Origin of the sequence: Ruminiclostridium cellobioparum subsp. termitidis CT1112 (genome assembly GCF_000350485.1) — a bacterium.
Classification (GTDB): Bacteria; Bacillota; Clostridia; order Acetivibrionales; family DSM-1351; genus Ruminiclostridium; species Ruminiclostridium termitidis.
On the sequence record NZ_AORV01000054.1, the window covers coordinates 1 to 115343 of the forward strand.

85 protein-coding genes and 1 pseudogene (1 of these 86 running past the window's edge) are annotated in these 115343 nt (G+C 39.5%); 10 read left to right on the plus strand and 76 right to left on the minus strand.

Translation table 11 applies throughout. From position 1 onward, the window contains the following. The 22 genes from CTER_RS18805 to CTER_RS18910 form a co-directional block, all read right to left on the minus strand. Nucleotides 1-1159, minus strand: a 1159-nt coding sequence (locus CTER_RS18805; RefSeq protein WP_004628448.1) for a response regulator, incomplete at its 3' end; no start/stop codon positions are given. Nucleotides 1160-1672: 513 nt separating this feature from the next. Beyond that, nucleotides 1673-3496: a leucine-rich repeat domain-containing protein gene (locus CTER_RS27125; RefSeq protein WP_004628343.1), complete on the minus strand. Its 1824-nt coding sequence runs from the start codon at nt 3494-3496 to the stop codon at nt 1673-1675. A 136-nt stretch (nt 3497-3632) separates the two neighbouring features. Next, the gene (locus tag CTER_RS18815; protein WP_004628470.1) at nt 3633-4412 is read right to left on the minus strand and encodes a polysaccharide deacetylase family protein; all 780 of its coding nucleotides are present in this window, start codon (nt 4410-4412) and stop codon (nt 3633-3635) included. 523 nt (nt 4413-4935) lie between these two features. After that, nucleotides 4936-5436, minus strand: coding sequence for a hypothetical protein (locus CTER_RS18825; RefSeq protein WP_004628274.1), 501 nt, complete (start codon nt 5434-5436; stop codon nt 4936-4938). Between the two features lie 466 nt (nt 5437-5902). Next, nucleotides 5903-6952 carry a WD40 repeat domain-containing protein gene (locus CTER_RS18830; protein WP_004628427.1) on the minus strand — a complete coding sequence of 350 codons (1050 nt, stop codon included), beginning with the start codon at nt 6950-6952 and terminating at the stop codon, nt 5903-5905. An 86-nt stretch (nt 6953-7038) separates the two neighbouring features. Next, nucleotides 7039-7497 (minus strand): GNAT family N-acetyltransferase, encoded by a 459-nt coding sequence (locus tag CTER_RS18835; RefSeq protein ID WP_004628286.1) that lies wholly within the window; start codon nt 7495-7497, stop codon nt 7039-7041. 80 nt (nt 7498-7577) lie between these two features. After that, the gene (locus tag CTER_RS18840) at nt 7578-8054 is read right to left on the minus strand and encodes a GNAT family N-acetyltransferase (RefSeq protein WP_004628456.1); all 477 of its coding nucleotides are present in this window, start codon (nt 8052-8054) and stop codon (nt 7578-7580) included. Between the two features lie 50 nt (nt 8055-8104). Next, nucleotides 8105-8866: a hypothetical protein gene (locus CTER_RS18845; protein ID WP_004628258.1), complete on the minus strand. Its 762-nt coding sequence runs from the start codon at nt 8864-8866 to the stop codon at nt 8105-8107. Between the two features lie 111 nt (nt 8867-8977). Then, complete coding sequence (locus tag CTER_RS18850; RefSeq protein ID WP_004628380.1) at nt 8978-9454, minus strand: GNAT family N-acetyltransferase; 477 nt, start codon at nt 9452-9454, stop codon at nt 8978-8980. Between the two features lie 93 nt (nt 9455-9547). Next, nucleotides 9548-11644, minus strand: a complete 2097-nt coding sequence (locus CTER_RS27130) for an ATP-binding protein (RefSeq protein WP_004628402.1) — start codon at nt 11642-11644, stop codon at nt 9548-9550. 162 nt (nt 11645-11806) lie between these two features. Continuing rightward, nucleotides 11807-13975: a sensor histidine kinase gene (locus tag CTER_RS27135; RefSeq protein WP_004628280.1), complete on the minus strand. Its 2169-nt coding sequence runs from the start codon at nt 13973-13975 to the stop codon at nt 11807-11809. A gap of 29 nt (nt 13976-14004) precedes the next feature. Next, nucleotides 14005-19563 carry a non-ribosomal peptide synthetase gene (locus CTER_RS18865; protein WP_004628498.1) on the minus strand — a complete coding sequence of 1853 codons (5559 nt, stop codon included), beginning with the start codon at nt 19561-19563 and terminating at the stop codon, nt 14005-14007. 37 nt (nt 19564-19600) lie between these two features. Beyond that, complete coding sequence (locus tag CTER_RS27140) at nt 19601-20656, minus strand: response regulator (RefSeq protein WP_004628352.1); 1056 nt, start codon at nt 20654-20656, stop codon at nt 19601-19603. 39 nt (nt 20657-20695) lie between these two features. After that, nucleotides 20696-21877: a response regulator gene (locus CTER_RS18875; RefSeq protein ID WP_004628249.1), complete on the minus strand. Its 1182-nt coding sequence runs from the start codon at nt 21875-21877 to the stop codon at nt 20696-20698. Between the two features lie 164 nt (nt 21878-22041). Beyond that, on the minus strand, nt 22042-22926 hold the full coding sequence (locus CTER_RS27145) for a LytTR family transcriptional regulator DNA-binding domain-containing protein (protein ID WP_004628386.1): 885 nt from the start codon (nt 22924-22926) through the stop codon (nt 22042-22044). Nucleotides 22927-22959: 33 nt separating this feature from the next. Further along, complete coding sequence (locus CTER_RS28400) at nt 22960-23100, minus strand: hypothetical protein (RefSeq protein WP_165585973.1); 141 nt, start codon at nt 23098-23100, stop codon at nt 22960-22962. A gap of 53 nt (nt 23101-23153) precedes the next feature. Next, a complete protein-coding gene (locus CTER_RS18885; protein ID WP_004628229.1) occupies nt 23154-23702 on the minus strand; it encodes a hypothetical protein in 549 nt (182 codons plus the stop codon). 201 nt (nt 23703-23903) lie between these two features. After that, the gene (locus CTER_RS18890; RefSeq protein ID WP_004628374.1) at nt 23904-25457 is read right to left on the minus strand and encodes a hypothetical protein; all 1554 of its coding nucleotides are present in this window, start codon (nt 25455-25457) and stop codon (nt 23904-23906) included. A gap of 192 nt (nt 25458-25649) precedes the next feature. Next, nucleotides 25650-26327, minus strand: a complete 678-nt coding sequence (locus CTER_RS18895; protein WP_004628442.1) for an AlkZ-related protein — start codon at nt 26325-26327, stop codon at nt 25650-25652. Nucleotides 26328-26372: 45 nt separating this feature from the next. After that, a complete protein-coding gene (locus tag CTER_RS18900) occupies nt 26373-27563 on the minus strand; it encodes a M24 family metallopeptidase (protein ID WP_004628447.1) in 1191 nt (396 codons plus the stop codon). 133 nt (nt 27564-27696) lie between these two features. Further along, nucleotides 27697-29481, minus strand: a complete 1785-nt coding sequence (locus CTER_RS27750; RefSeq protein ID WP_004628238.1) for a sensor histidine kinase — start codon at nt 29479-29481, stop codon at nt 27697-27699. 134 nt (nt 29482-29615) lie between these two features. After that, nucleotides 29616-30821 (minus strand): transglutaminase-like domain-containing protein, encoded by a 1206-nt coding sequence (locus tag CTER_RS18910; RefSeq protein ID WP_004628350.1) that lies wholly within the window; start codon nt 30819-30821, stop codon nt 29616-29618. Nucleotides 30822-31325: 504 nt separating this feature from the next. Between CTER_RS18910 and CTER_RS18915 the strand changes: the two genes are divergently transcribed. Then, nucleotides 31326-33419 (plus strand): glutamine synthetase III family protein, encoded by a 2094-nt coding sequence (locus tag CTER_RS18915; protein WP_004628259.1) that lies wholly within the window; start codon nt 31326-31328, stop codon nt 33417-33419. Nucleotides 33420-33881: 462 nt separating this feature from the next. On the opposite strand, the gene CTER_RS18920 is transcribed toward CTER_RS18915, so the two are convergent. From CTER_RS18920 to CTER_RS19010, 19 genes are all read right to left on the minus strand, one after another. Next, complete coding sequence (locus tag CTER_RS18920; protein ID WP_004628362.1) at nt 33882-34901, minus strand: sensor histidine kinase; 1020 nt, start codon at nt 34899-34901, stop codon at nt 33882-33884. A gap of 57 nt (nt 34902-34958) precedes the next feature. Next, on the minus strand, nt 34959-35636 hold the full coding sequence (locus CTER_RS18925; RefSeq protein WP_004628327.1) for a response regulator transcription factor: 678 nt from the start codon (nt 35634-35636) through the stop codon (nt 34959-34961). Nucleotides 35637-35683: 47 nt separating this feature from the next. Next, entirely contained in the window at nt 35684-38194 is a 2511-nt protein-coding gene (locus CTER_RS18930) for an ABC transporter permease (RefSeq protein WP_004628468.1), read from the minus strand. Continuing rightward, a complete protein-coding gene (locus CTER_RS18935; RefSeq protein ID WP_004628405.1) occupies nt 38191-38868 on the minus strand; it encodes an ABC transporter ATP-binding protein in 678 nt (225 codons plus the stop codon). Before CTER_RS18935 ends, CTER_RS18930 begins: the two co-directional genes overlap by 4 nt. Before the next feature lie 112 nt (nt 38869-38980). Then, the gene (locus CTER_RS18940; protein WP_004628234.1) at nt 38981-39514 is read right to left on the minus strand and encodes a 2-oxoacid:acceptor oxidoreductase family protein; all 534 of its coding nucleotides are present in this window, start codon (nt 39512-39514) and stop codon (nt 38981-38983) included. After that, entirely contained in the window at nt 39514-40263 is a 750-nt protein-coding gene (locus CTER_RS18945) for a thiamine pyrophosphate-dependent enzyme (protein ID WP_004628384.1), read from the minus strand. The genes CTER_RS18940 and CTER_RS18945 overlap by 1 nt, the downstream gene beginning before the upstream one ends. Nucleotides 40264-40327: 64 nt before the next feature. Beyond that, a complete protein-coding gene (locus tag CTER_RS18950; RefSeq protein WP_004628321.1) occupies nt 40328-41383 on the minus strand; it encodes a 3-methyl-2-oxobutanoate dehydrogenase subunit VorB in 1056 nt (351 codons plus the stop codon). A 79-nt stretch (nt 41384-41462) separates the two neighbouring features. Further along, nucleotides 41463-41669 (minus strand): 4Fe-4S dicluster domain-containing protein, encoded by a 207-nt coding sequence (locus tag CTER_RS18955; RefSeq protein WP_004628251.1) that lies wholly within the window; start codon nt 41667-41669, stop codon nt 41463-41465. A gap of 169 nt (nt 41670-41838) precedes the next feature. Further along, entirely contained in the window at nt 41839-42555 is a 717-nt protein-coding gene (locus CTER_RS18960; protein WP_004628315.1) for an ABC transporter ATP-binding protein, read from the minus strand. Between the two features lies 1 nt (nt 42556). Beyond that, nucleotides 42557-43996: a hypothetical protein gene (locus CTER_RS18965; protein WP_004628476.1), complete on the minus strand. Its 1440-nt coding sequence runs from the start codon at nt 43994-43996 to the stop codon at nt 42557-42559. Between the two features lie 23 nt (nt 43997-44019). After that, nucleotides 44020-44802 (minus strand): hypothetical protein, encoded by a 783-nt coding sequence (locus tag CTER_RS18970; protein ID WP_004628244.1) that lies wholly within the window; start codon nt 44800-44802, stop codon nt 44020-44022. Between the two features lie 43 nt (nt 44803-44845). Further along, entirely contained in the window at nt 44846-45220 is a 375-nt protein-coding gene (locus tag CTER_RS18975) for a GntR family transcriptional regulator (RefSeq protein ID WP_004628366.1), read from the minus strand. Nucleotides 45221-45344: 124 nt separating this feature from the next. Continuing rightward, the gene (locus tag CTER_RS18980; RefSeq protein WP_004628254.1) at nt 45345-47048 is read right to left on the minus strand and encodes a MutS-related protein; all 1704 of its coding nucleotides are present in this window, start codon (nt 47046-47048) and stop codon (nt 45345-45347) included. Between the two features lie 56 nt (nt 47049-47104). Then, on the minus strand, nt 47105-47785 hold the full coding sequence (locus CTER_RS18985) for a hypothetical protein (RefSeq protein ID WP_004628354.1): 681 nt from the start codon (nt 47783-47785) through the stop codon (nt 47105-47107). Next, nucleotides 47778-48548 carry a tRNA threonylcarbamoyladenosine dehydratase gene (locus CTER_RS18990; protein ID WP_004628464.1) on the minus strand — a complete coding sequence of 257 codons (771 nt, stop codon included), beginning with the start codon at nt 48546-48548 and terminating at the stop codon, nt 47778-47780. Before CTER_RS18990 ends, CTER_RS18985 begins: the two co-directional genes overlap by 8 nt. Before the next feature lie 86 nt (nt 48549-48634). Beyond that, complete coding sequence (locus CTER_RS18995) at nt 48635-49234, minus strand: flavodoxin family protein (RefSeq protein ID WP_004628294.1); 600 nt, start codon at nt 49232-49234, stop codon at nt 48635-48637. Between the two features lie 131 nt (nt 49235-49365). Further along, nucleotides 49366-50244 carry a hypothetical protein gene (locus CTER_RS19000; RefSeq protein ID WP_004628411.1) on the minus strand — a complete coding sequence of 293 codons (879 nt, stop codon included), beginning with the start codon at nt 50242-50244 and terminating at the stop codon, nt 49366-49368. A 117-nt stretch (nt 50245-50361) separates the two neighbouring features. Then, entirely contained in the window at nt 50362-50697 is a 336-nt protein-coding gene (locus tag CTER_RS19005) for a hypothetical protein (protein ID WP_004628481.1), read from the minus strand. A gap of 16 nt (nt 50698-50713) precedes the next feature. Next, nucleotides 50714-51574, minus strand: a complete 861-nt coding sequence (locus tag CTER_RS19010) for an amidohydrolase family protein (RefSeq protein ID WP_004628272.1) — start codon at nt 51572-51574, stop codon at nt 50714-50716. A 229-nt stretch (nt 51575-51803) separates the two neighbouring features. Here CTER_RS19010 and CTER_RS19015 point away from each other — a divergent pair, with 229 nt between their 5' ends. Further along, on the plus strand, nt 51804-51995 hold the full coding sequence (locus tag CTER_RS19015; protein WP_004628433.1) for a ferredoxin: 192 nt from the start codon (nt 51804-51806) through the stop codon (nt 51993-51995). A gap of 66 nt (nt 51996-52061) precedes the next feature. Here CTER_RS19015 and CTER_RS19020 read toward each other — a convergent pair whose 3' ends face one another. The 13 genes from CTER_RS19020 to CTER_RS19080 all read right to left on the minus strand — a co-directional run bounded on the left by CTER_RS19020 (nt 52062) and on the right by CTER_RS19080 (nt 68120). Next, nucleotides 52062-52898, minus strand: a complete 837-nt coding sequence (locus CTER_RS19020; RefSeq protein WP_004628444.1) for an AraC family transcriptional regulator — start codon at nt 52896-52898, stop codon at nt 52062-52064. Nucleotides 52899-53065: 167 nt separating this feature from the next. Further along, nucleotides 53066-54154 carry a M24 family metallopeptidase gene (locus CTER_RS19025; RefSeq protein WP_004628309.1) on the minus strand — a complete coding sequence of 363 codons (1089 nt, stop codon included), beginning with the start codon at nt 54152-54154 and terminating at the stop codon, nt 53066-53068. Nucleotides 54155-54180: 26 nt separating this feature from the next. After that, the gene (locus CTER_RS19030; protein WP_004628341.1) at nt 54181-54816 is read right to left on the minus strand and encodes an RpiB/LacA/LacB family sugar-phosphate isomerase; all 636 of its coding nucleotides are present in this window, start codon (nt 54814-54816) and stop codon (nt 54181-54183) included. Nucleotides 54817-54883: 67 nt separating this feature from the next. After that, nucleotides 54884-56332, minus strand: a complete 1449-nt coding sequence (locus CTER_RS19035) for an L-fucose/L-arabinose isomerase family protein (protein ID WP_004628496.1) — start codon at nt 56330-56332, stop codon at nt 54884-54886. Nucleotides 56333-56371: 39 nt separating this feature from the next. Continuing rightward, nucleotides 56372-57358: a carbohydrate kinase family protein gene (locus CTER_RS19040; protein WP_004628409.1), complete on the minus strand. Its 987-nt coding sequence runs from the start codon at nt 57356-57358 to the stop codon at nt 56372-56374. A gap of 287 nt (nt 57359-57645) precedes the next feature. Further along, the gene (locus CTER_RS19045; protein WP_004628290.1) at nt 57646-59154 is read right to left on the minus strand and encodes a CoA-acylating methylmalonate-semialdehyde dehydrogenase; all 1509 of its coding nucleotides are present in this window, start codon (nt 59152-59154) and stop codon (nt 57646-57648) included. 18 nt (nt 59155-59172) lie between these two features. Continuing rightward, entirely contained in the window at nt 59173-61260 is a 2088-nt protein-coding gene (locus CTER_RS27150) for a transketolase C-terminal domain-containing protein (protein ID WP_004628488.1), read from the minus strand. 94 nt (nt 61261-61354) lie between these two features. Continuing rightward, the gene (locus CTER_RS19055) at nt 61355-62149 is read right to left on the minus strand and encodes a sugar phosphate isomerase/epimerase family protein (RefSeq protein WP_004628453.1); all 795 of its coding nucleotides are present in this window, start codon (nt 62147-62149) and stop codon (nt 61355-61357) included. Between the two features lie 21 nt (nt 62150-62170). Beyond that, nucleotides 62171-63016 (minus strand): class II fructose-bisphosphate aldolase, encoded by an 846-nt coding sequence (locus tag CTER_RS19060; protein WP_004628233.1) that lies wholly within the window; start codon nt 63014-63016, stop codon nt 62171-62173. A 143-nt stretch (nt 63017-63159) separates the two neighbouring features. Next, nucleotides 63160-64533 (minus strand): glycoside hydrolase family 30 protein, encoded by a 1374-nt coding sequence (locus CTER_RS19065; protein ID WP_004628394.1) that lies wholly within the window; start codon nt 64531-64533, stop codon nt 63160-63162. 129 nt (nt 64534-64662) lie between these two features. Beyond that, the gene (locus CTER_RS19070) at nt 64663-66183 is read right to left on the minus strand and encodes an ABC transporter substrate-binding protein (RefSeq protein WP_004628478.1); all 1521 of its coding nucleotides are present in this window, start codon (nt 66181-66183) and stop codon (nt 64663-64665) included. Nucleotides 66184-66240: 57 nt separating this feature from the next. Next, complete coding sequence (locus CTER_RS19075) at nt 66241-67152, minus strand: carbohydrate ABC transporter permease (RefSeq protein WP_004628378.1); 912 nt, start codon at nt 67150-67152, stop codon at nt 66241-66243. Nucleotides 67153-67199: 47 nt separating this feature from the next. Then, on the minus strand, nt 67200-68120 hold the full coding sequence (locus CTER_RS19080; protein ID WP_027629250.1) for an ABC transporter permease: 921 nt from the start codon (nt 68118-68120) through the stop codon (nt 67200-67202). Nucleotides 68121-68502: 382 nt separating this feature from the next. Between CTER_RS19080 and CTER_RS27155 the strand changes: the two genes are divergently transcribed. Continuing rightward, the gene (locus CTER_RS27155) at nt 68503-70080 is read left to right on the plus strand and encodes a response regulator (RefSeq protein WP_004628440.1); all 1578 of its coding nucleotides are present in this window, start codon (nt 68503-68505) and stop codon (nt 70078-70080) included. Beyond that, on the plus strand, nt 70077-71873 hold the full coding sequence (locus CTER_RS27160) for a sensor histidine kinase (RefSeq protein WP_004628425.1): 1797 nt from the start codon (nt 70077-70079) through the stop codon (nt 71871-71873). The genes CTER_RS27155 and CTER_RS27160 overlap by 4 nt, the downstream gene beginning before the upstream one ends. A gap of 52 nt (nt 71874-71925) precedes the next feature. Here the strand turns inward: CTER_RS27160 and CTER_RS19095 are convergent, their stop codons facing one another. Together CTER_RS19095 and CTER_RS19100 are read right to left on the minus strand one after the other, a co-directional pair. Next, nucleotides 71926-72513: a response regulator gene (locus CTER_RS19095; RefSeq protein ID WP_004628282.1), complete on the minus strand. Its 588-nt coding sequence runs from the start codon at nt 72511-72513 to the stop codon at nt 71926-71928. Next, on the minus strand, nt 72510-74357 hold the full coding sequence (locus CTER_RS19100; RefSeq protein ID WP_040761692.1) for a sensor histidine kinase: 1848 nt from the start codon (nt 74355-74357) through the stop codon (nt 72510-72512). Before CTER_RS19100 ends, CTER_RS19095 begins: the two co-directional genes overlap by 4 nt. Before the next feature lie 463 nt (nt 74358-74820). Here CTER_RS19100 and kdpF point away from each other — a divergent pair, with 463 nt between their 5' ends. From kdpF to CTER_RS28405, 5 genes are all read left to right on the plus strand, one after another. Next, nucleotides 74821-74898 (plus strand): K(+)-transporting ATPase subunit F, encoded by a 78-nt coding sequence (kdpF, locus tag CTER_RS29295; RefSeq protein ID WP_083909041.1) that lies wholly within the window; start codon nt 74821-74823, stop codon nt 74896-74898. Between the two features lie 17 nt (nt 74899-74915). After that, complete coding sequence (kdpA, locus tag CTER_RS19105; RefSeq protein WP_004628480.1) at nt 74916-76595, plus strand: potassium-transporting ATPase subunit KdpA; 1680 nt, start codon at nt 74916-74918, stop codon at nt 76593-76595. Between the two features lie 12 nt (nt 76596-76607). Next, a complete protein-coding gene (kdpB, locus tag CTER_RS19110; protein WP_004628337.1) occupies nt 76608-78671 on the plus strand; it encodes a potassium-transporting ATPase subunit KdpB in 2064 nt (687 codons plus the stop codon). 14 nt (nt 78672-78685) lie between these two features. After that, a complete protein-coding gene (locus tag CTER_RS19115) occupies nt 78686-79306 on the plus strand; it encodes a K(+)-transporting ATPase subunit C (RefSeq protein ID WP_004628466.1) in 621 nt (206 codons plus the stop codon). Nucleotides 79307-79406: 100 nt separating this feature from the next. Beyond that, nucleotides 79407-79547 (plus strand): hypothetical protein, encoded by a 141-nt coding sequence (locus CTER_RS28405; RefSeq protein ID WP_004628313.1) that lies wholly within the window; start codon nt 79407-79409, stop codon nt 79545-79547. 216 nt (nt 79548-79763) lie between these two features. Here CTER_RS28405 and CTER_RS19120 read toward each other — a convergent pair whose 3' ends face one another. From CTER_RS19120 to CTER_RS19185, 12 genes and pseudogenes are all read right to left on the minus strand, one after another. Next, complete coding sequence (locus CTER_RS19120; protein WP_004628459.1) at nt 79764-80906, minus strand: universal stress protein; 1143 nt, start codon at nt 80904-80906, stop codon at nt 79764-79766. Nucleotides 80907-81496: 590 nt separating this feature from the next. Next, entirely contained in the window at nt 81497-81910 is a 414-nt protein-coding gene (locus CTER_RS19125) for a hypothetical protein (protein WP_004628345.1), read from the minus strand. A 400-nt stretch (nt 81911-82310) separates the two neighbouring features. After that, a complete protein-coding gene (locus CTER_RS28125) occupies nt 82311-82772 on the minus strand; it encodes a hypothetical protein (RefSeq protein ID WP_131469460.1) in 462 nt (153 codons plus the stop codon). Nucleotides 82773-83718: 946 nt separating this feature from the next. Then, nucleotides 83719-84426: a CPBP family intramembrane metalloprotease gene (locus tag CTER_RS19140; protein ID WP_004628235.1), complete on the minus strand. Its 708-nt coding sequence runs from the start codon at nt 84424-84426 to the stop codon at nt 83719-83721. Nucleotides 84427-84614: 188 nt separating this feature from the next. Beyond that, nucleotides 84615-85013, minus strand: coding sequence for a hypothetical protein (locus CTER_RS19145; protein ID WP_004628492.1), 399 nt, complete (start codon nt 85011-85013; stop codon nt 84615-84617). Between the two features lie 312 nt (nt 85014-85325). Continuing rightward, on the minus strand, nt 85326-85706 hold the full coding sequence (locus CTER_RS19150; protein ID WP_040761664.1) for a hypothetical protein: 381 nt from the start codon (nt 85704-85706) through the stop codon (nt 85326-85328). 793 nt (nt 85707-86499) lie between these two features. Then, nucleotides 86500-86877, minus strand: coding sequence for a hypothetical protein (locus CTER_RS19155; protein ID WP_004628392.1), 378 nt, complete (start codon nt 86875-86877; stop codon nt 86500-86502). 17 nt (nt 86878-86894) lie between these two features. Continuing rightward, nucleotides 86895-87533 carry a hypothetical protein gene (locus CTER_RS28905; RefSeq protein WP_004628288.1) on the minus strand — a complete coding sequence of 213 codons (639 nt, stop codon included), beginning with the start codon at nt 87531-87533 and terminating at the stop codon, nt 86895-86897. Nucleotides 87534-87560: 27 nt separating this feature from the next. After that, nucleotides 87561-88706, minus strand: a pseudogene (locus tag CTER_RS19165) (IS3 family transposase). A 45-nt stretch (nt 88707-88751) separates the two neighbouring features. Further along, entirely contained in the window at nt 88752-89021 is a 270-nt protein-coding gene (locus CTER_RS19175; RefSeq protein ID WP_004628292.1) for a hypothetical protein, read from the minus strand. 2 nt (nt 89022-89023) lie between these two features. Next, nucleotides 89024-89281 (minus strand): hypothetical protein, encoded by a 258-nt coding sequence (locus CTER_RS19180; RefSeq protein ID WP_004628437.1) that lies wholly within the window; start codon nt 89279-89281, stop codon nt 89024-89026. A gap of 18 nt (nt 89282-89299) precedes the next feature. Beyond that, nucleotides 89300-89551 carry a hypothetical protein gene (locus CTER_RS19185; protein ID WP_040761666.1) on the minus strand — a complete coding sequence of 84 codons (252 nt, stop codon included), beginning with the start codon at nt 89549-89551 and terminating at the stop codon, nt 89300-89302. Between the two features lie 145 nt (nt 89552-89696). On the opposite strand from CTER_RS19185, the gene CTER_RS28410 reads away from it, so the two are divergent. Further along, nucleotides 89697-89873, plus strand: a complete 177-nt coding sequence (locus CTER_RS28410; RefSeq protein WP_004628474.1) for a hypothetical protein — start codon at nt 89697-89699, stop codon at nt 89871-89873. Nucleotides 89874-90035: 162 nt separating this feature from the next. On the opposite strand, the gene CTER_RS19190 is transcribed toward CTER_RS28410, so the two are convergent. The 8 genes from CTER_RS19190 to CTER_RS19225 all read right to left on the minus strand — a co-directional run. Beyond that, complete coding sequence (locus CTER_RS19190) at nt 90036-90758, minus strand: hypothetical protein (protein WP_004628339.1); 723 nt, start codon at nt 90756-90758, stop codon at nt 90036-90038. 59 nt (nt 90759-90817) lie between these two features. Then, complete coding sequence (locus CTER_RS19195; protein ID WP_004628256.1) at nt 90818-101008, minus strand: RHS repeat-associated core domain-containing protein; 10191 nt, start codon at nt 101006-101008, stop codon at nt 90818-90820. 71 nt (nt 101009-101079) lie between these two features. After that, nucleotides 101080-101973, minus strand: coding sequence for a hypothetical protein (locus CTER_RS19200; protein WP_004628364.1), 894 nt, complete (start codon nt 101971-101973; stop codon nt 101080-101082). Nucleotides 101974-101987: 14 nt separating this feature from the next. Further along, nucleotides 101988-103028 (minus strand): hypothetical protein, encoded by a 1041-nt coding sequence (locus tag CTER_RS27165; RefSeq protein WP_004628388.1) that lies wholly within the window; start codon nt 103026-103028, stop codon nt 101988-101990. A 46-nt stretch (nt 103029-103074) separates the two neighbouring features. Then, the gene (locus CTER_RS19210) at nt 103075-107034 is read right to left on the minus strand and encodes a fibronectin type III domain-containing protein (RefSeq protein WP_004628270.1); all 3960 of its coding nucleotides are present in this window, start codon (nt 107032-107034) and stop codon (nt 103075-103077) included. A gap of 12 nt (nt 107035-107046) precedes the next feature. Next, nucleotides 107047-110364 carry a fibronectin type III domain-containing protein gene (locus CTER_RS19215; protein ID WP_004628311.1) on the minus strand — a complete coding sequence of 1106 codons (3318 nt, stop codon included), beginning with the start codon at nt 110362-110364 and terminating at the stop codon, nt 107047-107049. Nucleotides 110365-110376: 12 nt separating this feature from the next. After that, the gene (locus CTER_RS19220) at nt 110377-113643 is read right to left on the minus strand and encodes a fibronectin type III domain-containing protein (RefSeq protein ID WP_004628461.1); all 3267 of its coding nucleotides are present in this window, start codon (nt 113641-113643) and stop codon (nt 110377-110379) included. Nucleotides 113644-113703: 60 nt separating this feature from the next. Next, nucleotides 113704-115343: the 3' portion of a fibronectin type III domain-containing protein gene (locus tag CTER_RS19225; RefSeq protein ID WP_004628415.1), read on the minus strand. 1555 nt of this gene lie beyond the right edge of the window; only the last 1640 of its 3195 coding nucleotides appear in the window; the start codon falls outside the window, past its right edge; its stop codon occupies nt 113704-113706.

Here is a 115343-nt window from a genome sequence, read left to right on the forward strand (position 1 = left end):
GATATTCTTTATTCATTAATTCTTGAAAAGTTCTTATTTGATTGAGAATCATCGTGCCCACAACGTCTTTAAATCTTTGCGGCGGTATTAATCCATTGTAAATTGTTCTTTCAAACAGTTTCTCTACACATTCATTCACTTTTTCTCCCTGCAATTGCCGGATTGCTATCATGAGCTCTTTTTCTTCTTTGAGCACGTTTGTCTGAGATACATTGTTTTCATCACTGATTTGAGAAAAAGAAATAATACTGTCTTTTTCAAAATAAAACCTGTAGCTTAAAGCTGTAACAGCTTGCATATACGCTCTTCTAATCTGGTCAAATATATTATCGTTCTCATCACTAAGCCCTATCGTAATTTTAATTCCATAGCTTAATTTTACATGCTCGATTAATTCATTAAATATATTCAGTTTTTCTGAAAAATGAAATTCAATCTCTTTAGATACATTTAAAATTGTAATCATTATTTGTTCATCACTATGAAGAAAAAAAGAAAGTGAATGTCCCAAAGAATTCAGGGCCTCTTTCATCCAATATTTAATGCTTTGTTTGATTTCCTCTTTTTCTTCAGGGTCATAATTTTCATCTTTATTTTTGCTCCCTTCAATTTCACAGGCAATAATTGCACCTTTTCCTTTAAAAGGGAAAATCTGCGATATTTCCTTTAATTCATTTTCGTTTAACCCTTTATTCACCCATTTATTAAGCTGCATTTCAAGGTATACAGGCAAAGTATTTTTAAGCTGGGCTTCCAATTGCTTTTTCTCCAGTAGCGTTCTCCGTTCAAGTTTGATCCTGTCTTCTACCTTTCCGAGCATTACAGCAATTCCTTCACTGTCAATGGGTTTTAGTAAATAATCAAAGGCGCCAAGAGCTATAGCTTTTTGGGCATACTCAAAATGGGCATAAGCACTCAGGATTATGACTTTTATATCTTTCTTCAATGCCATAACCCTTTTTGTCAGTTCCAATCCATCCATAATCGGCATTTTTACATCTGTAATAAGGATTTCAATATCGTTGGATAGAATGAATTCTAACGCCTCTTGCCCATTTTTTGCTCCGTTTACATTATAATCTGGTCTGAATTGTTTGATTAAATTAATAAGGCCTTTTCTATGTTTTGGTTCATCGTCAACCACTAAAGTGCTATACAAAGAATAGATCACCCCTATTATTGTTTGATTTAAATAAAATATTCGACAAAATTTTATTTTAACCTTCATATTATGCGGTGGATAATCTGTTGAATGGTGGACTAATCGATATAACATGGTGAACTTTATCATCGTAGAAAGCTATTTACAGAAAAACTTTCACACTCAGGGGTGCTTTTATTTTTATATTACCTACTTTCTCCTCTGCTGTCTGCCCTTAATAATAAATGGATAAATTTATGTTTTTGCAGGAAAGTACCCATCCGGTAATATTCAACAATTTGTTTACTGTGTATGCCCTATGAAATGAATAGAAGGTAGTAAATGAAGTGTTAAAGATTATTCTAAAAAAGACCTCTGGAAATCATCCAAAGGCCTCTTCATCAAGTTATTTTCACTTTTTTCTCAAAATGATTAGACTGTCAAGGTCAATAACAGCTTTTGTAAACCTTAAAAAGTCTAGACCTAATGGTTTACACAGAAAATTACTCTGTATTACCTTTACATTTTAGATTATTGCCCTGGTGTTAATTCACCGGCTGCTTTAACTTCGAAAGGTATCTGATGTGCAAACGAGTATCTATCGGCATAGGAACCCCATGAACCATAGAGCGTCAAATTATAGCAGTCACTAAATGCAAAACCGCTCATATCTGTCATACTGTCCGGAACCATCACACTCACTAAACTGCCGCAATTATAAAATGCAAAATCTGCAATACTTTTCGTGCCCTCTTCAATAATTACTTTTTCTAACCCTGTACATTCAGCAAACGCATACTCTCCAATGCTCTTAACATTCTTGGGAATAGTTACGCTTTTTAAACTGCTGCATAATTTAAACGCTCCATCGCTTATCTCTGTAATACTGCTTGGAATCACCACTCCGGTCAAGTTTTGGCAATTTAAAAAGGCACCAACACTAATACTTTTGATATTGTCCGGAATAATTACCTCACCGCCCTTGCCCTTGTATCGCACTAATATACCATCTCCAGCCACAACAAAATCGCCCTGATAATTTTTTTGCCACGGAGTGTTTTCAAAAGCCAGTTTACCAATATAAGTAACACTCTTTGGGATAGTTATACTCTTTAAGTTTTCGCAGTTACTAAAAACATTATCTCCGATGAAGGTTACACTGCCTGGAATTTTTACACTTTTTATTTGGGAGTTATAGTGGAATGCCTCATGGTAAATGCTTTTAACTCCATTAGGTATGGATACGGCACTTTCATTTCCGTTATAGCTCAATAATATATTGTCCCCTGCAATAACAAAAATATCTTTATTTTCGTATAACCACGGGACACCATCTAATGCATAATAGCCGATATTTGTAACACTCTTTGGTATTACCAGTTTTTTTAAACTGGAACAAAATTTAAATGCAAAATCCTCAATACTTGTAACACCATCGGGAATGGTTACACTCGTCAAATCTGTGCAATCACTGAAGCACATCCATTCAATTTTGGTTACACCCTTTGGAATTACTATCTCTTTCAAACCGGAGCTCGCAAAGGCCTGACCTCCTATTCTTTCAATTCCGCTTGGAAGATTTATACTTTTTAAACTTTTGCAATCAGAAAACGCAAGGTTTTCAATACTTTTAAGACTGCTTGGAATTGTTACGCTTTTCAGATTGGTGCAAGCAATAAAAGCATCATTTCCAATGGTTTTAACCCCCTCCGGGATAATTATGCTTTCCAGGCTTGTGCATCTATTAAACATATTGCTGCCTATGTTAATGGCATTTTGGGAAATCTTTATGCTTTCTAAATTTTCACAATTAGAGAAGACACATTCTCCAATATTTGTGACACTGTCCGGCATTATAACACTTTTCAAACTACTGCATTCCGAAAATGCAAAATAAGCGATAAATTTTATTCCTTCCGGTATGGTTACTGCTTCATCCGTACCGTTATATTTCACTAAAACATTACCATTTGCCACGGTAAAATCACCTGGGATATCTTTAATCAATGGAGTATCCTTAAAAACATAAAGGCCAATGCTTATAACACTGTCCGGGATATTTACGCTTGTCAGACTGGTACACCCTGAAAATGCACCTTGCCGGATGATCGTGACGCCGTCAGGAATCTTTATGCTGGTCACTTCCGTGTTGTTCTGAAATGCATATACATCTATACCTGTAACTTCATCCGGGATAACTACGGCTCTGTCTGAGCCATAATAGCGTTTCAGCATACCGTCTTGAATAAGAAAATCGTCATCCCCCTGCGCCTGAGCAGGAAGTGCTGGTATGACAGCCAGTATGACTAAAAAAAAGAAACTGATTATAATTTTTTTTGCATTTAATGATTTCATTGTTTTTTCCCTTTTATATACAATTTTTGCTATAATTCGAAATTAATTAGATGATACCATATTTTTGTGGAAAATTCTACATAAATTTTGTTTGAAAATGTGGGCATGTCATTAATTAATTGACTTTTAGGGTTCCCTATTTTCTCTGCTGTCTGCCCTGATCGTCGATATAATAATTATCTTTCATTATCAGCTCCGATACCGGAACAAAATCAAGTCCTTTGGCCTTGAGCTGGGAAATGATCTGAGGCAGCAGCTCTACGGTATATTGGGTATCATTGTGAAAAAGTATGATTGAACCGGGTTTTGTTCTTTTCATGATCCTCTCCAGAATAGCCTGCCTGCTCATTTCCTTTTTCCAGTCCAGGCTGTCAACATTCCACTGAATAGGATAGCTCCCCAATTCATTGCAGGTTTCAATAACGGTATTGTTATAATCACCATATGGCGGTCTGAATAATATGACCTTGGTACCGGATATTTCCCCAAGTTTCTGATTGCACAGTTCAATTTCGGATCTGCACTTTTCCTTGCCGATAGTGCTCATTCTTAAATGAGAATAGCCGTGGTTGGCCACATCATGTCCGTCGTTTGCAATAAGTTTTACCGCATCGGGATATTTTTCACCCCACTGTCCCACCATAAAAAAACTGGCCCTGACATTCTCCTTTTTCAGTATTTCCAATATTGTAGGTATATCACCGGCCCCCCAGGCACAGTCAAAGGTTATTGAAACCAGGTTTCTATCTGTTTCCACACTATAAATAGGAAGCACTCTCTGGTTGCTGAAAACATTTATAGAGTTAAAAACTCCTGAACGTCCTATAGTTATAAATAACGCTATAAGTCCCATTCCAATCACCAAAATAAATAAGTAACTCGAAAACCTCTTCCGGTTTATAATAATAAACTTCATTATAAAACTCCTTAAATAATAAAATATTTATAATATATAATATTTTATTATTTAAGGAGTTATGTTAGTAGTACAACAATGCAATGGAATCTACTGTTAATCATGTATTAATTTTAGTTGAGCATTTTACTGTATTTCTTCCATTTCCAGTTTCCAAAGATAATTGATACGAAACTAAACATAACAATATTAATCATGACATTGGTTATAAACCGACTAAAAGTATAATCACTATTAAAGAAAATTCTGAATACCGGTAAAACAACTCCCAGTGGTAAGGCAACAGTTATAATCCAATGAAACAGTATGTATTTGAATTTACCTTGTTCCCTAATTTTTATCCATTGTTCCTTTGTTATATCAATTTGCATTTTTAGAACCATCCTTGTAAATTTTATAGCCACACCAAAATATTACTATATATTACAGTAAATTCATAGAGTGTATAATATTAATAATGGTATTTATAAATATGAGTTCTCTTTTCAAAACTATCATATCACTCCCTTCAGTTGTTTTAAAATTAGCCCAAAAATACTTTTACATTTTTAAATATAATTTCTATTGTATTTCCCGTACTTAAAAGGAACTCATGCATTAAATAATTTTTATTTTTTTCAGTTAATTCATCGTAACCGATATAACCCAAGTTATCATTAATATCTTCAAATTTTTGATTTTCAACTGAATATTTAAAATTAATGTCCGTTACATTTTTATACTCAAATATAAGTATATTATCATCAATTGATATCTTTAAAGTCACACAAATTGATTTATTGGATCTTTTTGACTTATTGGACCTTTTTATAGGTGAGTAATTTACTGCTTCAAGAGATACTATCCTGCTATCATGAAGACTATATTGTTTATAAATTTCGTACACGTCAACAGGCAGCCTTGACTTTAGTCCTTCAAACTGTTTGTGGTACTCAGATACCGCATTGTCCCATAAATCTCTGGTTTCTTCATATTTTTTTTCATTTTGAATATCTGCCCATAACTTTTTAGTAAAATATTTCATATGATTTGCTGCCTCCTGTTTAAGAATAACCAAAAACCAAATATGTATCCGTTCTGTTCCTCCTTTGAGGTAATACTGCCACACTCTAATCAATCTGTTTTCATATCAGTTGATATATGCATTTTGATATAGTATTATAAGTATGTAAAAATAACCATAACCTGAAAGGTATAAATATGAACAAACTTTTATCCGGTATCAGCTTAATGTTTTTTGGTATTATTCTCTTTTGTATTGCTCATATTCAAAGCAGTCATTTATATATAAAACTTGGTTCCTGGAATACGCCTCCGGGAAAATATCTTACTTCAGTCATAGAAACAGGAGGATTACTACCCTTTATATCAGGATTATTTTTAATGTTCCTTGGCTTAATCTTTGTTTTATATGGAGCTCTTAGAAACAAATAGGCAGAAATAGGATATCTTTGTACAAACCATTATTTATCATACCATACCAGGAAATCCTATTTTCCTGACCATTGAAAATCAGCCGGTTTCTCAAGCTTAGGATAACCGTCATTGGAACATTTATTGGGCATAATCCTTTCATACTTATCTTTTTCACAGTTGTATACCGCATAACCGGACTGCCACTTTTCCATATCTTCGGCAAAATAATATGAAAGCAATACCTTTTTGCTGTCGGGACTCCATTCAAGGAAGCGCACCGATGGATCAGACCGTTGATAACCGCCTATTTTGTAGCCAAACTTCCCACTATTTTCTCCAAGGTATGAAAACAACTCTTGTTTATTTGCAGTCAAAGTAGCTAATTTTAATATAACAGTGTTTGACCATAGCCGGCCGCCATCGCCAACCGCCAACCTGGACCCATCAGGACTCCAATGTATATAGCCCGCTACACCTCCATCTCCTCCAACACTTACAAGCTGCAAAACCATTGATATTTGCCTGGTTTCTCCGGAATATACCCATAATTTTCCATCATTGAAACGCGTATTTAAAAAAGAACAAAATGCCACATCTTTGCCATTGGGAGAATGGACAAATTCAGGACCTGAAAATGTTTCAGACAATATCTCCGTGGAAAATTCAGCTGCCTCCCGCACTTGTTGAACAGGATCATTCAGCAATGGCTTCAGAGCTCTGATAATATCAGGTTTTCTTGCATCCCAATAATAATCAAATGCTTTGTATGCGCACGACCATCGAACGTATGAATCCTTATGCTGCATACCTGCAATGTATAAAGGTAATAAGTCAGCATTCATGGGCATTTCACTAAAGCTAGCCTTGGAGCCGCCATAACTTTTAGCATAGTCATCCCAAAAGGAAACCAAATTAGTATTAGGTAACCCTTGTGATTTGGTTTCAAATACATCATTCGCTTGATTGTCGGATACGTAATTTATCTCTGACGACGCAACACCGGCCTGATTTACAGGATTCGCCAATGCGTCCGAATGACTTTCCAATACATTTTGATTTTGACAACCTGATAAACATAAAACAACAATTCCAATAATTGAAATTATAAATAGTCTCCGTTTCATTCTATCCTCCCAGAACACAAAAGTAACATTCCCATATCAGTAAAATGAGATTTGCTGCCTGTCACCGCATGTTAAATTTATAAAAATTAATTTTCAATTGTATAAATTAATTTTGGGATTATACGTCCTTTTTTAAGAAGTGATTCTACCTCCCCGCATAAAACAGCCCCCATTCCAATATAAAATTCCCTGGCCTGAGGACTGGTAACCAAGCTGAATTCTTTTATCCCACGACTCCTGCAATCCTTAATCAAGTGGTTCCAAAGCAGTTTTCCATAGCCTTTACCTATGTATTCAGGAGCAATATAGAAATACTCCAGGGAAGTTTCCCTCTCATCATTAATTACACTGTAGAATCCGATTATATTATTATCTTCTTCTAAGATAATTGTTATATTATTATTTATAAATTCTTCACTTACACTATAAACAGCTCTGAACATATTCATATATTCCGGATCATATCCCCAATAAGCTTCAGAATTAATTGCTAAATCCGTTAATATATTATGCTCGTATTCTTTAGCACTTCTAATTTTTATCATTTACGAAAATCTCCCTTATAAATTAATATAATTCAAATCTCCATACTACTTCATTGAATTTATACTTAATTTATAAGTATTCATAAATTCTTTTCAAATTCAATCTCATGCATTATGGGAATATCATCCATTCCAAGCAGCGGTATTTGAGGTTTTATCTTTCTGGATTCCTGTATTGCATTTATATATAAACCCGTAAAATTAAAGCCTCGCCTTTGGTAAAACCGGATGGCATGCGTATTATCATTTGTTGTTATTAACCAAACCCTTTTGCATTTATGTGCTTTCGCTTCCTCAATTACTTTATCTATTAGCATTGACCCTATCCCCTGCTTTTCTATTAAACTATCAAGAGATACAATTTCACAATCCTCATTTTGGATATTGTATGTTATTAACCCCTTCAGTTTATCATCTTCAACAGCCACAAAGCCAGGTAAATATCCGGCATAATGTATTATTCCTTTAGTAACAATTACAGGACCGCCCCATTGCTCATTAATTAAATTAATGACATCTTCCCTCGTCTTTATATCAATGGGCTTTACTTCAAACATATGTAACCTCCTGTTTTGTGACACTATCAAATTTTCATTATAATCGTTTATTAATGCTTGTTAAGCAAATTCCATATGATTAAGTCAGATGATATCGAAAAATATTCATTGGTCAGTGAATCCCATTCATCTTTGGAAACTTCTTTATCTTCGTATATAAATACATCATAATCGTTACTTTCATTCAAGCCACTTTCATCGACGCTGTGATACTTTGAGAAATATACTCTTGAGATTTCATTTCCATCGGAGTCCAAAACTAAATAATAATAGTTTATGTGAGTCGGTGCTGCACCATCGCGTTCATATAAGATTGCTCCGTTGTTTAATGGAGATTCATAATCGGGACCTTCATGCCACAAGACAATTTGTCCGTTAAGATATGTAAAAATAGCATAACTGCCACCAACTATAGGGCGCAGATGAAGTTCCGGTATTCCATCCCCGTTCATATCAAATAAGGCGTAATAAGTTTTTAAATCCGGCTCCAAAGAAATATCTTTAATATTAACGGCTCCATCACTTATCTCATGTTTTGAGTCTTGTGCTTTTATACTTCCTGCTAAGAAATTGTTATATGCTGCAAGCGCATCATTATATCCTGATGGTACATCATCAGATACCTGTGGAGAACTATTATCAGAAGGTTGGACAGGATTCGCCGTAACCATCGCACTTACACTTGGTGTGGATGATGCAGCCGTGGTCGACGGAGTGCTGACACTGTTTTGTCCGCAGGCGTAGAGAGCAAACAGAAATATAGATGAGAGCAAAAGGAAAAGGGTCTTCTTGAGAAAAAGGTTGTGTTTCATGACGGCCTCCTAAGTTTTTTTGTTTTACTATATATAATTCAAGTGTCAAAAATACTTTTTAAAAATTTGTTCATTTTGTGCAAAAAATCGGACTTTTGACCTCTAGTCATATCATAGTTTATTTATATTTTTTTTACAACCTTTTGCATTCTCTTTGTACAGCACCATTAAAACATGTGGAATTCCATCCTCTAAAAACTCCTCTGATATTTGCCTAAATCCTGCTTTTTCATAAAATTCTTTTGCATAAGATTGAGCTTCTATTTTTATTTTATCTGCATTCATTCTCTCTTTCGCAATCTTTATGCCCTCCAAAAGAATTCTATACCCTAATCCGCATCCTCTTTTCAGGGTCAGCACTCGTCCAATTGATACCTCTTCAAAAGAGACTCCTTTATTGACAACTCTTAAATAGGCTTTAATTCCCGTATCATCTTTTAAAAACACGTGGTATGAATATTGGTCTTTATCATCTATTTCCTGATATGCACAATTCTGTTCCACAACAAATACCTTAACTCTGATTTGCAATATTTCATATAATTCCTCAACGGATAATTCTCCAAATTGTTTTACAATCAAATCCATATTTTTCCCTCCGTCAAATTTCTGTTTATCTGTAAGATTATATAAATAATCGATAGTTCATAGTTTAATACAATGCTCAACTTAAAAGCAAACTCAATTTGTTTTCTTTGGTTTATTGTTTACAGGAAGCTTGAAAGTAAAGCTTGTCCCTTTTCCATATTCGCTTTCAACAGACAATTGCCCGTTATGCCGGCTGATAATATTATAGGCTATTGTTAATCCCATTCCTGATCCCTGACCTACAGGCTTTGTAGTAAAAAAAGGATCAAAAATTTTATTCAGATTATCTTTGGATATGCCGGCACCATTATCTTCGATTTGACAGTATACATATCTTTTGTCATTATATGTTCTGACTTTAAGTTCTCCTTTTCCATTTACATGCTTGCGGGATATTGCATAAAGGGCATTTTCAATCAAGTTCACAATCACTTGATTAATTTGATCTCCCATAACCTGAATATCAGGCACTTTATTAAGCTCCTTTTTTACCTCGGCATGTTGCTTCAAATCACTTTGCAATATCTCAAGGGTATTGTCGACAGCGGCGCTCAGATCATATTCCATAATCTTATCATGCGGCTCTTCTCTGATATAAGTACCAAGTCCGCTTACAATATTTGTAATCCTGGTCAGCCCGTCATTACAGTCATTAAAAATATCATTAATATCACTTAATAAAAAATCGATATTATACTTTTCTTCAAGTTCTTCCAGGACACTTATGTTTTGAACCGCAAGTTGGTACTCGTTATTTTTTATATGATTTTTGAAAATTCTATATGCCTGTATTAAATCACCGAACCGTTCACAATACTTGCTTAACATATCAAAGTTACTTATGACGAACCCCAGCGGATTGTTGATTTCATGGGCGGCCCCGGCAGCAAGATGTCCAATGCCCGTGAGTTTTTCCTGCTGAATCTTCTGCTTCTGCATCACCTTTAGTTTCATAACCTCTTTCACCAGATTCCTGTGCTTTTCCTCAAGTTCCTGCTGAAATTTTTTCTTATCCGAAATATCCTCTTGAATTAATATATAATTGGTTGTATTCCCATTTCTGTCCCTGACCGGCGAAACGGAAGCAGAAACCCAATAGAGCTCGCCATTCTTTTTTTTGCTTATAAACTCCCCTTCCCAGGATTCATCATTTCTGAATTTTTCTTTCATCTCATTCAGTATATGCTTCGGAACCATCTCTGATTTGAGGAGGTTTATATTCCTGCTGTTAGCGTCCTTAAAGCTGAATCCGGTAACCGATGTAACCTTTGAATTAATATACTCCATGATTCCATCAGGATTGGTGATTATGACCATCACCGGACTCCGCTCAAAAGCAGCGGCCAGCTTTTCAATTTCTGCTTCAATCTTTTTTTGCTCTGTAATATCTGTAAAAATACTAACAAAATATCCTGGACAGGGACTGTATGCAGATACTGAGTAAACCTTCTCCCTATAATTCATTTTACATTCAAAAACCCTTTTCTCTCCGGTTATGGCAACCCGGCCGCATATTTCAATCAAATCAGGTTCAGTTTCATTAGTTCCAAAATTTGTTTCTGCAGCTCTCCTGTTCAATATTTCAAATCTTTGATTGCCGGTCATTAACTCAAAAGCATGATTTGTATCAAGTATCACATAATCGACCGGCTTCCCCTGCCGGTCACAAATGACCTTCCCGTAAAGAAAAGCCTCGGTCATATTTGCAAACAGAATAGAACCCTTGTGCTCCATCTCCGCCGGTCCATATTCTGCCTCATATCTGCCGACCTGCTTGTCAGCAGAGTACCCTTGGGTCAGCACATGCCTGTGACTTGGCAGATTGCGCAATATACGGCAAATGACCTGTCTCAGGCGGGATAATTCCTTTTTGGGGACACTGTCGTCTATACCTGCCTCGATTAATTCAAGTACATTTTCCTCGGATAAATCATCTGAAAGGACAATTATCGGAATATGACAATAGGTTTTTTTTAACTTCTTTAATACATCAAATGCAATAACTCCGGAATATTTATATTCACTTATTACAACATCCCACAGTCCGCTGTTTAACAAGTTATTCAAATCCTTGAGAGAGGTTGCCTGTTTCTGACAAACTGGAATATCCCACATTGCAAGCTTTTCCATTACAATACTTGCGGTCTCCGGAGATTCATTTATAAACAAAACTCTATCATTACTTTCCATTGATTTTCTCCTATCTTAATTTTCCCTCTAAATAATAATTGTACTATAAATCGAGACCAACAAAACTGAGAAAATAGTCCATATTATCAAAAGTGTTATAAAAAAACCTCCTGAGCTTATTGTGGCAATACTTGTTTTACATTCAATTCATTTTTTCATTATTTATCTGTGTACCGGAAGTCTGACAGTAAATTTAGAACCAACGTCCGGTTTACTGTCAACCAGTAATTCTCCTTTATGTTTATTTACGATTATATCATAGGCTATGCTGAGTCCCAACCCGGTTCCCTGTCCGACCGGCTTGGTTGTATAAAAGGGATCAAAAATTCTGCCGATAATATTTTCGGGTATTCCCGTCCCGTTATCCTCAATTTCACAACTGGCATAACGCTCATCACTGTACGTCCTGACAGTTATTAAACTTGAATTTATATCCTCTTTTGATTTTGTTGCATGAACAGCATTTATAATTATATTCAGAAGAACCTGATTTATTTGCCCTCCGTTTGCATATATATTCGGTATATCACCTAAAAACAGTTCAACCTTTGCATGGTATTTTATCTCATTATTGGCGACCAGCAAGGTGTTCTGTATTCCGTTATTCAGATCGTATTCCTCAAATTCGTTCTGCTGATCGACTCTGGAAAAGGTGCGCAAGCCCATAACAATCTTGCTTATACGCTCCAAGCCATCACTCACATCATTAAACAGGTCAGTAATATCCGAATTAATAAAATCAATGTTTATTTTATTTTCAGTATTATAAACAGTATTTATTCCAGGTATTGATTGATTGGGACATAGTTTACATACTTCTTTATAGAAATTTCGATAAGTGTCCAGCATAGTCCTGTAATTCATGATATAGTTTTTCAAGGTCTCAATATTACTGGATACATACCCCAGAGGGGTGTTAATCTCATGGGCAACACCCGCTGCCAGCTGACCTATCCCCGCCAGCTTTTCCTGATTTATCAATTGCATTTGAAGCTGTTTAAGCTTTTTCAGCGTGTCCTGGGCAAGCTGTTCCCTCTCGATTATTATGGCCTGCTTTTCCTCCAGTTCACAAATATGCTCTTTTTCCTTTTGCTGAATCTTGTTGAAAGCAACGACCAGATCTCCAAGCTCGTCATTGGATATGACCGCAAGTTCTCTATCCAGATCCACATTTTCTCCTTCAGCTATTTCAGTAAGATTTTCAGCCACCAGTGAAATCTCGTCTGCTAGAGATTTTGAGAAATAGTACAAAACAAAAACATTAAGGAAAAGCAATGCCAGAAATCCCAGCAGAAAGAACATCAGAACATTTCCCGATGCCACTTTGAAAATAACACCCATCCGCCACTCTGCCCCGTTACTGTCAATTACTGCAACTATACCCTGAGTTTCAGAATTTATATCAAAGATTCTGTCCCCCTCATAGGGGTTTGAAATAAAGTAAGTCAGATAGCCGCCAATATTTTTGTTATCCGAAGTAAGGATATCACCCCCGGGAGTTTTGACAAAATATATTGGTTCATTGCTATTAAATTTAATTTCTTTTAATATGTTAAAAGCCTGTTCCGGATTTTTCAGGTCGGTATTCATGTTATCAATACTTTCGGACAGCTGCATTTTGTATAGGCTGTACAGCATATCGCCTTTCTCGTCTACCAGCCTTGAGTACCCTATAAGCGCGGTGAAAAGCATTGTCAGAATCAGCATGGGTATTATCTGAAAAAATATCTTATTCTTTAAGCCTATCCTTATTCCTTCCTTTTCCCCTCCTGTATACGTTCTCAGTAAAATAATTTTAAACAGTCTCCTTGAAAAGGTATGCGATATAACCGCTGCAAGACACATAAGCGAAAATACCATTATCAAAACCTTTATCACGGCCAGCAAGGATATGTTGTTCAAATTTCTGACAAGTAAAAGTACCGGTATCAGAGGGATATTCACTATCAGCGCCTGGCCGAGAAAAACCAGGTAAGGAATATTTATGCATTTTTTTCTGATGGCATTCAGTTCTTTGAGATCCTCCTCTTTTCTTGGATCCAGTTTATCCCAGTTATTAATGCCTCTGAATGTTCTTATGAAAAGAAAAGTACCGATTAACATGGAAAGAAATACAATAATTATGTACTGGCCTATATTGCTGGTACCAAGCCGCACACTCACCTCCTCATTATTTGGAGGGTAGTTCAGCAGCATCTGGACCATTGGATAAAAGATAACACTGACAATAACCGTCACCAGATAATACAGCAGAATAATACTGGTAACAACATTATTATTGACAATACTTTTTACCAATTTTGATTTTTTACGTATTGTATCCAATTTCATTTTAAGCCCCCTAAAATTTTTACATTATTTTATGTGATAAAGCCTGCTTTTTTCATGTATTTATATATTTTGTATATATAACCGGCATTAATATCCGGCCATTCAAAACCTGCCGGCTTTAAATATTCTTTTGTAATTTCCGAATTCACTGTCACAGACGGCTTAAGGCCGAATGTCCCCTCCCTACGCAGATCATTTATAATATTGACCATCATTTCCTTTGTATCAAGGCTTTTTAATAAAGCTGCCATTCTGGTTCTGTACTGTTCATTATCAAGCAAATCAATTTTGCAGCCCACAAACCTGAATACCTGTATAATCTCCCGGATTTCGGTTTTTTTGTCATTAAACAAATGGAATATACTTAACCGGTCCATATCAAGCTCAGCCAATTTCACAATAGCATCCGAACATATGTCCACAGGTGTGAATTCCGCCTTCAGCCGGCAGATATCCCTTGAAACAACTCCTGATTGTATGAAGAAGTTCAGTATGCCGTAAAATCTGTTTTCACTGATATTGGGCTGAAAATGACCGTCGTTGTACCTGCCTGTTAAATTTCCTATCCTGAATATTGACGCATTTAAAGAATTCCCGGAATATTGAAAAATAAGTTTTTCGGCTTCAAATTTACTTTTTACATAAACATTGTCATCAAAATTCTGTCCGATAAAAAGATCATTTTCAGTAAAAATTAAATTCCCGGAGCTTTGCTTGAAAAAATCTCCGGATATACTTGCGGTTGAAATATAATTAAGCTTGGCACCGCTTGAAATACAGAACTCAAGCATCCTTTGCGTTCCCATGACATTTGTTTTTTCAAAACGGGAATAGTCGCCGAAATGCTTGACTATTGCGGCAGAATGTATCACTGTATCAATTTCCCTGATCAATTCCTCATATGCCTGAATATCCAGACCGAACCTTTCACAGGTAATGTCGCCGTTTACGACAATTATGCGGTTGTTTAGAAAGCTGTCATAGCTGCTGCCAAAATAAAAATGCAGCTTTTCCATGAGTTTGTTTACGGCCAGGTCCATACTTTCAGCCCTTACAAGGCAATATATATTTGCTTGTGTGCCAGCCAGCATTTTCTCAAGGAGGTGTGCTCCCAGAAAACCGGTAGACCCGGTTAAAAGCACATTCTTATATATTCTTTTTTTATAATCTATCGAAAGACTCATCCTTCCCTGCAGGCTGATGTTCTGATCTGCGGCGGGAATTTCCTCATACGCTGCTCCCGGGTCTTTGTTCATAATTATTTCGGCCATAGCCTCTACAGTCGGATATTTGTAGAAATCCTGCATTGCGACATTCCAGCCGTACTCCAGAACTTCTACCAGCACCCTCATGATTGTAAGGGAATCAATCCCATATTCAAACAAGTTGTCCTTTACACCTATGCCGGTAATCCTGAGGACTTTTTGCCAGGCTTTCAGCAGATTTTCTTCAACCTCATTGGAGGGAGGTGAAAAGTCCTTATTTACATTATTTTTCCTGTCAGGCTCGGGTAAAAGCAACTTGTCAATCTTGCCGTTATAGGTCAAAGGCATTTCTGCAAGCTGGATGAAAAATCCGGGCACCATATATTCAGGCATAAATTTTAATAAATGAGCTGTGATCTCATTTTTACTTAACTTCTCAGTAGCTGTAAAATATGCACATAAATATTTATTCCCATCTTCATCCTGCTTTGCCATAACAACTGTTCCGGTTATACGACTCATTTTTGACAGCAGATTTTCTATCTCTCCCAGCTCTATCCTCAGACCTCTTATTTTAACCTGATTATCAGCCCTTCCAATGAATTGGATATTCCCGTCAGGCAGCCATCTGGCATAGTCGCCTGATTTGTACATCCTTCCTTCCGAATATGGGTTTTGTACAAACTTCTTCCCGGTAAATCCGGAATTATTCAGATATCCCCTTGCAAGGCAATCTCCGGCAATATATATTTCGCCGGCGGTATTGACTGGCACCGGCAGCAGCTCCTTATCCAGTATGTAAATTTTCGTATTGCTGACCGGCTTCCCGACCGATATGTAGGATTCCTTGTCATCTTCCAGCCTGAAAGGATAAAAGGACGCAACTATAGTAGTTTCAGTGGGACCGTACCCATTGAGAATTTTCATACAGGGATTTATTGACAGGTATTCATCCATAACTCTCACTTTTATGGGCTCGGCACCTACAAACATTTTGTCCAGCTTTACTCTGCCGGGATATTTTTTTAAAAGCCCGGACAGTTCTTTAAGCATGGATGGGGGAATGTACGTAAAGTTAACGGACTTTTGCACAATAATTTCTGATAACTTTACAACATCCAGATAGTCCGAATCACTGTTAAGTACAAGACATGCTCCAAATACAAGAGGCATGAATATTTCACAGACACTTGCATCAAAGGATATATTGGTGAGGCTCAGACACCTGTCACCGGCATTGAAATCACAATCGTACATCTCATACATGGAATATAAGAAATTGACCAGGGATCTGTGTTCTATCATAACCCCCTTTGGTTCTCCCGTTGAACCTGATGTATAAATAACATATGCAAGGTCATCAGGCTTATTGAGATTTACCGGATTATTCTGTTCATATGTATTCAGCTGTATTGTTCCCATATCCAGAATTTCTCCGTCAAAGTCAATACTGCCGTTAAGGCTTCCGTTGATAAGCAGTATTTGAGTTCCGCTGTCCTGTAAAATGTAATTGATCCTTGCCGCAGGATACTTTGGATTTATCGGCAAATAAGCCCCGCCTGCCTTTAATATTCCTAAAATGCCTATTATCAGCTCTACAGAACGCTCCATACTGATACCTACAACACTGTCAGACTTGACACCTCTCTCCCTCAATAAAGCGGCAAGAGAATTGGCCCTGATATTCAACTCTTTATATGTAAGCTCTTTATGTCCAAATTCTACTGCTATATCGTTAAAATTTTTCCCGGACTGAATTTCAATCAATTCCTGTATGGTTTTATCCTTTGGGTAATCTCTTTCAGTATTATTAAAATCATACAGCACCTGCCTTCTTTCAATTTCCGGCAGGATATTCAGTTTCCCGAGTTTCTCTCCGGGATGGCTGACAGCCTCATCCAGCAGGTTTACAAAATACCTGCTCATCCTTTCGATCTCATCAGCGGAGAACACATCTTCAAGATAATCAAAATCCAATACGTAAGTACCCGTATCCTCCCAGTCCCTTACGTGTATTTGAAGAGAATTGGCCTGGTAGCCGCAAAAATGCCATGACAGTTCATAATCCTCGGTAAATTCATCCTTGTCAAGCTTAACATTTTGATATGACAACACTACGTCCGAAAGACTGTCTGTGACCTGGTGCCTTTCCCTGAATTCCTTCTGTATAAGTTCATAAGGATATTTTTGGTTTCTCAGCAGGGTGAGCCATTCTTTTGAGAGGGCATGGGCAAATGAAATAAGATTCTGTTCACAATCCACAGCATACCGGACAGGCAATATATTAATAAACATTCCTGTCATCTTTTTTTCACGTGCATTTGTCCTGTTAAGCACCGGAGTTCCCAACACAATATCTGATTTGGATGTAATTCTGCTAATAAATATATAAAGTATTGAAAGGAAGGTGATAAACGGAGACTGTCTGTTTGAAATGCAGAACTCCTGGATATTACCTGCCAGCTCCGGTGAAATTTTTACACTTTTTCTGGAAGCCTTTAATTTTTTATAAACAGCTCCTCTGGTTTTAAAGCTTAAAAATTCAGGTACCGTACTGAATTTCTCACTCCAAAACCTTTCATGCTCCTCAAACCTCTTCGAATGCAGATAATCCTCCTCCGCCATTACAAAATCAATATATGACGGTTTACTCCCGGAGATAAAATTTATACCATTCCGTAATTTGGAATAGTATTCCATAATTTTGCTGATCTGTGTTACACCGGTCCAGGCATCTGATATGATGTGATGGGTTTTATAAAAAAAGCCCCCCTCGTTTTCACTGATTTTAAATAATGCAAAATAATATAAATCGGAATTGTGCAGGTTGAAAGGTTCAACAGTCTTAATACCACTCCACTTCATGTATTCTTCATTAGCTCCTGACCCGCTGAAATCAAAAAAATCAACCTTGAAATATCTGTATTCTGCAAAATACTGTTTTTCTGTTTCCTCCCCCTCTTCAATCCTTGTACGGTAGCTGTCATTCTCCCGGACAACCTGGTTTATGGCATTTTCCAAAAGCTCAAAATCCACTTTTCCGTTTATTCGCGCAGTACCGGCTATATTTCCAAAACCTGTGCCGGGAAAAACCTTCTCGGTATGCCATATAGACAACTGGGGATATGTAAGTTTTCTGTATCTGTTAAAGTCAATGAAATTATCTTTTAACAATTTTTTATATTCTCTCATTCCCTCACGGTTCATAAACATACCTGCAAATTTATCCTTAAATTCTACTCCCTTTAAACTGAATTGTGACCTTAACTGCTCATTGACACTCAATAAAAGATTGAAGCTCACCTTTCCCCGTTCATGAAAAAAAGCGGCAATTTCAGGCAATACGGCAGCTGTAATCTGCTCTATATCAGAATCTTTACTTACATAATATAATCTGCAGACATCGTGAAATATATTGAATTTCAAGATATCAGAACTCGATTCTGCAACAGCAAAAGCAATTATTTTTTCCTCCTTTTTAACGCAATAAAGGCTTCTGTCGGTGAAATAGCTATCTGACTTACAGACCTGCCGTATTTCATCAAGAAAAAAGCTGTCCTGCTCATAACCCAGCGCTTTAACTATCAGCGGCTCCAGACTGCCAGCACAATATTTTATAAAAGCCGCACAGTCATTTATTGCCTGGCAGTTATACTCCTGCTTTGTATCATAATACATCAAACTCGAAGTGTCGCAGATATATCCATAAACGGTATCAATTACAAACCTGCTCCTGTCCCCCACAAACCTTTCAATAGCCGACATGCTTTCAATCTGCCATTGGCAGGCAGCTGGCAAATACATTATGAAATTCTCACAACAGGGATGGAGATGGAGATAATCTGCTATTCCTCCGTAAATTTCAGTCCAGGCTTCCGGATTAAACTTTTCCTCTTTCAGGTATACAGCCGGCTGTCCCATAAATGTTTTGGGATATATACGCAGAACAGTGCCCAAAGCCATATCAATTTCCGAGTTTCCATAGGAAAAGCCTGCAAAAATCGGAGCAATGTTTTTTAAAAACCCGGGATGAGGAAAACCGTATTGCAAAAGAAGGTTTTTGAAACCTGTATAAACAACAAAGGGCTTTTGTATATCGAAAGAGTTCCCAACAGATGAGCCGACAGCCGCCGTCTTGAAAAATACGGTAAATTCCCTGTCCGAAAAGGAAACCGCCATTTCTTCGCCGGCATTTATTTGAATATTTTCATTGCCCGGGCAGACTATTGAAGGTTGGCTGCCCTTCCTGGGGGAGAATGACATTTCTGCAATTTGACGCTTGTTTCTAATTGTTATAATAACTGAAATACAATTTTTTCTCGCAAGATTTCTAAATAAGTCTTCAATACGTTTAATATCATTTACAGGTTTAAATCTATTCATGTAAGACCTCTGTCCCTTCCGAGCCTGTGCCGGGTAATCATACACTCTTCGGCACAAACATTGTTTTGTACTTTAATTGAATAACGTTATTTTGATTCCTAATGCGGACAATCACACCAAGCTCCTTCAATGTAGTATTTATAAGCTTTTCAACCAGCATAAGATTATTCTGCATGGTATAATCCGATTTATAAACCGTTCTGATATCAGCATAAATTTCAGTATCGATATATTTTAATTCATTTTTTGTAATAATGCCCATATTCAGCTCCCCGGCAGTATTTTGCGTGCTTATATAATTTAAAATATATATCACTGTATAAAGAGTTAATTTATAGTTTCCACAACAGATAATGTTGTTATGATCTTCATTTTTAATGTAGACTTTTTCAAATATTTTGTATCTGGAAACACTGGCTGTTATTCCCTCCAATAAAACGGCAGCCTTAAATTCACTTATTTCGGTAGGAATTGTATTCAGAAAACCCTGGCAGAACCTTTGTACCATATCAAAAAAAGCAGCAGTATCAGTGTTTGTCTGTGCCGGATTTATCATTTCACTCATTAGGAATGCCATAATGCCTCCTATGAACTTTTTAACATTGTCATAATCTTTTCTGCTGATTGACAGTTTTTCATTCATAACGTTAAGTATGTTCTGGATAGAAGCATTTTTAAATTCAAGAGCTTTCTGCAGTTCCTCCTTTCCGGCTAGCAGCTGGTAATATTCAACAGCCTGCCGGATAACCGGTTTGAACTCATCTTCCACTTTCCACGGTTTTGTAATATATCTGTAAATGTCACCCTGATTGATTGCCAGAACTACCTGCTGAAGATGTGTATATCCCGACAATACTACTCTTACGGTATTAGGATATTTTTCTTTCAATATCCTTAAAAGCGCCAGACCGTCCATCCCCGGCATTTTCATATCCGTCACAATTACGGCTATTTTGTGTTCTTCCATAATTTTAAGGGCTTCCCCCGCACTTTCGGCAAACATGCACCTGTAATCTTCCTTATACAAGCCTCTTTTAAGGGAACTTAGCACATTTACTTCATCATCTACAAATAATACTGTTATATCTTCCATACACTGCCTCCTGCCAAATTAAACAAATCATAATATGAGTTACAGACCTTTATATATATTCCTTACAATTTTCCTGCACTCCGCCATGGATATATTCAAATTGTCCATGACATCAATATCCAAAGAATTCATACTGTTTGTGCCCATCAATTCCCACACAAAGTAATCTGCAATATGTACAATTGATACAAGTTCCTTATTTAAAATTTTGTCCAGACCGGGTGAATGATGATATAACGCCGCTTCAACTATTGGGAGGGGCAATTCCCACCAATCCAGCAAATACCCTCCCATTTCCTGGTGAGATACAGAAAATGCTTCCGTTTCCACATCAACGAAGGACTTGCTTTTATCAGTGTCTATAGTTTTTATCAGCCTGGAATACCCCTCAGGAAAATTGCTTATAAATACTATTCTTCCGATATCATGCAACAAACCCGCTGATGCATATATTTCAGGAAGTCTTTTTCCTAGAAGTTTTTCATGCAGCAAAATCACCGCTTTATTGCATAAACAGGCATGTTCCCATAATTCCTCCCTGAGATTCAAAAGCTTTTCACGGGAATTCATCCTGTCAAATACAGTAGCTGTCAATACTATATTTTTTATGTTATCCAGACCCATGTACATAATTGCCTGGCTTATGGACCCGGTCTTGGCACCAAAAAAGGCTGAATTGGCATAGTGCAATACTTTTGCAGCAATACTGGGATCTTCTTCGATCAAGGCTGAAAACTCCCTTACATCCGCATCAATATCAATAAGAGAACAAAACCGGTTGTAGGTATCGCTTATGGTAGGCAGTTCCTCAAGATTGCTTACAATGCTTAAAAGATTTTTATCCTTTAATACTTTTTCAGTCTCAAACACCCTGTCTATAATTGACATCAGCTGGCTATTATCCCAGGGCTTAAACAAATAGAGCTTGGCAAGGTTTTGCCGGAATGACTTGAATACCACCTCTCCCTCGGCATATCCGCTCAAAATAATTCTTATAACTGAAGGAAACTCTTCTTTCACCGCTTTTAACAGCTGATAACCATCCATACCCGGCATCCTCATATCTGATATCAGCATATCAATATTCTCTTTTTCCAGGATATTTAAAGCATCTTCACCGTTATCGGCCATAAATACAGTGTATTTACTATCCATAAACAACCTGTTTACGGCTCTGAGAATCTGTTTTTCATCGTCCACAAAAAGAATATTCTTTTTCATTCCCATTCCTCCCCGAAAATTCCAGAATTCAAATGATTACTCTGTTTCTTAATCCAATAATATTATCAACGCAATAAAGACAAAAAAAATGGTTTTCCCATAAAGGGCACCATTTTTTCTATGAAACGCATTTTTTATCTGTTTTAATGTAATAATTCTCAAATTTAATCAGTAAAACCAGGCCTTCTACCTGATTGATTCTGAATAAATTTTTTCAAAGGTTTGATATATGACTTACTTGAGTAGATAGTATCGCCAATGTCATGGAATTCCAGATTATATGTATCCTTGAACCAGGAGGTTATTTTTTTTATTTTGGCAACGTTTACTATATAACTCCTGTGGCACCTGAAAAATCCGTTATTCTTCAGTTTTTCCTCCCAGGCCTTCAAAGAATCCCAGCTGTAATATTGACTGTTTACAGTAACTAACGTAACTTTTCCCTCTGAAGATGCCAGGTAATATATTTCTGAAGGTTTCAGGAATAATATGCTGTCATCCTTTTTGAGAGTTAATATTTCCTCTTTGTCATATTCTTCCTCTGTTTTTTCAACAGGAGATTCCTCCTCTTTAAAAATATTCCGGGAACCGTCAAGAATATTAAGAATTCCCTCTATGTAACTCTTATAGCCCAGCAAGTTATTTAATATACTGTCCTTTTTCCCTTTAACCTGCTTATCGGAGAGAGTCTTTCTTATAACCTCAATAAGAATACTGTTATCCCACGGCTTTGGAAAATAATAATGAATTCTGCACTTATTTATTGCATCCTCCATAACTTTAAAATCCGAGTATCCGGTGATTAAAATTCTAATTGTATCCGGTGACACCCTGCTGGAATACTCAAGTAGGTCTATACCACTCAATCCCGGCATTTTCTGGTCACAAATGATTAAATCGTACCTGTTGCTGCCTATCATTTTTATAGCTTTATCTGATTTTGTTGCACAATGAATCTCATATCCCTCACAGGCTAATACACGTTTTAGAGCCCTTAATATATTGATTTCATCATCTACTAACAATATTGCTGCAATTTTCTCGTTCATCTCAACAATCCACCTTGAATTTATTACTCCCTATCATATCAACATAATTAATATACCTCTGCCAATTTTATAATTATATCTGTAATTGTCCTGCTTCATCAAGTCTCGTATTCTGCATACCAGCATATTTTTATCAACAGACCGCCCCATCAAAACACCATCAAAATCGGGCATAAAAAACGCACCTCCTGTTTGGGAACGTGCGACAGTTCTTAATTATAATTTATTTAATTTATTTCTGGCATTGTGTGCACCATTTTATCTTTTACTTCTTCAGTTTGAATCTCATTAATTCTTTCCAATTCGGATATTCTTGCTTTCTGCAGTTTTATAATCCTTCCCAGTTCCCTATTTTCTTCCTTTAATTCTTCTTTTTCACGCCAGAGCTTCGAATTCTCCATAGATTTTTTTTCAAATTCATCCGAAAAACTTACAAGTCTATCCAGACTGTTTTTTATTTCCCTTTGCTTATCTGACAGTCTTTCAAACTGTAACCGTTTATTTTCTTTCTCATTTACAAGATCTTTATCAATTGCTTCTATTTTTCCATTAAGGTTTTCACTAATCTTTAGAATTATCCTGTTATCGACTCTTAGAGCATTTGTATCCTCCAATATTCTATTATGGTCTGCCGCCTGGTTGTCATGCGCGCTTATTATTATTGTCCGATGCCTTTCAATCAGGCTGAGAATTTTTGAACCGAATAGCAATTCACCAAGTATCAGCACTATTATAGTAGTCCCTGCCGATACCAAGCCTATAAAAACACTAGTCATAATTTAATCCTCCATATACCGAAGATACTTTCATTCTATCAAAATATGGAAATATGTCAAACAGTAAACACCTGTGAAGGTGCCGTAAAATAAAAACGGATTTAATAATATATCCGGATAAATATATAGACAATGCCTCCGGTAGTAAACCGAAGGCACGCCAGTTTAGTTAAAGTAACTATTATTTTTTTTGCTTTAAAATTAATTTAATTTGATTTCACTTTTATATGAATCTGAGTATACAAGGCTTTCAATTTCAACCTCGAGCTTTTTATGTTCTCCATCAACTTGTATTGATTTCTTTAACGGTGACTTTTTCCCGTCCTGAGAGGTCAGACCGAATCCTTCTTTAAGCTTATCAAAAATATTTTTAAATTCATCCGAACTCGAGCTTGAGGACCATGAGAGATGTTGAGTATCAGCTTTTATTCCAACATCAAAGTCACTGAATTTTCTGTTGCTGTCATTTACCTCCAAATCAAAGCATGTTGTTTTTCCATCCTTGATTTTCAAATTTGTCACTTGAATTTCAGAACCGTCCACTTTGATTTTATAATCCTCCGGTGTCTTGTCAAAATCAATTTTTATGCTCTGCCCATATTTTATACTTCTTTTTACTGAATCCACATAAAACGTTACATCCTTAAGGTCTTTCCGGGTTATGGGATATTTAAATATTATTTTACCGGCAAGATCGCCATTTGAAGTTGACCCCTGGACATTTTTGTTTCTTATGTTCATTGAAACCAAAGGCTCAAGTCTGGTCACTTCATAACCCTTATCCGGTATAAATTCATAATCAAGATAAGTGCTTGCCGAACCAAGGTATATGTTTTTTATCTTAAAGCTGCCGCCCTCACTTTTATACTCCTTGTTAACACTAACAGTTTCAACTTCTGCCTTTTTAACCGGTATGGGCAGGCTCCAATTTGCAACCTTCTCACTGCATATAACTGATATTGTGACCGGTTTGTTGAGTTCAGGCATTCCGTCAAAATACAGGCTGCCATACTTACCTTCATCCCCCGAACTTCTGCCATTGGCGCGAAAAACTTTTTTGTTGGCATCTGTCAGAGTGATTTGAGGGAATAAGTCGTGAACAAAAATATTAGTATCCGGATCACTTTTGGTTAATTCTTTTATTTCCTGTATATAGTCAAAAGTATAATCGATACTCAGTCTTTCCCTTGAGTTACTTGCTGTTACAAACTTTAAAGTGCCATAGTCCGTTTTAATTTCTTTTCCGGGATTGTATTTTGCTCCGTCAGCGGACAGGGATTTATCAAGCACCATTGTATAGGTATAATCAGGCTTTTCTCTTCCTGCTTTGCGCAACGTATGTATTTTTAAATATAATTTATCACCCTTGATTAGTTCCCTATTCAGATTAAACTCCAGAACTCCTTTTCCATTTCCGCCGTATTCACTGCCATGACCCTGGCTTACAGATCTTCCTTCTTCATTTACAAGAGATATCTGTGACGGCAAGACTGAATCCTCTTTGTCTGCATCCGGAACAGAAAAGGCTACTAAAAGCGCATAGTCCTCCCAAACGGCATTTTCAAATTTTATTTTGTGATCTCCGTATTCGAATATTTTATTAAGTTCGACGGCTTTACCGTTTTCAACAGCAGTATTAATACCGCCTGTCCATCCCCAATCGGGTTCTGCTCCTGCAGCAAACGCTGAAAAAGGCAGCGTGACCGCCATAATCACGGCCAGCAATAATATCTTTGCCTTATTTGCATACTTCATAAAATAATCCTCCAATTCTAAATTCTTCACCAGAAATATACCATTGTTAAGTTGCAGCCTCCAATATTTCCCAATGGCAATAATTTCCGTATTTACTGGTATATTATAACACACCTGTATTAAGTAGTATTTTCGGTCACACAAATTTAATCTTTATGTAGATCTTTCGGAAACGGAATAAACCTGCCCATATTATCTGATGGCCAAAACTTTTCTCAGATCTGCTTCCTTTAGATTGTTACCCATTTTCAATCCTGTATCTATTATATAACATCCTGCCTCAGCTTTTTCCAGGTCAGCACATTTGTCAAGCCAACCGGCCGGAGCCCAATCCGCAACCCTGTCATACACATTTGCAGGCCACCCGTATGGCTCACCCGATTTTCCGATTTTTCTCCGGTTACCTGCAACAGTGATATAATAGTGTTTTTGAAGTTCAACGATTGCACGGTCCACTTTGCTGCCGCCTTTTTTACCGACACCCGCCTCGCGTCTTATATCACTTGTATTGAGTAGTGTTTTAGTCTCGAACAGCTTCCAGAGTTCTTTTACCTCAGGGCTTACCACTCCCTGCCTCCACCTTTCTTCCATCGTTTCCTCCGGCCGGCAGCAAGCATAAAAGTATGGATACATGCCAGGCGAAACAAACCCCTTATGCCCTCCAAGAATACACCCAAAAGCCAGCTGCTTTTCTTCTGCCGCTTTATCCTTCCAGCACCAGGGGTCGGTATCAAAATCACCGGTATGCCAGGCCTCTTTCCTGGTTTCAGCGGCTAATGAAGGAAGACCGGGAAGTATATCTGATAATGGCATAAAACCCAACTCATTTACTCTTTCTATAAATTCACCGTAATTTTTAATAAAAGCCATAATTACTCCTTTTGACGGTTAACCGGTCCGGTAATCCATCTGTTTTCATACTGCAATAATATCCTTTTCTCCGCCGGTAATCAGCTGTCCGCCCTCCGGAGTCACTATATAGGTATCCTCAACACCTACCATGCCCACTCCGGCTATCCCTTTTTTTGGTTCCAGGGCAATAACCATATTTTCTTCAAGAGGGCTGTCAAAACCTTCCGCTATGGCAGGAGGCTCATCGATGTGAAGGCCTATTCCATGGCCCAGGAACTTGACCTTCCTGCTCCCGAAGCCCATAAAGTTCTCAAGAAACTCCTCCTCTATTCCAGACATTACCGATTCATATATCCGGGACGGAATGCTGTCGGGCTTCAATAATTCTGCAGCCTGTTTCTGTATCTCAATGCATTTGCGGTGAGCCCTGACAACTTCTGCAGATGGAGTTTCACCAAACATGTAAACCTGTGTTCTGTCACTGTGATAACCATACATTCCGAATCCGATATCCACAAAAACCAGATCACCTTTCCTCAGAAACCTGTCCCTGCTGCCTATAATGGGAACTGCTGCACTCATCCCCTTCATGCCGCCAGGTCCATCAAAATTCGTATGGTATAAAGAATTTTCGCCAAATGCGATTTGACCCGCTATCATTTCGGTCTGATATCTGGAAAACCGTGAAACCCCATGGAAGCCTATTTTCAGCATGTGCCTGTATAACTCTGCAGTAAAGTCCACTTCACTCATGCCTTCTTTCAAAATTGAAGGCACTATTTCGTCAAGCAGCTTTTGGTGCTGCTTTCCGGATTCCTTCATGCAGTGTAGTTCGTATGGGCTCTTTATGGCTCTAACTTCAAAAATAATGTTGTCCAGGCTGTACATTTTTTCTATTGAAAAATGCCTTTTAATCCTTTCCAGAGTTCCAACGGTTAACAGTTCTGTTTCAAACAAAGTATTTCCCAGCTCGCGGCCTGCCGCCGCTGCCGCATCTCTATAGCTTTCCATGGGATATATGCATGCAAGAGGCGATTCAATCCTTGCCCTGTCGTAGCTTCTCCTGGCAAAATACATCGCCTCCCCGTTCTTCTTTATTATAAGTATTCCATCCTGCATGGTACCTGTAAAATAATATTGACTGACACGGCTTAAAATCACTGCCGTGTCCCATTCGTCATACCTTTTGGTGATTGCCTTGCAAAGTCTTTCTATTCTATCCCTTAATTCTCTTTCAGTAACCTTTATATCCATTAATCAATAAAGTCTCCTTCAGCTGTAATAAGAATAATCTGTTATATGTTATATAGCAGTGTTATGTAATAATGCTCCATCCAACTTAATTTTACCATAAGGAGTAATGATAGACAAAAATTAATATATCAGCTCATGAATAATAAATGTCTGAAAACTCAATATTTATACGCTCGATCCTTCTCTGCGTTTCAACCTCCTCAAGGTAAAACTCATCCCTCTTGTTTTCCATGGTTGTCACAGGCAGGTCTATAATAAACTCACTTCCCTTACCATACTCACTGACAGCAGTTATTGTACCCCCATGCATCTCAACAAAAGATTTCACCATAGCCAGGCCTATACCGCTGCCATCCTTATTCTTTGTCAGTGTCTGCTCGACCTGGACAAAACGTTCAAAAATGGCAGCCTGCTTGTCCCTAGGTATGCCTATGCCAGTATCCTTTACGGATATTACAACATTTTCACCTCTGTCCTGAACCTTAACATAAATACTGCCTCCCTGATCGGTAAACTTAATTGCATTTGAGATAAGATTGAGCATAATTCTCTCTATCTTATCTACATCACAGGCAATTACCTTCTCCTCGGAATTTTTTTCAAAAGACAGATTAATCCCTTTGTTTTGGGTAAATTCCTGTATGGACATGGTTATATCTTCAACTATTTTTACTATGTTATTATTGCCTGCATGTTTTTCGAGAAATCCCACGTCAATCTTTGTTGTATCAATTAAATTATTTACAAGCCTCATAAGTCTATAACAGTTCTGCTTAATGGTCTTTAAGTGTTTTGACATATTGACGTTATGAGTTTCCTTCTCCTTTTCAAAATAAAGTTTACAGAGCTGTATCGACGCCAGAATCACATTAAGGGGAGTCCTTAGTTCATGTGTGATATTGGCAAAAAATTGTGTTCTTAACTTTTCCAGCTCAGAGGATTCCTTTAATAGACGTTTATCCTCCTCAACCCGAAGTTCAAGATCTTGAACAGTTTTCCTTTTAAATAAATACCCTGCTAATAAAAGACAGCAAAATATACAGAATGTTATGGTTATGAGTATCAGTGAAAAGAACTTCTTTTTGAGGATATCCAGCTTTTGAAAAACCTCCTGCTCGGGAGCTGTTAATGCTAAAAACCATTCGGTATCTGCAATTTTTGAATATGTAGTAAAGTAATCCTTTCCTGCGTAATTGTATAAGGCATATCCTTTTTCCCGGGAGCTCATTTCATGAATAAAATCTCCAAATTCGGGATTTTCATTGATATTTGACTGCCTGGCCAGTAATTTTTCCCTGTCGGGGCATGCAATTATTCTTCCATCTTTATCTATTATGAATCCGAATCCGGTTTCACCCATCTGTAAATTGCTTATACTGTCAATTAAAAAATGAGAGTCCAATGAAGCTGTCAAAGCTCCGACAATATCCTTCTTTTTATTTTTTATGGGCACAGAGCACGCCATAATTGCCCTCTTGCCGGCACTTTCCTGAAATGGCTCAGATATGTACGCTTCACCCTTTAAGGCACTATGAACCCCTTCCAGGCCGGGCAGATCGAACTGACCTTCCGGGGTGGATTGGGAATATCCCGCCAGATCTGTTATCTGAAACCTCATAACATTTAATCTCTCAGCTTCTTCAAGTAAAACCGGCTTTTGGGCCGACCAATCCATTGACTGAATTTCAGTTCTGAAGCTCACTCCTTCAATAATTGTCTTTAGTTCTTTTAAATGCTGTTTCAGCAGATTGGAATTATCGGCAGCCATGCAAATGTTTGAATCAACAATGCTATTTTTCAAGACAATAGATGTATTCTGATATGATATAATTCCGAACGCTCCAAATATGATTAAAATTGATATAAAAATCATTGCTAGGAAATCTATCCCGGGAATATGTTTTGATTTGAGTCTCATTTTATTCAATCCCCTATCAGAAGCTATTATATTAAAATGTTTTCATGGAATCTATATCATTTTACTACTTTCTTACATTAATTTCTATATTTTCTAAGTAATTTAACACTTTCCTAAAAATTTTAGGATTTTAATTACCACTCCCCCTGAATTTCATCATTTTTATGATCAAGAGAAAATTTTGCTGTGTCAAAGTAATTTCCGCCGTTTACTCCAAAAGTGCAGTCTACATTGACCCATCTTTTTGACTGGGAATCGTAAAATTGATTCCAGGCGTGATCTCCCCATGAAAGGCCGCTGTATCCCAGCCCTGTTACCAGCCTTACCTTAATTCCGTTTGCCTGGCACATGGATATAAATAAACTTGAATAATCGAAGCATATCCCTTGTTTGGTCTGGTAGCATATTATTGTTCCGGATTGTGTATCCTTTGTCTCCTTTGCTATTTTTCTCGCTTTTTCATAGTCATATTTTATATTGGCTGTTATCCATCTGTATAATTTTTTACTTTTTGGGTAGTCCCCGGATTCCCCCTTTGTGAGCTCAACAGCAAGCTTATCTATTTCAGGCGTTGATTTTACGGCATCATCCAGAGTTACACCGTTAAAGTACTGAATCACCTTTATATTATAATTTCCAAGAGCATCCTTGATATTTTCGGCAATTTTTGCTCTTTGCTCACCAGCACCCTGCTGCTTGTTGAACTGGTCATTTATGATTACAGGTATTTTCTTTGCAACATCCGAATCAATGACAGGCTTTAAAGCAGTATCATACACCGAATTCAACACCCTGGATTCATCGATGTATTTTGAGAGTCCCGGCACTGTAAAGTAATATGAAAAAAAGTAAAATATGAAACTCAGACATATTAATGTTACCAGCGCTCTGGGAACACTGCATATTAAAGAAATCAACTTTTTTGAGATGGGGCCCATGGAGCTCATGGATTTGTATATCCTGTTGGCAATACCGTCGAAAACATAGTTGTACAAGGGATAGGTTATCAGTCTTAGCAAGAGAACCACAATAATAAGAATTATAAAAGCAACACATAGATAAGTATAAATATTATTGGCAGCCAAACTGGATTTGACAGCCGCAGGTAAAAAATCATAAATAAATTTGAAAACCGCATTGCTTTTATCAAAAAGTATGCCTTTAGTTATAAATAGTGCTATCAGCAGGGCTGTTATAAATTCAATATTGTTCACAATTGAATAAAACCCGTTTAGAATCCTGTCACGGCTGAATGAAGTAAACAAAGCCGAAATCAGTATAAATGCCACGGGAACAATTAATATCAGGCTGACGGGATTAAAATCTATGTTAATATGCATTACCACCTTTATTATATCTATTTAAGTTCTGGATTGTTCCGGTTGAGAGAACATGTCAAAAAAGAGCCTGAGGCTAACATAATTAGTATTATAGCACAGTTGCTCCCGTATTTTAAATTTCCCTGTTAAAAAGTCAATTACTATCGGCTGAATGCGAAAGTTCTCAACCGTAATTGACTTTGGTAATATTTCTGTAAAAGAACATTATTATGGTCAGAAATGGGCATATTTTTTTGAAGCAAAAATCAAGCAACTTGCAATTTTTCCGATTACCCTTCATAAACAATATTTTTTATTTTTCACAAAAACAGCTATTTTCAGGCAATACATATTTATTTAAAAAAATCATCTCAATCCCAAAAAGACGTAATGATTTTTTTCTCTTGCAATTATAATTAAAAAATTGTATCTTTTAATAGTATAAATTAATATGAGTATAAATTAATAAGATAATAAGTAACTTGGTTTCCAAGCTGCTTTTAATAATTTTTTATGAGGTGATTTATGAGTCATATAAGTGAGATCTTTGGTTCCAGTGTATTCAACGATTCGGTAATGAGAGAAAGACTCCCAAAAGCCACGTATAAAGCACTTAGAAAGACTATTGACGAAGGACTTCCTCTCACGCTGGAAATCTCAGAAGTAGTTTCCAGCTGTATGAAGGATTGGGCAATAGAAAAGGGCGCAACCCATTTTACACATTGGTTTCAGCCAATGACAGGAATTACGGCCGAAAAGCATGATTCTTTCATCAACCCTACTGAGGATGGCAAGGTCATATTGGAATTTTCGGGTAAGGAATTGAGCAAGGGTGAAGCCGACGGTTCCTCCTTCCCTTCGGGGGGTTTGCGCGCCACCTTTGAAGCCAGGGGATATACCGCCTGGGATTGTACTTCTCCGGCATTTATTAAGAACAATACTTTATATATACCTACAGTTTTTTGTTCCTATACCGGCGAAACCCTCGACAAGAAAACCCCTTTGCTCAGATCCATGGAATGTCTCTCTAAAAGCGCTATACGGGTACTTCACCTCTTTGGCAACGAAAAGGTTACAAAGGTTACCCCCACTGTTGGTCCCGAACAGGAATATTTCCTTATCGACAAAAAAATCTATGACAGGCGTAAGGATCTGATCTTTACCGGCAGGACCCTCTTTGGTGCAAAAGCTCCCAAGGGTCAGGAAATGGAAGATCATTACTATGGAAGCATAAAACAGCGTGTTTCAGCCTTCATGAAGGATCTTGATGAAGAGCTGTGGAAATTGGGTATCTCCGCCAAGACAGAACATAATGAAGTTGCTCCTGCACAGCATGAGCTTGCACCCATTTTTACCACTGCAAATATAGCTACCGATCACAATCAGCTCACCATGGAGCTGTTAAAATCCGTAGCCTTGAAACATGGCCTGGTTTGCCTGCTTCATGAGAAGCCCTTTGCAGGAGTTAACGGTTCCGGAAAACACAATAACTGGTCATTGTCCACCAATGACGGTCAAAACCTGCTGGATCCCGGCAAAACACCCCATGAAAATGCCCAGTTCCTTATTTTCCTATGTTCTGTAATCAAAGCGGTTGACGAATATGCCGACCTTTTGAGACTTGCTGCAGGCAACCCCGGAAATGACCACAGACTGGGTGCAAATGAAGCACCTCCCGCCATAATATCGGTCTTCCTGGGTGACGAGCTTACAAAAATATTGGATCAGATTGCTTCGGGCGGAGATATAAGTACCAACAAGGCAGGTAAATTAACCGTCGGTGTATCCACTCTGCCTGCCTTTCCAAGGGATACAACCGATAGAAACAGAACCTCTCCGTTGGCATTCACAGGCAATAAATTTGAATTCAGGATGGTTGGCTCCTCTGCCTCCATCGCATCCTCAAATTTCTTCCTGAATACAACCGTTGCCGAAGTTCTGGAAAATTTCGCCGACAGGCTGGAAAAGGCCTCGGACATCAATGCTGAAGTCAGCAGCATTATAAAAGATGTTGTTAAACATAACGGCCGGGTTATTTTCAACGGAAACGGCTACTCGGAGGAATGGGTGGCCGAAGCTGAAAAAAGAGGGCTGCCCAATATCAAGAGTTATGTTGAATCCATAAAATGTCTGCTGGAGGAAAAAAATATCTCTGTTATGGAAAAGCACAAGGTATTCAGCAGAGTGGAAATGCATTCCAGGTACGAAATATCCCTCGAAAAGTATATAAAGACAATAAACATCGAAGCCCTGACCATGCTGGAGATGTCCAGACGGCAAATCCTCCCGGCGGTAATAAGCTTCGGTGCCCAACTGGCAAACTCCATAAACCAGATAAAGAGCTGCGGAGTGGATGCCGATATCAGTGCCAATGCCGAGCTTCTGAAAGAAGTGACTTCACTGACAACACAGTTAAGCAAGGAAATCACCCTGCTTGACAAAAAGGTTTCCGAGGCTCAGGAAGCAACCCATGACAGCTATGCACAGGCTATGCTTTATAGAACCGGAGTATTTGCCCAAATGGGAAGTCTAAGGGCTGTAGCCGACAAACTTGAGTGCATTGTGGATTCAAAATTGTGGCCATTCCCAACCTATGCCGATATATTGTTTAACATTTAGCATTTGCCGGGAACATGTTTAAATAACTAAAATAATTTATAATTTAAAGGGGCTGTTGCACAATGAATACATTTTATTTACCTTGGCAGCAGTTCCTTCTTTATCCTTAAAATGGTAAAACGGATGTCTCAAAAGGAGAGAATTGTAAATAATGGAATACTTATAGTGCGCGAGTACAACTTCGATAAATGGGAAGCTCTGTTAAAAGTACATGCCTGAAATTGTAGGTGAAACACAAGTGTTTTAGCTGACAAATCGGCAGGAAGCCGATTTGAGCAGAACCCAAGACAGGATGTTGAGTGTTCTGCGACAGCTTAAAAATACTTGTGGTGAATCATACAAATTTCAGGTATGTGCTTTGTGAGCAATCCATTTATTGAAGTTGGTATGGGAGCACGATTATAATTTTCCATATATATTTCAATTGTGTCAGTTTTGCGACATCCCCTTCATTATCATCCCTTACCTTTTCAGCAGCAGAAAAACTGAAAAGATACTCCCTTCCCCAGGTTTTGACTTTACCTTTATATACCCGTTCTGTCTTGTCACTATCTCTCTGGACAGGTACAGACCAATACCTGCTCCGTCCTGCTGCCTGGCGTTGGGACCCCTGTAGAAGCGTTTAAATATATTATTTATCTCCGCTTCCTCAAAACCGGGGCCATTGTCTCTTATATCTATTCTGGCGTACATTTCATATTTATAAACATTAATTGCTATTCTGCCGCCATCTCCCGTATACTTGACTGCATTTTCCAGTATGTTTGTAATGGCTTCCGACGTCCACTTGATATCGGCTGTCAGCTTAATATCTTCATCCGGGATGAACTCCATATCCATACCTTTTCTTTCAGCCTTGTGATAAACCTGCTTCAAGGAGGTTAACAGCAATTCATTAACAGAGCTTTCTTCAGGCTTTAATTGAATGATCCCGCTCTCCAGCCGCGACATTTTTATCATGCTTTCCATTAGCCAGTTCAACTTTTCCAGCTGGTTGGAGATATTATTTACATATTCCTGTCTGCTTGATTCATCCAGACACCTATCTTTAAGAAAAGAAATATATAGATTCAGGTTGGACAAGGGATTTTTCAACTGATGTGCAATATCTGATATCAGGGACTTTATTTCATTTTTTTCCTTTTCGAGTTTGCTGTTCTGCATTTTAAGAATTCCGGAAAGCTTTATTACCTGGGACTGCAGCTTTGAGAGCATATTGTCATCCAATACCGAAAATATTTCAGTTTCCCGCATGTCAGTGATGGCAGCTATAACCTCCGACAGCTGCAAAAAGACGTCCTGCATCTGCTTTTTCACTGCTGTGTAGAATATAAAACCGGCAGCCGCTTCAAAGCACATCAGGCAGACATTTATAATGATTTCAATAAAGCTTTTGGAAATTATTATGCCGTAAAACAGGTATACCAGGTTAACAGTGATAAACAAAGTTACTATTACGGCTATTTTTCTGTTGAAATTCATGATAACTCTCCATCCTGGCAGCTTTGTAAAACCAATGATACCGGTATTGAATAATACCTACCAGCCTCCCCAGGTATACCCTATACCAAAAACAGTTTTAATATAATAAGGTTTTTTAGGATCCTTTTCAAGTTTCTGCCGGAGCCTTCTCATATTGACACTCAGTGCATTCTCGTCAACAAAGGCCTCATCCACGTCCCACAATTTTTCTAAAATACTCCGGCGGGTGAGAACCTGACCGCTGTTTTTTGTGAGCAGTGTAAGAAGCCTATACTCGGTGGCAGTCAATTTTACTGTTTCATCCGCCCTCTTTACCTGCATCTTATCATAATCAATCAGTATCTCTCCCGAACTGAAAACATTGTTTTCAGTTTTTCCCATTCTCCTTAAAACAGCCTGGATTCTGCGGTACAGCACCTCCAGGGAAAACGGTTTTGCCATGTAGTCGTCACAGCCTGACAGAAAACCCCTGACAACATCCTGCTCGGTATCATTAGCTGTGATAAAGATAATGGGAACCTGTGAAGTTTTTCTGATTTGATTACAAAGCTCCAATCCACTTTTATCAGGAAGATTTATGTCAAGTAATATCAGATTAAAGCTCTCGGCCGTAAAATAGGAATACCCCTCAGAATATGTATAAGTGCAGGCTACCGAATAATTATTTTTTTCAAGAGCTAATTTTATACCTCTGTTTAGCAGGATATCATCCTCTACAATAAGTATTTTGTCCATTAATCTTTACCCTCGGCGATAAATTTATCTTCGTAATTTATTGTAGCCTAACCCTCAATACTTCTCAACCTTTCGGTAACACTTTGTTTTGATATCAATTTAAAGGTTATTTCCGGTACCGTAAGACATACCGTGAAAATTAATAGAAATGAAACCAGCAGCGCTGTAAATGGAAAGGAATAAACTGCATATGTAGCTTCAGTTTTAAACAACGCAAATAATCCGTATGAGATACCATTGCCTAAAAGTAAAACCAGAATACAGGTTATTGCCGCATACGCACCCCCTTCAAACAGCAGCATTCTTCTTATCTGTACGGTGGTCATTCCCACACTCTCCAGTACTGCAAGTTCATGCCTTCTGACGTTAATACCGGTTATCATAACATTAACAAAGTTCATTATTCCGATGAAAGCAAGTATCATGGACATTCCTCCTCCGAGGACAAACATTACAAGTTTTGCACCTTTAAACTGTTCAAGCATCTTGATTCTGGAATCCAAGGTAATTTCTCTGTCCCCGCCGGTCAATGCCTGTAATTGGGCTAATACCTCTTTCTCAGCTCCATCTTCAGCCTCAAGTGTAACAGCATATATGACCGGGTCACCGTATAACTGATGCATTTTGGCATTGCTGATATAAATTACTGGAGCAAGCCCCCTGAAACCTTTATATGGCGCATCCTCCGGTATAATTCCTCCCAATTTGGCCATGGTCTTTTTACCGGTATCTTTATCCATGAAAGCAATATCTGCTCCAATACTGTATAGTTCCGGCTTGTCAGATGAAAACAGAACTATCTGCCCTTTTTCAAATGCGCCGGTATCAACAGGTGTTTCAAGCTTTTCATTAAGTTCCCTGATATAATCTGTATCAACTCCCACCAGACATGTCCAGAATAAATCAGGATTCTTTATAAACTGTTCCTGGTTATAGGGCGGCAATTTGTACCTTTTTTCCGAATCCGCCATATGCCTGCCGAATATTTCTTCTGAATACTCAACGTTTACCGCATGCATGGATATTTGTCTTATACTGTTGACAGACTTCAGCGATTTCAATCCTGATAAAAAATCATTGTCAAATTTCTGCCTGACTGTTGCTCCATATACCATAGTATTATTGGTTAACCTAAAATCGTTTTTTATATACTCCGAAACAAGATTTTTTACATCCATGCTTTGAACAATTGTATTTACTGCCAGAAAGGTTGTAATACCCAGGAAAAGTGATACCAGAACAAGCGCCGCTCTCCTCCTGTCCCTGAAAATATTTTTAAGGGCCATTCTGTGAACTTTACCTCCTCCGGTCGACCTGTTTGTATTTCTTTTAACTGTTAGTCCTGTATATCGCATTGCCTCAACCGGAGAAATATTTCCTGCTTTCCCGGCAGGTTTCATACTGCCTATCAGTGTTGTAACCAGGGTAAAAAACGCCGCTCCCATATATATAACCGGGTTAAATGAAACCTTAACTCCAAGGTCGCCGCCTTCAAAATTTAATAGGGAAAGTGCTGTCGGCACCGTAAAAAGTGAAATAAAACCACCCAGCAGCAGCCCTGCCGGAATTCCGACCACCGTAAGCCGAAATGCCTGTCCCATCACTATTTTGCTCAGCTGTACCGGTGTTGTACCTATGGTTTTCAACAATCCATAATATCTTATATCCTTTGAGACTGACAGGGATAAAACGTTGTATATCAGCAGGTATCCGCTTGACATTATAATAAATACAATAAAAACCATTGCCAGCAGCGTACCGGCATCAGCCATACTTCCATTATCATACAAGGGTACGACTTTAAGCTTCTGGTCACCGGAAAGCTTTACATCTCTTTCCAATTCCTGAACCTTGTAATCCATATTATTATCCGATTTAAATAATATAGAGGCGGCACCGGATTTTTGAGGTGACTTTCCCTCTCCTTTCAAAAATTCTTCTGAAACAAGCATGGCTCCGATATTGTCAGAACGCAAATTCATATACTCGGTGTAATAACCGGATAAAATGAATTTCCGGCTCTTTTCTTCTGAAGTCATGCCATTCGGGGAAACTCTGTATTTTAAATCTATTTCCATTCCAATTTCAGGTGCATTTATTCCCATTCGTTTGAGAATCCACCCGGCAATCATTATTTCATTGGCTTTCTTAGGGTATGAACCTGTAATATCACTTACTGTGGGCTTGCGTAAAACCTCCCATTCGGTTTTGTCATACCAGTGAAGTGAAAGTACCATATTCCCCATTTCGGGAGTTTCCGATACATCTGCCACATTTGCCTGCAAACCTACTGCTTTAATATAGTCCAGGGTGTGAATCTCCTGTATCTGCCGGTCGGTGGGATAGGTCAGTGCCAAATGCGCAGTTGTGCCCATAGCTCTCAATTGCTGAAGTTTCAATGATTCAACAGTACTCATTCCAATACTGAAAACCGTGGTGAGCAAAAAAGCTGTTAAACCTACGGCAAGTATGACAAAAGTGTTGCGAAGCCTGTTAGCCCGCATTGTACGTATTGTCAGCTTTTTAACTAAGAATTTGTTATTGGTGGGGAATTTCATTTATCTTCACCCCCGGCGATTTTACCGTCTTCCATGCGTATGACCCTGTCAGCCAGCTGCGCAAGTTCCTCGTTATGTGTTATCATAACAATGGTCTGGTTAAATAAGCTGCTGGTCATTTTCAGCAGCCCCACCACTTCAAAGCCTGTTTTGCTGTCAAGGTTTCCGGTGGGTTCATCTGCAAGAATTATTGCCGGCTTGGCGGCCAGGGCTCTGGCCATGGCGACTCTCTGCTGCTGTCCTCCCGAAAGATTATTCGGAAGATTGTTCAGTTTGCCCGACAGCCCCAGGGTTTCGATAATATTTTGGAGATATGTTTTATCGAGGGTTCCACCATCAAGCTCAACCGGAAGCGTAATATTTTCATAGACATTGAGAACCGGTACCAGATTGTAATTTTGAAAAACAAAACCTATATTTCTTCTGCGGAAAATTGTCTTTTGTTCATCATTCATTTTAAAGATTTCCCTGCCTGCTACCAAAACAGTTCCGGAAGTAGCATTATCAAGTCCTCCCAGCATATGCAACAGCGTTGATTTTCCGCTTCCCGAGGAACCCACAACAGCCACAAATTCTCCTTCAACTATTTCCATACTCACTCCATCAAGAGCTTTGACCAGATTTTCGCTGTCACCGTAATACTTCTTCAGATCAATAGTCTGCAAAATACTCATAAATTTTCTACTCCTGTTTCTGCACAAAAAAATTCAGACCATAAACTAGTTTATAGTCTGAATTATAATTTAAAGTTCTTACAATTTAGTGACAAAATTTATTAAATTTATTTTAATAGTCATGTCCAAGATTCAGGGCCTTCATTTCCTCTGGAATCATGTGGTGCTTCTTGGCAGGCAGTACTTTTTTCAGGGCGGTTTCAAAGCTTTCCCTGGACACTATGCCTGTTTTGGCAAGTAATTTCCCTAAAATAATAATGTTGGCGTATGTGAGGTTCCCCATATCCGATGCGATTTGAGTTGCAGGAACTCCTGAAAAATCGATGTCGGTTCTCTTTGGCTTTGCCTCTACCAACGAGCTGTCGGAAATGATCAAACCATCCGGTTCAACCACTTTCTCAAATTTCTCAAGTGAGGGGCCGTTCATAACCACCAGAACATTTGCCGTGTCAAGTATGGGTGAACCCACAGGCTCATCGGATATTACGACACTGCAGTTTGCAGTTCCGCCTCTCATTTCAGGGCCGTAGGACGGAAGCCATGAAACATATTTTCCTTCCAGCATGCCGGCGTATGCAAGCAATCTGCCTGCCGACAGTATTCCCTGTCCGCCGAAGCCGGCAATAATCAATTCCAACTGTTTCATTATAGCACCTCCAAATCCTTTCCTTTAAAGTTTCCCAAAGGATAGAAGGGCATCATATTCTGTTCAAGCCATTTTAATGAATCAACAGGATTTATGCCCCAGTTTGTAGGACAGGTTGAGAGAACTTCAACTATTGAGAAGCCCTTTTTAGCCTTCTGCACCTGGAAGGCCTTCTTTATTGCCGCTTTCGTTTTGTTTATATTTTTAACGTCATGGACTGAAGTTCTTTCAACATAAACAGCACCTTCAAGTGTGGAAAGCATTTCACAGACTTTAACGGGGTAACCGTGTATTTCAGGCTTTCTGCCGTATGGGGATGTAGTAGTCACCTGATTTAACAGGGTGGTTGGTGCCATCTGGCCCGAGGTCATGCCATAGATGGCGTTGTTGACGAAGACAGTTGTAATATTTTCTCCCCTGGTAGCTGCGTGAACGATTTCGGCAGTACCTATTGCAGCAAGGTCTCCGTCTCCCTGATATGTGAATACGTAGTTGTCGGGATGCACTCTTTTTATGCCCGTAGCAACTGCAGGAGCTCTTCCGTGAGCCGCCTGAACGAAATCACAGTTGAAATATTCGTAGTTATTGTAAGCACAGCCAACCGGCGACACGCCTATTGTAGTACCTTCTATTTCAAGCTCGTCTATTACTTCCGCTATTATTCTGTGAATGATTCCGTGTGTACATCCGGGACAATAGTGAAGTGGCAGATCTTTTAAAGCATGTGGTTTTTTAAACACCGTTGCCATATAACCTCCATTCCGCTGCTGTGCAGCGATACAATAGTAAGTATTAAAAACCCGCTTGAGGGTTTTATTTTAAAATTTCCTTGATCTTATTAAGAATTTCCTTCTGGCTGGGAACCATACCACCCATACGTCCGTAGAAATACACCGGACATTTGCCGTTTACTGCAAGACGGACGTCTTCCACCATTTGGCCGGCACTTAATTCAACGCTGAGGAATGCCTTTGGCGTCTCAGCATATTTTTCAAAGGCAGCTGTCGGGAATGGCCAGAGTGTGACAGGACGGATAAGTCCAACCTTAATACCTTCTTTTTCGGCTGACTTTATAACATTCTTGATGATACGTGCAACAGTACCATAGGCAGTTACTATTATATCGGCATTTTCACAGTTGTAGGTTTCAACGCGCACTTCATTCTGCTCTATTTGCCTGTATTTGGCCTGAAGCTTCAGATTATGTTTTTCAAGCACTTCGGGATTGATATATATGGAAGTTACATCGTTGCTTTCCCTCTGCATTTTTGTTCCCGTGGTAGCCCACTTCTTGTCATCGTGATATATTTCTTCCTTGGCTTTAAATTCTACAGCCTCCATCATCTGTCCCAGCATGCCGTCGCCCATTATCATGGTGCAGATCCTGTACCTGTCGGCAATATTAAAGGATTCGACTGTCAATTCGTACAGTTCCTGAACACTGGAAGGCGCAAGCACTACCATCTTGTAGTCCCCGTGTCCTCCGCCCTTGACTGCCTGGAAATAGTCGCACTGTGCCGGTAATATTCCGCCCAGACCAGGTCCGCAGCGTACTATATTGACAATAACGCAGGGAAGCTCGGCACCTGCGATATATGAGATACCTTCCTGTTTGAGGCTGATTCCGGGGCTTGACGAGGATGTAAGCACACGTGCACCTGCTGCTGCTGCTCCGTATACCATATTTATAGCAGCTACTTCACTCTCGGCCTGAACAAATGTACCATTGATTTCAGGCATTTTCTTTGCCATGTAATGCGCTACTTCGGTTTGTGGTGTTATGGGATATCCGAAATAGTGTTTGCAGCCGGCTCTTAAGGCGGCTTCTGCAATAACTTCGTTACCCTTCATTAATAATTTTTCAGACATTTTTTATCCTCCCAAATAAATTCTCAACATTTCAAAACACGGGGAACTGCATGTTTGCAGCATTGTATGCCGCCGCGCTTTATTTTTCGACCTCAATGACGCAATCAGGACAAATGGTGGCACAGAAAGCACAGCCGATGCATTTTTCCATTTCGTCCACACCTGCAGGATGAAAGCCCTTCTGATTCAATTTGTCGGATTTCATTATGACAATTTTTTTGGGACATACTGTTACACAAAGCTTGCAGCCCTTGCATCTTTCCTCATGGAATATTACTTTTGCCATTGTCAAAACCTCACTTGTATTTGATTTAAATAATAAATTTAAATAATTGATTTGAAATTATTTACTGATTTAACGAACTAAAACTATTGTTTATTATAAAACTCTTTACTTGTATTTGCAAGTCAATTACTAGCAGCTGAAAGCCGGCAGCAATTGACTTTGATAAAAATCAGTCCGGCAATTCTTTGAACCTGTCCCCGCTGTATCCCGAGAGCTCCATGATCAGCTGCTGCAAAGTTTTGCCCTGATTTTTCAAATCATCTATATAAACATCTGCCGCTATCCTTCCGCGCCGGAGAATGATGGCCCTGTCAAGAAAATTTTCTATTTCATTGACATGGTGGGTGCTGACAAGAATGGTCTCATCTTCTTTAATGCTTGAGGCCATGAGCTTTATAAAATCCTGGCGGGTTAGAATGTCTTCTCCTAAAAACGGCTCATCCATTATAATGTATCTGGCCATTTTGGACAGGCCGGCACACATCTCCAGCCTGGCTTTCTGACCATGGGAAAAGGTTTTTATTTTAGTGCCCGGCTCCAGTTCAAAAAATTTCAGAAGCTTCTCATAGCGTTCTTTATTAAAACCCGGGAAATATTCCGAAAGGAACTCGCCGTACCCCCGGGGTGTCAAATGGGGAAAGTAGCTGCCTTCATGTGTGATAAAAGCCATTTCCCGGTGCATTTCGACGGGAGTTTTTCCTTCAATGAGCACCTGGCCGGCGGTCAATTCCGTCAGTCCCATAACGGCCTTCAAAAGCGTGCTTTTACCGGCCCCGTTTTGGCCCAGAATACCTACTACCTCACCGGAATTTATAAGGGCACTTTCATCCATAAGTCCAAGTGACTTTGTGCCATAGTACTTTTTTACATGTTTTATTTCGATCATTTCAGCCTCCGCTTTCCGATGCGGAGTATACCCTTACCGCATCAAACTGCCGGTAGTCATATAAACTGTAGCCCCCTGAATTTGCCAGGTTCTGTCTGTCATATTGGGTATCCTCATTTGCATCGGATACAAGCTCCCCTTTGTACAGGAGCTTTCCGGAAGAATCCGTCCTGTCATATACCAGCAGTAAGAATTTTCTCCGTTTTAATATACTTACTGAAATACCGCTGTCCGTTTCGTCGGTTACATAGGTGAATATAAAGAGCTTCCCATTCACAGCCGCAGCATTGTCCAGCATGGTGACCTCCTCCCTGACTCCGTCAAGAGCCAGGGAATCTGCAAAATGCTCAAGTGTGAGCTGGCCTTCAAATTTGACCGTGGCAACCATTTTGCTTTTATTCATAAAACAGACGGTCAGATATTTACCCTGCTGGAACACCTGATAAAAGTTATTTTTTTCATTAACAACCGCCTGCTTCAGGGTCAGCTCGTCAATAAGCGCTCCCGTATCAGGCTCATATGCCCTGAAAGCGAGAACATTATCGATCAGCATATACATAACAAGCTTATCGTCCACATTCTCCAGTCCCAATATATCAATATTGTGACCCTCCAGGCCAATATTGACTATTTTTTCAAACCCGCCATAGTTCTCCATGTTATCCCAGTTCGGCCAGGTTTTCCACTCGTCAATGCGGAATATGCCGTTGCTCCCCGAAGCCCGCTTATCGGTGAGAACCGTAAAATACAGCTTACCCTTTATAACAACAAAACTGTTATTTGCGTTATCACGGGTAACAAGACCGATATTTGAGTTTTCAGATATAACATTCCTTACCGGAGGAGCTTCATTTTCATTTATATAATAAGTTTTATTAAATAAAAACTCTTTTTCCTGTGATTTTATTTGTATGCCGGTATTTACCCTGACGACAGCTTCTCTCATTCCCTTCACCATATTTACAAACAGGTCAATTTTATCTGCCCTGGTGACTTCCTCAATATACCTGATACTCTCGGGCAGCGGTCTGCCGGCTTCCGAAGCCGTAATCCCCGCCGGCTCCCAGGGCTTGCTTTCCAGCTCCACATTTGCATCCCTGGAGGGCCTGGCATCTATTGTCTGATAATACTGGATTCCATCTATATATTTTGTATTCCCATAAGGTCTCTGGGAGGACATAACCAGGTCCGAGCCCTCATCGTAAAACCTGAAGCCCTGTTTCAGGTTTCCGCCCTTTATTGAAAAGTCCTGTCCATGCCAGCGATCCTGAAGCACTCCGTCAATAACCACATCTCCCAGGACCTGTCTGTTTCCCTGAATATCCTTCAAATAAAGGGTTCCTTTATTTTGTGCGCTTATTATGCCTCCACCCAGAATACCTGTAACAAGCAGCGCAATCAGAGCGGCAACTGCAGCAGCATTTTTTTTGAAAATATTCATACGTCATCCTCCTATCGGGCGTGTCACCCCAAGATCGCGCTGCTTCTTATCCATCTGATACTTTGATATATATAAAACACGCTAAAGACAAACAAAACGATACTGGATACATACAGATTCCGATTCATATCAGCTAATACCGAAGCATTTCTTTTATTGACCTCAAAAATAATTATCATAATATTTATAAGGGGAAATACCAGCTGCCAATACCTGCGGGCCAATACAGCGTAGCTCATGAAAAATATCCCCAGTATCAAGGATATTTCCATCAAAAAGGTAGAAGAAAAGCTCTCCGCACTCAAAGGAAACAGAAGCCTCAGGAAATCCGAACGCACAAAGGCCAGAAATAAACCGTTTACAGGCCTGGAGTAACTAATAAGCCCATCAGTCACAACAGCTGAAAAAGGGGTTGAAAAGAGCATATACCCTGTCAGTATGCTGATAAGCTGGGAACATATGAGCATGAGCAAATAAATAAAGCCCGGTATGACTTTGGAGAAATAAATGGCAGACCTGCCGTCAGGAATCGCCATAAGCGTATAGATGCCCCTGCTGCCTGAATAATCGGACAGAACACTGTAAACACATCCCGCAAGAGTTAATGCAAAACCAATATAAAATACCGAGGATACACCCGAAAGTGCTATCAGCTTTTCAAAGGGTATATACCTGTCGGCGGGATAATCCCCGGCCGTTATGTAAAGGAGCATGTTCTGCGCCACGATGAGCATTAAACACTCAAGCAATACAAGCCTGGAAATAAACCCGAACTGGAAATTTATCAATTTATACAACTTCTTCATATATTCACCCCCGCTTGTATTACAGCTATAATACACTAATCCGTTAAATATCCCATTTATCCGTTATAAGGCGGATTACTTTTTTATAGGACAGGTTTACTTCTCTGGCCGCAGAAATAAAGTCACTGACCAAAGACTCGGTAAGCTCGGACTCGATCCTGGAATATATTTGATCATTTATGCAGATCACGCTGCCCACATTTGTGCTGGTGACGATAAATCCCTCGTCCTCCATCAGTTTGTATGCCTTCTGGGCGGTATTGGGATTGATGTTCAAGGCGGCGGCCAGCTCACGTCTTGAAGGAAGTCCGGTGCCGTTTTCCGCATGCCCCAGCAGTATTTTCTTTTTTACATAATTAGATATTTGTATATATACAGGATCCTTGTTATTTAGTATCAGTCCTGAAAAATCCAACACTGCCAGGTCACCTCCGCCATCCAGGTGTATTATACCACTAATACACCTGGATGTAAATAATTAATACATTTACTTGCAAACAATGACACTATCTTGCCTGTACAAATTCCGCAGTCAATTCAATTCAATTGCCTCCCATACGCCCCCACTGACCCTTACTGATAAATTCTCCGGCTCTGTTTTCTGCATTTTCCACCATTTCTGCATCATAGCCGAGAATTTTCAGCAGCTTTATTGCATTGCGCGTAGAAGCCTGTCCAGGATAGATTTTATAATCAAAGGCAATCTTCTCCTGGTCAAAAAACTCCTGAAAATGATAATTGTCCACCCTGTCATTTAATATCTGGGCCAGCTCTATATCATGTGTGGCGCACAGGCAAATACAGTTGCTCTGTGAAATATAAGCCACTATTTCGGAAGAAGCCGCTATCCTCTCAATTGTATTGGTTCCCCTGAGCACCTCATCAATGACACAGAGGACGGGAATGTCAGGATTAATACCCTGAAGGATACGTTTTAACGACTTTATTTCAACAATATAATAACTCTCCTTTGCTTCCAGATTGTCATTAAGTGCCATTGAGCTGTAAATATTGAAAAAGCAGGAACTGTATTCCTTTGCCAGACAGGTGCAGATGGTCTGGGCAAATATGGCATTTATGGCTGCCGACTTTAAGAAGGTCGACTTTCCTGAAGCATTTGAACCTGTAATAAGTGCTGATTTTAATGTATCAAAGCTGTTTGCCACCGGATTATCTATCAGCGGGTGGTATAATTCTGTAAAATGAAATTTTTTATTGTTGTTTTGGTCATTATTTTTGCAATTTATTGTATTGCAAAGTTCGAGTTCAGGCAGCGTATAATATTCGAGGCTCTCCCTGTATGAAGCGACAGCTATAAGGCTTTCAAGTTCGCCCAATGTCTCATAAATGGTCTTCAGCTCTCCTCTGTACTTCTCGATCAGCCTGAAAATACTGTGATAGGCAATGGGTTCACCCAGAAAGAATATTTTGATAATCTCAAAAAAATAATTCTCAGTTGTATAGAACATAAAAAAGAAAGTGTTAAGGCTGATGCCTTTGATCCTGTTTGTACACTTCTTCAATTTTTCTGTATAGGACCCGATTTGCCCATAGGGCAGCCTGACAATCCTTTTTGCGGTACCGATCATGTTTACCAGGTAACCCAGCGCCTGCAAATGACCGACTATCTGATCCCTTGCCTTGAAGTACATTGATATATTCAAGGCCATTGATATGAAAAACAGGACAACGGCAGGAGGATAAACAGCTGCTGCAAAAGGTGTAACAATAAAAGCAGCGGATAAAATTTTATAGAATAGTCCGCTTTTTCCGAGACCCTTTCTTTTTCCGCTTATGTATTCGAATAAATTTAAGAATCTCAGTTTGCCCAATTGAAACAGCAATATCTGTATTTTTTCTCTTTCGGTGTCATTGCAGCGAAAGTACTCTATCATATCGTTTCTGTTCCGCAATATTTCCTTATCGTATTGAAGCTCTCTAAGAGTCTTGTACAGATATTCCTCACCAATATCGGTCTGCGTGTTATTGATTCTGGAAAAAACCCTGTTCATATCAAGGTCGTTCCAGGTTATATCATCTATATAAAATTTTTCACTGTTTTCTTTGATATTGTTAAAATAGCTGCCGATAGAGATATAATCATTGGGGGTGCACTCTTTTGCGGGTTTCTTTCCCCATTGGGACTGTACATTCTTCCGGCATTTCCTGTCATGTGCGACTTTTCCGTAAGCACTGAAAATAATATAACCCGCTATAACCGCTAAAAAGAAATATAAAACCATCATGATATATTACCTCCATTATGGAAGCTCAGGTATCAAATGGGCTCCCCTTGCCGCCCTCAGCCCCTGTTCCAGGGCAGATGAATCTGCTTCCTCAGTGGCAGCAGCTCGGAACCGCTGAGTCTGCTGCTTTCAAGACGGCTTATGACCCCTTCCAGACCTGCTGTTATACTCAGTGGAATGCCGAGCTTTTCAGACACCTCAGAAATTATTCCATTGCCTTCAAGAATAATTTCAGGAGTGGTCTCCTCAAGAAGGTTGCTGTTGTTGATAAGCCTGGTGACCTTGATATTGGCACTGTATTCTACCAGCGCTATCATCTCAAGGATTTTTTCAGGAGTATCAGTCATACCCCTCCTTGTGTTGATGACAAAAAACATTTCATAATCATCACTGAGTATTTCCTCTTTAAACCTGGATACCGCCTTCGCCCCCAGGTCGTCTCCTCCCACATCCAGAACGGCCTTGTATTCCTTTTTCTGAAAGAGGGAGTATATTTCGGAGGGTATGGCCGGAACATCCACATTGGTATTTGCATACATGGGCAGAATAACCCAGATGTTGTTCTTTTCCAGTTCTTCCTTTGCATCGGCTGTCCTGAAATAAGGATTTACTATATCAAAGTCCACTATTGCGGTCTTATAATGGGCCTCTGCAAGCTTCAGGGCATAATTGACCGCAACTTCGGTCTTTCCGCTCCCGAAATGGCCGGTAAAAATATTTATACGCTTCTCAAACATGCTGTTTCTCCCATTCGATAATATCCTTTATAACTTCACCGGCTATGATCAAACCCATAACCGACGGTACAAAGGGAAGACTTCCCGGAATCTGGTGCTTGACAGTGCATTTTCTGGCAGACCCCTTCGGGCAGATGCACCCTGCGCTGCAGCTGGAGCTTTCAGTTTCAACGGGCTTGCGCGGCTCCTCCTTTGAGTACACCACCTTGAGCTTCTTTATTCCCCTTAAGCGCAATTCCTTCCTGACCACCTTTGCCAGTGGATCCACCGAAGTTTTATATATATCCGACACCTCAAACTTTGTGGGGTCAAGCTTGTTTCCTGCTCCCATTGCGCTTATTACCGGTATCCCCAGCTCATTCGCCCTTACGACAAGGTCAATTTTTGCTGTCACTGTATCTATGGCATCCACAATATAGTCGCAGCTTTTATCCAGTATCTCTTCGGCCACATCCGGCATATAAAACTTCTGTATAATTGTAACCTCACACTTGGGGTTAATTTCCAGAACTCTGTCCCTCATAGCTTCAACCTTGGGTTTTCCCACCGTTTTCCTTGTTGCGTGCAGCTGCCTGTTCAGATTTGTAAGGCAGACACAGTCGTCATCTATGAGTACAATTTTTCCCAGCCCGCATCTGACCAGAGCCTCGACGGTGTATGAGCCAACACCCCCTACGCCAAAAACTGCAACCTTGCTGTTTTGCAGCTTCTCAAGGCCTTCTTTTCCTATTATCAATTCATTTCTTGAAAATTCATTCAGCATACAATTACTCCATTTTATTCTATAAATAATTAAATTCTTGTCTATGCAGAATTATTAAGAAACTCTACAGTTGTTATTTTATCAGGTTAATTGAACCGTATTCCTTCTGTGGCTTTGCAGACTTCGACCATTCTTTTTGCCGAAATAACCGCCCTTTTCACAGCGTTTTCATCATCCCTGGCAGGTCTCATGGCACATACCCCGTGGTGTCCGCAGTCATCGTCAATATACCCGTCCCCCACAATTATCATACCGTTGACCAGCATCATATCGTGCATTGCCTTCAGAGCAGCTTCCTGTCCGCCGAATCTTGCGTTTCCTACGCTGACTCCAAGCCCTACCTTATTATAAAACCACTTGTTCACTCTGGCTTTTCTTGTTTTATCAAACATTGCCTTGAGCTGTGCCGATACGCTTCCGAAGTATACGGGGCTTCCAATCACAATGCCGTCGGCTTTTTTCATAAGCTCAAAAGCTTCTTCCAGTGCGGTGCCTTTATAGCAGCTGCCTGTACACGGATTTGAGCACACCGTACAGTATCCGCACTTCTGCTCACCCATTATTTTTCCTATATCCAGTAAAATAGTCCGTGCTCCGAGCTTTGAACATTCCTCAAGCACTCTGCCTATGAGAAAGCTTGTATTTCCCTCCATGTTCGGGCTGCCGTTGAGTCCAACAATATACACTTAACATCACTCCAAAAGAAAAAAATATGCGTACTTCTAAAAGGATACACCAATTGGGTGATGAAAACAAGTTGTCCTGCTTGTATTAGCCTGTATTAAGCCTTATTGGACGGTAAATAAAAAGAAATTATTCATTTTATGACCTTTCGAGAGTTCAAATCAAACAGCAGGGATTTTTTTATTGCCTTTTCTGCTCCGTCCTTTGCCCTGATTTCCCGGCTGAGTTCAAAGGTATGGTTATCCCGCCATTTTACAAAATCATAACTATATACATACAACCCACTTATCAGATATTTTTTATCCCTGGCCATATCCCTGCTGCTGTCAAATATCTGTTTGTTATCCCGGCAGTTAAAAACTATAACATTGTCTTCCTCATTGCAGGGAATATTCTGCTGACTGGCAGAATACCAGCAGGCATTATATTTTCCGTCAGGTGTTATTGCAAAACCTTTAAAAACTCCAACATCATAATGGATTTTTTCCAGGCGGGAGTTCTCCAGGTCGTAAGAATACAGAGTCGTGCGGTAAAACCTGTCTTCATTTTTTCCTTCCACGGCAAAGTAAAGCCTCTTCATTTTCTCATTCAGCAGCATATGCTTTATATCATATCCGTTTCGGTACTTTTCCCTGAATCCGAAGATATTTCTTATTTCCTTCATTTGAAAAGCATCGATATTGCCGGTTACCGGTCTACCGCCAAGCTTATAGTCAAGCTTCAGCGTAACAAGACCATAGTTGTCTTCGGTCAGATACACCTTTAAATCCAGTTTTGCCGCATTATTGGATACATTTATTTTTTCCTGCCTTCTCGCAGTACGTTCATTCTGAATTTTAACAGAATCCCTTTCAGCAAAGGACCTGGTCTGAGGACCGGAACTGTCCGGGTTTATTTTATGTGAATAGGCACTGTTATTAATATTGGCCTGGGATTTGCTGAATAAAATAGTCCCGCTGACCAAAACTGAAATCATAACCACATATAGGATCGATAGATATAGTCTTTTCATAAATACCTCCCATCCAAAAATATCTATATTGTATTTTATACAAAAATAGAAAATGTATTTACAATAAATATTCCTGGTGTGTTTTCAAGGTATTTTAAAAGCCCGGTAATTTGAAAATTATCTCAGAAAGGCATCAATAGCCAGCAGGAAGACACCTGTGAAGACGGATGTGAAACCGTTTAAACCAAGAAGAATCAACCGTGTCCCTTCATCCGTTATTTCGCCTTTGTCATGTTTTGGTTCTGCTGCATCAACCCCAGTGGCTCTATTCTGATTTTTGGATATTATGATCACAATCCCTGCTAAAACCAGAACAAGTCCTATCAGAAAAAGTGTCTCAATAAAATTGTAACTAATCCTTAGTGAAATCAGATATCCTGCCAGACAAAAAAGTACAGATAGAACAGCACTGTATGCCAGGGTTAAAATACTCTTGAGCTTCAATTTGCCCATATGTCTACCCTCTTTCCTATTCGAGCTGAAATATTCTTTTGGCGTTTTCGTTAAAAATCAGTCTTTTCTGACTTATATCAAGGTTAAAATTCATAATCCTTTTTAAATCATGTATGGGACTTCCCCAGGGAAAATCCGACCCGAATATAATCCTGTCAGCACCGATTTCATTTATTATTGAAGTAACTTCACCATCATCAAGCCAGCTTGGTTCATTGACATTCATTATTTCAGGATAACCGGTTATGACAATCGATGTATCCAGATAAACGTTTTTATATTTTTTTGAAACTTCCAGACACTTTTTAACACTGCCGTCGGCCATGTGCGCGAGAATTATCGGCAGGTCGGTATATCTTTCAATAACCGGCAATATACATTCAAAATCAGAATATTCATTTAATCTTGCATTGGAAACACGTCCACAGTGGATTAATATTGCAAAACGCTTTTCATTGCAGCTTTCATAAAGTTTTTGCATCCTTTCGTCCCTGACGTCAAACCCTTGAGCCATAGGATGAAGTTTTATGCCTCTGGCACCCATATTTATATAGTTTTCAAGGTGTTCCGTCAATATTCCTTCCATTTCCGGATGAAAACTTACCAGGGGAATTAATTTTCCGCATGAATTTTTTCCAGTTTCCAGTGTCCAAAGATTGTTTTGATGAATTATCCTGGGCGGAGCGAAGTTAACCATTACAGTGCGGTCTATTCCACCCGTCTTCATATTCTCCAGAACATTGTCAATTGTCCCGTTTCCCGGATTTGTGAACTCAATATCATAAAGCTTGTTAAAGGAAGATATTATCCTTCCCGCTATTTCATCACTGGCGAAAGTGTGTACATGACTGTCAATAATCTCTATGCCGCTTATCATTTTTCCCTCTAGATCTGCTGTACCGTAGCTATATAATCCCGGTGGCCTGTCACATTTTAGACATTACAGCCCACTTGTATGTTTTGTTATTTTTAATATAACTCAAGTTTTTTATAAAATCAATATAAAAGCAGTATATTGTATACACATTTTATAAAATCATATTACAGGCATATTATCAGGAATTTATGTAATAATAACTTTAAAATAAATTAACAGGAGGTAATTTATGAGAGCATCTGTAGATCAGGATGGCTGCATCAGCTGTGAATTATGCGTTTCCATATGCCCGTCGGTATTCAGCATGAATGAGGACAACAAGGCCGAAGCCATTGAAGACGATATCGCCGAAGAGTTTGAACAGGATGCTGAAGATGCCAGAGATGGCTGTCCTGTAAGCGTTATAGATTTGGAACAATAGAGTAGATTGATACCACAAGTAAAATCCACCCTTCATAACATCCGGGTGGATTTTTGTTAATCTAAATTACAGCACCGGTATCCAGATTTCAACCAGATAATCTCCGGAATTCACATCATTTGAAAAATACTTCTCTATCGTTGGCAGCGAGGACTGCTTGTAAATGCTCTGGGGCAGGAACTCCCCATAAATTCTGCTCCAGGTATTGCCCAGCGTGGGATTTATGGGACCTGCTGACTCAAATACCAGCCAGGTGGACCTGGGAACAGTTACAGTCTTTAAGCCGGCTGCATCTTCTTTAACTGTTTCAATACCCACCATGTAATCATTGAAACCTTCCTCGTTATAGCCGAAACACATACCATAAGTACTTGTATCAATGCCCACCTCAAGCAGTTTTTCAATGGTGCCGTCCCTTTTGCATTGATCCCAGAACTGCGGGATCACATTGTTTTCCAGTGATGACGTAACTACTTTCCCTGCAACTCTAAAACTTTCCCTCTCAACAACCCGGTAATTCATTTCTGCATCTCCTTTAATGGTTAATGTAAAGGACAAGCGTGGAAAGGATTTCAGCTTGATATTCTGCTGCCGTGCATTTGCCGGCGGAATACCGTGCATCTTCTTGAAGGCCACACAAAAGGCATCTGAGGATTCATACCCGTATTTCACAGCAAGATCAATCACTTTGCAGTCTGTGGACTGAAGTTCGAAAGCCGCCATAGTAAGCTTTCTTCTCCGGATATACTCGGAAAGTGTTATTCCGGTCAATAAGGAGAAGGTCCTCAGAAACGGTCCAACCGGACATAACACTTTCCTTCCTATTTCATCATTTCTTATTTCTGTGTCAAGATGCTCTTCAATATAGTCAATAACAGAGTTAAGTCTCTCAATCCATTCCATTCCGGCTCTCCCTCCATATCCAATTATAAGGAGTATCAATTTAAAATTCCCGTTATTTAAAATACAAAAATTAACGGGTTACACCATACAAATTAATACTATATATGGAGTATAATTTAGTCAAGCTTCCGGCATGTATATATTTCCGGCACAAGACAGGTTAATTTCTACCTGACAAGTATATCCGGTCTCATAATCTCCTGCCCGTCAATTATTATCTTTCTCATAGGCCAGCCGGGTATTTCGGTCAAAATCCTGGGACCCTGGAGAGTTGCCAATATGGTATCCTCGCTTTTGGTTCCTGAAATAGTTGGGTTCCAGGCATACATCTGGTTTTCCTGGACCAGCTCCTCTGTGTCAAAGTTCCCAAGGAATTCTCTGGCCCTGTACCCGGCTGCCCCGCCCTGATGATGGAATTTCCATTCCCCGGCAAAGCCTGTCATTTCATATTTATTGACAGCTGCTTTGAAAATATCGGATACACCGGTACCAACAACGGTATTCCTTATCAAAGCGGCATCAACCTCCAGACAGGCTTTCTGCTTTCTCAGAATTTCGTCATCAGGTTCTCCAAAGCTCACCATTCTGCTCATTGATACATACAAACCGTACTTTTCGGCCCCAACTACAACTAAAGCATATTTTTTCACCTTATTTCCTGTGGGAACGGGATGCCTGTACTTTCTGATCCTGTCGTCGGCCGCAATGAGGCAGACAGGCAGCTGAATCCCCTGCTTCATAAGTTTGCTGCCAATGTTTGCAGCTATTTCGTGTTCGGTATCTCCCACATATATTTCCCTGCAGGTTTCCTGTACGGCAATTGCAATCCTGCTGCAAAGTTCCTCCAGTCTCCCGGTTTCTTCGGCGCACAGAGAAAATCTCAGCCTTCTGAAATCTTCACAAAGGTTCGGCGTATTGAAATTTCCCGTATCACTGGCAACCTTCCTGCCTCGGGTCAACTGGCCGATAACATCATTTTTATTCCTGTACCAGTCAAAACTCACAAGCTCAAAATCCGGTATTTTTATCTCCTCGTCCATCATCCTGCAGCGCTCTATCTCGGAGACTGCCACATAACATTTGTCCTTCATAACTATCAGGTCGGCAACTCCTGTTTCTGAAAATTTGGCTACAAAATCATGAGCTCCGCAGGTCAGCCAGGAAAAGGATTCTCTTTTGGATAAAATTATGCCGTCCGAACCTTTTTCATCCAGGAACCTCTTCACCTTATCAAGTTTTGTTTGAAATTCGTTCATAGTCCAATTCTCCTTTTACTTTCGGTCTATAGTGTATTAATTAAAGTAAACAGAGCTTTTGTTGAAGCCAATGTTCCGTCGGCACTTTTTTCCATAGCTTCCTTCAGGCCGGGATATGACAATATCTTCTTTAAATATTCCCTATCCATCCTGCCCAGGATTTCGGCAAAGGAAAGGTGTGTCAGCTCTGATACGGCAGCCAGCTGCTTCCTTGCTCCGGCCTGAACCTCTTTTCTGTGCGCCGGATATCCTGTTCCGAATTCCACACTGAAAAGCTTCTCAAAGATAAACTCAAGATTTACGTCCCCAGCCCATCCAAAGCCCTTGTTCAGCGCCAGTGAAATGCTGTTCCCGCCGTTTATCTGCCCATAGAGCCAGGCGTCAAGAGGCTCTGAAATAAGACCGCAGACTACTCCGGGATACTGAACTATGGCGTTTACAAAGCCCTGTCCCGTACCGCAGCCTCCCACTACAAAATCCACACAGCCGGTATTGAGGAGCAATGCCCCCATAAAGCCGGTATCAATATATGAAACCGCCGGCTCACCGTCCACACCGTACATACCAAGATTGATTATTTCATGTCCTGTCTTGTTCAAAGCGGCTTCCACCATTGAGTTTTTAGCTGCCGAACTTGATTCGGTAACAATTGCTATCTTCATGCAATCAGTCCTTTCGTTTTTATCCCATCTGTTTGAAATACACGTTTGTAAATTTTTTATTTAAAAATCATCTTATCAGGAAGTTTTCAATTTCTTCCCTTGTAGGATCCACAGGGTCGGGAGTAAGTCCCGGAATATACTTACAGGCCTCATACAGAGCTGCGGCAACCTTTCCGTGAACTCCGGTACAATGGTGTATATAAGGGCCATTGATAAGGCGGTTCTCCATCTTCATCCAGTCCTTAAATTCAACCCACACGTATGTGCCGTTGTTTTTCGGGCCCTGAATTCCCCTGCCTTCAGCCAGCAAAAGCTTATACTCTCCCCTGACTCCGTCAAATCTGGAAACTGTTATATCCCCGCCCTTTATTTCCCACTCACAGGCACCGGGGAAATTGGCTCCATAGTGGTTATTCAGCACTGTCTTTGAGTTCCTGCTCTTAAGACTTTGAGGGAAAACACCACAGTGCCACAACAGCTCGGCATTGTCATTTTCAGGATGCCGGACAGTCATGTCCGCAAGAAAAGTAGCACTGTCTCCAAGAACTGCCGCCTGAGTCATAATGGAAGTTACCGCACCATGTATATCAGTTTCGCATATGACCGGAAGTCCGTCATCTGTCAGGTCCGACATTGTGAAGCAGGGAGTGATGCCGAAGGCTTCCCTTACAGGTTTATTGCAAAGCATGGCAATAGCTGAAAGTCCTTCGGCATCGGCCCATTGCCTGATGGCAATCTTCAGGGCCGCCGTTTTTTGCAGGGCTTCGTCATTTATATCTATTCTGTCAATCTTTATTTTAATATCATTAATGGTCTCTTTGAGTATAACAGGCTTCACTGACAGAATTTCATCCATTGAACTTTTGATTTCGGGTATTGTTACAGGTACCACTTCAATGCCAAAGCGTTCAAGCAGCTCTTCCTCGTTGCACTTTACAGTCCAGAAGCCTGCGGGACGTGTTCCTATCTGACCGATTCTCAAATTTGTCATTGACTTGACAACAGCCGCTGCCGATATAAAATTCTTCAATCCTTTTTTAAACAGTGCATCCTCAACTCGGGTATTCGGTATATATGTAAATGGAACCCCGAATTGCTGAAGAACCTTTGAGGTGGCAAAAAGACCGCACTGGCTGTCTCTCTCACGGCTTCCGTCCTGCTTTGGAGCTCCGTCCCTGGGGCCCCACAATAACAGCGGCTTGTTAACTTTTTTAGCCAGCTTTGCAACTGCATCTTCAGTCCCGAAATTGCAGTGTGGTGCAAAGATGGCATCCACACCTGCTTCGATGAATTTTTTAGCCGCTCTGTCGGAATCACAGCCCTGATAAAGCAAACCTTCTTCATTAAGAAAATCCAGATTTACATATTCTATTCCGTTCTGATCCAGAGTGTCTTCTATAATATCTTTTTCTTTTATGGCATCGGCTTTGTCAAAAAAGTTCTTTCTGGTCAGAATTCTTCTTGTCGGAGCTAAACCGATCTTTACCCTGTGCTTTTGCTTGTATTCCTCCAGCATAAAATACCTCCTCAGCGTGCTTTTATATGTGCACGTATACTAAATTGACCTGTTTATATTGATTTTCCTTGTGTTTTTCATAAACTCCATAACCTGGTCCCTACTGTGTACAGCGCCATTTGAGCCAACCTTTCCCACCGCCAGCGATCCCACGGCGTTCGCCAGCTCTATGCATCTGCTCAGCTCCCAATTCATGTTCAAGCCGGTCAAAAAGCCTGCGACAAAGTTGTCTCCCGCACCTGTCGTGTCCACTACCTCAGCCTCATAGGGAGCTTCATAAAAACTTTGTTTATCATTGGAAACAAAGCAGCCCTTTGCGCCCAATTTGATTATCACATTCTTTATACCTACATCCAGCAGCTTTTCTGCTATCTTTTCAACCCTTGTTTCTCCTGTTATTGCTGCAGCCTCATCATAACTGGGAATAAAATAATCCAGCTTGCCCAATGCTCCCTTTATTGCAGCAAAGCCTTTTCCGTATGTGTCACACATCATGTCCGCGCATGTAATGACTCCATTTTTGCGCGCTTCAAGTAGAATAGTCTCTACACCTTCCCCGTCGAGCTTTTTCAAGGCATATATACTTCCTATGTTTACAATTTTGGTTTGCTTTAGAATCGAAAGATCTATGTCCTCCAGAGAAAATTCACAGTTTGCGCCTCTGTGAGATGCGAAATTGCGGCTTCCGTCCTGATTGACCAGCATTACACATACACTCGTACTAGCATTTTTATCCTTACATATGTATTTCGTGTCAACTCCTGCCCTGGAGGTCATCTCCAGCAGCATTTGACCGAAAATGTCCTCTCCGATTTTCCCCACAAGTCCCACTCTGTTGCCAAGCCTGCTCAGGGTAATGGCTTCATTCATGGCATCTCCGCCCGGCATTATATCAATTGCATCCACCATTGTCACATCCCTGTCAAAAACACCTTTATCAACCGGTCTGACAGGCATGTTCATATTTATAAGCCCAATGCACAGCACATCGTATTCGCGGTTAATATTAACCTCAGAATCTCTCAAACTATTCTCCCCCTTTCTTTAAGCTTGCGGCCCGGATAATTTTTAAGCAAATTGTTTTCCGGGCTGTCTCAAAACAAATGAAAATAATGTGTTACTGATCATAGTGCGCGAGTACAACTTCAAAAAATGATAAGCTCTATTAAAAGTACCTGTGATGAGCCGTACAAATTTAAGGCATGTACTTTGTGAGCTATCCATTTTTTGAAGTTAGTACGAGGGCACTAAAGTTTCACATGGATTTAAATTGTATTAGTTTTGCGATACATCCTTTGTAAACAAGTTGCTTATTATAAAGAACCATCCCAGGTACTGACGTTCTTATTATTTTTTTCAGCATCGTCAAACCATCTGGTAGTTACCGCCTTTGTCTCGGTAAAGAACCTGACTCCGTCTTTTCCGATGGCATGCAAATCTCCAAAGAAGGATTGTTTGTGGCCTGTAAACGGGAATATACCTACCGGAACAGGAATGCCCACATTTATCCCCACCATGCCTCCGTCTGTTTTCTTTGCAAATTCCCTGCTGTAATATCCGCTTTGAGTAAATATTACCGAGCCGTTTGCAAACCGGTTTGCATTCATTACTGCAAGGCCTTCTTCAAAGTCCTTGACACGCTTTATGCATAAAACAGGCCCGAAGATCTCATCATCACCCACAGTCATATCAGATGTCACCTGGTCAAATATGGTCGGCCCGATGTAGTATCCGCCTTCATTTCCATCCACCTTCACAGCTCTGCCGTCAAGCACCAGCTTTGCCCCTTCGGAAATTCCCTTTCCGATCCAATTGAGCACCCATTCCTTGTGGGAGGATGAAATAACCGGACCCAGGGTTGATGTTCTATCATAGGCAGGTCCGATTTTAAGCTCTTTAGCGTATTTGACCAGTAAGCCGGTCAATTTGTCGGCTATGCTCTCCTGTGCCACAATCACCGGCAGTGCCATACATCTTTCACCCGCACAGCCAAAGGTTGCATTGATTATTCCCCTTGCAGTTCTCTCCAACGGTGCGTCTTCCAGCACCAGTGCGTGATTTTTGGCTTCGGTCAATGCCTGGACTCTCTTTCCGCTGGCAGCTGCGGTTTTGTATACATGAGCACCTATCGAGGTTGAACCCACAAAGCTTACACCCTTTATTGCAGGATCTGTCAATAAAATTTCCGCTTCATTCCTGCTGCAGGTTACAGCATTTATAACTCCGGCCGGCAAACCTGCTTCCTGCATAAGTTCCAGACAGCGGATGGAAGTCATGGGCGTCATACTTGCAAGCTTAAGCACCATTGTGTTGCCGGTGGCTATACACAAGGGCATCATCCAGCCCATAGGGATCATTCCGGGGAAATTAAACGGTGCAATTCCTGCAAAGACTCCCACAGGTTCACGGTATAGCACCGTATCATATCCGGCCGAAGTATTCATCAGAGATTCCCCCATCATCAGAGACGGAATACCGCAGGCATGTTCTGTTATCTCTTTTACCTTTAAAATATCACCTTTGGCTTCTTCCCACACTTTTCCGTTTTCCCGCGCACAAATGTATGTAAGCTCATCCAGATGCTCTTCTATCAGACTTCTGAACTTATATAAAATTTGCACTCTTTTAATTGCAGGCGTATCGGACCATGCAGGAAATGCGTCATTTGCAGCCTTAACGGCCAGCTCTACCTCTTCCTGTGTACAGCACGGAGTTTGTGCTATGACCGTACCCGTACTCGGATCCATAATGTCCATGTATTTTTGGGATTTGGACTCCACCCACTCATTATTTATAAAAAGCTTTAATTTATTTACTTCCATTTTTCCTACCTCCTGTATTTAACCCGTTATAATTTTTTTAACTGCGCCGACAAGCTGTTTTGCGCTGAGTCCCAGATGTTCTGCAAGCTGTTTGTATGTACCTGAATGAATGAATCTGGCTTTTCCACTCTCATCCAGGGCATTGATGGAAAATATTTTATTCAGATCGGGGTTCACTTTATTTTTAAACATGGTTTTCTGGAATTCCGAATATAGATACCCGTTGTTCTGTTCTGCAAAGAGCAGTGACTTGCCTGATCCGGCCAGTTCAACAAACATTGCTTCATCAGCCGACGGCATGTCAATAATATCAACTTCTACACCTTCGCCTTTTAGTATTTCTGCCGCAGCAAGGGCTTCATGGGCACCCCTTCCGCTTGTTATAACAGCAATTTTACTGCCTTCATACCTGCTGAGATAATAGCCCTTTCCAAACTCAAAGGTATAATCGGAGGAATAGAGCACCTTGGATTTTGCCCGCATTATTCTCAGGTACACCAGGCCCTTGTTTCCTTCGGCAATCCATTCCATGATACTCATAAGCTGCTGCGGACACGAGGTGTCTATTATTTTAAGATGTGCAATTCCGCTGAATACGGTTATATCGTCATTTCCCATATGAGTTGCACCGTTTGTCTGGGTCTCGAGATTCGGTGCCGTAGCCAGGAAAGTGAGATCAAGCCGGTGTCCGTCGCTAAGCCAGCCAGCTTTTGACTCTATTGCTTCAAGGCGTTCCTGGTATCCTATGGCTATTCTTCTCAGCGCTCTCCATTCAAAGAAGGGGCAGAAGGTACTTACCCAGGCATTATAGCCGGCTGCCGCGTATGCCTCTCCCATACACATCATATTAACTTCTGCGATTCCCACATTTACGGCCCTTGTTTTATCAACGGCACTTATCCCGTCAAATAACCCACTTGTTGACGACAGGTCGGAATCTATGGACACAACCTTTTCATCCTGTGCAAAAACCTTCATTACATCTGTGACTATTGAGCTGGCAGCATATTCTTTTGTTTTATCAAGTACCGGCAGCATATCCCGGGGATATTGCAGCTTTTTGTTTCTGGGCGCCGCTTTGCAGGTTTTTGCTTTTGCTTCTGTAGCTATAACTTTAAAAGACTTGTCCGGGGCACCCGGAACAACAGACAGGTTCATGCCGGCGGCAAAAGCTTCCAATTCCTTTACTGCGGCTTCTTCCTGTCCCTCCAGTCCCGACAGGAACCTGGCCAGCTCTTGTGCCCTGTTTGCAAGTCTCTTTTTTTGATATTCCATTTCGAGCTCAAAAACCTTGCCTGAAAAATTCGTCTTATGACTGTCAGTTAGGTTGGAAAATCCCCCAAAGCCTTTGGTTGTATTGGATATAATCACCGTAGGCCTTCCGTCCCGCACTTTGTTTTTGAAAGTATCAAAGGCTTCATAGGCTTGAGAATAGCTTCTTCCGTCAATTTCAAATACCCTCCAGCCGAAGGCCTCAAATTTTGCTTTTAAATCGCCCAGTCCAAGTATCAAACGGTTGGTGCAATCCAGCTGTCCGTAATTTCTGTCAACTATAAGGCACAGATTCTCCAAACCGGTTTCACCGGCATACATAACAGCTTCCCATATGGAACCTTCCTGCAGCTCTCCGTCCCCGGACATACAGTAAACATCCCGCTTGGGAGCTTCCCTCCTTATCAATGCGAAACCGGCTGCTGCTGATAGTCCCTGCCCTAAGGGTCCGGTGGAAATGTGCACTCCGGGCATCAGTGGACCGGGATGGCCGTTGATTATACTCTCAATTGATCTTGTATTCTTTAATAAATCCTTCGGGAAATATCCCTTATCGGCATATATCGTTGTAATTGCCGCTACCGAATGGCCTTTGCTGAGTACAAATGCATCCTGGTCTTCTGCTGTGGGATTCTCAATATCCAGCTGGATAAATCCGCCGTAATACAGCGTCGCAAGCGGGATCACCGCAGAAAATACTCCTCCTATGTGGACTCCGTTATCCACAGCATCGGCAGCTTGCTGCAGGACAGACATTCTGAGAATTGAGTCCTTATATTCCAATAACAGTTCTTTTCCCTTTTGCAGTATGTATTCCGTATTTTGTCTACTCATTTTTTAACCTCCATGTCCCAATGTGCCGGATGGTTGTCCCATGGCGGCACACAAAAAAGCATCTATGCAATACTTTTTCATTTTCTTTCTGCGCCTACCATCTGAAATAACTTTTTAAAAAGTTTAGGGAATCCAAAGCATCTTTTTCGAAGTCATTTGTATAAGCTTCAACACTGATTCTTGCATCGTAGTTTATTTTTTTCAGAGCTTCAATAAAAGATTGATAACTGTCTTCTTCAAGCTGCTTTGGGAAGACCCTGTCAAAGGTATTTGCTATGTGTACGTGTTTTATATAATCCTCTGTTTCCAGTATTACAGAGGGGTCTTCCTGCTGGTGCCTCAAGTGAAAAAAGTCCACTAACAGCTTAATATTCGGGTGTTTTACACTTTTAGCCAGTTTCAAACCCTCCCTGACCGAATTTATTATGTTGCATTCCTGGTGTCTCAAGGGTTCAATCAGGATGGTAATATTGTATCTCATGGAAACCGTTCCAATATAACGGGTTATAGCCACCAGACGGTCCCAGGCATCAATTCTGCCCAGGCCCTCAGGAACTGTTCTGGAGGGTCCGCTCCCAAAGACCACATATTGCACACCCAGTCTTTGTGCACGAGAAAATGCATGCTTCAGATACTCTCCTATTTGCTTGTCACTTGTTTCAGATGAAAAGAGTCTAATTTGCGGAGGAAATAAAATGTTGCATACCTCACATTGAATTTCCGATTCCTTCAAGTTTTGTTCCACTGCTCTAAAATCCTGCTCATCAAGCTGTGCCATCGGAGCCAGTGGAAGCTCGATATAGTCGTATCCCAACTGCTTTATGACCGGAGCTGTAAAATCTCCCACACCGGTTTGTACCAGCATATTGCCGCAACAGCCAAACTTCATTTTCATCCCCCATTCCATTATTTATTGGTCGTTTGGTTTCCTCAGACAGCCAAATAAAAGGATAAATTCCTTTATAAGCTTTGTAAGCTCTAAACGCATATCCTTTGAGAAATCCAGCCATACACTGTATTCGGATTGTTTTGTTCTGAAAAAGTCAAGTGTACAATCTGAAAGTGCGGTATATATATTTACCTTTTTGATTCCTGTTTTTACCGCCCTCACAAAATCGGTCTCAGAGATTCCCGAGCCGCCGTGAAGTACCAGGTCGCAGGCTGTCGCAGCTCGTATTTTTTCCAGTCTATCAAAGTCAAGCTTCGGAGTGCCCTTGTAGTGACCGTGCAGATTTCCTATCGCTACCGCAAGTGCATCTGCTTTTGTACGCTCTGCAAAGTCGGCAGCCTGCTCGGGTTTGGTCATCAGTGAACTGTCTATTGCTCCGCTGGCCGCATTTCCCACGTATCCAAGTTCCCCTTCAACTGAAACCCCCATTGCATGGGCAATCTTTACAATTTCGGCTGTCTGCTTTACGTTTTCTTCATACTCCAGTGCCGAACCGTCGAACATGACCGAGGTAAAGCCTCTTCTTAAAACTTTCATTACCATATCAAAGCTTTTGCCGTGATCAAGATGTACGACAATCGGTACCGAGGCATTCCGGGCCAATTCAACGCACAGATTTGACATCATATCTATATCATAGAATTGGAAAAATCTTTCGGGCATGCCGATGATTGCAGGCATATTTGCTTCCTCTGCAGCCTGTACTATTGCTGCGGCATATTCGGCTGTTACCACATTGAACATACCTATACCGCACTCTTTTTGTCCTGCAAAGTCCAGTGCTTGTTTTAATGTGCATAAAGACATAGTGTGCTCCTTGTTTTTAAAATTTGTATACATGTATACATATATGATTAAAGCAGTACCACTCCTGTCGACAGGTTTGTATCAACCTGATACTGACAGCTGTAAGTGCTACATGCTTAATCTGCTTTTTTCAGTTATATTTCTTAGAACAGCAAAGTCAGGATAGAGTGTGCTTTTGCGTTAAAATCCGCAATTTTCCCTTCAATTCTCAGTGTAAATTCCTGGTCGGCATCATTTTTATTCATAACTATTGCAACCTTTTGCCGGTCGGGATTTTCAAAGGCTATGGCCTCCAGATTCGGAGTATATGTACTTAAGCCTATTCTTCTGGCACCTCTTTTTACAAATTTGCTGAAATGGCCCATGTAATAATATGCTGCTCCGTAGGTTATTTCACCTGTCCCGGTATCTGCCATAATGGGTGAATTTCCAAACCAGTAAATGCCTTTGTCACCCATTGCTATTTGCTTTTCCCGCCAGTGACTCGGACCGGTATTCTCGTCCAGAAGCAGATTCCAGTCGGTCCAGGCACAGGACCAGTTGTTAAAGTTCCCCATTATATCATGTGCATATCTTTCCCCCGACAGCCAGGGATTTTCAAGGTTCTGTCTGGTACAGGCCTCTGTTCCGTAAATATTTTTGTCAGGGAACAATTCATGCGTTATGTTAAGGGCTTCAAAATGATCTCCCGAGTAATAATGCACTCCCACACCGTCAATATACTCCGCTGCTGCCGTATCTCCAAAAGCGGCCCTGGAGCGCTCTACAATTCTTTCCTTATTGTGATCCCAAATAATTATCCTGATATGGCCAAGTCCATTTTCTCTTAAAATGGGGCCGAGATAGTCCCTGACAAAATCCCTTTCCTCTTCGGCGGTATACACGCAGGATTCCCATGGCTGTACCGCCTTTGCTTCATTTTGTACTGTAATACCCCATATATCTATATTCTGGTTTTGATACTCCCTTATATATTTTGCAATATACCTGGCCCAAACCCCGTAGCATTCCTTTTTAAGTTTTCCGCCGTTGACCATTTCCAGGTTGGTTTTCATCCATCCCGGAGGACTCCACGGACTGGCGAATAATTTCATGTCAGGGGCAATGGCAAAAGCATCCCTGATCATCGGAACCAAGCTTTTAGTATCACGTTCTATGGAAAAATGCTTCAGTTCAAAATCTCCTTCAACCTCGTCATATGTATATTCTTCCAGGGCGTAATCACAGCTGTTGATATGTGTACGGCAAAAATTGTAGCCTATTCCCCTGTCTTTATCGAAGTAAGCAGTGAGAATTTCTTTACGCTGTTCCGTTGTCAATTTGTCCAGGGTGGTACAGGAGGCTTCAGTAAATGCTCCTCCGAAACCTTCTATTGCCTGATATTTAACATCACTGTATATGTTTATTAATTTGTTTTCCTGTTCAAGTGCATCAATTCTGAACTCTTTTGTACCTTTATCACTCAGCCTGTCCTCTGTATCCTTACAGGTTTCTATTACTCTTATCAAGCTCTTCATATTAACCTCCTAAGCCATATTTAAGCCATATTTATGGCTTCGAGCCGCATAGCATCCGCAAACCAGCTACGTTTCATACCGGACAAACTCCAGTATATATCAGGAATTTGTCCGGTATGGCATTGGATATTACTTGTTATCTGCTATAAATTTATCTATTTGTGCCTGGAGTTCGGCAAGAACTTTTTCATTGCCGGCTGCCTTCATCTGTTTCTGTGTAGTGTCCAAACCCTTGACAGGATCCACATAACCCAGCTCAAGAGGATTGAAGTACTGTTCCATAACATTCTGTACGGCTGCATATTCGTTCTTTATCTTTTCAGTGTCCATGTAGTATGATCTGAATTTATTGGGTACTGCCGTGTCATGATATTCTTTCTGAATCTGTGGAAGTGTTTCAGGCGATCCCACCTTGTTCAGGTCGAAGTCTCTCATCTGCATTCCCCAGAAACCATTCTGGAAGGCAAACTTCGTGGAATCTACAGACTCAATTGTGTTGTCTTCATGAATCTTGTAGTTTACACCTTCAATACCGAAGTTAAGCAGGTTGTAGTAGGTTTTGTCGGATTTGATTTTATCCAGAAGCATCAGGGCACGTTCGGTATTGTTTGAAGAAGTAGGTACCGCCATGGCATCCTGCATGTGTGAAAGTATTTCTATTGGCTCAACAAAGTTATAGAAATTGAAATCCCACTTTGTATCAATGTTACTGCTTACCCAGACTTCAAGATTCTTTATTCTTGATGCGGCAGTTCCGTTGTTCATCTTTTCGGTATCCTTGTTTGCCAGGGCGGATTTGGACCAGCAGCCCGCATCACTCCATTCCTTCATCTTGGCAAGGAATTCAGGCATGCCATCCCAGTCGGTCTTTGAGAAAACCTTGGGCTGCTCCTGTTTCGGATCAATCCAGTATATGCTGCCTGAATTTCCCGTTAAAGGATACAAGCCCTTGCTAAGCATATAAATATCATCTATTTCACTTCCGGTTGAAGTAAAGAAGGTGGGGTCCATACCTTTTTCATTCTTTGCAACAGCCTTGAGGAAATCGCCGTACTGGTCAAAGGTATCAATGGATTTCATACCGTACTTGTCCATCAGGTCTTTTCTCACAACCGGCCCATATGCGTTATAGCTTTCCTTGGTTCCTGCCACAGCATAAATATGCCCGTTTACGGTTGCCTGCTTCATAGCTTCTTCGGTAATGGTTTTGTAGCTTTCAGGGCAGTATACCGGCAGCAAATCCTCAATGGGCTTGAAGGCTCCCTTTTGTGCCTGGTAATAATAGTTCATCCAGGTAGCGGTATAGATCAGGTCAATTGGTTCACCGGCCGAAAGTATCAGCGGATACTTGGTTTTGTACTCACCCCAGTTGAGGTAGTTTACCTGCAATGTGGCATTCAGGTCGTCCAGTGACTTTTTGTTGAATTCCTTCATTACATTTTCAAAATCCGGAGATTGATTACCTATTATGTACATCACTATCTCCGCCTCTTTAGATGTATCGATCTTACTCTGAGCTGAAGAACCGGCAGTCGAAACCGCACTTGTGTCTGACGCTCCCGACGGGTTGCCGCCCTGACTGCCGCAGCCGCCGAAAACCAATGCTGCAGCCAGTACCGATACCAGTAAGGAATAGAGCTTTCTTTTCATACTTTTTCCTCCCGAAAATATAATTTGGTATTTATTTTTAACCATACTGCAGTTATATTATCCCTTAACTGCACCAATGGTAATACCCTTGACAAAATACTTCTGAACAAATGGATATACCAGCAGTACAGGTCCTGTAGCAATAACCGCCATAGCCATTTTTAATGATTGTGCCGGCATATTCGATATCTCAATACCCGACGACGAGGATATCCTCGAAATTGCCTCGGTTGCAGAAAGCATGTTGTACAGCATGTACTGCAACGGATACATTTTATAATCTGAAATATACAGCATTGCATTGTACCAGTCATTCCAATAGCCCAGCAGGATGAACAATCCGATGGTAGTCAGGCCCGACTTGCTCAATGGCAGGATTAACCTGACATAAATAAGAAATTCTCCGGCACCGTCAATTTTAGCAGATTCAATAATGGATGAAGGTATTGAGGCCATAAAACTTCTCATGATCAGCAAATAAAAGACATTTATGAGTAACGGCAGTATCAGGGCCAAATAACTATCCTTCAGGTTTAAATATTTTACAAAGAAAATATATATGGTCAGTGTTCCACCGTTGAAGAGCGTGGTGAAGTAAAAGAAGAAAGAAAAGCCGTTACGGTATTTGAAGTCCTGTCTGCTGAGCACATATGCAGTCATGCTTGTAACAAACAGGCCGAAGAAGGTCCCGGCTGCAGTTATAAATATGGTTACACCATAGGCATGTATTATTTCTCCCGGATTTTTGAAAAGCAGGTCATAAGCATTTGTGGAAAATTCCCTGGGAATAATGCCATAGCCGTACTGTGCTATTGATTGCTCTGCTGTGAAAGAACCTGATAAAAGCATGATAAAAGGGAATATGCAAAGCAGTGCCAAAACCGATAATATTGAGTAACCGATTATGTTAAATATTATTGTAGATTTGGACATCCGGATTCTATTGTTTACTAATGTAGAATAACTCATTTATAAGGCTCCTTTGTTGTTTTTTATTTCTGGAGATAAGTTCAAGTCTAGAACAGCGCGTATTCTTTATTGACCCTTTTTACAATTCCGTTAACCGCCAGAATGATTACCAGGCAGAGTACCGACTGGTAGAAGGAAACTGCGGCAGTCATTCCCATATCACTGCTGGTAAGCAGTGACCTGAATACAAAAGTGTCAATGACATCCGTTGTATTATACAGCTGCCCGTTGTTGCCCACGATCTGGTAAAACATCTGGAAATCTCCCCGCAGTATACGGCCTACATTCAGTAACAGCATAACAATGATTGTGGGCATGATGCTTGGAAAAGTGATGCTTCTGATTTTCTGGAAAATGTTAGCTCCATCAATGTCGGCTGCCTCATAACATTCGGCATCAATGTTTGTTATGGCCGCCATGTAGATTATCGAGTTATAACCCACCCATTTCCAGGAATTGAAAATCATTATAATCCATACCCAGGCTGACGGTATGCTGTACATATTGATGGGCTCCATATTGAAGAATTTTAAAATTGAATTAAAGGTTCCCGTTTCATAGTTGAATATATTATAAATAAAGGTTCCCACAATAACCCATGAAATAAAATACGGAAGAAAAATCAGAGACTGGCATATTTTTTTATAGGTCTTCCCAAATATTTCAGTGATAAAAATAGCTACAAGCATGGATAAGAACTGGGATGTTATCAGATTTATCAAGTTGTAGAATATGGTATTGAAAGTTACTCTTGCACCTGTTCCCGATAAAAAGAAATATTTAAAATTCTCAAACCCTGCCCAGGGACTGCCAAAAACCCCCAAATCATATCTGAAATTTTTAAAAGCCAAAACCAGGCCGCTCATTGGAATGTAGGAAAGAATTATTGTTAACAGGACTGCCGGAGCAATCATAATAAAGAGTGCCTTGTTTTTATTGAATTCATTTAGGAATTGATGATTTTTCATTATACCGACCCTTTCTGGTTCCCGATTGGATGTTTGCATTTGGTGTGTGCTGCTCTTGTTGTGTTAAATTATAAAGCATGGATTTTGATAATTTAATACGACAAAACTACTGTTTTAAGGAAAAATCTAAGATATATTTTCACATGGCACCAGGACGTATTGCGTTATAATTATTAGTATGTTAATCTAACAATGACGCTGTTTGGAGAGGGTTTAGCGTTCCATACCATCTTGTTTCGGGGATAATTAATTTGTTTTCATTTTATAAATTGCATATTGAAATTTATTTTGAAATTTATTTAATATCTGTTATTATCTTTTAGTCAAGCCATTGTATGCGCATTGCTAAACCGGCTTGTCAACACGTGGGGGTGCAGGGTCTGTGAAGATTTTAATAGTTGATGATGAAATAAGCACAAGAAACGGTTTAAAAAAATATATTCATTGGGACATGCTGGGTATTGATGAAATACAGGATGTCGGAAATGCCTTTGATGCAATAGACCTGTCCAAGACATATCAGCCCGATATAATTTTGTCTGATATCTGTATGCCGGGAATGGATGGAATACAACTGTGCCGGCAGCTGCGCCAGCATCAGCCCAACTGCCGTATAATTTTCCTGAGCGGCTACTCCGAAAAGGAATACTTAAAAGCTGCCATTGCATTGTCCGCGGTAAGCTATGTGGAAAAGCCCATTGAAATACCCGAGGTGGAACATGCAATCAAAGCTGCTGTGGATCAATGTCTCCAGGAACAAAATCAAAAGCGTGAACTGGAAAATATTAATCAGACTTTGATAAACAGCCTTTCCCTGATAAAAAACAGAGTTGTTTCCACATTGATATCTTCCCGCAATACCGATGCGGTTGAACACGACCTGAAACTGCTGGATAACTTGTTTCAGAAAAAAGAGGACTTTTATCTTGTAATCATCTTCAAGTTAAAAAATGAATCGGCCGACTGGCAGCAAGAGGATTCAAATATAAAAAGCAGTCTGGCCGGGGTGCTTTCAGCCTTTGAGCATATTATTACCTACAAGGACAGCCGTCATCTCATTTCAATAATATCCTGCGATAATGCTGCCGATCTGAAGAGCCACGGAAGAGCAATTTCAGCAATCAAGCAGGCTTTTGCATCCGAAAGCATTGATTCCGACGGTATGTACTGTGCCATAGGTCAACCGGAAAAAGGCCTGGACCGTGTAATCGATTCATATCAAAAAGCAGTGATTGCACTGCAGAAGCTTTTTTTCCATGGTTACGGAAATGTTGTTGAATACAGTGACACCTACAGCGATAATTCCCTCTCAAATACATTTTTGTATGATGAGTTTACAAAGTCTTTTGATAACCATGATAAAGCCCTGACAACCGGTATTGTCAACAAAATATATGATTTCTTTAAAACCCAGGACAATGTCCTGATTAACAACATCAAACATATATACCTGCAAATGATATACCAGCTCATGCACTCTGCCGATAAATTTCACGGCCAGCTGGACTTTACTGTCGATGTACCCAGTGACTATATCTGGGAGAAAGTGTCTTCCATGGATACTCTGCAGGAGCTCCATGATTTCCTCATGGAAAAGGTAGACCTGGTTTTTAACTATTTTCAGGATTTGAACAGCAATCATGCAACAATACTGGATGTTGCATATCATATACAGCAAAATTACTCCGATGTGAATCTCTCGGTGCCCTGGCTGGCTGAGAAAGTATACCTGTCTCCTACATATCTGTCCAATCTGTTCAAAAAGGAGACCGGCAAAACCATAGGCCAGTATATTACTGCTGTCAGAATAGAGCGTTCAAAAGCATTTCTGAGGGATAAACAGTTTAAGCTGTATCATATTGCCGAAAGTGTGGGCTATCAGGATCCCAATTATTATGCCAAGATGTTTAAAAAGCTGATTGGAATTACACCTTCTGAATTCAGGGAGAAAGGCTTATGATGAATTTTCCTTTTAAAAGGCTGTACCAAAAATATATGAACCGTTCCATGCGGACCAAACTCATGCTGTCCTTTTCCGCCCTGATCTTCATTTCGATAATGACGGTCCTTGTGGTAGTGTACTCCTATGTATCAAGAGATTACAAGCAGCAGATACAGTATTCAGCCGATAAATCCTTTTCCCAGGCATATGATTTCATTGATAAAAAAATAGAGTCCCTTCTGTATACCGCCGATGTGGTTTATTCCAATGAAGCAGTCCAGTCAATATTGAGCAAGGACCTTTACAGCTACAGATATGATTATCAGCAGCAGCACCTGGATATGCTGGCACTGGAAAAGCTTTTAAACTCCCTCAGTTATTCCAAGGATGCCTATCTTGCGAGCTTATATGTCGACGACAGTCTTATGTATTCCAGGCAGAATCTGTTCTTTTTCTCAAACCAACTTCTGGAACAAAATGAAGAATATAAAAAATGGTTTAATTCCAACGAAATGCGGATCTGGCTTCCGCCCGAGAAAATCAGGCTGCCTGATCAGCAGTCACCTGTCATACTTATAAGCCTGTTGAGAAAAATAAACAGCATATACGGAGGGAATAACACTATCGGAGTCGAGCGGATCAGCATGAAAGCCGACGGCATCAATGAAATTATTCAAAAGGCCAATATTACCCAAAACGGTGTAGTGTATATCCAAAATTCAAATAATCAGATGATAAACACCTTGAGGGAAAATGCCTTTGAAAAACTTGATCTGGCCCACGATCAGCTGCCCGACAGGGAAATGAAATGGGAAAAGCTCACAAGAAACGGAAAATCCTTTTTGGTAAATTCCCGCCGCTTTCATGACTCTGATTGGACCATGATAGCTATAATCCCCTTTTCGGAAATATTATCCCTGAGCAACAGGCTGGGAGTTATTATAATGCTCCTGCTGCTGGTCAGCATAGCCGTCACCTGCAGTGTCGCATATCTATTCGCCCGTTCCATGACAAAAGGACTGAGCATTCTCTCCAGGCAGATGGAAAGTGTGCAAAATGGTATCCTTGATAATACAATAACCACTAAAAAAAGGGATGAAATCGGCAAGCTTATAAACAGCTTTAATTACCTGGTGAACCGGATAAAACAGCATTCAAAGGAGCAGTATGAAAGCGGTAAGGCAATTAAAACCGCCGAACTCAAAGCCTTGCAGGCACAGATCAATCCGCACTTTCTGTATAATACCCTGGACCTTATAAACTGGAGAGCCCTTAATTACAATGCTCCCCAAATAGCGGAGATTTCAACGGCACTGGCAAAATTCTATAAAATAAGTCTCAATAAGGGCAGGGATATTTTAAGCATTGGGGAAGAAGCAGCCCATGTTTCAGCATATGTTAAAATACAGAATTTCAAATATGACGGAGCTATAAATCTTACAATTCAAATACCTGATGAAATAAAGTCATATTCAATCATCAAGACTGTGCTCCAGCCTATTGTGGAAAATTCCATAATGCACGGTATCATGCCCAACAGGGATGGACGTCCGAAAGAAATAGAAATAAGTGCAGTCCGGCAGGCTGAGGATATAGTCATATATGTGAGGGATAATGGCGTTGGAATGTCCCGGGAACAGCTTGCTGTTATTCTGGAAGAAAAATCAGGTACTTCCATATCGGGCTATGGGGTATGGAATATTCATTCCCGGCTGCAGCTGTGTTACGGACCTGACTACGGACTTCATTATGAAAGTGCTCCCGGTGAGGGAACGACAGCAGCTGTAAAAATACCGGCGGCACCATTGTGACCCGTCCGGCAGGGAGCGTATTTTAACTTCCGGATACCGCATAAATGCATATTTATGTGGTGAAGGTTTTATAAAACTGATAAAATCTTTGGGCATTCCCGGGCTGATTCATTCCCCTATAGGAATTGCTGATCAGCAGATATATCTCAGGATTGTTCAATTCTATTGACAGCGCGGTTTTCAATACCTCAAGCGCTTTATGGTACTGGTTCTGTTCCAGAAATCCCCTGGCATCACTTATCAAATCCGCCGGCTGGGCTGCTGCTTTTTCAATATTTACAGTTTTTAGGCCAAATTCTTTCAGTACACTTCTGATCTTTTCTGCCGAAAAGGGCTTCTGAATATATGCCACCGCTCCCAGGTTTGTGCAATCCACCGCATTTTTTACGGTGGCATACGCCGTTATTATTATCACCGGAGTCCTGATACCCGCTTCCCTTATTCTCTTGAGCACTTCGGTACCGCGTATTTCAGGAAGCTTGATATCCAAAAAGGCCAGGTCAAAAGTATTGTTTCCGAACAGCTCAAGAGCCTGCTTTCCGTCACTTGCGGTCATTACCTCATAACCCTCCAGTTCCAGACACTTTGTCAAAATCATCCTGATATTTTTTGTGTCATCTACAACCAGTACTTTCTTCATCTGTTTTGTTCCTTTCCTGCAATATCAAGTGTAAAAATGAAGCTGCTGCCCACATCAAGTTCACTTTCACACCATATCTCCCCATTGTGCGCCTCTATAATTTCTTTAACGACAGCCAGTCCCAGGCCTGTACCTCTGGCTTCAAAATCTCCGTCCCTGACCTGCACGAACTTTTCAAATATTTTATCTGTGAATTCCTCCGGGATACCGCGTCCTGAATCCTTAACCGTTATATAAACCATATCTCCCTTTTCCTCTGCATTTACCACTATCTCGTCACCTACTTCGGTGTACTTTAATGCGTTGGAAATCAGGTTGTTAAGAACCCATGTGATTTTTTCAAAATCGGCAATGACATGGGGAATGTCATCCTCACAGCTAAAATACAGATTTTTTTCCTGCTGCTGGGCCAACTGATAAAATGGCTTGACAGCACATTCAATAATATCGTCAATGGCATATTCCCCAAATTTGAATACGGCTTTCCCCGACTCTATCCTGGTCAGTTCCAGCAAATCATTTACCAGTTTGGATAATCTCTCACTGTCTTCACGGATGGCCTGTATAAATTGTCTCTGGTCATCATTGAGTCGCCCCATGCCCTCTTCCTGCAAAACATCAGTGCCCATTATGATAGAGGTTAACGGAGTTTTGAACTCATGTGATATGGTGGCAATAAAATCTGTGCGGATTTTTTCAACTTCCTTTAACTGGGTGACATTCTGAAACAGTACGATCATCCCTGAAAGATTTGCATTGCTGTCCTTGACTGTTGTAACTATGACATTGAAATAGTAATTACCGCTGTTTCCGGAGATATAGAAAATCTTTCGCTGAGTTTCATCCCCTGACTTGAAAGTGCCGGATATAAAGTCAAATACCTCACCATTTCTGATTCCCTCCAGAAAATGCCTGTTTAGAAAAACATCCTCGGCAACATTGAATATTCTTTCAAAGGCATTGTTGACCAATATGATCCTGTAATCGGTATCCAGAACTATCAACGGATCAGATATGCTTTTGACAATTGCCAGGGACTTGTTCTTTTCGATAAGTAACTGTCCCAGCGTACTTTGCTCATATTGCTGCAGCCTCCGGGTCATATTGTTGAATTCGACTGAAAGCTCTCCGATTTCATCCCTTGTCCGGATATCAGCCTGTTTGTTCAGATCTCCGGCTTTGATCAGCTTCATTGTCTGTGTCAGTGAGGTTATGGGCTGCAGGAATCTGTTTGTAAAAAATCTTGAAATGGCATAGCCCCCCACTATTGCGAATAAAGAAATTCCCAATACCAGATACATGGACTTTTTAGCATTCTCGGTGGCCAGATCCTTACTTTCAAACATGGCTTTTTCGTTAATGAGACTTAATTTCCTTAAATCCTCCTTGGTATTAGTAAATTCCGGCGTCATTTTTGAGTTGTAAAACTCATTGGCCGCTTCTACACCCGACCGGCTGCGGATTTCCTGCAAATCCAGGAATAGGTTTACATAGTTTGTATACGAGCTCTTAAGTGACTGGACAAGATCTCTTTCACCCTTTTCTGTTACGTTATTGACATCCACCTCGTACCATTTTAAAAACTCTTCGTTGTTAGCCGTGAAAAGCTCCCTGCCTTTTTTTACGTCCACATTTATATATGTCAAAGCGGCACTGTCCTGGCGTTCAATTGCTTCAGCCATTTTGGATGCGGCATTGATGCTCCTGTAGTTTGCTATCATCAAGCCGTCGATAGCCCCGCTCAAATTGAACAGATTTACCGAAGCAGTGATACCGACTACGGCAATTAATAAAACCAGGCTTAAAAACAATACAGAAATTTTGCCCTTTAATGTCTTAATCATTTCAACCTCCATGTCCCCATATGACAACTTTTCAGAGCCAGGTTCCCAGCTGTTCATAAATAAATTCCTGACTTTAGTATATGATTGGAGGTATTTTTTATCAAGCAACCATACTATCGCATTTCGGAAAGAAAAAGGGATATCGCTATGAGTAAAGGTGATAAATTTGAATGAATGCTTTTTACGGTATGGGCAAAAGGAGCTATCAAATTTCCTCAGGCTTTAGTTTGACAGGCAAGGGGATTTATAATCTAAACTGTGAATCGGGTTTGTGCAATTGCACTGTCACAAAATAGCTAATGCAAAATAACTAATGCAAAGGAATGTATTTTTTAATCGGGAGGCTAAACATGTTTGATTTTATTATTCTGATGACTATATTAATATGCTTCGGATCAGCAATCTTATTCCTGAGCTGGTGCGGCAGACAGATTGAATAATTATAGTAATAGGGGGTTTTAGCATGGCCATTTTAATCGGCATTGTTGTTTTATTGTTTATATATCTGGGTTACGTATTGATCCACCCGGAAAAATTTTAGTTGGGGGTAATATTCAAATGGGCATTATTCAAATAATTATAACTCTTGCTCTTTTGGCAGTTCTTGTTATACCAGCGGGCAAATATATATTTAACGTAATAACGGGTGGAAAATCATTTATAGACCCTGTTTTTGACAGGGTGGACAGTCTGATATACAAAGTAACCGGTGTAAAGCGGTCTGAAATGGGTTGGAAACAATATGCCATTTCACTGCTGGTGACCAATCTTGTTATGACATTGCTTGTTTATCTGATTTTCAGGCTGCAGGGCCATTTGGGTTTTAACCCCAACAAAAACGGAAGTATGGAACCGTTCCTTGCATTTAACACCGCAATAAGCTTTATAACCAATACAAATCTGCAGCATTACAGCGGTGAATGGGGATTGTCCCATTTATCCCAGCTGGCTGCCATCACTTTCCTGATGTTTACCTCGGCAGCTTCCGGCTTTGCTGCCGCAGCAGCATTTATGCGCGGACTGGCCGGAAAAACAAAAAACGCCGGCAACTTTTTTGTTGACCTTATACGGATAACGACCAGAATACTGCTCCCCATATCAATGGTTATTACATTGCTTCTGGTGTGGCAGGGCGTGCCGCAGACACTTTCCGGCAATCAGACCGTAACCACTATCGAAGGGACTCTGCAGGACATTCCGTTGGGGCCAGTGGCCGTTCTGGAGTCCATAAAGCATCTGGGCACCAACGGAGGCGGATTTTTCGGGGCAAACTCCTCCCATCCGTTTGAAAATCCCACCCCGCTTGCAAACCTGGTTGAAATTCTGTCCATGATGCTGCTGCCGGCATCTTTGGTCTATACCTTCGGCCTGATGCTGAAAAATAAAAAACAGAGCCGGGTCATTTTTGCCGCTATGGCCATTCTTTTTCTGACAGCCCTTCCGGTATGCTACTTGGCCGAACAGGCAGGAAATCCTGCATTGTCCGCTGCCGGCCTTAATCAGGCCATGGGTAACCTGGAAGGTAAGGAAGTGCGTTTCGGGATTGCTCAATCTGCGCTTTTTACCACAGTCACAACAGCATTTACTACCGGTGCCGTAAATAATATGCATGATTCCCTGACTCCTTTAGGCGGGCTGGCGGCTTTGGGACAGATGATGCTGAACGTAGTGTTCGGAGGCAAGGGCGTGGGATTTATGAACATGATAATGTACGCCATATTGGCCGTCTTCCTGTGCGGGCTGATGGTAGGCCGCACTCCTGAATTTCTGGGAAAGAAAATCGAAGGTAAAGAGATGAAGTTAATAGCGCTGGCTATTCTGGTGCATCCGTTCATTATCCTGATCCCATCTGCAATAGCCCTGGTCACCGGGCCGGGACTTGCCGGAATTACAAATCCGGGTTTTCATGGACTCTCTCAAGTTCTTTATGAATTTACCTCAGCGGCGGCCAACAACGGTTCCGGCTTTGAAGGCCTTGCTGATAATAGTCTGTTCTGGAATTTTTCCACCGGGCTTGTAATGTTTTTTGGAAGGTATATATCAATGATTGCCCTATTGGCCGTGTCAGGGTCGCTGGCAGCCAAACGGGAGGTACCCGTGGGAATAGGAACCTTCAAAACAGATAACAAGCTGTTTACTTTTATACTGATTGCAGTAGTGCTGATAGTGGGAGCTTTAACTTTTTTCCCTGCAATTTCACTGGGGCCGGTTGCAGAACACTTAACACTTGGGAAATAGGGGGATGACATTATGGATAAAAATGTAAGACAATCAAAAAAAAGCTGGATGACTAAAGAGATATTGACAAATGCAATCAGGGATTCATTTAAAAAACTAAATCCGAAGGAGATGATTAAAAATCCCGTAATGTTTGTGGTTGAAGTGGGATTTATCATTACCCTGGTTTTAACCGTTTTCCCGGATTTGCTTGAAAAAAACGGCAATGCCTTATACAACGGTATTGTATCGGCAATACTCCTGGTTACCATTCTTTTTGCCAACTTTGCCGAAGCAGTTGCGGAAGGCAGAGGAAAAGCCCAGGCCGAGAGCATGAAGAAAACCAAAAAAGACACTCCCGCAAAGCTTCTGGACAAAAACGGAAACGTTAAAATTCTGAATTCAAACGAAATCAAAAAGGGAGATATTGTTTTATGTGAAACCGGTGACATAATCCCCAATGACGGAGAGGTTATAGAAGGCCTGGCCTTTGTGGACGAATCAGCCATCACCGGTGAATCGGCTCCTGTAATCAAAGAAGCAGGGGGTGACTTCAGTTCGGTAACCGGTGGCACCAGGATAAAAAGCGACCGGCTGAAGATCAGGATTACTGCCACACCGGGCCAATCCTTCCTGGATAGGATGATAAGCTTGGTAGAAGGCGCTTCCAGACATAAAACCCCCAATGAAACAGCTCTTACAACCGTTCTTGTAAGTCTTACCATGATTTTTCTCATAGTAGTTGCTGCACTGTACCCCATGGCAGATTATACAGGTGTCAGGATTTCGGTATCTACCCTGATTGCCCTATTGGTCTGCCTCATACCCACAACAATAGGCGGATTGTTGTCAGCCATAGGTATTGCAGGTATGGACAGGGTCACACGCTTTAATGTGATCGCAATGTCTGGAAAAGCGGTGGAAGCCTGTGGGGACGTTGATACCATGATACTGGATAAGACAGGGACTATTACTTTCGGAAACAGGCTGGCAGCCGAATTTATTCCTGTGGGCAGAGCCACCCGGGAAACCATTGCCCGGTTTGCCCTGATAGCCTCATTAAAGGATGAGACCCCTGAAGGACGTTCGGTGATTGAACTGGCAGCCAGACAGGGAATCAATATCGATAAGTCAGAGTATGATAAGGCTGAAAATGTGGAATTCACCAGCCAGACCCGCATGAGCGGCTTGAACCTTCCCAGTGGTGCCCAGGTGAGAAAAGGTGCCTCCGACACCATTCAGAACCATGTTACCGGTTTGGGCGGAGTGATCCCTAAGGATTTGCAGTCAAGTGTCGATAAGGTATCCAGGCTTGGGGGGACCCCTCTGGTTGTATGTATCGACAGGGAAATTATGGGTGTCATCTATTTGAAGGATACTGTCAAGCCCGGACTGGTTCAGAGATTTGAGCGCCTGCGTCAAATAGGGATTAAAACCATTATGTGCACCGGAGATAATCCGTTGACAGCCCAAACCATCGCAAAAGAAGCAGGTGTTGATGATTTTATCGCCGAATGCAAGCCCGAGGACAAAATAGATGTAATCAAGCGTGAACAGGCTGAAGGCCGGCTTGTAGCCATGACCGGCGACGGAACAAATGATGCTCCCGCCCTGGCGCAGGCCGACGTGGGGCTTGCCATGAACAGCGGTACAACTGCGGCCAAGGAAGCTGCCAATATGGTGGATCTGGATTCCGACCCTACAAAAATAATCGAGGTTGTTGAAATCGGAAAGCAGCTTTTAATCACAAGAGGTTCGCTGACCACTTTCAGTATAGCAAATGATGTCGCAAAGTATTTTGCCATTATTCCGGCAATGTTTACAATAGCCGTTCCGCAAATGAATGTGCTTAACGTAATGGGGCTTTCAACTCCGCAAAGTGCCATTCTCTCGGCGCTTATCTTCAACGCAGCCATTATCCCGGCCCTGATACCCATAGCTATGAGAGGTGTAAAATACAAACCCATGAGCGCCCAAGCCATGCTGGCCAAGAATATGCTGATTTATGGGCTGGGCGGAATGATAGTTCCCTTTGCGGGCATCAAATTAATAGATATTCTTATAAACCCAATTTTAAAAGCCCTGAATTTGGGTTAAGGAGGAAATAACTTATGAAAGTATTTTTAAGAGCAATTACTGTAACAATAGCATTATTTATTCTGTGTGGATTTGCATATCCCCTTGCCATGACCGGAATAAGCCAGTCGCTTTTTCACAAACAAGCCAACGGCAGCATTATAGAAAGCAACGGCCGGGCCGTGGGTTCAGAGCTCCTGGGTCAGAACTTTACCGATCCACGGTTCTTTCACGGAAGAATTTCAGCCGTTAATTATAACACTTACAAGCCGGAAGACAAAGTTCCCGACAAAAACGGCAAGACAGCTTATTCAGGGGCAGCCTCCGGCTCTGCAAACCTTGCACCGTCAAATCCGGCGCTGGCACAACGCGTTAAGAATGATATGGAAGCATTTTTAAAAGCAAATCCTGATGTTAAGAAAGAGGATATCCCTGCTGATCTTTTAACAAGTTCCGGCTCGGGACTTGATCCAGATATAAGCCCCGAAGCTGCAAGGATACAAATTCCTGCAATTTCCAAAGCTACAGGGATCGGCAGTGAAGAACTCAATAAAATAGTTGAGAAATACACCACCGGCAGAACCCTTGGAATATTCGGTGAACCCCGGGTCAATGTCCTGAAGGTCAATATTGAAATATCAAAAATGCTGAAATAGCCTGTTTTCAGTTAGATAAATGATTGTTTGATTTAAACGATTTAAATGATTGGTTAACCCGGTATTTAGATGCTCGTAAAATAGAAAGAGATGTGAGGTCATGAAAAACATATTATCAACAGTGGGCTCCTGTTCTATCACCGTAGTAATATTTTATATCATAAAAAAGATCCAGGATTTCCTGCAATCTGAAAACGAAGAAGACGGCAATTATAAAATTGACAAGGAAGATGATAAGTAGAATATCTTCTCACTGCCACCTCTTGGGCGTATAAATAATTTTGCCGGTTTGAATTTTTCAAGTCCTTCCCGGCAAGGGCAAGTCTGAATTTTGATATTTCAGGATAAATAGCTGCTGTCCCAGAGGGAGGCGGCTTTAAAAAGCCGAGTATCACCAAGTATCAATAGTGTGCAAGACGATAAATCCTATATAGCAGAGTGCGGAACGTTAAATCAGTTACAGTTCATTCGGAATCACATGCACTTCAATGTTTTTGGTCTGTTTCAGCAGTTTTGACACTGTGGACCCGCGAAGTATGGTTTGCAGCCTGGTTCTTCTGGAGTGTCCTATAATTATCTGTGTAATGTGTCTCTCATGCGCGAAATTTATAAGTTCCTGGGAAACGCTTTTTCCTTTTAAAGTCACAATATCTGCTCCCAGCTGTTTGGCCAGCCTGTGGTAGCTGTCCAGCGTTTCCTGCTGCCTGGGAGTCGTTCGGGGCGCAAATCTATGAGTGCAATCGACACTTACCACCATCCATTCACATTTGTATCTGCGGGCAATTCTCGCCCCGCGCCTGATAAGTTTTTTTGCAGAAGGGCTGGGGCCGATACATACCATGACTCTCTCCACAATCCTCCAGTTTTCTTTAATCCCGTGCTCCTTCATGTATTCTTCAAGATCTTCGTCCACTTCCTCAGCTGTCTGCCTTAAGGCTAATTCTCTCAGGGCATTTAAATTTCCCTTTCTGAAAAAGTTCTTCAGGGCCTGGGGTACTTTTTCAAGGTTGTATACATTACCGCGTTTCAGCCTGTTTTGAAGGGCATCAGGTGTTATATCCACTATGACCACTTCATCCGCCTTTTCCACGATGTAATCTGGTATGGTTTCCCTTACAGCAATACCTGTAATTTGCCTTATTACATCGTTCAGACTCTCCAGATGCTGGATATTCAATGTTGTTATGACATTTATACCATGACATAAAATTTCTTCAACATCTTCATACCTTTTCTGGTATTTTGATCCGGGCACATTCGTATGGGCCAGCTCATCAATGAGGGCAATATCAGGCTTCCGGGCAATTATGGCACCTGTATCCATCTCTTCCATAACAACGTTATTGTAAGAAATTTTCTTACGGGGAATTAATTCCAAATCACCAATCTGCCTGTCGGTTTCCTCTCTCTGATGGGACTCAACATAGCCTATGACAATATCCTTGCCCCTTTTGGCCCTTCTGTTGCCTTCATTCAGCATGGAATACGTCTTTCCCACCCCTGGAGCGTACCCGATGAATATTTTCAGTTTTCCCTTCTTCTCTGAGTTGCATTGCTTTAAAGCTTCCTCAGGTGTAATGCGTTTGAATTCTTCGCCCATCGTTTTATACTTATCCTTAAATATTTTGATAAATTTATTTTATCAAAATATTGGGGTTATGGCATTTAAAATGTTAAATAAATGTATATATTGATCATACTTGCAAGTTTGAGTCCGATTGTCTGCGTTTAATACCGTACTAAATATTTCCAAAGACTGTGTAGGCTCATCCCTTCAGCTTGTTTCTATAGCTATGTTGACCCATTTATTTCTTCTACTTGTATTCCTTTGTATACTACAGATAACCAAGAATCAGAGAAATCAGTTGTAAATATTTGTATACAAACCATGTTATCATTGTTAGTATAATTTTCAAAGCTTGGTGGAGTCGGCGAAAGCAAATGCACTCAAGTATGCAAGTATTTGAAATACCTGCTTAATAAAATACCAACAGAGAAGAGAGCCTCCTGTAAGTTTATATTTATAATTCTACCCATTGCACCTACAGTCTTTCCAAATGGATCGCTGATAACTAGCAATTAACTATGCAGCTTCTTGTCGCGCTGGGCTTTCCAGAACCACCCGCAGAATGTACGGGTGGTAAAATAAAGCAGAAGCTCTTAATGAGTTTATCCTTCAACTTTTTGATTTTATTTCTTATAATACTCTGACTGACTCAAATAAAAATATATATCATCTAATTTAGAATTTAAGTACAACTTTCTATCTAAATCCAAACTATCCCAACTTTTATAAGCGTCTTTTAAATCAACCAATCCAGTATAAAGTTCTTGTAATTCATCGTATTTCTTCTCATTTTTTTTTCGCATTTTCTTATTATCTTGTAGTAATTGATTCATATTATTAAGAATATCATTATTTTCTTCTGATTGTAACTTTACAAGAATATCTTTAACTTCTTTAGAGTATACATTCTGTATTACTTTATAATACTCTTCCATAAATTTAGATTCAAATTCACTATAATTACTTCCGCTTCCACAAGAGCTTTGAGTACAAATTAAGAAAAATATCAATAGACTAAAAATGATTTTTCTATACATAATAGTTAAAACTCCTTATATTTTTATTTAACCTTTTCTAATTCACTATTTAATCTTTTAACAGAAGCATCATGATTTTCATTTATTACACCATTAAGGTATTCAATGATTAAATTTTTATAAATACTATTTTCTGTCTTATTGCCAATATCATAGTTTAAATTATCAACAGATATTTTATAATCTTCAACACGCTTAATAAACTTCGTTGTGATGCTACTTCCTTGACTAGCATCAATTAAATATTTATATTCACTCGAATTTTCATATTCAGATTTAAGTTCTGCCAGGTTTTTTCTTTTGCATGTTGAAAAAGTTTGTTCTTTATTAATTTTATTATGCTAACTGATAAATAGAAAGAAAAGCAGCTATCTCATTTGAATAACTGCCTATTGTAATTTTATGTTACTTCTCCCGTCGCTATTTTTTTATTTGCCTCAAATAACTCAAATTTACAACCAGTATAGAGCAAATTATTAGGTGCCCACTCAACTAAAAATCGTATATTACCTTCTGAACAATCACCTTCATGTTTAATAAAATCTATCATTACACTCCATGCCTCATCTGGCCATCTATCTCTAACATCTTCAAACATTGCTACTGTTGAATATTGTTTACCTTCAGGATGCTTTTCTCTCCCACCATTTTTAGCAGATACCCAATAAATTTTACAATTATATACGTTTACCATTTTATACCACCTCTCAAATCTTTTAGAATGCAGAAACGGGGATATATACTTTAGGATATTAAATCTTGGTAATACAACAGAAGGCAATGGTTCACTTAGTAATGGTACATTACCTTCAAATCCTGAAAGATTGGATTTAGATTCATAAATCCTTTTTGCTCCTAACAATGTTTGACCCTACTATGAGTGGAGTTCCATTATTGCTAACTCCAATAAATATTGCCTAATTGGTATACCATTTCTGTTACTATCAAGTCGAGTTAGTTTTCTGTACTTCTATCTTAAAATCTTATATCAACTTTTTTTGCTAATTTTGTAGACACTTAACCCTTTTGTAGTTACGTTTAAAATATGTGAAATTACTATTCTAGTACCATAACTGATAACAAAAATAATCAGTAAAACACCAGCACCTAAATCATCTTCTAATAACTTAACTGACATTAGTAAGTTAATAATTTGGTTGAAGATAATACCTATAATAAATATTGAAGGTAAAATGCTTACTAAAAAGGCAACAATAGAAAGCAAACTAAACTCATTATTAAATATCTACAGCAATTTTCACAGGTATAAAATCTATATCTTCCTTAAATCCAGCTATAATTTCACCAATAGCTTTACCTTATTACTGTTGTTTGTGGTATCAGTACGTAGGAAAAAGCCATAATCTTTAGTATTCACCGAAATAATCATCCACAACCTCACCTTTGCTACTATATTCTACATCATACCAAAATGCTTGAAAATTGGTTTGAGAGTTTATTAAATCAAAACGAATTCTAAATATATGCTTACATAAATCTGAATCGTTAATTATTAATGAAGTATTCCTATATTCAATTCTAAAATTACTTAGGGACATTCCTCCTGTTAACTTATCTTCAACTTCCTTTAAGAAATTATTTTGGCTATTTTGGATTAACTCCATAAGGAAATGATATGCTTTCATTTGCTAGTTTATTCTTTTACATACCTTGCCTTTATATTGGCATCCGTTTCAAGGATAACATTCCGCCTGTCGTACAGTAAAAGCACCCCAAATTGGTGGCGGCGCTTATAATTTCACAAAAAAGTATCAACTCAAGTATCGTTTAAGAGATGCTAAGTCATGCTAATTTTTAGGAACCTTTTCAATACTCATTATTATACCTTTATGAGGATTCATGTTATTCCATTTATAAATAATCTTATATGAAGTATTGTTTATATGAGAATCATCTCCAATATCCATTGACCATAAGACATAATAATCCTCAATTGAACACTTAAGATTTTTTTGTATAGGATTTATATATACAAAATTGACTTCACCACTCTGTTTTGTAATTATTTGTTCCTGTTCACTAATTGCAAATTCCTCAACATGATTATTCAATACATATATACTTATTAATAAAGTACAAATAAGCAAACTTAAACATATCGTTATAAAAATCCAAATTTTTAGTCTTTTTCTTACATGGTCTCTTTTAACCTTTCTCCCCTTTTTTATTAACCTGACTCCAACAATAAATTGTAAAGAAAGTATGCTTAGCGCCATACTAATTATAAAAACCTTTTCTAGTAGTTGTCCTTTCCCAAAGCCTATTAATACTATAAATAAAATGGATATTCCAAATACAATTGCGAAAATTACAAATAGCCAGCCAAGCCAAGCTGGTCTCCCTGGATGTGTATAAACCGGTGGTATCCTATCACCGGTATAGTAACCCGGGTCATATTGGTGCTCCTGCCATTCTATCATTTTATCTATATAATTATTTTCGTCTACCTCATCTGAATTAATAAAATACCTTTTATGATAATTTTTCTTTGCCATACATTACATCCTCCTGGAATTTTTGCTATCTGGTGGGAAATCTCATTCAGCTCCTAGAAAAGCAGATTTTCATCTGTCGATTTCACAGTAAAACCTCCCATCTGGTTACTTGTTCAAAGTATATCAAATAGGAGATAATCTGCGTAACGGTGATTGTTCTAGAACTTACCAGATAACCATTCCATTCCCTATGTTGACTTATTAATTTCCTCTACTTGTATTCCTTTACATAATACAGTTAACCAAGGAACAGTAAAATCAGTGGTGAATACTTGTATGCGAACCATATCATTACAATCTATATAAGATTTTCTAAATGCTACAATAGTATACCAGCTGAGAATATAAGATTGTATTTCAGCATCAGTCATTTCTGTAAGATTAGGAGTCATGTGAAAGTCTGCTTTTATGCAACATTTGAATGTAACTTTCAATATTCTTGTCTCTTTATGACCCTCTTGAATGTCCCAATAATAATCAATATTTAAAACCAAATCGATTAAATTATTTTCCCACTTTATATCTATTATAATGCTATCTGTAAAATCAAGTTTTTCAAAAACTTCATCTAAATTCCTTGCTATCATATCTCTCACCTACTTTTTGATTTTAAATTCAAAGTGTGTTAAATTACGCATTTCTTGTTTTGTGGCATTACTCGGAAATGAACCACTAGCATCTAAATAATTCCCACCTTTGTTCTGAACTCTAAAGTATGGATTACCATTTATGGGTGATTCTTGCACACGAATCTTAATACCAGTTTTCATATCCGTTAATATCGTTGCAGGACCACTTTTTCCACCTCCAGCTTCAACAGTCTTTTTCCACCCTGCATCTTCCAATTCTTTTATAAATTGACTTGGCGATAGTGATTTTAAATATAATGCTGTAATTTTTTAATATACTAATGCAATAATCTTTAAGAAAAATTCCTTATCTTTTTTTTCAAACACAGCCCAATTACTATATTGGAGTCCCGAATCAGAAAGTTGAGCCAAGCAAAAAATATCTCCCTGTAGTTCGTAAATCCTCGTTTTCTCACTAGGTTCTTTCTCACTTCCAACCAGCTTTCCAAAAGTTTTTAAGATATCAGGCTTTATTAAATTATCCCAATTCAAGCTTTCATCAGAATCATATGCTTTTATATCTAAGCTATCTTTTTTATCTATCTTAAATTCAGTTTTAAGTTTGATAGGTGCCTCTCCTTTTACAAAAGAAAAAGTCAAATCTTCTGGAAATTCCGGTGGAGTGATAGTTTCGTAGACCTCTTGTTCCAAATCCTGATATAAAGGTTCTTAAAAACACTATTCCTTCCTTGTCTGAAATACTTGCTAAATCTTTTGAACTCTGATTTTCAATTGCACTATAAAAACTCTTTATTGAGTCAGTTAATGTTTGCTTTGATATTTCATTAGAAGATGGGCTTTTAGTATTATCTTTGTACTTAACTGAAGTTGTTGGCTTAAGTTCTTTATTCATATTTGCAATATTTTGTTTACAAGCACATAGCGATAGTAGACTAAATGCTATAAGTAAAATTAAAGTATTTATTAAAATCCTGTTCATGTTTATTTCCCTTTCAAAATATTTAGTGATACCTCATCTTATTTTATCATTTTCCACAGCTTCATTACTATTGTAATATTTTTTACATAATTTTCATCTGTACATACGTTTTATGATTTTCACCTTGCAATTTACCTTGTAAATCCTTTACATATTGTATAGGATATCTTTACTTCTTAGAGCATGTTTAAAATTATCATTTTTTTCTTTATTACAATTTTGAAAGCACAGAATAAATGATATTTTAGTTTCGTTTTTTTGATTTTATGTCTACTATTTCGGTTAAAAGAAAGGCCAGCAAGATTGTGCTTTCCAGCTGGCCTGTTGGTTTGTTACTCTATTATCTTCTCTGACGCTAATTTCGAAATGTCTTTAAAGTTTCTCTGACTGCAGAATTATTATTATGGGGTGAGTTTATGTTTGTATCCCATCTCCATTCTTGTAAATATGCATTTAGGTATACCATTTTTTTGCAGTGAGAATATGATTTATTCTTAGTCAAAATCAGGCGTCATTAAGTATTTCCATATTGTTCCTTTTTATTTCATCTATCATTTGATTCATTTGATTGATGTCAAAAGCACCTGTTCTTTCCCCTGATAAATAGTAAACCTTAAACCAGTAACCATTTTCGTCAAGATATGACTCTATTGCTTTTCGAATATTGTCTTCTGTTAAACTTCTTACAATTATATCTGGTGGTGATGCTGGTATAAAATCTAATCCTTCTTTATCCATATACCAGTAATAATTTTTTGGGGTGGTAACAACAAATGTGTATACCATGCCTTTATCATCTTCAACAAAAACATCAATGTTGTCGTTCTCTATATCCTTTATTTCTGAAAGTGGCTCGGCATACCTTATGCTCTTTATATTCATAAACATAACCTCTCTTTTTATTTGTATAACTTCTTTATAGTATCTATAACTACTTGTTCATTTTTCTTATTTGATTTTCCTAAAATTTCAAATACTCCATCCTGTAATCTGTAAAAAACTCTGGCACCCTCGCTACCTCTTAGATAATAAACATTATTAATCAAATGTCTAGACCCTATCCCTGGGTTTGTATTTCCAGAAAGAAATTGCTTAACCAAACTATTGATTTCTCTTTGTACTGCCGCATTTGAACCAGCCTCCTCAGCAGCTTTTACAAGAGCTTTATTATTTTTTATAAGTGAAGTAACACCTTTCAATGCCATTTTTTCTTCACTAGTACCCGTAAAGAGCCCAACAACAAAGCCTATCCCTTGCTTAACATTATTTTTTGAGTTACTAATAGTTATATCTTGAAATACATTAACAACCTCAAGCAACTCATTTCTTTGAAATTTACTTATACTCTCTGGTGTACTAACCCATCCGTTTAATATATCAAGTGTACCTTCTGTAAATTCCTTGGCATGTTCAAGCCACCAACCAGCTCCCTCTGAAGCATTAGCTCTTACTTTATTTGCAGCACTTACTAATTTGTCTCTTTCTTCTTGATTACTTGCTACTGACCTTGCCTCAATAAAATAGACAGAAAGAATCACTATTTATCTCATTAATTCTTATAATACCTATGATATTTCCTTCAGCATGAATGGTGGAATATATCCATTTGCTGAATGAGTCCTTCTACGATTATAAAATAGCTCTATATATTCAAAAAACGGCCTTTTTTGCCTCATCTCTGGTTTTAAAATTATAATCATTTAGCCATTCCATCTTAAGTTTGCCCCAGAAGGATTCCATAGGTGCATTGTCATAACAATTGCCCTTTCTGCTCATACTGCATACAAATCCATATCTTTTTAGCAGATTCTGATAGTCATTACTGGCGTATTGAATTCCACGGTCAGAATGAATTATTAATCCTTCTTTAGAGCTAGTTCTTCCAATTGCTTGGTTCAGGGCAGCAGATACCAACTCAGTTCTCATATGGTTTGCCATAGCCCAGCCTACAAGCTTACGTCCATAGAGATCCATTACACCAGTAAGATAAAGCCACCCCTCTTTTGTAGGAATATACGTAATATCCGATACCCACTTCTGGTTAGGTCTACTGGCCATAAATTCTCTATTAAGAATGTTATCTGCCACAGGAAGAGTATGATTTGAGTACGTAGTCGCTTTATATCTCTTTGACACTTTGGATCGTATACCGTTTACCTTCATTAATCTTGCAACACGGCCTTTACTGGCTTTCTGATTTTCTGGAAGATTCTTTGTTATTTGAGGAGCACCATAAATTCCATGACTCTTTTTATGGATTTCCTTAATTTTTTCAAGGAGCTCTCTATTTGTCTTGCTCCGATTACTTTCGCTACGTGAATAATATGCATAATAACCGCTTCTTGATACTTGAAGGGCCTGACACATCTTTGCAATCTGAAATATGAAGCGGTGTTTATGAATAAAATTATACCTGTTTATTTCTGATTTTTCGCAAAATAGGCCGCGGCTTTTTTTAATATTTCATTTTCCTCTTTAAGATTCGCTAATTCCCTGCGTAGCCTTCTTATCTCATCATCTTCAGGTTTAAGGTTACCACTGCCTGGGAAGGCACTCGAACCATCCTTTTCATAAGCGATTACCCAGTCTCTTACTGTTGAGTAATGCACTCCAATTTCTTTTGCCATTAAGCTGGCCGTAGCTTCACCTGCCAATATTTTTTCAACGATCTGTTCTTTGAATGCTTTATCAAACTTTTTTCTCTCAGCCATTTGAATCCCTCCTTGTCTTTATTATATAGGGATTCTTTGTGTCCATCAAACCGGAGTAAGGTCAAATCTTTGGTTAAGGTAAAGATCGTTCACATTTATATCGTAATAGTTCGTACCTTTATATAGCCTGTAAATAATTTCTCCTCTACCATTTCTTAATGAAACTCCATATTGCCCATTAAGAATTATAGTACTATTGCCTTCACCTGTTTCTAACGTTAATTTCCCACCTACTTCATCATAATTATTTATTTCATTTTGGCTATATTTACCAGTTAGCACATAATCAATAATACCTTTATTTCCTATGTACATTCCTACTTTTCCTTTTTTTCATCATCTGTTATATCTCCACCTGTTATTTTATTAATGCGCCCACCTTCATAGTTATATATTTTAGCTATCCCATTTTCACCAAGCCTAACTTCATTTTTTACTTTACCATAATTGTTCAAAACCAAACTGCTATTCTTTCCAGTAGTTATAGTATCCATAATACCATAATTATTTATGGTTACATTTGAACCTGCATAGGTTGAAGCTGATGTAACGTGATCCCCTTGCTTTACGTTCACAGTAGTACTGTTTGATACTTAACCTGTGGTGTTTCCAAACATACTGTTAAAATCTTTATTTGTTACAACAATATGTCCGTTTTCAATGGTTCCTCTTACATTTCCCCAGCTATCATAGGCCTTTCCGTTCTCTACATATAAGTCCTGTTGAGTACCGTTAAATGAAAATGTCGCTTTTGAAGAGCCTTTACTCCAAGTAGTCGCATCCGCTACATCACTTAAAGTAACAGTACTGCCTGACGAACTGCTGGATGATTTGGTAACCCGCATCCCGTTTTTATATTCGGACGGATCACTTGTTTACCCATGAACCAATCAATCTCCCAGTCTGACGACGGTATCCGATAGCCACAAGATTATGTGGGATTTGATATACCTGCAGTATCTATCTTTCCGGGATTTTCGGAGGTTTTTTATGAGATTTATCATTACGTCACAAGGTCCTGACATACCCTTGCAGCTTGATATTTCAGACTATCATATTGAGGTTTCGGACATTTCTGACCACAGTATTTCAGTATCTGATGCGACGGCAGGCTGTCCGTTTGCTGCATTGAGCCATAATCTTGCCCCGTCTTATCAGTTTTTCTAAATGGCAAAAAGAAGAAAGGCCTACAGGATTGTGTTTTGATATGCTCCCTGTCAAGTAGACAGGGAGCATATCATTTTCCGTTGACCTATTGGTTTATTAGCCTATTAACCTTTATGATAGGTTTTCAGAACTACTTAGAAAATACTTTTCAAAGTAAGTCTATTATAATCCATCATGGAAATAGTAGACGCCCTCTGCAATATATGTATATATTGTGCGACCATCGAAAAACCTTGATTTAATACTCTCATCTGTTGTTGGATCTTTATAGTTTCGGCATACAGCATACCCGTCAATAGATTGGAAATCTGCTGAAAAACAGAAATAGATTACATCTTTATCTGCTACAATATACGTATATACATCACAATATTTATTTAGTGCTTTCATTTTATTAACAATATTTTTGGGGAAAATTGTCAACATCGTATCTAAATCATATTTTAAATTAAACTCCTCTTTTATTGTCACTTTACCGTCATCATATGCCTTGAAAATTGCATTTGAAACATCATAATAGTCCTGTTGGAATAATTTGAACTTATCATCCTTAGTAAGGTGTGGAATAAATAAAATTACAATAGTAAATATAAAGAAGAAAACAACAGTGATAATTTTCCTCCTATTATAACTTTTTGTAAACAACTTTTTTAGAATAGTCCCCAGCCAAAAAATCAAGACCAAAAGAAAGATAATTGCAGGCAAAAATAAAAGTTCTTTAAAAAATTCATCTCCTATAATAAATTTTGTATATAATGAAATAAAATTGCATGCGAGAAAAATTAATATTGGTACAATCATGTTTTTTATATTTTCTTTTCCAGCAATAAACATTAAAAATATTCCAATCGTAATTAATGTTAAACCAATAATCAATAATACCATTTTACATCACCACCCATTAGTTAAATTAAATTATAATAATTCAACCTAAAGTTATAATCCTAATATCCTGCTTCTTTCTTAATAAAGTTCATAAAGGCTGCACTTAAAGCTTTAAGCTGGTTATCTGTTATTTTAGAAATTTTATTATCATTTAAAATATCAATTTTAATTTTTCCACTTGCATTAATTGTGTATCTATCTGCTCCTTCCTGCAAATTTTTAATTCCCCCATAATTTGAAACAAAATATTCATATCTGGCTGTGTAATCATATGAGTAATAACTGTTTAAAGCTTCAGATAATTTTTTTGAAGGATTATTGTTTAAATATATCCCAATATTATATGCATCAATATCAGCGTACATATCATTGATACTAAATGTACTATTTTTACCTGCAATTATTGTTTCTGCAGCCTTTGTCAAATCATTTAAGTTATTTGATATATTATACTTCTTCTGGTATCTTTGCAAATCTCCAATAGCTTGTTGTAAATCACCCGCCCAACTTGCTAAGTCAGCAAATAAAGAATAATTATAACCCGGGCTTGGCGGTGGATTATAACATATCGCATTTAGAGAAGCCATAAGATGCTGGAAATCTATATTTTCTCCCGTTCCCGGGTCGATAAGATTTGCTCCACTTCCATTATCACTAAAAAACTCTAATAACTTAGAATTATTTTCTTTAATATATTTTATAAATTTTTCGTCAATAGGTCCAGCAGTAACATCCCATTTAGCACCATCGTATTTTCTTCTTATAACTTTAATAACTGAATTTCTGTCAACATATCCATAGTACGCTAAGCTTAATTCTTCAAGCTTTTCTACATTATTAATTAATGTGTCTAACTTTTTACGTCTATAATCCTTAATATATTTGTCATAATATTTTCCAGTAGGTGCTGTTTCATGTATTAAAGCTTCCCCATACGTCCTTTTTTCAAAAACCTTATACCCCTGTTCTTTCATATCTTTAGTAATAACATGCTTTGTGCCGTTCTTTTCTACTATAATAAAATTTTTAGAATTTTGAGAATCCGGAGTTATTTTTACAATATTGTCATAAGTTGTTCCATCACTAAAAACATATTTAACTGGTATAGAATATTTTATATCCTCATTTACCCGCCCATTCCCACTGGCTAAAACAATATTACCATTATGGTATGTTGAATTATTAAGTCCTGTTTCTAGCCAATTTACATATGCTTTGTCATTTGCTTTATCATTTAAATTCCATATTTCATTCTCACTGTATGCTCCTGTATGTATCTCTCCAATACCACCATAATTAAATACTTTGATTTTACTATTTAATTCACCAGTTATTTTATTGATACCTATTACATATTCATCTGATACCGGGTCTTTATCTTTATTATAATTATTCACAACCAAACTACTGCACTTTCCTGAATTTATTGTATCAATAATACTATAGTTATTAACTGTTGTATAGCTGTTAGCACCAGTATTTATAGTTCCAATATAATTGCCTTCATGATTTGTTATTGAAGTATATCTATTATCTGCTGTGTTAATCACATCAATATTGCTATAATTATCTATATTGCCATAAACTTTAGTATCAGGAGTCATTATAGTGTAACCGTATTTCCTCGAATCAAGTGCTTTACTGGTATCCACATTAACTATTGCTCCAACCCCTTCAACCATCATAGCTACAGTACCTTTTTTATAATTTCCATTATCATCAAACAATTGAGAAGCACCTTTACCAAAGAAAAAGTCAAGCTCATTATCTGACATCCTATGTCCACTCGGATCTACATACTGTATCGGATCATTCTCACAATAAGTATATAAATTCAAGCTCAATGGGTTGTCATCTTCTCCCCAGTAGCTATCCTCAGTTGTGAAGCGTCCCAAATACGGGTCATAGTATCTTGCTCTCAGGTAGTAGAGTCCTGTTTCTTCGTCATAGAATTCACCTGTATAGCGGATTGCATTACTGGTGGTTTCGACTGTAAGAGTTGGATTTCCCCATATGTCATAGTCATACTGGTTTTCTACTGTGCCTGCTGCATCTACTGTCTGTACTACATCTCCGTGACCATTATAAAGGAAATAGCTCTCCTTTCCCGCTGCATCCGCTTTTGCTATGTAGTTTATTCCCTTTACATACCTTGCCTTTATATTGTTGCTTGCATCCGTTTCAAGGATAACATTCTGTCTGTCGTACAGGTAGTTTGTTACTTCTGCCTGGTACCCCTTGTCGGATTTCTTTACTGTTTTGCTTACACGCAAATCGTCTCCGTTGTAAGTAAAATCAACAGTTGTACGAATTCCGGCTTTGACGGTTTCTGTCTTTTTGAGCCTGTTGAAGCCGTCATAGGTGTAGCTTGTTTTTTCTACCAGCTTGTCTATGGTGTTTGCCACATTATCCCCATATGCCGTACCCGTTGTTTTTGGGCGCAGCCCGGTGTTATTAGGCAAAGAATGACTGATGCCTTGCTTTAACTGGTTTCCGTTGCTGTCATAACTATATTTTGTTGTTTTTCTGGCGATTTCTTTATTATTCTCATCAAACATTCTCTCTACCAGCTTTAAAAGCTGGTTTGTGTTTGAGTAGGTATAATCGCTCTTCTTCAATATATATTGTATTTCTTTTCCCGTTGCTTCGTCAATATAGTCGCTTGGTTGAAGTGAAATATATGTCTCGTTCTGGGATACCCTGTTTCCTGCCTTATCGTATGAATATACTGTTGTTTTTCCAGGTGTTGCGACTTTTATAATTCTTCCCGCTTTGTCATATTCATAGTCTGTAGTTCCGTAAAGGTCGGTTTTTGTTATCTGCCTTCCTCCAAGGTCATAGGTATAGCTGAATTCAGATAATCTGCCGCCGTTAGGCTTCATGTTTGTAATTGTGATCAGCCGGTTGTCCCTGTCGTAGCTGTAGTTTTCCGATACCCCACCCGCATAGGTAATTGAGCTTCTTCTGCCATTGTCATCATACGAGTAGGTTGTTGTTTTACCTCCGTTGTTTACGGTTTCCAGTCTACTGGATTTGTCGTAGGTATATTCTACTGTATTGCCCTTAAGGTCGGTTACTTTTATAACATTTCCTGTCTGATCATAGGCATAGTTTACCTGTGTATTGCCACCCTTTTGTATTCCGGTGAGTCTGTTGTTTTCGTCATAGTAATAGATACTTGTTCCGCTTTCATCGGTCATGGAGCTCCTGTTGCCTGTTTCATCGTAAGCATAGCTGATACTATCCTCTGTTTCGGCCACTTTTCTCTGGAGCAGGAGCCCTCTGTTGTCATAGGTATATAGTGTGTTGTTGCCGTTTTTGTCGGTTACGCAGACTGTATTTCCTTCAAGATCATACTTGTAGGTTTGAGTCTGGTTATCTGCATTTATTACCGACTTAAGATTTCCAAAGGCCGTGTAGGCATAGCGGGTAAGCTTACCCCTTCCGTCGGTCATTGTAAGCTTGTTGCCCTGCTTGTCATAGCTGTATTTTGTTACTGTTCCCAGTGCGTCGGTCACTTTTGTGAGATTTCCTGTAGCATCGTATTCATAAGAAATTGTGCTGCCCAGGCCGTCGGTCTGCTTTATTACCTCTCCGTACTGGTTATAGGTATACTTTATACTGATTTCGTTCTTTTCCTCTGCCTCAGGTGTTGAATATGATACTATCATATTTGCAAGGTTGTAGGTGTATATTGTTCCATATCTGGATTCATCATCACCGGCAGACTGATAGCCTTCTGCATCTATTTCCTTTATTATGTTTCCGTTGGCATCGTAGACTTTTCTGCTTATGACCTTGTTATAGGCATCTGTGACTGTCTGCAGCCTGTTCAGTTTGTCATAGTCATAGGTCATTGTATAGCCCTTTGCATTTGTTTCTGACGACTTGTTTCCGGACAGATCATAGGCATACCTGTATTGGTTGTTTTTTGCATCTGTTATTGTTTCCACTCTGTTAAGCCCGTCGTAAGTATATACAGTGGTATAGCCGCGTTCGTTCTTAACAGTGAGCATGTTGCCTGCCGCATCATAGGTATACTGGGTGAGTACATTCCTTCCGTCATATTTTCTTGTGGTCATTTCTAGTCTGTTTAGCAGGTCATAAGAGTATTCGGTTGTATAATTTGCTCTGTTTTGAGTATCATCTTCCTTGCAGCCGAAGGCCAGCGGACTGATTACTTTTGTTTTGTTTCCAAGAATATCATACTCATAGGCTGTAATCAGCATGAGCTTACCTAGATACTCGCCGTCCTTGAGGCTGTCCAGGTTAGGCAAACTGGCAGCATTGTGAATGTCCTCTTCGCTTACCAGCTTTATTTCTTTTACTATTCTGTCCTGAATGTCATATTCAAATTTTTGTATATCAAATATACCCTCTGATCTCAGACTTTCAATTTTAATCCTATTTCCGTTTTTGTCATAATAGGCTCTTGTGTATGCTCCGCTGCTATCGGTCACTGTGTTTACAAGGTTGTTGTCATAGTATGTATAGGTGGTCTTTTTTGCCGACAGCTTGTCCTTTGTTCCTGTAATCTCTCTGGTTATCACATTCCCTATTTCATCGTAGACATAATTCTCAATAGTATAGAGCACACTTCCGCCGCTGTCTTTTTCAAATGGAATCCTTTTGGAAACCACTCTGTTTTCAGCATCATAGGTTATGTATGTAATGCTTCCTTTTTTGTCCTTTAATGCCACTATATTACCAAGGAGGTCTGCCATATATTCCATGGAATTACCATAGCAGTCTGTTTCTGTCTTAATACTCCCAAAACTGTTGTAGCTAAACGTTGTAGTGTTTCCACGCTGATCAGTGAGGGATATCTTCCGCCCCAGCCTGTCATATGTGTATTCTACGCTTCCAGTGTCTGCAAAGATTGCCTTTGCAAGTGTTCCGTCTGCATTGTATTTGTAAAGTGTGGAGTTACCCCTTTCGTCGGTAGCTCTGGTAAGATTGCCAAGGATATCGTATTCATAGGTCTTGCTGCTTTGCAGGGCATTTGTTGTTTTTATCGCTCTTCCCAGGGCATCATATTCGTAGCTTGTACCTGCCGAGGCTTCAATATCCACATTGAACCTCAGTCCGTCCACTCTCTTAACAATATTTCCATTGGCATCATATTTCAGGTATTCCTGGGTGCTGCCTTCCGGTGACACGGTTGTTGTGCGTCTGTTCATGCTGTCATAAGTGTACGAGGTGCCCTTCATTGTTTCTGCAAGCCCGGCAGTATCCTTGTTCTCCTCGTATAAGTTTGGCTGTATCTGCTTTTTAAGGTTGCCCATTTCATCGTATATGTATCTGGTTACTGCCTGCCCCCCGCCTGCTGCCGGCGCTTTCCTCCTGATGAGTCTGTTCATGCTGTCGTACTCATAGTAAGTGGATATTCCCGCAGCATTCCTCTCCTCCAGCAGGTTTCCGTTAAGATCATAATTATAGCTTGTTGTTTTATTTAAAGCATTTATTTTTTCTTTTACTCTCTTATCCAGATCATATTTGAACTGTGTGGTGTTGCCATAAGCATCGGTTTTTGTTTTAAGCTGTCCGTCCTGATAGTAGGTATAGGCTGTTTTTGCTTTTACTTTTGCAGTATATTCGTTATCAAAATCCGCATTTCTAAGATAGTTATGTTCTACATCGGAGGTATCTACAAGCACAGCCTGTGTAGTTTGCCTCGACTGAACATCGTATATGTACCTGGTAACTTTGTAGTTATCAGTATCAACTTTTTCTCTTTTGGTAACAAGATTGCCTTTTTTGTCGTACTCATTAATAGTTTCCTGTCCCGCAGGGCCAGACACTTTTGTTGTTCTCCCATTTTTATCATAAGTATACACTGCTCTGTCACCCATTGAGGTTTCCTGCCCTGCCATAGAAGCTTTAGCCGTCTTAGACTCAAAGGTTTCACTGCTTAGAATATTACCTGCCTCATCATATTTGCTCTTAACAAGCCTGTAGTAATCGTATGTACTGTCTGACTTGACATAATCCTTTTCGGCTGTGAGGTTCCCCGACAGGTCGTATTCAAAATACCTGGCATTTCCTGCCCTGTCAACACTCGAAGCAAGTTCACCTTTAGGAGAATACTCATAGGTTTCATAAGTATTGTCGGGATTATCAGTTCTGTAAACCTTTCCGAACAGGTTTCTAAAGGTTACAGTCCTATTATTTAATTTATCCGTTTTAATAACCTGTGTATTTCCCGTGAGGTCGTACTCGTAGTTTTCTGATGTATTGTCTGCGTATATGGTTTGCTTTAAAAGGCCATTGAGAAAGTAAATGTTCTGTGTCCTGTTACCATAAGCATCAGTCTCGCTGAGGACTCTGCCGGAGGCATCATAAGTATATTTTCTTGAATAATTGTCGGTACCGTTATTTTTATTATCCTTGAAGGTTTGGGCAGATGTATATTGGAGCACATTGTTGTAAGCATCGTACACATATGTATTTCCAAAGGATGCTGTCGGATTATCCTTGTTATAGCCCTCTCCGTCCGCCTCTTTTATGACATTTCCACGTCCGTCGTACTCTTTATAACTGATAACAATGCTTTCACTTCCATCAAATACAGAAACCTTTTTCAGCCTGTTAAGTGCATCATATTCATACACGGTCCCCGGAGCATTCGTTGAATCCTGTGCCGAAAATCTTGGGTCTATTTCTTTTATCAGGCTCCCATTTTCGTCATAAAGGTATTTGCTCACATAACCCATTGGGTCGATTTTGGCTGCTACCCCTCCCATACCATTATATTGATACTGTGTAGTGCAATCCACCCCTGAACGGTTTAATGTTTCAGAGGCAAGATTTCCTCTTTTGTCATAGCTGTAGGAGGTTGTCCTCACAGCACCTTCTTTCGTAAAGGGTTCAATTTTTGTTATAAGCCTGTTTCTGTGGTCATAGCCGTATGTGATTTTCTCAAAACCTGCACCGTTATATAGCTCCTGTGAGAGCACATTTCCTTCGTAGTCATAGCTGAATTTTCTGATGAAATTTCCATGGTTTCCAATCTGAACCGGCGAAATTACATCACTCATTATACCTTCTTCTCTGGTTACTTTATCTGCGAAATTATATTCATATACAAAACCTATCGCACTGCTTCCGGATTCGTTTATGTACTGTGTAATACCAGTTTTGTTACCTTTATTGTCATAGGAATACCGGATATGTGATTTTTTAGCCGAGTCTATTTTGCTGTATTCATCGGTAATCCTATCCATGCTGTTATATGCGTACTCCATAAAAGCCGCCAAGGTATCGGTATCTTTATCAACTTTTCCCTGCGATATTGATGTTACGTTATTGTTTTCATCATAGGTGTATTTCTTATATACATAGCTGTCGGCAGCCGACTGATCAAATACTCTTTCCTCAACTATCCGACCTATGCTGTCATATATGTATTTAGTTGTTCTTCCGCCGGGTTCCTCGATAGTTTCAACCTGGCTAAAGCTTGTATATGTATATCTTGTCTCGTTATTTAAAGCATCTGTTTTGCTGACAACTCTTCCAAGGTCATCATAAGAATATTTTGTAGTATTACCTTTTGCATCTGTTTGACTTACAACATTTCCAACATAGTCATATGCGTATGAAGCTGAATAATAACTGGTTTTATCCGGGGTTTGCTCCGATTTTACCAGCTTTCCGGTAATATCATAGTGAAGGCGCTTTGTATAGCCGTCTTCATCAGTCAGCAGCATGAGCAGCTTTGTGTCGGCATCTGCTCCATATGTATAGTCAAGTGTCAGGCTTTCCTTTTTAGCAGAGTCCTTTTCATAGTAATCTTTTTTTACAAGACTGTTTTCACTGTTGTATGTGAATCTCACACTGTTTCCGTTTGAATCGGTTTCCTTTATCTTGTTGCCCAGCGCATCATATTCATCTGCCAGCAGTGTGTGCCAGGCCTCTTTATCATATACACTATGGTTTAATTGATTTCCGAAAATATCATAGGTGTATCTGAATTTTTCTCCTGATTGGTCAATATATTCTATCTGCCTGTTTTGAAGCTTAAAGTCATTATATGTATACTGCTTTATCGTATTATCAGGGTATGTTATTTTTTGCAATCTGCTTAGTGTATCATATTCGTAACTGATTCTGTTGCCTTTTCCATCCAGTTCGGCCTTCATATTTCCGGTGTTAAAGTCATAAGAATATCTTTTGGAAATCTCAACACCATTGACAATGCCATATTGTTTTGTCAGGTAAGCACCTTTTTGGTTTACACCATCGATATCTATTCCATATTCATAGTTGGTGACCTGATCGTTTCCGTCCGAATGCACTGTCTTTTTTGTCATATTACCATATTTATCATACTCGTATTCAGTTACATTCCATAAATCCTTGTCACTGGTATGCACACTTTCTTCTCTGGTTACATTACCTTTAGCATCAATTGTATAGAGTACCTGGCTTGTAGTATTCTTATCAAGCTTCCAGGTTTTTGACTGGAGAATATGGAATTTGTCAAAAGCATAAGCATATACAACAGTATTTTCGTTATCGGCAGGATAGCCTTTATCGTCTCTGTTTGCAATCGGTCCGGTATAGTTTGTCAGGTTCCCGTACATGTCATATCTGTAGTTTTCTGTTTTCTTGACAGGCTGCCCTTTAATTTTCCCATTTTCAAAACCGGTGGTTATACTTTCAATTTTTTTCGGGAATTTCATTTCATCAAATTCGGTAGTCGAGACAATCTTATGCTCCGTCCCCGTTTCTTCACTGTTCACCTGCTCATGGATACCGTTGTATGTGTATTTTATAACAGTTCCATTGCTTAATTTTTTCTCGGAAAAGTATTTATAGGTATCCTTCAGGTAAGCATCATCATTGGCTTTATAGCCGCTGAAACCATATCCGTCGGCCTCGTTTGTATATTTGTATTCTATTCTGTCTTTCACATCGAACTGAAATCTGTCAAGGAAGTTGCTCTGGGTATTATCATAGCCAGTTTTAGCAAGTTCCTTTTTTTCGAAAATTTTTCTGTATTCCATACTGCCGCTGTCTGCAAGGCCCTTTATATATGTATTATAGGTAAAACGCTCTACCCGGTTTGCCCTGCAGTAATCTATCTGTGTGAGGTTTTCATATCTGTTATATGCTTTATAAACTGTTCCGTTCGTATATGTGAAACCAAGGCTGGGCTGATCATACCAATAGTGATATTTTGGCTTTCCATCAACATCATAAACCCTTTGCAGCCTTGTTCTTACCACATGTTTTGAACTGCTGACCAGTACTGCGGATTTATCATATATTATTTTTTCCCCTCCGGGGAGGTTGACTATTACCTGGAATTTACCTTTAAGGTCGCCGGAATTAACTGTGTCGGGGTTTTGTGACTCCTTCCAGCTGTCTTCAAGACTATATTTATTGTTTTCTATTGCTCCAACTGTAAAATTCTGATCTTCGTTATACTCAAGGGTTACTTCTCTTCCCATTGTATCAATGATCTTTGAAATAAGCTTTTTGGTTTTTGCAATTCCGTCTATGGTATATGTCTGGGTTTTATATTCAAAGGTTATTTTATTCCCGTATCTGTCTACAATACCCAAAACGCGGCCGTCTTCGGCAAAATATGTTTTCTTTCCGGTTTTATTTTCCATTACATAAAAGGATGTTCCATCGGTCTGTCCATTGCTGAAATCCTTGTTTTCTTTAACTGTAACATCTTTAATTGTCTGATTTTCAGGCTCATATGTATTTACACCGTCCACCTTTTTAGGCCCGGTTAATCTGTATACATCACCTGCTTCAGTGTGTAGAAATTTGTAGCTTGATCCATCGGAATTGGACTTTGCCTCAATTGCAGGGAAAGAGAACCTCATTCCTACTCCAAGATCATACCGGTCTTCATAGAAGGAGGATGTATTATTGTCCGAATACACCTGGTCAACCCAAACACCGTTTTGATACTCAGCCTTCATATTTTGAACGTTTGAAGTTCCACTTCTGTACATTCTTTTTATTTCCAGGTCAAGTCCGTTTATACCGGGCAGAACGTAATCAGTCTGCGAAAGAGTTATATCCCCGCTCTGCGGGCTGATCGACTCCTCCGATACGTTATTTCTCAGGTACGCAGGTGAGAGCATTGTATTATATTGCTGCTTTGGCCCTATGAGGTTATTCATTTGTTCTTCAAGTGTAGTTGCATATGTACCCTGCATTGATATTATTGAGGTCACTATTAAAGTTATCAGGACTACTATGGGTTTTAATATTTTCTTTATATTTTTCAAAATTAAGTCCCCCTTGAAAAGGAATTGTTTTTTCAAGGAAAAAAACAATTCCTTGGAATTAATGGTATTTTCTAATAATATTTTTCTTCAAAAGCCATTGCATAGATTTCCTCTTTTGATAGTCCCTTTTTAACAGAATTAAGGACACTATCGGCTGACTCACCAAGTTTAGTCCCTATCGTCAGAGCGTTTATAACCTCTTTTTCAGATAGATTGGTCTGAGTAGTATATTTTGTAAGCTGAGTGCGTGTAACCGACAAGTGCGGGGACTTTTCCAAACCGTTAACTATGCCGTACTCCGCATTTATCAGTCTCCAGCTTTCTCCTGCCTGCTTTTTGCTTATTAAAGTATCAATTTCGACTTTTGCTTTCTGGCTTACCCTGTCGGCTATCATTATGGTATCCTGGTTTGTGCCCGAATCCAATAACCTTTCCAGATAATCAGATTCAAAGTCTCTTGGAACAAACTCAGGATTGTTTTTAAAATATTCCTTAAAGATATCAGGCCACTTTTTACCTGCTTCTTTGTTATCTACCAGCTTTTCTATATCTTCCATACCTCCATAGCAATCATTCAGGAACGAATACGCTATTAGTATGTCCGGAAGCTTTTTTCCCTTTTTTATAAGCCTTTCAATTTCATTCTTGAATTTTACGTGTACATTTAAAAGTTCAAGCAGCTGCTTATAATTGTTTAAATTTTTTGTATAGCTGTCAGGGTCCTGTGTTTTTATCAAATCAAGGATCTCCTTGGATATTTCGGTGCTGGCTTCATCTTTTAACCCATTGTCCACAGTCTTGGAATTTTGAGTGTTTACTGTTGTTTTCACAGAATTATCAGAGCTGTTCTTATCTGATACTGGCAGATTTCCCCCAATCATTGAGTAGCCTACCAAACCGGCATTTACTACCAATACCATAGCTAAGATTATTACTATTAACCTTGTCCTTTTTACCTTCCTCATAAGCTCATTCTCCTTTATTTCTGATTCTCTATGGGATTAATTCCGTTAATTTCATTCATTATCTCGTCAGTGGGATTTTTAGGTTTTACATCCACTGAGTTTGGTTTTGGTACATCCGGCAAAGGACTCGTTTCTTTTGGTGCCGCTTCACTTAAGCTTTTATCTGCTGCCTGGTTCTGATCCGATATCAAATCACTGTCTCTGTCTTCTGTCTGAATTTTTTCAATAGATTTTGCCTCTATCTTCTCAAGTGTTATTACATTCCGGTCATCGAGCAGCAATTTTTTCTCATCCCTGCTCTTCAGATATGCCTCTTTATCTTTTATGTAATCATTAAGGTCAATATCTGCCTGGAGTGAAAACAGATATTCGTCAAATGCCTTTTCGCAGCTTCCAAAGTCAGCCTTAAGCTTTAGCATGAAATAAATTGCATTTTTAATATCTATCTTTTCATAGAGCTTCTGATACATTATTATATCTGCATTGGAATCCGTATTTCCAACATCAAAAGCAAGCTTACCCGTATCTGCTTGATTGGGCTGGTTGATTGCATTTACCGAGGGTCCTGACGGATTCGGCAAACCTGCTGTGCCCGATGAATTCAATTGGTTTGCTTCAGTTTTTGAGGTTATCTCCTCAAGCTGAAAAATAACTCTTTCTTCAATCAATTTGGCTTCTGAAATTTCATCCTCTGTGAAACCTTCTTTTTTCAGCTTTTTCATATATTCTTCATCAAGACCTGCGTTCAGCAGCAAATCATCCCTCTTGTTCTTATTGCTGCTCTCACCCATAGTTGACTTGTTTCTTAGAAAAGTAAGAACCTCATTCCAGGAACGTCCGTATGCTTTTAATTCAAAGACTTCTTCGATACTTACACCCGTTTCATTGGATATCTCGGATGCAATTCTCTTATCCTCGCTGCTTGCATTGTCAACTGTTATGGTATCAGGCTTCAGGTTGTCAATTCCCAAAATAGTTAACGGAATAGTTGTTGTAATTAACACAAGTGCCAATATCAATGCCACAATCTTATATTTTTTTGAACTTTTCACCATATTTCCAGCTCCTCTTTTTGTATATCACTAAAATCCGAACTACTCTCTATTCAATGCAATAATTGATACTTGTCTTACCATCTGTTTTGGCTCTGAACACAATTGCGGATATTTCACCCGACCAGGTAGTTCCGGGATTGATGCTTTCATTTACTTTGTACTCTATTCTGCCTTCCTTAACTGTGACACTTATGTTGGTTCCTGGTATTGTTCCGGCTGCTGTGTCCTTTTCGGCTGTAAACTCACACAAATCAATTACCTCAAGCTCATCCGGATTGTAGGTTACAACAAATTTGATGTCTCCAAAATCCTGTACATTAGCTGCCAGCAGTGAAAAATCAAATTCCTGGTCTTTTGCACATTCAAGTTCATAGGACGGGCTTGTGGTACTTTTGGTTATTGAATCACTCCAGGCCGTCACTCCTGTAATGTTCTTGCCTCTGACTCTGTATGTATGTGAAGTTCCCGGAGCAAGATTTTCATCTGTGTAGCTTGATACCTGTCCCACGTTTATCGACTCTCCATCTGCCTCCACTTCGTAGCTTATGCCTTCTTCTTTTGTCCATGTAAGCTGTACCTGGGTATCAGTTACAGTTACATTTACATTCGAAGGTGCACCCGGTAAATCCGGCAGAGTTGACAGTGCAAGCACAGCACACCACTGTCCGTTTCCATTTGCATTTTTTGTTCTGACTCTGTAGGTGTGAAATGTCTCAGCCTTAAGTCCGGTATGGTTATATACGGTATCTTTCCCATTGTCGACAACTACTCCGTCCACTTCGATGTCATATTGTGCATTTACTTCCATAGCCTGCCATGCTATTGTTACTGTTTTGTTTGTGACCACTGCTGCCAGGTTTGCTATAATGGCAGCTCCCGTTGTCGAACTGCTCTCTTCCTGTGGTAATGTGGCAATTTCAATAGGATTGCTCCATTCACCATTCCCGCTTATATTAACAGCTCTTATCCTATATGAATGTTCAGTTCCGGGAGTCAGGTTTTCATTTGTGTATGACATTCCTTTTGTATTCACTGTAGTTTTTTCATCTACTTGCAGATCGTAACTTTCTGCATAAGGTGAACTATACCAGGTCAGAGTTATGGAGTTCTGTTCTGCCGTTGCCATAATATTTTTGGGCACAGACGGTATGTCTGGCCATGTGGTTACTGTAACAGGCTCGCTCCATTGACTTTTGCCGCCTTTGTTATATGCTCTTATTCTGTATTTATGGCTTGTATTGGTTAATAATTCTTCATGAGTGTAAGTATTTGTTTCAACTTGAATTATTCTGCCGTCAACTTCCAGCTCATAACCTTCAGCCCTATCAGGAACTTCCCATATCAGGGTTATATTTTTCATTGTCGGCTTTCCAGTTAAATTTCCAGGTATTTCAGGAGGATTGGGAAGTGTACTTATTTCTTTATACGGACTCCATTCACTGCTTCCTCCATCATTTATTGCCCGGATACGGTATTTGTGTATAGTATCAGGATCCAATCCTTCGTCTGTATACGTGGTATTTATACCTGTGTTTATTGTTTTTCCGTCAGCCTCTATTTCATAGCCGGTTGCCTTATCTACTGCATCCCAGTTAATTGTTATTGCGGACTGTGTTGTATATGTTTCTGTTATCACAGGCGTCTCAGGTGGATTGGGGTAAGTAGCGGCCTGCACAATATCGCTCCAGGGTCCTGTTCCTCCTGCGTTTATGACTCTGAGCCTGTATGTGTGTAAGGTTTCGGCCTCCAGCCCATTCTGAGTATATGTGGTTGCCGTACCATTACTTGAAATTTTTCCATCAGCCTCTATTTCGTAGCCGGTTGCACCACTTACAGCCTCCCATTTTAGAGTAATATACGTTATTCCTTTTTTATCGGCATTAACTTTCGGAGGCAGTGCGAGGGTTGTCCCAGCTTTTTGAGTTGCAGCAGTCTCAATTCCTTCGTCATTTTTTGCTTTAATTGTAAAATTGTATTGAGTGTTTTCTGTCAATCCTGTTACAATTATTTTTTTGCCGGGTACTGTAATCCACTCCGGTGATGAAGTTAAAATCCCGGATGCATTTACATATCTTGAACCTGCCATAATCTGATACTGTGTTACAGCAGGATTGGAGTCATTTATTAATAAATCCAATGAGGTTTCTTTATTGTTATTTATATTGAGTTGCGGAACCTGGGCCTTCGTTCTTACGTTGCTCTCTTTAAATGAAACATTTCCCGCTTTATCCCTGGCTTCATATTTTACGTAATATGCAGTATTGGGAGTCAGGGAGCCAATTGTGTATGACGTATTGTTAACCCAGTTTGAAACAGTGCTGCCGGCTGTATATCGATATTGCATTGAAGCCCCATCTGAAACTGTGTCTGTGGCAGAACCTGTAATATTTATACTTGTGGCGTCAGCAGTTATGTTTACTGCTCCTATAACCGGAGGTGAGCTGTCTACTATCACGTCAACTGACATGGCTATGGGGCCTGCTTTTCCGTAAATCACTTCAAATTTAAACGTATGCAGACCCTCTGCTAAGGTACTTATATCTAAAGCATTAAAATCCACTTGCTGAGCGGTAGCAGTGTTGGATATGGTTTTTGTCTCTTTCTCAACTGAATCTATGTAATATTTACACGTTAAACTATTACCGTCTGGGTCGGAGACTGTAATGGAGGGGGTGCAGCTATGCCCTTTTGATAATATCTCATTTGCAGAAGGTGAGTTAATTTTTTTCTTAACATACCAGTAACCATCTGTGTGAATACCATTGTTAGGATAAGTACCGTCAGGTGCAATAATATTCGATTGTACAAGTGTCTTTGCAACTTCTCTTGTTTTGCCTGTTGGAACGTAGAATTCGGTTTTAGATAGACAGCCATTGTCCCATTTATTTGCTGTGTTCTCGGTTATATCCAGCCATTTCAGTCCTATATAGCTGCCTTTTGTCCCTGGATATATACCACTTTTCATTATATGCTCAGTTATTGTCCAATAGCCTTCCTTTTCAGTATATTCTAAAACCTTATAACTTGTAGAATTAATTGGCGTATATATAAACCCACTAGAGCTAAAACCCACTTCTGCATAATCACTCAGTTTAATTATCGGTGAATCCCAATTCCAATCTACATTAAAATACCCTGATGTCCAAAGGGTTTCACGATAGCCATATGAGCGTGGATCACTAACTTCAGCTTCAAAGACAAAATAATGAGCATCCTTATGCTCGTATACTTCATGCTCATACTGTGTCTTAGTAGAATACTTGTCATAATAATCAACAGAGCTTGTTGCTTTTTTGACATACCAGTAACCATCCGTATGCAAACCATTGTCAGGGTAACTTCCATCAGGAGCAATAATATTCAATTCCACAGGTGTATTTGCAGCTTGTCTTGTTCTTCCAGTTGGCTTGAAGAACTCTGTCTTAGAAAGACAACCCCTGTCCAATGTGTTTTCTGTATCTTCTGTTACATCTAACCATTTTAGTCCAAGGTAATTACCTTTTGAGCCACGATAAATACCATAAGTATATGAGTATACTGTTAATTGGATATATTCCTCTCTCTTATCTGAGTCATATTTCCATTGATAATAATTTTCAATGTACTTGTAAGGATTATCTGTTAATTCGTATAAGCGACCTGTCATCTTACTACTGTCAGATGCATAAATATATATCTCACCATATGTACCTAAAGATGCTTTGGATGTAATAGGATCTATTTTTATATTTAGATACCCTTGTTTGAAGAAAGAACTGCCATTTTTATAATATGTGGATGATTCTTCCTTGCAAATATAAGTATTATAGGCATATAGATGTTCATACGCCTCATGTTCATACTGAGTTTTTACAGTATATTTGTCATAATAATAACTTGGTGTTGCTGCGTCCGTTCTCTGTCCAAACTCAACAAAATATCCATTCTCTATATTCCCAAATGATACCGAGATAAAAATATTCAATAGTAAAAAAAACGTTATAATCTTCCTTGCTCGTCTTATCATATTCAAACACCTTTACTCTATAGTGAAATTAATTTGTACCTTACCATCCACTTTTGCCTTGAATACCATTGCAGATATTTCACCAGACCAGGCAGTTCCGGGATTGATGCTTTCATTTACTCTGTACTCAATTCTGCCTTCCTTAACTGTGACACTTATGTTGGTTCCTGATATTGCTCCTGTTGCTGTGTCCTTTCCGGCTTTGAACTCACACAAGTCAACTACCTCAAGCTCATCCGGATTGTAGGTTACAACAAATGTGATGTCTCCGAAGTCCTGTACATTAGCTGCCAGCAGTGAAAAATCAAATTCCTGGTCTTTTGTACATTCAAGCTCATAGGACGGGCTTGTGGTACTCTTCATTATTGAATCACTCCAGGCCGTCACTCCTGTAATGTTCTTGCCTCTGACTCTGTATGTGTGTGAGGTTCCCGGAGCAAGATTTTCATCTGTGTAGTTTGATACCTGTCCTACATTTATCGACTCTCCGTCGGCCTCCACTTCGTAGCTTATGCCTTCTTCTTTTGTCCATGTAAGCTGTACCTGGGTATCAGTTACCGTTACATTTACATTCGAAGGTGCACCCGGTAAATCCGGCAGGGTTGACAGTGCAAGTACAGCACACCACTGCCCGTTTCCATTTACATTCTTTGTTCTGACTCTGTAGGTGTGAAATGTCTCAGCCTTAAGTCCGGTATGGTTGAATACGGTATCTTTCCCATTGTCAAAAACTACTCCGTCTACTTCGATGTCATATTGTGCATTTACTTCCACGGCCTGCCATGCTATTATTACTGTTTTGTTTGTAACCACTGCTGCCAGGTTTGCTATAATGGCTGCTCCTGTTGTTGAACTGCTCTCTTCCTGTGGTAACGTAGAGATTTCAATAGGATTGCTCCATTCACCATTCCCGCTTATATTAACAGCTCTTATCTTATATGAATGTTCAGTTCCGGAAGTCAGGTTTTCATTTGTGTATGACATTCCTTTTGTATTCACTGTAGTTTTTTCATCTACTTGCAGATCGTAACTTTCTGCATAAGGTGAACTGTACCAGGTCAGAGTTATGGAGTTCTGTTCTGCCGTTGCCATAATATTTTTGGGCACAAACGGTATGTCCGGCCATGTGGTTACTGTAACAGGCTCGCTCCATTGACTTTTGCCGCCTTTGTTATATGCTCTTATTCTGTATTTATGGCTTGTATTGGTTGATAACCCTTCATGAATGTAGGTATTGGTCTCAACTTGAAGGATCCTGCCGTCAATTTCCAGCTCATAACCTTCGGCCCTATCAGGAACTTCCCATGTCAGGGTTATATTCTTCATTGCCGGCCTTCCGGTTAAATTTCCAGGTATTTCAGGAGGGTTCGGAAGTGTGCTTATTTCTGTATATGCACTCCATTCACTGCTTCCTCCGTCATTTCCTGCTCTTACTCGGTATTTATGACTTGTATCAGGCTGTAACCCTTCATCAGTGTATGTTGTTTCCAAGTCGGTTGATATAATTTTACCGTCTGCCTCTATTTCATAGCCGGTTGCCTTATCTACTTCATCCCAGTTAATTGTTATTGCAGACTGTGTTGTATATGTTTCTGTTATCACAGGCGTCTCAGGTGGATTGGGGTAGGTAGCAGCCTGTACCACTTCACTCCAGCGTCCTGTCCCTCCTGCGTTTATGACTCTGAGCCTGTATGTATGTGAGGTTTCGGCCTCCAGCCCATTCTGAGTATATGTGGTTGCCGTACCATTACTTGAAATTTTTCCATCAGCCTCTATTTCGTAGCCCGTTGCACCACTAACCGCCTCCCATTTTAGAGTAATATACGTTATTCCTTTTTTATCGACATTAACTTTCGGAGGCAGTGCGAGGGTTGTCCCAGCTTTTTGAGTTGCAGTAGTCTCAATTCCTTCGTCATTTTTTGCTTTAATTGCAAAATTGTATTGAGTGTTTTCTGTCAATCCTGTTACAGTTATCTCTTTGCCGGGTACTGTGATCCACTCCGGTGATGAAGTTAAAATACCAGATGCATTTACATATCTTGAACCTGTGGATATCTGATATTGTGTTACAGCAGGATTGGAGTCATTTATTGATAAATCCAATGAGTTTTCTTTATTGTTATTAAAACTAATTTGCGGAACCTGGGCTTTTGTTCTTATATTTCTCTCTACAAACGAGACATTTCCCGCTTTATCCCTGGCTTCATATTTTACGTAATATACGGTATTGGGAGTCAGGGAGCCAATTGTGTATGACGTATTGTTAACCCAGTTTGAAACAGTACTGCCGACCGTATATCGATATTGTATTGAAGCTGCATCTGAAACTGTATCTGTGGCTGAACCTGTAATATTCATACTTGTGGCGTCAGCTGTTATGTTTACAGTTCCCAAAATCGGTGGTGAGTTGTCTACTATAACATCAACCGACTTGGTTACTGGGTCATATATACCATCGCTTACTTCAAATTTAAATGTGTGCTTGCCATCTGTTAACGTACTTATATCCAAAGCATTAAAATTCACAAGTTGAGGAGTCGCAGTATTGGATATGGCTTTTGTCTCTTTCCAAACTGAATCTATATAATATTTACAGGTTAGAGTATCCCCATCTGGATCTGAGACTGTCATTGACGGAGTAAAGTTATTAAGTTTAGATAATGTCCCGTTTCCTTTAATTGTTGATATGATAGTCGGTGGATCATTCCATACATATTCAAACTCATTATAAGGAGTATATACCTCACCAAAATATTTTGAGTCTCCAACCCACACACTTATATCAGCACTAAATATTAATCTAGTTCCATGTGGTATTGAATACGGAAGGCTAACAGTACCGGATATATCATCATGATTTAAAGAATACAAAGTACCCGTATTGGGAGTTGGATTATTAAAATAAAGATAGCACTCTGATAATTGATATCCTGTTGAATCAAAAACTTTTATTTTTATTGTTGTACCACTGTTTATTCCTGTTCTTAAACCTGTATTGTAATAGTCTGTACTATAATCTCCGGCTATAGCTTTAACGCTAAAATATACTTGATTATTATTCCCTGTTATTGCAGCAGTGATCTTACCTGTTAGATTTGCTCTCAAACTTCCAACTACATCAACAGGATAAGGCGGATTACCATATTCCCAATAATCACATATCTTATCACTATAATTATTTATTCTAAAATTAACGCTATTAATACTGGCTGCCTTTACATCCTGTCCAAACTCAACAAAATACCCATTCTCTATATTCCCAAATGATACCGAAATAAAAATATTCAATAGTAAAAAAAACGTTATAATCTTCCTTGCTCGTTTTATCATATTCAAACACCTTTACTCTATAGTGAAATTAATTTGTACCTTACTATCCACTTTTGCCCTGAATACCATTGCAGATATTTCACCCGACCAGGTAGTTCCGGGGTTGATGCTTTCATTTACTCTGTACTCTATTCTGCCTTCCTTAACTGTGACACTTATATTGGTTCCTGATATTGCTCCTGTTGCTGTGTCCTTTCCGGCTGTGAACTCGCACAAATCCATTACTTCCAGTTCCTCGGGATTGTAGGTTACAACAAATGTGATGTCTCCGAAGTCCTGTACATTAGCTGCCAGCAGTGAAAAATCAAATTCCTGGTCTTTTGCACATTCAAGCTCGTAGGACGGGCTTGTGGTACTCTTCATTATTGAATCACTCCAGGCCGTTACTCCTGTAATGTTCTTGCCTCTGACTCTGTATGTGTGTGAGGTTCCCGGAGCAAGATTTTCATCTGTGTAGTTTGATACCTGTCCTACATTTATCGACTCTCCGTCGGCCTCCACTTCGTAGCTTATGCCTTCTTCTTTTGTCCATGTAAGCTGTACCTGGGTATCAGTTACCGTTACATTTACATTCGAAGGTGCACCCGGTAAATCCGGCAGGGTTGACAGTGCAAGTACAGCACACCACTGTCCGTTTCCATTTGCATTTTTTGTTCTGACTCTGTAGGTGTGAAATGTCTCAGCCTTAAGTCCGGTATGGTTGAATACGGTATCTTTCCCATTGTCAAAAACTACTCCGTCTACTTCGATGTCATATTGTGCATTTACTTCCACGGCCTGCCATGCTATTATTACTGTTTTGTTTGTAACCACTGCTGCCAGGTTTGCTATAATGGCTGCTCCTGTTGTTGAACTGCTCTCTTCCTGTGGTAATGTGGCAATTTCAATAGGATTGCTCCATTCACCATTCCCGCTTATATTAACAGCTCTTATCTTATATGAATGTTCAGTTCCGGAAGTCAGGTTTTCATTTGTGTATGACATTCCTTTTGTATTCACTGTAGTTTTTTCATCTATCTGTACATCATAGCTTTCTGCATAAGGTGAACTGTACCAGGTCAAAGTTATGGAGTTCTGTTCTGCCGTTGCCATAATATTTTTGGGAACAGACGGTATGTCCGGCCATGTGGTTACTGTAACAGGCTCGCTCCATTGACTTTTGCCGCCTTTGTTATATGCTCTTATTCTGTATTTATGGCTTGTATTGGTTGATAACCCTTCATGAATGTAGGTATTGGTCTCAACTTGAAGGATCCTGCCGTCAATTTCCAGCTCATAACCTTCGGCCCTATCAGGGACTTCCCATGTCAGGGTTATATTCTTCATTGTCGGCTTTCCAGTTAAATTTCCAGGTATTTCAGGAGGATTGGGAAGTGTGCTTATTTCTGTATATGCACTCCATTCACTGCTTCCTCCATCATTTATTGCCCGAACACGGTATTTGTGTGTCGAATCAGGATTCAATCCTTCGTCCGTATACGTGGTATTTATACCTGTATTTATAATTTTACCGTCTACCTCTATTTCATAGCCGGTTGCCTTATCTACTGCATCCCAGTTAATTGTTATTGCAGACTGTGTTGTATATGTTTCTGCTATCACAGGCGTTTCAGGTGGATAGGGGTAGGTAGCGGCCTGCACAATATCACTCCAGGGTCCCGTCCCTCCTGCGTTTATGACTCTGAGCCTGTATGTGTGTGAGGTTTCGGCCTCCAGCCCATTCTGAGTATATGTGGTTGCCGTACCATTACTTGAGATTTTTCCGTCAGCCTCTATTTCATAACCGGTTGCACCACTAACCGCCTCCCATTTTAGATTAATATACGTTATTCCTTTTTTATCGACATTAACTTTCGGAGGCAGAGCAAGGGTTGTCCCAGCTTTTTGAGTTGCAGCACTCTCAATTCCTTCGTCATTTTTTGCTTTAATTGCAAAATTGTATTGGGTGTTTTCTGTCAATCCTGTTACAGTTATTTTTTTGCCGGGTACTGTAATCCACTCCGGTGATGAAGTTAAAATCCCGGATGCATTTACATATCTTGAACCTGCCATAATCTGATACTGTGTTACAGCAGGATTGGAGTCATTTATTAATAAATCCAATGAGGTTTCTTTATTGTTATTTATATTGAGTTGCGGAACCTGGGCCTTCGTTCTTACGTTGCTCTCTTTAAATGAAACATTTCCCGCTTTATCCCTGGCTTCATATTTTACGTAATATGCAGTATTGGGAGTCAGGGAGCCAATTGTGTATGACGTATTGTTAACCCAGTTTGAAACAGTACTGCCAGCTGTATATCGATATTGCATTGAAGCCCCATCTGAAACTGTGTCTGTGGCAGAACCTGAAATATTTATACTTGTGGCGTCAGCAGTTATGTTTACTGCTCCTATAACCGGAGGTGAATTGTCTACTATCACGTCGACTGACACGGTCATTGGACTAGCATTACCGTCACTTACTTCAAATTTAAAAGTATGATTGCCATCTGACAAAGTATTTATATCTAAAGCACTAAAATTCACAAGTTGTGCAGTAGCCGTGTTGGATATGGTTTTTGTCTCTTTCTCGGCTGAGTCTATATAGTATTTGCAGGTTAGAGTATCTCCATTTGGATTTGTGACTGAGATAGATGGTGTAAAATTATTCCCTTTTGATAACACCTCATTCGCAATAGGTGAGTTTATTGATAATGAGCCTTTATTTACATACCAATAGCCATCTGTGTGTTTTCCATTAACAGGATAAGTACCATTTGGAGCAATAATATTTGATTCAAGTAAAGAAACCTTTATGTCTCTCTTTCTACTTATGGTATAACCACAGTATTCCCCATAAATAACTTGTCCCCCAGAAAAACCATAAGAATAATACCTATATATTTTTTCTTCTGGAGCGAAATTAGAATTAACACTTGGTGTTCTTTTAAGCCAACAATACCCGGTTACAGTAGAGTAGTCCCAAGGGCATGACATGCTAACATAACCATCACTTTCTAGTGTTAAAACTGTTATAGGAGAAGAAACTTCACCATCGCAAAATTCGTAGTAGTCCCATATTACATCACTGTATTGGCCTGTACGCAAAGTCTCATTACTGTGATCTAAATACCACTCACTTGTTGAGGAATACTTATCATAATAACAGCTTGCATTAGCCGCCCTAGCCTCCTGCCCAAACTCAATAAAATGCCCGCTTTCCATATTCCCAAATGAAACAGATATAAAAATACCCAATAATAAAACAAATGTTAAAACCCTAATAGCCAGCTTTGTCATATTTCCACCCTGACACAATAAAAAATATATTAAAATACCTTTACATCCGTTTTATCTCTGCTATTCAACCGTATACGACATGGTTGTCTCTTTATTGGTTTGGGACAGGAATCTGATAATAACTATTTCTCCCTTATCCGCATCCTCTACGCCATATACAATCTTACCGCCGGCAAATTCCTTTATGGTTATGTTTGTTCCGTCAATTTTTCCAGTCTCCAATTCCAGCCCTTGGGTAACTGCGTATAGATCAACCACCTCAAGATCGTCAGCATTATATCTGACAACTATGTCATAGCTGCTTACATCTTTTTTGGGCACTGCTATAACGAAATTAAATCCGGTATCCTTATCAACTTTTATAACCAGTTCTTCCTTGGTGTTGACTCTTATAAGCTCAGTCCATTCACTGCAAACTCCATCTATATTTACAGCTCTTACCCTGTATTCATGTACCGAGTTAGGTTCAAGTCCTGTAATTTTATATGTTAATTCAGTTATGTTGCCGATAATTTCTCCGTCAGCTTCAATCTCAAAGCTTATGGCACCCTGAGTTGTTGTTTCCGGACTACCAGCCCCGGAGGATGTTGTTTGCCATGTCAATATTGCTTCGTTGATTGTCATGTCTGCCTTGAAGCTGACAGGTACATCCGGGCCTGTTGCCTGAGTCAGTTCCGTACTCCAATCACTCACACCATTTATATTTTTTGCCCTGACACGGTAGCTATGCTGAGTATTTGGCAAAAGTTCAGTATGCTCATACAATGTCTTTGCATTAGTACTTACAACATTGCCGTCTGCCATTATTTCATAGCCTTGAGCTCCGTCAACCTCATCCCAGGTTATTATTATTGAATTGCTCTTTGATAAGACCACTATTCCTGCCGGAGCTGCCACGTTGGTAAACGCAGATATCTTATCAGTCCAATCACCTATATTTTCATTATCCTTTGCCCTGACCATATAAGTGTGCATGGTATTGGGGGCAAGGTCTGTATGACTGTATGTATTTGTGACTACATTGTCAATGATTTTTCCGTCCGCCATTACATCATAGCCGGTCGCACCATCAACTTCCTCCCACCTGATATCTATTGATATGCTGCTGGAAGTTGTCGCTTCCAATTTCGCGGGTTTTCCGAGCTTTGTTGTTTTAACGCTGGTATCGCTCCACTCTCCGGCTTCACTGCCCTTATATGCCCTTACCCTGTAGGTATGCTTAATGCCGGAATCAAGTGCAGTCTGTGTATATTCCGTATTTGCATCCAGTTTAATTTCGGTGCCGTCTATTTCAAGGCCATATCCATCAGCACCAACTACCATATCCCATTCGATTTTCACTTCATTTCCACTTACTGTAACCTTCAAGTTTGCGGGTGCTGCAAGTAATGTCGATTTCTTTAATTCCTCTGTCCACCCACCTATGACATTGCCATTTCTGGCTCTGACCCTATAGGTATGTTCTTCATTTCTGCCAAGGTTATCATGCAGAAATTCCGTTTTATTATCGTTAAAAATCACAGTCCCATCCACTTCAATGTCATAACCTGACGCGCCCTCAACACCATCCCACCTCAATGATATAGTACTTCCTGAAACTGTTGATACTGCGAAATCAGCAGGTACAGAAGGCAATGTGACTCCTGTGATCAACTCGCTCCATTCACCCGTTCCAATATCATTCTTTGGGCGGGCTCTAT

What these genes read in the sequence shown, in the direction of transcription:
- CTER_RS27150 (WP_004628488.1), bottom strand. Translation starts at nt 61,260, where the DNA reads ATGAGTAGACAAAATACGGAATACATACTGCAAAAGGGAAAAGAACTG.
- CTER_RS18945 (WP_004628384.1), bottom strand. Translation starts at nt 40,263, where the DNA reads ATGGCAACGGTGTTTAAAAAACCACATGCTTTAAAAGATCTGCCACTT.
- CTER_RS19210 (WP_004628270.1), bottom strand. Translation starts at nt 107,034, where the DNA reads ATGATAAGACGAGCAAGGAAGATTATAACGTTTTTTTTACTATTGAAT.
- CTER_RS18955 (WP_004628251.1), bottom strand. Translation starts at nt 41,669, where the DNA reads ATGGCAAAAGTAATATTCCATGAGGAAAGATGCAAGGGCTGCAAGCTT.
- kdpB (WP_004628337.1), top strand. Translation starts at nt 76,608, where the DNA reads ATGGATAAAAATGTAAGACAATCAAAAAAAAGCTGGATGACTAAAGAG.
- CTER_RS18890 (WP_004628374.1), bottom strand. Translation starts at nt 25,457, where the DNA reads ATGAAGTATGCAAATAAGGCAAAGATATTATTGCTGGCCGTGATTATG.
- CTER_RS18900 (WP_004628447.1), bottom strand. Translation starts at nt 27,563, where the DNA reads ATGGATATAAAGGTTACTGAAAGAGAATTAAGGGATAGAATAGAAAGA.
- CTER_RS18930 (WP_004628468.1), bottom strand. Translation starts at nt 38,194, where the DNA reads ATGAAATTCCCCACCAATAACAAATTCTTAGTTAAAAAGCTGACAATA.
- CTER_RS19035 (WP_004628496.1), bottom strand. Translation starts at nt 56,332, where the DNA reads ATGCTGGAGGAATACAAGCAAAAGCACAGGGTAAAGATCGGTTTAGCT.
- CTER_RS19015 (WP_004628433.1), top strand. Translation starts at nt 51,804, where the DNA reads ATGAGAGCATCTGTAGATCAGGATGGCTGCATCAGCTGTGAATTATGC.
- CTER_RS19065 (WP_004628394.1), bottom strand. Translation starts at nt 64,533, where the DNA reads ATGAAGAGCTTGATAAGAGTAATAGAAACCTGTAAGGATACAGAGGAC.
- CTER_RS19140 (WP_004628235.1), bottom strand. Translation starts at nt 84,426, where the DNA reads ATGGCAAAGAAAAATTATCATAAAAGGTATTTTATTAATTCAGATGAG.
- CTER_RS19145 (WP_004628492.1), bottom strand. Translation starts at nt 85,013, where the DNA reads ATGATAGCAAGGAATTTAGATGAAGTTTTTGAAAAACTTGATTTTACA.
- CTER_RS19080 (WP_027629250.1), bottom strand. Translation starts at nt 68,120, where the DNA reads ATGAAAAATCATCAATTCCTAAATGAATTCAATAAAAACAAGGCACTC.
- CTER_RS18920 (WP_004628362.1), bottom strand. Translation starts at nt 34,901, where the DNA reads ATGAATTTCAACAGAAAAATAGCCGTAATAGTAACTTTGTTTATCACT.
- CTER_RS18835 (WP_004628286.1), bottom strand. Translation starts at nt 7,497, where the DNA reads ATGATAAAAATTAGAAGTGCTAAAGAATACGAGCATAATATATTAACG.
- CTER_RS27135 (WP_004628280.1), bottom strand. Translation starts at nt 13,975, where the DNA reads ATGAAATTGGATACAATACGTAAAAAATCAAAATTGGTAAAAAGTATT.
- CTER_RS28410 (WP_004628474.1), top strand. Translation starts at nt 89,697, where the DNA reads ATGAGATTTATCATTACGTCACAAGGTCCTGACATACCCTTGCAGCTT.
- CTER_RS27140 (WP_004628352.1), bottom strand. Translation starts at nt 20,656, where the DNA reads ATGGAAGATATAACAGTATTATTTGTAGATGATGAAGTAAATGTGCTA.
- CTER_RS19075 (WP_004628378.1), bottom strand. Translation starts at nt 67,152, where the DNA reads ATGAGTTATTCTACATTAGTAAACAATAGAATCCGGATGTCCAAATCT.
- CTER_RS28400 (WP_165585973.1), bottom strand. Translation starts at nt 23,100, where the DNA reads ATGCCCGATTTTGATGGTGTTTTGATGGGGCGGTCTGTTGATAAAAAT.
- CTER_RS19025 (WP_004628309.1), bottom strand. Translation starts at nt 54,154, where the DNA reads ATGAACGAATTTCAAACAAAACTTGATAAGGTGAAGAGGTTCCTGGAT.
- CTER_RS18830 (WP_004628427.1), bottom strand. Translation starts at nt 6,952, where the DNA reads ATGAAACGGAGACTATTTATAATTTCAATTATTGGAATTGTTGTTTTA.
- CTER_RS19000 (WP_004628411.1), bottom strand. Translation starts at nt 50,244, where the DNA reads ATGAAAAGACTATATCTATCGATCCTATATGTGGTTATGATTTCAGTT.
- CTER_RS19100 (WP_040761692.1), bottom strand. Translation starts at nt 74,357, where the DNA reads ATGATTAAGACATTAAAGGGCAAAATTTCTGTATTGTTTTTAAGCCTG.
- CTER_RS18865 (WP_004628498.1), bottom strand. Translation starts at nt 19,563, where the DNA reads ATGAATAGATTTAAACCTGTAAATGATATTAAACGTATTGAAGACTTA.
- CTER_RS27160 (WP_004628425.1), top strand. Translation starts at nt 70,077, where the DNA reads ATGATGAATTTTCCTTTTAAAAGGCTGTACCAAAAATATATGAACCGT.
- CTER_RS18970 (WP_004628244.1), bottom strand. Translation starts at nt 44,802, where the DNA reads ATGAAGAAGTTGTATAAATTGATAAATTTCCAGTTCGGGTTTATTTCC.
- CTER_RS19155 (WP_004628392.1), bottom strand. Translation starts at nt 86,877, where the DNA reads ATGAATATAAAGAGCATAAGGTATGCCGAGCCACTTTCAGAAATAAAG.
- CTER_RS28405 (WP_004628313.1), top strand. Translation starts at nt 79,407, where the DNA reads ATGAAAAACATATTATCAACAGTGGGCTCCTGTTCTATCACCGTAGTA.
- CTER_RS19010 (WP_004628272.1), bottom strand. Translation starts at nt 51,574, where the DNA reads ATGATAAGCGGCATAGAGATTATTGACAGTCATGTACACACTTTCGCC.
- CTER_RS19190 (WP_004628339.1), bottom strand. Translation starts at nt 90,758, where the DNA reads ATGGTATTATTGATTATTGGTTTAACATTAATTACGATTGGAATATTT.
- CTER_RS27130 (WP_004628402.1), bottom strand. Translation starts at nt 11,644, where the DNA reads ATGGAAAGTAATGATAGAGTTTTGTTTATAAATGAATCTCCGGAGACC.
- CTER_RS19120 (WP_004628459.1), bottom strand. Translation starts at nt 80,906, where the DNA reads ATGGGCGAAGAATTCAAACGCATTACACCTGAGGAAGCTTTAAAGCAA.
- CTER_RS19095 (WP_004628282.1), bottom strand. Translation starts at nt 72,513, where the DNA reads ATGAAGAAAGTACTGGTTGTAGATGACACAAAAAATATCAGGATGATT.
- CTER_RS18815 (WP_004628470.1), bottom strand. Translation starts at nt 4,412, where the DNA reads ATGAAGTTTATTATTATAAACCGGAAGAGGTTTTCGAGTTACTTATTT.
- CTER_RS18915 (WP_004628259.1), top strand. Translation starts at nt 31,326, where the DNA reads ATGAGTCATATAAGTGAGATCTTTGGTTCCAGTGTATTCAACGATTCG.
- CTER_RS27750 (WP_004628238.1), bottom strand. Translation starts at nt 29,481, where the DNA reads ATGAGACTCAAATCAAAACATATTCCCGGGATAGATTTCCTAGCAATG.
- CTER_RS19175 (WP_004628292.1), bottom strand. Translation starts at nt 89,021, where the DNA reads ATGTACATAGGAAATAAAGGTATTATTGATTATGTGCTAACTGGTAAA.
- CTER_RS18910 (WP_004628350.1), bottom strand. Translation starts at nt 30,821, where the DNA reads ATGCATATTAACATAGATTTTAATCCCGTCAGCCTGATATTAATTGTT.
- CTER_RS27125 (WP_004628343.1), bottom strand. Translation starts at nt 3,496, where the DNA reads ATGAAATCATTAAATGCAAAAAAAATTATAATCAGTTTCTTTTTTTTA.
- CTER_RS18840 (WP_004628456.1), bottom strand. Translation starts at nt 8,054, where the DNA reads ATGTTTGAAGTAAAGCCCATTGATATAAAGACGAGGGAAGATGTCATT.
- CTER_RS18845 (WP_004628258.1), bottom strand. Translation starts at nt 8,866, where the DNA reads ATGAAACACAACCTTTTTCTCAAGAAGACCCTTTTCCTTTTGCTCTCA.
- CTER_RS27145 (WP_004628386.1), bottom strand. Translation starts at nt 22,926, where the DNA reads ATGAACGAGAAAATTGCAGCAATATTGTTAGTAGATGATGAAATCAAT.
- CTER_RS18885 (WP_004628229.1), bottom strand. Translation starts at nt 23,702, where the DNA reads ATGACTAGTGTTTTTATAGGCTTGGTATCGGCAGGGACTACTATAATA.
- CTER_RS18960 (WP_004628315.1), bottom strand. Translation starts at nt 42,555, where the DNA reads ATGATCGAAATAAAACATGTAAAAAAGTACTATGGCACAAAGTCACTT.
- CTER_RS19055 (WP_004628453.1), bottom strand. Translation starts at nt 62,149, where the DNA reads ATGAAGTTTGGCTGTTGCGGCAATATGCTGGTACAAACCGGTGTGGGA.
- CTER_RS27165 (WP_004628388.1), bottom strand. Translation starts at nt 103,028, where the DNA reads ATGGTGAAAAGTTCAAAAAAATATAAGATTGTGGCATTGATATTGGCA.
- CTER_RS18895 (WP_004628442.1), bottom strand. Translation starts at nt 26,327, where the DNA reads ATGGCTTTTATTAAAAATTACGGTGAATTTATAGAAAGAGTAAATGAG.
- CTER_RS19070 (WP_004628478.1), bottom strand. Translation starts at nt 66,183, where the DNA reads ATGAAAAGAAAGCTCTATTCCTTACTGGTATCGGTACTGGCTGCAGCA.
- CTER_RS19115 (WP_004628466.1), top strand. Translation starts at nt 78,686, where the DNA reads ATGAAAGTATTTTTAAGAGCAATTACTGTAACAATAGCATTATTTATT.
- CTER_RS18850 (WP_004628380.1), bottom strand. Translation starts at nt 9,454, where the DNA reads ATGGATTTGATTGTAAAACAATTTGGAGAATTATCCGTTGAGGAATTA.
- CTER_RS18935 (WP_004628405.1), bottom strand. Translation starts at nt 38,868, where the DNA reads ATGAGTATTTTGCAGACTATTGATCTGAAGAAGTATTACGGTGACAGC.
- CTER_RS18965 (WP_004628476.1), bottom strand. Translation starts at nt 43,996, where the DNA reads ATGAATATTTTCAAAAAAAATGCTGCTGCAGTTGCCGCTCTGATTGCG.
- CTER_RS19215 (WP_004628311.1), bottom strand. Translation starts at nt 110,364, where the DNA reads ATGATAAAACGAGCAAGGAAGATTATAACGTTTTTTTTACTATTGAAT.
- CTER_RS18980 (WP_004628254.1), bottom strand. Translation starts at nt 47,048, where the DNA reads ATGATGGTTTTATATTTCTTTTTAGCGGTTATAGCGGGTTATATTATT.
- CTER_RS18950 (WP_004628321.1), bottom strand. Translation starts at nt 41,383, where the DNA reads ATGTCTGAAAAATTATTAATGAAGGGTAACGAAGTTATTGCAGAAGCC.
- CTER_RS19005 (WP_004628481.1), bottom strand. Translation starts at nt 50,697, where the DNA reads ATGGGCAAATTGAAGCTCAAGAGTATTTTAACCCTGGCATACAGTGCT.
- CTER_RS18985 (WP_004628354.1), bottom strand. Translation starts at nt 47,785, where the DNA reads ATGTTTGAGAAGCGTATAAATATTTTTACCGGCCATTTCGGGAGCGGA.
- CTER_RS19020 (WP_004628444.1), bottom strand. Translation starts at nt 52,898, where the DNA reads ATGGAATGGATTGAGAGACTTAACTCTGTTATTGACTATATTGAAGAG.
- CTER_RS18925 (WP_004628327.1), bottom strand. Translation starts at nt 35,636, where the DNA reads ATGGACAAAATACTTATTGTAGAGGATGATATCCTGCTAAACAGAGGT.
- CTER_RS19125 (WP_004628345.1), bottom strand. Translation starts at nt 81,910, where the DNA reads ATGTATAGAAAAATCATTTTTAGTCTATTGATATTTTTCTTAATTTGT.
- CTER_RS18825 (WP_004628274.1), bottom strand. Translation starts at nt 5,436, where the DNA reads ATGAAATATTTTACTAAAAAGTTATGGGCAGATATTCAAAATGAAAAA.
- CTER_RS19185 (WP_040761666.1), bottom strand. Translation starts at nt 89,551, where the DNA reads ATGCGGGTTACCAAATCATCCAGCAGTTCGTCAGGCAGTACTGTTACT.
- CTER_RS19030 (WP_004628341.1), bottom strand. Translation starts at nt 54,816, where the DNA reads ATGAAGATAGCAATTGTTACCGAATCAAGTTCGGCAGCTAAAAACTCA.
- kdpA (WP_004628480.1), top strand. Translation starts at nt 74,916, where the DNA reads ATGGGCATTATTCAAATAATTATAACTCTTGCTCTTTTGGCAGTTCTT.
- CTER_RS18875 (WP_004628249.1), bottom strand. Translation starts at nt 21,877, where the DNA reads ATGAAAAAGAATATTCTTTTTGTGGACGATGAAAAACAGATTCTCAGA.
- CTER_RS18990 (WP_004628464.1), bottom strand. Translation starts at nt 48,548, where the DNA reads ATGCTGAATGAATTTTCAAGAAATGAATTGATAATAGGAAAAGAAGGC.
- CTER_RS18940 (WP_004628234.1), bottom strand. Translation starts at nt 39,514, where the DNA reads ATGAAACAGTTGGAATTGATTATTGCCGGCTTCGGCGGACAGGGAATA.
- kdpF (WP_083909041.1), top strand. Translation starts at nt 74,821, where the DNA reads ATGGCCATTTTAATCGGCATTGTTGTTTTATTGTTTATATATCTGGGT.
- CTER_RS19045 (WP_004628290.1), bottom strand. Translation starts at nt 59,154, where the DNA reads ATGGAAGTAAATAAATTAAAGCTTTTTATAAATAATGAGTGGGTGGAG.
- CTER_RS19220 (WP_004628461.1), bottom strand. Translation starts at nt 113,643, where the DNA reads ATGACAAAGCTGGCTATTAGGGTTTTAACATTTGTTTTATTATTGGGT.
- CTER_RS19200 (WP_004628364.1), bottom strand. Translation starts at nt 101,973, where the DNA reads ATGAGGAAGGTAAAAAGGACAAGGTTAATAGTAATAATCTTAGCTATG.
- CTER_RS19060 (WP_004628233.1), bottom strand. Translation starts at nt 63,016, where the DNA reads ATGTCTTTATGCACATTAAAACAAGCACTGGACTTTGCAGGACAAAAA.